At 68.5% G+C, this 115,343-nt stretch carries 92 protein-coding genes and 1 pseudogene (1 of these 93 only partly in view); 68 read left to right on the forward strand and 25 right to left on the reverse strand.

From position 1 onward, the window contains the following. The 5 genes and pseudogenes from QF777_00865 to QF777_00885 form a co-directional block, all read right to left on the reverse strand. Window positions 1-1,490, reverse strand: a pseudogene (locus tag QF777_00865) (beta-propeller domain-containing protein). Beyond that, the gene (gene leuD / locus QF777_00870) at window positions 1,469-2,062 is read right to left on the reverse strand and encodes a 3-isopropylmalate dehydratase small subunit (protein ID MDP6910101.1); all 594 of its coding nucleotides are present in this window, start codon (window positions 2,060-2,062) and stop codon (window positions 1,469-1,471) included. The pseudogene QF777_00865 and the gene leuD overlap by 22 nt, the downstream one beginning before the upstream one ends. Before the next feature lie 25 nt (window positions 2,063-2,087). Then, window positions 2,088-3,521 (reverse strand): 3-isopropylmalate dehydratase large subunit, encoded by a 1,434-nt coding sequence (gene leuC, locus QF777_00875; protein ID MDP6910102.1) that lies wholly within the window; start codon window positions 3,519-3,521, stop codon window positions 2,088-2,090. Between the two features lie 86 nt (window positions 3,522-3,607). Beyond that, entirely contained in the window at window positions 3,608-3,820 is a 213-nt protein-coding gene (locus QF777_00880) for a hypothetical protein (GenBank protein ID MDP6910103.1), read from the reverse strand. 93 nt (window positions 3,821-3,913) lie between these two features. Next, a complete protein-coding gene (locus tag QF777_00885) occupies window positions 3,914-4,165 on the reverse strand; it encodes a hypothetical protein (GenBank protein MDP6910104.1) in 252 nt (83 codons plus the stop codon). A 118-nt stretch (window positions 4,166-4,283) separates the two neighbouring features. Here QF777_00885 and lpdA point away from each other — a divergent pair, with 118 nt between their 5' ends. From lpdA to QF777_00970, 17 genes are all read left to right on the forward strand, one after another. Beyond that, window positions 4,284-5,756, forward strand: a complete 1,473-nt coding sequence (lpdA, locus tag QF777_00890) for a dihydrolipoyl dehydrogenase (protein MDP6910105.1) — start codon at window positions 4,284-4,286, stop codon at window positions 5,754-5,756. A gap of 17 nt (window positions 5,757-5,773) precedes the next feature. Continuing rightward, window positions 5,774-7,096, forward strand: a complete 1,323-nt coding sequence (locus tag QF777_00895; GenBank protein MDP6910106.1) for a dihydrolipoamide acetyltransferase family protein — start codon at window positions 5,774-5,776, stop codon at window positions 7,094-7,096. Continuing rightward, window positions 7,093-8,790 carry a lipoyl synthase gene (lipA, locus tag QF777_00900; GenBank protein MDP6910107.1) on the forward strand — a complete coding sequence of 566 codons (1,698 nt, stop codon included), beginning with the start codon at window positions 7,093-7,095 and terminating at the stop codon, window positions 8,788-8,790. Before QF777_00895 ends, lipA begins: the two co-directional genes overlap by 4 nt. Before the next feature lie 59 nt (window positions 8,791-8,849). Then, the gene (locus QF777_00905; GenBank protein ID MDP6910108.1) at window positions 8,850-9,956 is read left to right on the forward strand and encodes a Xaa-Pro peptidase family protein; all 1,107 of its coding nucleotides are present in this window, start codon (window positions 8,850-8,852) and stop codon (window positions 9,954-9,956) included. 22 nt (window positions 9,957-9,978) lie between these two features. Beyond that, window positions 9,979-10,827: a hypothetical protein gene (locus tag QF777_00910; protein ID MDP6910109.1), complete on the forward strand. Its 849-nt coding sequence runs from the start codon at window positions 9,979-9,981 to the stop codon at window positions 10,825-10,827. A 52-nt stretch (window positions 10,828-10,879) separates the two neighbouring features. Beyond that, window positions 10,880-11,470 carry a cob(I)yrinic acid a,c-diamide adenosyltransferase gene (locus QF777_00915; GenBank protein ID MDP6910110.1) on the forward strand — a complete coding sequence of 197 codons (591 nt, stop codon included), beginning with the start codon at window positions 10,880-10,882 and terminating at the stop codon, window positions 11,468-11,470. 33 nt (window positions 11,471-11,503) lie between these two features. Continuing rightward, entirely contained in the window at window positions 11,504-12,988 is a 1,485-nt protein-coding gene (locus QF777_00920) for a leucyl aminopeptidase (GenBank protein ID MDP6910111.1), read from the forward strand. A gap of 22 nt (window positions 12,989-13,010) precedes the next feature. Then, on the forward strand, window positions 13,011-13,790 hold the full coding sequence (locus QF777_00925; protein ID MDP6910112.1) for a Sir2 family NAD-dependent protein deacetylase: 780 nt from the start codon (window positions 13,011-13,013) through the stop codon (window positions 13,788-13,790). 56 nt (window positions 13,791-13,846) lie between these two features. After that, window positions 13,847-15,022, forward strand: coding sequence for a molybdopterin-synthase adenylyltransferase MoeB (moeB, locus tag QF777_00930; protein ID MDP6910113.1), 1,176 nt, complete (start codon window positions 13,847-13,849; stop codon window positions 15,020-15,022). A gap of 67 nt (window positions 15,023-15,089) precedes the next feature. Next, complete coding sequence (locus QF777_00935; GenBank protein ID MDP6910114.1) at window positions 15,090-16,370, forward strand: UDP-glucose/GDP-mannose dehydrogenase family protein; 1,281 nt, start codon at window positions 15,090-15,092, stop codon at window positions 16,368-16,370. Window positions 16,371-16,400: 30 nt separating this feature from the next. Beyond that, window positions 16,401-17,702, forward strand: a complete 1,302-nt coding sequence (locus tag QF777_00940) for a hypothetical protein (protein ID MDP6910115.1) — start codon at window positions 16,401-16,403, stop codon at window positions 17,700-17,702. 61 nt (window positions 17,703-17,763) lie between these two features. Further along, a complete protein-coding gene (locus QF777_00945) occupies window positions 17,764-20,178 on the forward strand; it encodes a LysM peptidoglycan-binding domain-containing protein (GenBank protein ID MDP6910116.1) in 2,415 nt (804 codons plus the stop codon). A gap of 46 nt (window positions 20,179-20,224) precedes the next feature. Further along, entirely contained in the window at window positions 20,225-21,271 is a 1,047-nt protein-coding gene (locus QF777_00950; protein ID MDP6910117.1) for a glucose-1-phosphate thymidylyltransferase, read from the forward strand. Further along, window positions 21,264-21,821 carry a dTDP-4-dehydrorhamnose 3,5-epimerase family protein gene (locus QF777_00955; GenBank protein MDP6910118.1) on the forward strand — a complete coding sequence of 186 codons (558 nt, stop codon included), beginning with the start codon at window positions 21,264-21,266 and terminating at the stop codon, window positions 21,819-21,821. Before QF777_00950 ends, QF777_00955 begins: the two co-directional genes overlap by 8 nt. A 13-nt stretch (window positions 21,822-21,834) precedes the next feature. Next, window positions 21,835-22,782 carry a dTDP-glucose 4,6-dehydratase gene (gene rfbB, locus QF777_00960; GenBank protein ID MDP6910119.1) on the forward strand — a complete coding sequence of 316 codons (948 nt, stop codon included), beginning with the start codon at window positions 21,835-21,837 and terminating at the stop codon, window positions 22,780-22,782. Further along, window positions 22,779-23,633, forward strand: a complete 855-nt coding sequence (locus QF777_00965) for a sugar nucleotide-binding protein (GenBank protein MDP6910120.1) — start codon at window positions 22,779-22,781, stop codon at window positions 23,631-23,633. The genes rfbB and QF777_00965 overlap by 4 nt, the downstream gene beginning before the upstream one ends. A gap of 2 nt (window positions 23,634-23,635) precedes the next feature. Beyond that, a complete protein-coding gene (locus QF777_00970; GenBank protein ID MDP6910121.1) occupies window positions 23,636-25,666 on the forward strand; it encodes a DUF6077 domain-containing protein in 2,031 nt (676 codons plus the stop codon). A gap of 21 nt (window positions 25,667-25,687) precedes the next feature. Here QF777_00970 and QF777_00975 read toward each other — a convergent pair whose 3' ends face one another. The 3 genes from QF777_00975 to QF777_00985 are packed head-to-tail and all read right to left on the reverse strand — an operon-like array spanning window position 25,688 to window position 29,585. Further along, window positions 25,688-27,436 (reverse strand): methyltransferase domain-containing protein, encoded by a 1,749-nt coding sequence (locus QF777_00975; protein MDP6910122.1) that lies wholly within the window; start codon window positions 27,434-27,436, stop codon window positions 25,688-25,690. Then, the gene (locus QF777_00980; GenBank protein MDP6910123.1) at window positions 27,433-28,737 is read right to left on the reverse strand and encodes an ABC transporter ATP-binding protein; all 1,305 of its coding nucleotides are present in this window, start codon (window positions 28,735-28,737) and stop codon (window positions 27,433-27,435) included. Before QF777_00980 ends, QF777_00975 begins: the two co-directional genes overlap by 4 nt. A gap of 2 nt (window positions 28,738-28,739) precedes the next feature. Then, window positions 28,740-29,585 carry an ABC transporter permease gene (locus QF777_00985; GenBank protein ID MDP6910124.1) on the reverse strand — a complete coding sequence of 282 codons (846 nt, stop codon included), beginning with the start codon at window positions 29,583-29,585 and terminating at the stop codon, window positions 28,740-28,742. Between the two features lie 102 nt (window positions 29,586-29,687). Between QF777_00985 and QF777_00990 the strand changes: the two genes are divergently transcribed. Both QF777_00990 and QF777_00995 read left to right on the forward strand, forming a co-directional pair. Continuing rightward, window positions 29,688-31,100: an exopolysaccharide biosynthesis polyprenyl glycosylphosphotransferase gene (locus tag QF777_00990; protein MDP6910125.1), complete on the forward strand. Its 1,413-nt coding sequence runs from the start codon at window positions 29,688-29,690 to the stop codon at window positions 31,098-31,100. A 29-nt stretch (window positions 31,101-31,129) separates the two neighbouring features. Continuing rightward, window positions 31,130-32,137: a glycosyltransferase family 2 protein gene (locus QF777_00995; GenBank protein ID MDP6910126.1), complete on the forward strand. Its 1,008-nt coding sequence runs from the start codon at window positions 31,130-31,132 to the stop codon at window positions 32,135-32,137. On the opposite strand, the gene QF777_01000 is transcribed toward QF777_00995, so the two are convergent. Both QF777_01000 and QF777_01005 read right to left on the reverse strand, forming a co-directional pair. Further along, window positions 32,122-32,838 carry an ATP-binding cassette domain-containing protein gene (locus QF777_01000; protein ID MDP6910127.1) on the reverse strand — a complete coding sequence of 239 codons (717 nt, stop codon included), beginning with the start codon at window positions 32,836-32,838 and terminating at the stop codon, window positions 32,122-32,124. The two genes, QF777_00995 and QF777_01000, sit on opposite strands and share 16 nt — an antisense overlap. Then, window positions 32,835-33,680 carry an ABC transporter permease gene (locus tag QF777_01005; protein MDP6910128.1) on the reverse strand — a complete coding sequence of 282 codons (846 nt, stop codon included), beginning with the start codon at window positions 33,678-33,680 and terminating at the stop codon, window positions 32,835-32,837. The genes QF777_01000 and QF777_01005 overlap by 4 nt, the downstream gene beginning before the upstream one ends. Window positions 33,681-33,783: 103 nt before the next feature. On the opposite strand from QF777_01005, the gene QF777_01010 reads away from it, so the two are divergent. Continuing rightward, window positions 33,784-34,914 carry a UDP-N-acetylglucosamine 2-epimerase gene (locus QF777_01010; GenBank protein ID MDP6910129.1) on the forward strand — a complete coding sequence of 377 codons (1,131 nt, stop codon included), beginning with the start codon at window positions 33,784-33,786 and terminating at the stop codon, window positions 34,912-34,914. Here the strand turns inward: QF777_01010 and QF777_01015 are convergent. Together QF777_01015 and QF777_01020 are read right to left on the reverse strand one after the other, a co-directional pair. Then, entirely contained in the window at window positions 34,911-35,807 is an 897-nt protein-coding gene (locus QF777_01015) for a lysylphosphatidylglycerol synthase domain-containing protein (protein MDP6910130.1), read from the reverse strand. The genes QF777_01010 and QF777_01015 overlap by 4 nt on opposite strands. Continuing rightward, window positions 35,804-36,904 (reverse strand): polysaccharide pyruvyl transferase family protein, encoded by a 1,101-nt coding sequence (locus tag QF777_01020; protein ID MDP6910131.1) that lies wholly within the window; start codon window positions 36,902-36,904, stop codon window positions 35,804-35,806. The genes QF777_01015 and QF777_01020 overlap by 4 nt, the downstream gene beginning before the upstream one ends. A 12-nt stretch (window positions 36,905-36,916) precedes the next feature. Here QF777_01020 and QF777_01025 point away from each other — a divergent pair, with 12 nt between their 5' ends. Further along, complete coding sequence (locus tag QF777_01025) at window positions 36,917-38,434, forward strand: hypothetical protein (GenBank protein ID MDP6910132.1); 1,518 nt, start codon at window positions 36,917-36,919, stop codon at window positions 38,432-38,434. A 51-nt stretch (window positions 38,435-38,485) separates the two neighbouring features. After that, window positions 38,486-41,383, forward strand: a complete 2,898-nt coding sequence (locus tag QF777_01030) for a glycosyltransferase (protein MDP6910133.1) — start codon at window positions 38,486-38,488, stop codon at window positions 41,381-41,383. Between the two features lie 22 nt (window positions 41,384-41,405). On the opposite strand, the gene QF777_01035 is transcribed toward QF777_01030, so the two are convergent. Continuing rightward, window positions 41,406-42,698, reverse strand: a complete 1,293-nt coding sequence (locus QF777_01035; GenBank protein ID MDP6910134.1) for a HAMP domain-containing sensor histidine kinase — start codon at window positions 42,696-42,698, stop codon at window positions 41,406-41,408. An 18-nt stretch (window positions 42,699-42,716) separates the two neighbouring features. Then, window positions 42,717-43,400 (reverse strand): response regulator transcription factor, encoded by a 684-nt coding sequence (locus tag QF777_01040; protein MDP6910135.1) that lies wholly within the window; start codon window positions 43,398-43,400, stop codon window positions 42,717-42,719. A 53-nt stretch (window positions 43,401-43,453) separates the two neighbouring features. Between QF777_01040 and QF777_01045 the strand changes: the two genes are divergently transcribed. Together QF777_01045 and QF777_01050 are read left to right on the forward strand one after the other, a co-directional pair. Further along, complete coding sequence (locus QF777_01045; protein ID MDP6910136.1) at window positions 43,454-44,767, forward strand: Ig domain-containing protein; 1,314 nt, start codon at window positions 43,454-43,456, stop codon at window positions 44,765-44,767. A 195-nt stretch (window positions 44,768-44,962) separates the two neighbouring features. Further along, the gene (locus tag QF777_01050; GenBank protein ID MDP6910137.1) at window positions 44,963-47,581 is read left to right on the forward strand and encodes an S-layer homology domain-containing protein; all 2,619 of its coding nucleotides are present in this window, start codon (window positions 44,963-44,965) and stop codon (window positions 47,579-47,581) included. Window positions 47,582-47,829: 248 nt separating this feature from the next. Here QF777_01050 and QF777_01055 read toward each other — a convergent pair whose 3' ends face one another. Further along, window positions 47,830-49,725, reverse strand: a complete 1,896-nt coding sequence (locus QF777_01055) for a S8 family serine peptidase (GenBank protein MDP6910138.1) — start codon at window positions 49,723-49,725, stop codon at window positions 47,830-47,832. Window positions 49,726-49,869: 144 nt separating this feature from the next. Here QF777_01055 and QF777_01060 point away from each other — a divergent pair, with 144 nt between their 5' ends. After that, window positions 49,870-50,784 (forward strand): glycosyltransferase, encoded by a 915-nt coding sequence (locus QF777_01060; protein ID MDP6910139.1) that lies wholly within the window; start codon window positions 49,870-49,872, stop codon window positions 50,782-50,784. Window position 50,785: 1 nt separating this feature from the next. On the opposite strand, the gene QF777_01065 is transcribed toward QF777_01060, so the two are convergent. Both QF777_01065 and QF777_01070 read right to left on the reverse strand, forming a co-directional pair. Then, window positions 50,786-51,619, reverse strand: coding sequence for a hypothetical protein (locus QF777_01065; GenBank protein MDP6910140.1), 834 nt, complete (start codon window positions 51,617-51,619; stop codon window positions 50,786-50,788). Between the two features lie 4 nt (window positions 51,620-51,623). After that, on the reverse strand, window positions 51,624-53,216 hold the full coding sequence (locus tag QF777_01070) for a glycosyltransferase (protein MDP6910141.1): 1,593 nt from the start codon (window positions 53,214-53,216) through the stop codon (window positions 51,624-51,626). A 51-nt stretch (window positions 53,217-53,267) separates the two neighbouring features. Here QF777_01070 and QF777_01075 point away from each other — a divergent pair, with 51 nt between their 5' ends. Beyond that, a complete protein-coding gene (locus tag QF777_01075) occupies window positions 53,268-54,632 on the forward strand; it encodes an FAD-dependent oxidoreductase (GenBank protein ID MDP6910142.1) in 1,365 nt (454 codons plus the stop codon). Between the two features lie 42 nt (window positions 54,633-54,674). Here the strand turns inward: QF777_01075 and QF777_01080 are convergent, their stop codons facing one another. Beyond that, window positions 54,675-56,417 carry an acetyl-CoA carboxylase biotin carboxylase subunit gene (locus QF777_01080; GenBank protein ID MDP6910143.1) on the reverse strand — a complete coding sequence of 581 codons (1,743 nt, stop codon included), beginning with the start codon at window positions 56,415-56,417 and terminating at the stop codon, window positions 54,675-54,677. A 129-nt stretch (window positions 56,418-56,546) separates the two neighbouring features. Between QF777_01080 and QF777_01085 the strand changes: the two genes are divergently transcribed. Continuing rightward, window positions 56,547-57,290 carry a biotin--[acetyl-CoA-carboxylase] ligase gene (locus QF777_01085; protein ID MDP6910144.1) on the forward strand — a complete coding sequence of 248 codons (744 nt, stop codon included), beginning with the start codon at window positions 56,547-56,549 and terminating at the stop codon, window positions 57,288-57,290. A 42-nt stretch (window positions 57,291-57,332) separates the two neighbouring features. Here QF777_01085 and QF777_01090 read toward each other — a convergent pair whose 3' ends face one another. After that, window positions 57,333-58,235: an aminotransferase class IV gene (locus QF777_01090; protein MDP6910145.1), complete on the reverse strand. Its 903-nt coding sequence runs from the start codon at window positions 58,233-58,235 to the stop codon at window positions 57,333-57,335. 92 nt (window positions 58,236-58,327) lie between these two features. Here QF777_01090 and QF777_01095 point away from each other — a divergent pair, with 92 nt between their 5' ends. The 8 genes from QF777_01095 to QF777_01130 are packed head-to-tail and all read left to right on the forward strand — an operon-like array spanning window position 58,328 to window position 68,306. Further along, complete coding sequence (locus tag QF777_01095) at window positions 58,328-60,058, forward strand: LCP family protein (GenBank protein MDP6910146.1); 1,731 nt, start codon at window positions 58,328-58,330, stop codon at window positions 60,056-60,058. A 28-nt stretch (window positions 60,059-60,086) separates the two neighbouring features. Next, the gene (locus tag QF777_01100; protein ID MDP6910147.1) at window positions 60,087-61,241 is read left to right on the forward strand and encodes a glycosyltransferase family 1 protein; all 1,155 of its coding nucleotides are present in this window, start codon (window positions 60,087-60,089) and stop codon (window positions 61,239-61,241) included. Beyond that, window positions 61,238-62,386: a glycosyltransferase family 1 protein gene (locus QF777_01105; protein MDP6910148.1), complete on the forward strand. Its 1,149-nt coding sequence runs from the start codon at window positions 61,238-61,240 to the stop codon at window positions 62,384-62,386. The genes QF777_01100 and QF777_01105 overlap by 4 nt, the downstream gene beginning before the upstream one ends. A gap of 2 nt (window positions 62,387-62,388) precedes the next feature. Continuing rightward, entirely contained in the window at window positions 62,389-63,636 is a 1,248-nt protein-coding gene (locus QF777_01110; GenBank protein ID MDP6910149.1) for a glycosyltransferase family 4 protein, read from the forward strand. Window positions 63,637-63,671: 35 nt separating this feature from the next. Next, window positions 63,672-64,358 (forward strand): hypothetical protein, encoded by a 687-nt coding sequence (locus QF777_01115; GenBank protein MDP6910150.1) that lies wholly within the window; start codon window positions 63,672-63,674, stop codon window positions 64,356-64,358. Between the two features lie 11 nt (window positions 64,359-64,369). Then, complete coding sequence (locus tag QF777_01120) at window positions 64,370-65,404, forward strand: NDP-sugar synthase (GenBank protein ID MDP6910151.1); 1,035 nt, start codon at window positions 64,370-64,372, stop codon at window positions 65,402-65,404. Window positions 65,405-65,407: 3 nt separating this feature from the next. Beyond that, window positions 65,408-66,454 (forward strand): UDP-glucose 4-epimerase GalE, encoded by a 1,047-nt coding sequence (gene galE, locus QF777_01125; GenBank protein MDP6910152.1) that lies wholly within the window; start codon window positions 65,408-65,410, stop codon window positions 66,452-66,454. 46 nt (window positions 66,455-66,500) lie between these two features. Beyond that, a complete protein-coding gene (locus tag QF777_01130; protein MDP6910153.1) occupies window positions 66,501-68,306 on the forward strand; it encodes a hypothetical protein in 1,806 nt (601 codons plus the stop codon). Window positions 68,307-68,397: 91 nt separating this feature from the next. Here the strand turns inward: QF777_01130 and cofE are convergent, their stop codons facing one another. The 4 genes from cofE to QF777_01150 are packed head-to-tail and all read right to left on the reverse strand — an operon-like array spanning window position 68,398 to window position 72,072. Beyond that, window positions 68,398-69,108 (reverse strand): coenzyme F420-0:L-glutamate ligase, encoded by a 711-nt coding sequence (gene cofE, locus QF777_01135; protein MDP6910154.1) that lies wholly within the window; start codon window positions 69,106-69,108, stop codon window positions 68,398-68,400. Next, window positions 69,105-70,088 carry a 2-phospho-L-lactate transferase gene (gene cofD / locus QF777_01140; GenBank protein ID MDP6910155.1) on the reverse strand — a complete coding sequence of 328 codons (984 nt, stop codon included), beginning with the start codon at window positions 70,086-70,088 and terminating at the stop codon, window positions 69,105-69,107. Before cofD ends, cofE begins: the two co-directional genes overlap by 4 nt. Before the next feature lie 18 nt (window positions 70,089-70,106). Further along, complete coding sequence (gene gmd, locus QF777_01145; GenBank protein MDP6910156.1) at window positions 70,107-71,147, reverse strand: GDP-mannose 4,6-dehydratase; 1,041 nt, start codon at window positions 71,145-71,147, stop codon at window positions 70,107-70,109. A gap of 4 nt (window positions 71,148-71,151) precedes the next feature. After that, a complete protein-coding gene (locus QF777_01150; protein MDP6910157.1) occupies window positions 71,152-72,072 on the reverse strand; it encodes a GDP-mannose 4,6-dehydratase in 921 nt (306 codons plus the stop codon). 124 nt (window positions 72,073-72,196) lie between these two features. On the opposite strand from QF777_01150, the gene QF777_01155 reads away from it, so the two are divergent. Beyond that, window positions 72,197-75,472, forward strand: a complete 3,276-nt coding sequence (locus tag QF777_01155; protein MDP6910158.1) for a hypothetical protein — start codon at window positions 72,197-72,199, stop codon at window positions 75,470-75,472. Next, window positions 75,469-76,953, forward strand: coding sequence for a DUF5719 family protein (locus tag QF777_01160; GenBank protein MDP6910159.1), 1,485 nt, complete (start codon window positions 75,469-75,471; stop codon window positions 76,951-76,953). The genes QF777_01155 and QF777_01160 overlap by 4 nt, the downstream gene beginning before the upstream one ends. Before the next feature lie 80 nt (window positions 76,954-77,033). On the opposite strand, the gene QF777_01165 is transcribed toward QF777_01160, so the two are convergent. Next, window positions 77,034-77,480 carry a hypothetical protein gene (locus tag QF777_01165; protein ID MDP6910160.1) on the reverse strand — a complete coding sequence of 149 codons (447 nt, stop codon included), beginning with the start codon at window positions 77,478-77,480 and terminating at the stop codon, window positions 77,034-77,036. A 26-nt stretch (window positions 77,481-77,506) separates the two neighbouring features. Beyond that, the gene (gene ftsH / locus QF777_01170; GenBank protein ID MDP6910161.1) at window positions 77,507-79,468 is read right to left on the reverse strand and encodes an ATP-dependent zinc metalloprotease FtsH; all 1,962 of its coding nucleotides are present in this window, start codon (window positions 79,466-79,468) and stop codon (window positions 77,507-77,509) included. 98 nt (window positions 79,469-79,566) lie between these two features. On the opposite strand from ftsH, the gene QF777_01175 reads away from it, so the two are divergent. From QF777_01175 to ruvX, 31 genes are all read left to right on the forward strand, one after another. Continuing rightward, window positions 79,567-80,301, forward strand: a complete 735-nt coding sequence (locus QF777_01175; GenBank protein ID MDP6910162.1) for a CPBP family intramembrane metalloprotease — start codon at window positions 79,567-79,569, stop codon at window positions 80,299-80,301. Beyond that, window positions 80,298-82,919 (forward strand): hypothetical protein, encoded by a 2,622-nt coding sequence (locus tag QF777_01180; protein MDP6910163.1) that lies wholly within the window; start codon window positions 80,298-80,300, stop codon window positions 82,917-82,919. The genes QF777_01175 and QF777_01180 overlap by 4 nt, the downstream gene beginning before the upstream one ends. Next, window positions 82,916-85,513, forward strand: coding sequence for a glycosyltransferase (locus QF777_01185; protein ID MDP6910164.1), 2,598 nt, complete (start codon window positions 82,916-82,918; stop codon window positions 85,511-85,513). The genes QF777_01180 and QF777_01185 overlap by 4 nt, the downstream gene beginning before the upstream one ends. 97 nt (window positions 85,514-85,610) lie before the next feature. After that, entirely contained in the window at window positions 85,611-85,847 is a 237-nt protein-coding gene (locus tag QF777_01190; GenBank protein MDP6910165.1) for a Trm112 family protein, read from the forward strand. Between the two features lie 66 nt (window positions 85,848-85,913). Further along, window positions 85,914-87,044, forward strand: a complete 1,131-nt coding sequence (gene manA / locus QF777_01195) for a mannose-6-phosphate isomerase, class I (GenBank protein ID MDP6910166.1) — start codon at window positions 85,914-85,916, stop codon at window positions 87,042-87,044. Window positions 87,045-87,395: 351 nt separating this feature from the next. Continuing rightward, window positions 87,396-88,853 (forward strand): adenosylhomocysteinase, encoded by a 1,458-nt coding sequence (gene ahcY, locus QF777_01200; protein ID MDP6910167.1) that lies wholly within the window; start codon window positions 87,396-87,398, stop codon window positions 88,851-88,853. Between the two features lie 86 nt (window positions 88,854-88,939). Next, window positions 88,940-89,569, forward strand: coding sequence for a uridine kinase (gene udk / locus QF777_01205; GenBank protein MDP6910168.1), 630 nt, complete (start codon window positions 88,940-88,942; stop codon window positions 89,567-89,569). 228 nt (window positions 89,570-89,797) lie between these two features. Continuing rightward, window positions 89,798-90,322: a hypothetical protein gene (locus QF777_01210; protein ID MDP6910169.1), complete on the forward strand. Its 525-nt coding sequence runs from the start codon at window positions 89,798-89,800 to the stop codon at window positions 90,320-90,322. 129 nt (window positions 90,323-90,451) lie between these two features. Continuing rightward, complete coding sequence (locus QF777_01215; protein MDP6910170.1) at window positions 90,452-91,132, forward strand: CDP-alcohol phosphatidyltransferase family protein; 681 nt, start codon at window positions 90,452-90,454, stop codon at window positions 91,130-91,132. Window positions 91,133-91,154: 22 nt separating this feature from the next. Beyond that, on the forward strand, window positions 91,155-92,054 hold the full coding sequence (locus tag QF777_01220; GenBank protein MDP6910171.1) for a phosphatidylinositol mannoside acyltransferase: 900 nt from the start codon (window positions 91,155-91,157) through the stop codon (window positions 92,052-92,054). Further along, the gene (locus QF777_01225) at window positions 92,039-93,112 is read left to right on the forward strand and encodes a glycosyltransferase family 4 protein (GenBank protein MDP6910172.1); all 1,074 of its coding nucleotides are present in this window, start codon (window positions 92,039-92,041) and stop codon (window positions 93,110-93,112) included. Before QF777_01220 ends, QF777_01225 begins: the two co-directional genes overlap by 16 nt. 103 nt (window positions 93,113-93,215) lie before the next feature. Beyond that, the gene (locus QF777_01230; protein MDP6910173.1) at window positions 93,216-93,953 is read left to right on the forward strand and encodes a hypothetical protein; all 738 of its coding nucleotides are present in this window, start codon (window positions 93,216-93,218) and stop codon (window positions 93,951-93,953) included. After that, the gene (locus QF777_01235) at window positions 93,953-95,179 is read left to right on the forward strand and encodes a DUF3048 domain-containing protein (GenBank protein MDP6910174.1); all 1,227 of its coding nucleotides are present in this window, start codon (window positions 93,953-93,955) and stop codon (window positions 95,177-95,179) included. The genes QF777_01230 and QF777_01235 overlap by 1 nt, the downstream gene beginning before the upstream one ends. Window positions 95,180-95,238: 59 nt before the next feature. Next, window positions 95,239-96,129 (forward strand): pyridoxal 5'-phosphate synthase lyase subunit PdxS, encoded by an 891-nt coding sequence (gene pdxS, locus QF777_01240; GenBank protein MDP6910175.1) that lies wholly within the window; start codon window positions 95,239-95,241, stop codon window positions 96,127-96,129. 46 nt (window positions 96,130-96,175) lie between these two features. Next, window positions 96,176-96,751, forward strand: a complete 576-nt coding sequence (gene pdxT, locus QF777_01245) for a pyridoxal 5'-phosphate synthase glutaminase subunit PdxT (GenBank protein ID MDP6910176.1) — start codon at window positions 96,176-96,178, stop codon at window positions 96,749-96,751. Window positions 96,752-96,813: 62 nt separating this feature from the next. Continuing rightward, the gene (locus tag QF777_01250; GenBank protein ID MDP6910177.1) at window positions 96,814-97,563 is read left to right on the forward strand and encodes a YebC/PmpR family DNA-binding transcriptional regulator; all 750 of its coding nucleotides are present in this window, start codon (window positions 96,814-96,816) and stop codon (window positions 97,561-97,563) included. Between the two features lie 57 nt (window positions 97,564-97,620). Then, a complete protein-coding gene (gene ruvC, locus QF777_01255) occupies window positions 97,621-98,127 on the forward strand; it encodes a crossover junction endodeoxyribonuclease RuvC (GenBank protein MDP6910178.1) in 507 nt (168 codons plus the stop codon). Further along, on the forward strand, window positions 98,124-98,717 hold the full coding sequence (ruvA, locus tag QF777_01260) for a Holliday junction branch migration protein RuvA (protein ID MDP6910179.1): 594 nt from the start codon (window positions 98,124-98,126) through the stop codon (window positions 98,715-98,717). Before ruvC ends, ruvA begins: the two co-directional genes overlap by 4 nt. Before the next feature lie 29 nt (window positions 98,718-98,746). Continuing rightward, on the forward strand, window positions 98,747-99,793 hold the full coding sequence (gene ruvB / locus QF777_01265) for a Holliday junction branch migration DNA helicase RuvB (protein MDP6910180.1): 1,047 nt from the start codon (window positions 98,747-98,749) through the stop codon (window positions 99,791-99,793). Between the two features lie 56 nt (window positions 99,794-99,849). Continuing rightward, window positions 99,850-100,959, forward strand: coding sequence for a tRNA preQ1(34) S-adenosylmethionine ribosyltransferase-isomerase QueA (gene queA / locus QF777_01270; protein MDP6910181.1), 1,110 nt, complete (start codon window positions 99,850-99,852; stop codon window positions 100,957-100,959). After that, on the forward strand, window positions 100,956-102,065 hold the full coding sequence (gene tgt, locus QF777_01275; protein MDP6910182.1) for a tRNA guanosine(34) transglycosylase Tgt: 1,110 nt from the start codon (window positions 100,956-100,958) through the stop codon (window positions 102,063-102,065). Before queA ends, tgt begins: the two co-directional genes overlap by 4 nt. A gap of 162 nt (window positions 102,066-102,227) precedes the next feature. Further along, the gene (gene yajC / locus QF777_01280; GenBank protein MDP6910183.1) at window positions 102,228-102,584 is read left to right on the forward strand and encodes a preprotein translocase subunit YajC; all 357 of its coding nucleotides are present in this window, start codon (window positions 102,228-102,230) and stop codon (window positions 102,582-102,584) included. Between the two features lie 36 nt (window positions 102,585-102,620). Continuing rightward, window positions 102,621-104,126 carry a protein translocase subunit SecD gene (secD, locus tag QF777_01285; GenBank protein ID MDP6910184.1) on the forward strand — a complete coding sequence of 502 codons (1,506 nt, stop codon included), beginning with the start codon at window positions 102,621-102,623 and terminating at the stop codon, window positions 104,124-104,126. Continuing rightward, window positions 104,123-105,241, forward strand: coding sequence for a protein translocase subunit SecF (gene secF / locus QF777_01290; GenBank protein MDP6910185.1), 1,119 nt, complete (start codon window positions 104,123-104,125; stop codon window positions 105,239-105,241). Before secD ends, secF begins: the two co-directional genes overlap by 4 nt. A 195-nt stretch (window positions 105,242-105,436) precedes the next feature. Continuing rightward, entirely contained in the window at window positions 105,437-107,686 is a 2,250-nt protein-coding gene (locus QF777_01295; protein ID MDP6910186.1) for a bifunctional (p)ppGpp synthetase/guanosine-3',5'-bis(diphosphate) 3'-pyrophosphohydrolase, read from the forward strand. A 79-nt stretch (window positions 107,687-107,765) separates the two neighbouring features. After that, window positions 107,766-109,025, forward strand: coding sequence for a histidine--tRNA ligase (gene hisS, locus QF777_01300; GenBank protein ID MDP6910187.1), 1,260 nt, complete (start codon window positions 107,766-107,768; stop codon window positions 109,023-109,025). A 17-nt stretch (window positions 109,026-109,042) separates the two neighbouring features. Beyond that, window positions 109,043-110,761, forward strand: coding sequence for an aspartate--tRNA ligase (aspS, locus tag QF777_01305; protein MDP6910188.1), 1,719 nt, complete (start codon window positions 109,043-109,045; stop codon window positions 110,759-110,761). Window positions 110,762-110,835: 74 nt separating this feature from the next. Further along, the gene (locus tag QF777_01310; GenBank protein MDP6910189.1) at window positions 110,836-112,188 is read left to right on the forward strand and encodes a replication-associated recombination protein A; all 1,353 of its coding nucleotides are present in this window, start codon (window positions 110,836-110,838) and stop codon (window positions 112,186-112,188) included. A gap of 33 nt (window positions 112,189-112,221) precedes the next feature. Beyond that, window positions 112,222-112,515 (forward strand): hypothetical protein, encoded by a 294-nt coding sequence (locus QF777_01315; protein ID MDP6910190.1) that lies wholly within the window; start codon window positions 112,222-112,224, stop codon window positions 112,513-112,515. Between the two features lie 73 nt (window positions 112,516-112,588). Then, entirely contained in the window at window positions 112,589-115,192 is a 2,604-nt protein-coding gene (gene alaS, locus QF777_01320) for an alanine--tRNA ligase (GenBank protein MDP6910191.1), read from the forward strand. Window positions 115,193-115,197: 5 nt separating this feature from the next. Next, window positions 115,198-115,343, forward strand: partial view of a Holliday junction resolvase RuvX gene (gene ruvX / locus QF777_01325; protein ID MDP6910192.1) — the 5' portion only. 292 nt of this gene lie beyond the right edge of the window; the window shows 146 of its 438 coding nt (coding positions 1-146); it begins with the start codon at window positions 115,198-115,200; the stop codon falls past the right edge of the window.

The following is a 115,343-nucleotide window of genomic DNA, read 5'->3' on the forward strand; positions in this document are numbered from 1 at the left end:
ACCACGTAGGCCACGTCGCCCACGTATCGCACGGCGAAGATCCGCTCGCCGCGACCCATGTCGCCCACCTGCCCGACCACTTCCAGCGCGCCATCGCGTCGGGCTAGGACCGACACCATTGACTCGGCGTCCTCGTCGAAGCGCCACGGGCCCCCGGTGGTCGAGGCCACCCGTAGGTGTCCGTCGTGTTCAGACATGGAGAACTGGTTCAGCAGGTGGCCGGGGACCTCGCCCGAGCCGGTGTAGGCGGCCTGCGTCGGACCGGAAACGTCGAACTGGTGGATGGCCGTGTCCCAGTTTCGATCCCACCAGGAACGCTGCTGGTCGTCGGCCAGCGCATCGGGATCCACCCAGGCGTTGGTCGACACGTAGAGGTGCTGGTTGCCGGAGTAGACGGTCGACCCCTCGGCCAGCACGGCGGTCGTGGCGGGTCGGGACAGCGGTTCGACCAGTGGAACGGTGAGTACCGACAGGGTCGAGAGGCCGGCGAAGGTGGTGGGACGCGACACGTCGGTGCACTCGTGCAGCGGCCCCTCGACCACCGTCCCGTCGGCCGACTCCAGGACGAAGTCGGGCATCCAGTCGGCCAGGGTGGTCTCGGCCACCACCTCCCGGTTGAAGCGGCGAGCCCGCTCCTCGCCGTTGGAGTTCTGCGGGTACACGAAGGGCAGTTCGTCGGGTGGTGTGGAGACGACCACTCGGGCCGAGCCGCCGACCACACGGGTGGACACGTGGTAGCCCTCGACGGTGAGCACGTTGGCGATCTTCAGGTCGGTCGGATCCGACAGGTCGACCTCGATGAGGCTGGTCAGCGATCGCCATCCCCCCTCGGGTACGAGGCTGGAGAAGGCCGGCCGTAGTTCGGGATCCCCGTCGACGTGCGTATCGGCGATGAGCAGGGCCCGATCGCCGGACAGGAGCATCTGGCGGCTCCAGTGGCCCTTGATGCGAAGGGAGTCGGTCAATGTCGCAGTGCCGCCTGCCACCGATACGTGGTGGAGTCGATCGTCCTCGATGACCAGGATCCGACGGCCGTCGGTCTTGATGAGGTCAGGTTCGTCGATGCCCAGTTCCTGAACGTTGGTACCCGAGTAGTCCTGCCCTTCGACGAGAGTCTCGTCGGCGGTCCGGGGGCTGAACGTCGCGGCCCCGTCACCCATCGAGTCTTCGGCCAGGGCCACCGCCTCCAGCATCACCGGGCCGCCGTACCGGCCCCCACTTAGGCCGTAGGGGCCGACCCGTTGCGCGGCCTCGGCCTGCAGATGGACCAGCAACTCGTCACACGCCGTGAAGGCAACGAGGCCGGCCGTCAACTCGGTGCCCGACACGTCGACCGCCCCGGTGGTTGTGGTGCGACCGCCGGACAGGCCGGGACCCTCGGGATCCTTTGCACACGCGCCGGCCAGCAGCACCATCATCAGGGGGGCCAGGACGGCGCCTAGGAGGCGCCCCGCGGGGTGTGGGTGGGTCACGCCGTAGTGGGCAGCCATGCCGGGCGAGTGGTCTCGTAGCCCTCGATGTCGGCTTCGTGGCGCAGAGAGATGCCGATGTCATCGAGTCCCTCGAGGAACCGCTCCCGGGTGGAGGGTTCCAGCGGAAACGAGCACGAGATCCCGGCATCCGGTGCTTCAAGCGTCAGAGCGGCCACGTCCACGGTGATGACCAGATCGGGGTCGGCCTCCACGGCGTCGAGTAGGGCGGCGCCCACCTCATCGGACACCTGGACCGGCACCAGGCCGTTCTTGGTGCAGTTGTTGCGGAAGATGTCGGCGAACCGGGGTGAGACCACGGCACCGAATCCGTACTGTTGGATGGCCCACACGGCGTGCTCGCGTGACGAGCCCGTCCCAAAGTTGGGGCCGGCCACCAGAACGGCGGCCTCGGAGTAGCGCTCGTCGTTCAACACGAAGTTCCGGTCGTCGCGCCATTCGGAGAACAGGCCCTTGTCGAAACCGGTGCGTTCCACCCGCTTGAGCCAGTCGCTGGGGATGATCTGGTCGGTATCCACATCGGAGCGACGCAGTGGCACCCCGGTACCCGAGACGATCTGTACAGCTTCCATGGTCGTGCTCCCTTCTTGTTCCGGGTCAGGCCAGGTCGGCCGGCGAGGCGAACGTGCCGGCGATGGCGGTGGCCGCGGCGACGGCCGGCGAGACCAGATGGGTGCGACCGCCCCGGCCCTGGCGGCCCTCGAAGTTGCGGTTGCTGGTGCTGGCACAGCGTTCGCCGGCCACCAACTTGTCGGGGTTCATGGCCAGGCACATCGAACAGCCGGGTTCCCGCCAGTCAAACCCGGCCTCGATGAACACCTCGGGCAGACCCTCCGCCTCGGCATGGTCCTTGACGACCCACGAGCCGGGCACCACCAGGGTTCGGATGCCGTCCTTCACCTTGCGGCCCCGGACCACCTCGGCGGCCGCACGGAGGTCCTCGATGCGGCTGTTGGTGCACGAGCCGATGAACACCGTGTCGACGGCCACGTCACGAATCGGCGTGCCGGCGGTGAGGCCCATGTAGTCGAGCGCTCGAGCCGCTGATTCCTGTTGACTGGGTTCGTCGAACGAGGACGGGTCGGGGACGTTGCCGTCCATACACATGACCTGGCCCGGGTTGGTTCCCCACGAGACCTGGGGGGTGATCTCGGCGCCATCGAGCACGATCTCATGGTCGAAGGTGGCGCCCTCGTCGGTGACCAGCGTTCGCCAGTCGGACACTGCGGCGTCCCAGGCGGCGCCCGTCGGGGCGTGGGGGCGACCGGCCAGGTACTCGAAGGTGGTGTCGTCGGGGGCGATCAGGCCGGCCTTGGCGCCCGCTTCGATGGACATGTTGCACACCGTCATCCGTCCCTCCATGGAGAGGTTCCGGATCACCTCGCCCCGGTACTCGATGACCGAACCGATGCCGCCGCCTGTGCCCAGTCGCCCGACGATGGCCAAGATCACATCCTTGGCCGTGGAGCCCTCAGGAAGCGTGCCGTTCACGGTCACCGCGAGGGTCCCCGGGCGTTGCTGGGGGAGGGTCTGGGTGGCCAGGACGTGTTCCACCTCGCTGGTGCCGATGCCAAAGGCCAGGGCACCGAATGCACCGTGGGTGCTGGTGTGGCTGTCGCCGCACACCACCGTCATGCCCGGCAGGGTGAGGCCCTTCTCGGGACCGATGACATGGACGATGCCCTGTCCGGGGTCGCCCATCGGGTAGTTCTTCACCCCGAACTCGTCGCAGTTGGCCCGTAGGGTCTCGATCTGGACACGGCTCACCGGGTCGGCGATGGGCTGGTCGATGTCTGCGGTGGGGACGTTGTGGTCCTCGGTGGCAACCGTCAACTCCGGGTGGCGGACCCGGCGTCCGGCCATGCGGAGCCCGTCGAAGGCCTGCGGGGAGGTGACCTCGTGGACCAGGTGTAGGTCGATGAACAGCAGGTCGGGCTGGCCGCCGGTGGCCCGAACGACATGGCGGTCCCAGACTTTTTGGCTGAGGGTCCTCGGTTCGCTGAGGGTTCTGGTGCTGTCGGAACCGGGCATGGTTGCTCCTGGGCATGCCCGGCGCGTCGGCCGGGCGAGATCGGGTCCGTTCAGGATACGGGTGGTTGGGTTGCAGGTGTCGGAGGTCAGGTGTCGCGGGAACGAGCCCGGTCGATCAGGTTGAGGGCATCCTGCACGTCAAGTTCGCTGACGTCGGTTACCAGTGACCCGCCGGCGCTAATGGCCACTGCCGCCGGGTGGCCCACGATCCCGAACCGGAGGTGCACCTCGCCGTCGTCGGCGATGTTGGGAAATCCGGTGATACCCCACTCGGCGACCGTCTCCGTCGCCAAGTCCATTCGGTCAGCGGGAATGGTGGAGACGCCGATGACGGTGACGCCCGGAATGGTGCTCAGTTCGACGACCGCCGAACTCTCCCTTCGACACGTCACTCACGTGGGTGTCCAGAACCAGAACAGGACGTCTTGGCCGGCCACGCTGGTTCCATCGAACAGCTCGCCGCCTACCAGGGTGGCCGTGAACTCCAGCTCGACTGGAATCTCGTACGGCACGGGTTCTGACTCGGACGCCCGAGACGGCTCCGAGACCGCCCCGACCTCGGCGACTTGCGTGTCGTGGGATCCGGATGTGCAGGCGGCAGCGAGGAGGGTCAGGGCCACGAAGATGCCGACATCTCGTCTCACGCTGCGACCCTAGGCGGGGTACCGTCGCTGCCATGAGCACGAGGATGCTGATCATCTCTGCACTCTTGTGTGGCATGGCCCTCCTGGTGGCCTTCACCGTGCAGGTGGTGGTGGCCCGGTGACCCGACCCATGGTTCTGGGCCTCGGTGGGTCGTCGCTGGTTCAGCACGATCTCGTTGTCATCGGTGGTGGCCCGGCGGGCTACGCGGCGGCCCTGTACGGCGCAGCTGCCGGCCTCGACGTCGGCCTGGTCGAGGAACACCTGCTGGGTGGCACCTGCCTTCACGTCGGGTGCATTCCGGCCAAGGAACTGCTGGAGACGGCCTCCGTGCTGCGAACCGTCCGCGACGCTGCCACCTTCGGGGTGGGCATCCCCGGGGCTGGTGAACACGAACCGGTTGTCGACCTGGCAGTGAGCCAGGTCCGCAAGCAGAAGGTCATCGATGGGTTGGCCAAGGGAGTGGCGTCGCTCCTAAAAGGCCGGGATGTCACCGTCTATGACGGAACCGGTCGATTGAGTGCCGCCCACGTCGTGTCCATCGACCACGGTGAGGGCGACCCCACCCTGGTGGTGGCTGAGCACATCGTGCTGGCCACCGGGTCGTCGCCCCGCACCATCCCCGGCTTCGAAATCGACGGCACCCTGGTGGTGACCAGCGACGAGCTGCTGTCCATCGACCGGGTGCCCGCCCGGGTGGCTGTCATCGGCGGCGGGGCCATCGGCTGTGAATTTGCTTCGATGCTCTCGGACTACGGGTCGGACGTCACGCTGCTGGAGGCTGCCCCGGAGATCTTGGTGGGATGCGATGCCGACGTGGCCACAGCCATCCGTCGGTCCTTCCGTCGGCGCAAGATCGACGTCCACGTCGGGACAGCGGTGCACGGCCACCGGCCGACGGACAACGGAGCCACCGTCGTGAGCCACGGGCCGATCGATTCCGACGATGAGTCGGTCGATTTGGAGGTGGACTTGGTAGTGGTCTCGGTGGGTCGTCGGCCACGCGGAGACTCCGCGGGCCTGGTCGGCACCAGGGTCGTCGTCGACGAGCGCGGTTTCGTGGAGGTGGACGATCGACTTCGCACCGGGGAGCCCGGCGTCTATGCGGTGGGTGACGTGGTGGCCACGCCGCAGCTGGCCCATGTGGGCTTCGCCGAGGGCATGTTCGTGGTGGGCGACCTGCTGGGCGAATCACCGAAGCCCATCGACCCGTCTACCGTGCCGTGGTGCATCTACACCCACCCGGAGGTGGCATTCGCCGGGCTGACCGAAGCCGGGGCGATCGCCGCCGGCCACGACGTGGTGGTGAGCAGCCACCGGTACGTCTCCAACGGCCGGGCCTTGATCGTGGGTGAGACCGAGGGTCTGGTGAAGGTGGTGGCCGAGAAGGACGCCGACGGCCGGGCGGGACGGATCCTGGGCGTCCACATGGTCGGACCATGGGTCACCGAGCAACTCGGACAGGGCTATCTGGCCGTCAACTGGGAGGCCACGGTCGACGAGGTGGCGACCTTCATCCAACCCCACCCGACCCTCAGCGAACTCTTCGGCGAGACGGTGCTGTCGCTGACCGGCCGCGCCCTTCACGGCTGATCAGCGGATCGATCGACATGGCCGACGTCTTCCTTCCGCAACTCGGTGAGACGATCACCGAGGGGACCATTACCCGCTGGTTCGTGGGCGTCGGTGACTCGGTGGCCGTCGACCAGCCTCTGTACGAGGTTTCCACCGACAAGGTCGACTCGGAGGTGCCGTCCCCGCTGGCTGGTGTGCTGGCCGAAATCGTGGCCGGCGAGGGAGCGCTTGTCGCCGTCGGAGCGCTCCTCTGCCGTGTCGATCCCGCTGGCTCCACCGCTGCTGCACCCGGGACGGTTTCGGACGTCGCCACTGGCCCGGCCGCTGCGTCTTCCCCAATGACATCGACCGAACCGGTGTCGTCGTCGGTGTCGTCTTCGGGATCGTCGACAGCTGACATCGGTGGTGGACTTGGCGGGGGTGTCGCGCCGCCTGGGTCGACCGGGGTGGGGGCATCGGGGTCAGGCGGGAGCCGGGGGTCTGGAGGCAGTCGTGGGAGCGGACTGCTATTGAGTCCGGTGGTGCGGAGGTTGTTGTCCGAGCATGGGGTGGATCCGGTCCGGGTGACGGGGACGGGGGTGGCCGGGCGCATCACCCGGGCTGACGTAGAGAGGTTCCTTCGGGACAACCCCGGCCGGGCCGAGCCGTTTGACGGGATCCGTCGGGCCACGGCGCGCCACATGGTGGCGTCCAAGGCCACGTCGCCCCATGTGCTCACCGCCATGGAGGTCGACTACACGGCGGTCGACGTCGTCCGGCTGGCCGAAAAGGACGCGTGGCGTACCGCCGAGGGCACCAGCCTCACCTACCTGCCGTTCATCGTGTCGGCCCTATGTGGAGCCCTGGCCGAATTTCCGCGACTCAACGCCTCGGTGGGGGACGACGAACTCATCGTGCACGGCACCGTCAACCTCGCGGTGGCCGTCGATCTGGACTTTGAGGGGTTGGTGGCACCGGTGGTACGGGGTGTGGACGAGCGATCCATCCAGGACGTGGCACGCGCCATCGTCGACGTGGCCACACGGGCCCGTAGCCGGTCGTTGGTCCCTGACGACCTGGCCGGCGGGACGTTCACGGTGACCAACCCCGGGCAGTACGGCACGCTGTTCCAGTTCCCGATCATCAACCAACCTCAGGTGGCCATCCTCTCGACGGACGGCATCGCCCGACGCCCCGCGGTGGTCGTCGACGATGACGGGCACGAGTCGATCGAAGCCCGATCGATGGGTGTGCTGGCCCTTGCCTGGGACCACCGGGCATTTGACGGGGCCTACGCGGCGGCCTTCCTCCGGTCAATGAAGCAGACCCTGGAGGGAGCCGACTGGGCCGCTCGATGGGCGGTCGGCGCCGACCGGTGACCACCACCAGGCCGTTTCGCGTCCGCTGGCTGGGACGGGTCCGCTACCGCGATGCGCTGGCCCTTCAACAGCGGATCCATGCCGAGGAACCAACTACACCCCAGGACCACCTGCTCCTGCTGGAACACCACGCCGTCTACACGCTCGGCCTGCGGGCCACCCTCGACCACCTTTTGGCTCCGGCAAACGAGATCGACGCCGAGGTGGTGCAGGCCGACCGGGGCGGCGACATCACCTACCACGGACCCGGCCAACTGGTCGGCTACCCGATGCTCCACCTGGCGGGCAAGCGGGGAGGTGGGATGGCCGACACCGCGGCGTACGTGGCGTCCGTGGAGGAGGTGGTCATGGCGGTGTGTCGTGATCTGGGCCTGACCGACGTGGGTCGTCTCGACCGCTACCCGGGGGTGTGGGTGGAGCCCGCCGGACCTCGGCCCCGCAAGGTGGCGGCCATTGGCGTGAAGCTCACCCGGAGTCGGACCATGCACGGCTTCGCCCTGAACGTGGCGCCCGACTTGACCCACTTCGATCGGATGGTGCCGTGTGGAATCACCGAGTTTGGGGTCACCTCCCTGGCTGCCGAGGGAATCGACGTGACCATGGCCGAGGTGGTGGACCGAGTGGCGGCTCGGGCGATCGAGCAGTGGGCGGCGGGCCCGGTCGATCGGGCCGACGTGGCGTGGCGTCGCTTCGCCGGGAAACCCGTAGATGGAGAGGCCGTCAAGGGTGAACGAGATGGGGATCTCAGTCCGTTCAGTCGAGGGGCGGGGCCCGGTGAAATCCCAGCTCCGGCCGGCGGAGGGGTGGGCCGCAAGCCTTCGTGGATGCGGGTGCCGTTGGATGTCGGCCCCGGCTACCGACGTCTGAAGTCGTTGATACGCGACCAGGGACTGACCACGGTATGCGAGGAGGCGGGCTGCCCGAATATCTCCGAGTGCTGGAACGACGGCACGGCCACCTTCATGATCAACGGTGAACGTTGCACTCGGGCCTGCGGCTTCTGCCTCGTCGACACCCGAAGGCCCGACGCGCCCGATCCCGACGAGCCGCGTCGGGTGGCCGAGGCGGTCGTCGAGATGGGGCTGGCCCACGCGGTGGTCACTGCGGTGGCCCGTGACGACCTGGCTGACCACGGGGCCAGCGCCTTTGTGGCCACCATCGAGGCCATCCGCGGAGCCAGTCCGTCGACGGCCGTAGAGGTCTTGATCCCCGACTGTCGGGGTGACGTCGAGGCGCTCTCGAAAATCTTCGACGCCCGGCCCGACGTGTTGAACCACAACGTGGAGACCGTGGCTCGCTTGCAGAGGACCGTCCGCCCGTCGGCGTCGTACGCCCGGAGCCTCTCGGTTCTGGCCCGGGCCGGAGCCTCCGGCCTGACCACCAAGTCGTCGATCATGGTGGGGATCGGCGAGACCGACGAGGAGGTCGACGGGTGCCTGGCCGACCTAGCCGCCGTGGGATGTGACATCGTGACCATTGGGCAGTACCTGCGGCCGACCACCACCCACCTGCCCGTCGACCGGTGGGTCGAGCCCGGCGCATTCGACCGCTGGAGCGAGGTGGGAGTGGCGCTGGGCATCGGTCACGTGGAGGCCGGCCCGCTCACCCGGTCCAGCTACCACGCACGGCAGGCGGCCCAGGCGACACGGGCGGCGGGTGGACCGGTTCCCGTGGCCCTGTCGGTCGGACGCTGATCGCTTGGTGAACGGGGCCGACGGGCGCTGCCCCCGATCTCGCCCCATAACCTGACCGAGTGTTCCAGCAGCGCCTCGCCCAGGTCCGGGCCTCCATGGTTGACCGGGGAGTCGACGTCCTCCTCCTGTCCGTGGGCGCCGACCTGCCGTACTTCTGTGGGTACGAGGCCATGCCCTTGGAGCGCCTCACCATGCTGGTGGTGCCCCGTGACGGCGACGCCACCCTCGTCGTACCCCACCTCGAGGCGCCCCGGGTCGTGGAGCGGCCCGAAGTGTTCGACATGGTCACGTGGCGTGACGGCGAGGACCCGGTCGCCCTGGTGGCCGACCGTCTGGCCGGCGCCGGCACGGCCGCGGTGGGTGACCAGATGTGGGCCGGCTTCGCCGTGGACCTGCTGGCCGCCTGCCCCGACCTGCAACTAGGTAGGGCGTCGGAGGTAACGGCGCCCATACGGATGGTCAAGGACGCCGCTGAGATCGACGCCCTGCGCAACGCAGCGGCTGCCGTCGACCGGATCCTGGCCGACGTCCAGGCCGGCAAGATGCCCCTCGTGGGGCGGACCGAAGCCGATGTGGCCGCCCAGATCGCCCGCCAAATCATTGACGAGGGCCACCAGCGGGTGAATTTCACCATCGTGGCGGCGGGCCCCAACGCGGCCAGCCCGCACCACGAGGCGGGTGAGCGGGTCATCCGCGTCGGTGAATCGGTCCTGTTCGACATTGGCGGGACGATGGCCGGGCCCGACGGGGTGGGCTACTGCTCCGACATCACCCGCTGCGTCCACGTTGGACCGCCGGCCAGCGGGTTCGCCGAGTTGTACGAGGTGCTGCACGCCTCCCATGCAGCGGGCGTAGCCGCAGCCACGGTGGGCACGCCGTGCGCCGAAGTCGACGCTGCGGCCCGGAAGGTCATTGACGACGCCGGGTACGGCGAGTTCTTCGTGCACCGCACCGGCCACGGCATCGGGGTCGAGGCCCACGAGCATCCCAACATGGTGGCGGGCAACGACCTGCCCCTGGCTCCCGGCCACGCCTTCTCGGTCGAGCCGGGGATCTACGTGCCCGGTGTGTGGGGCGCTCGCCTTGAGGACATCGTCGTGGCCACCGAAGACGGCCCGGATCCGCTCAACCGGATCGACCACGGGCTGGCCGTGGTCGACGGTTGACGGTCACCAGCACGGCTGTCCGGTGATCGACCTCGACGCGGCCAGCGTGCTGCTGCAGTGGGCCACCGGCGGACTGTTCTTCCTTTGGGTGACCGGGCGACGCCGCGAGGTGGGCATCGGCTACGGCTGGACGATGCGCATCACCTTCGGGTTGATGGCCGCCGGATCGGTGGTTGTGGGGCTACTGCTCGATCCGCAGCCGGTGCGGGAGGTGGCGGGCGCCGGGGTGGTACTGGCCACCACGGTGGCCATGGTCATCTCGGTGGTGCGTCGACATGCCGGCGTGTCCGGCCAGCGTGGCCTCGAGGAGCGCCGGACAGCCCGGGTGGCCGAGATGACCGGGATCGACCGGGATGCCCGAGCGTTCGACGACGGCCCCGAGTTTCCACCGCACCTCGATCTTGTGGCGCCGTTGGTCGGGTTGGTCGGCCTGGTGGCGGCCGGCCTGGCTGCTGGTGATCCGGCCGCCCTGTCGGTGGCCCGGATGCTGGTGGGGGCCGTGTTCCTCGGCGCGGTGAGCGACGCCATGCTCCTCGGCCACTGGTACCTGGTGCAGCCCGGCCTGGCCCGCGGGCCGTTGATCGAACTGGTCTGGTGGACGGGTCTGGCATGGCCCTTCGAGCTGGCCGTCCTGCTGTGGCCGACCGGCATGGTTTCGGTGTTGAACGGGACCATCGCCGACGGATACAACGGCCTCCTGGGATGGTTCTGGGTGGCGTCGACGGTGGGAACGTTGGCCCTCGTGGTGGCCACCCGGGCTGCCCTGCGGGAGCGCCAGTACGCGGCGGTCATGGCGGCCACCGGGCTGTTGTACCTGGCCATCCTCACCGCCTTTGGCATGGACCTGGTGGCACGGGCTGCCCTCTCCTGAGGTGCCGCATTTCTTCTGGGGAAACGACACGACCGGTAGGATTCGCGACCTGATGACCGAAACACGCGTGTACACCCGGCAAGGCGACGACGGCACGACAGGCCTGTTGTACGGCGGGCGGGTGGCCAAGAACTCTTCGGCTCCCATGGCCTACGGCGACGTAGACGAGGCCCAGGCGGCCATCGGGCTGGCCCGGGCGGCCTCCGGCCCCGAGATGGACGCCATCCTCGTCGGCCTGGAGCGGGACCTCTGGCTGGTCATGGCCGAACTGGCCTGCAATCCCGAGAAGATCGCCCAACTGGGCGAGTCGGGATCGCGACCCACTCCGGACATGGTCACAGCGTTGGAAGAACTCATTGACGACGTGTCGGATCGGTTCGAACCGCCGACCGAGTTCGTGGCGCCCGGCGAGGACGAGGTGTCGGCCCGACTCGACGTGGCCCGCACGGTGTGTCGCCGTGCCGAACGCTCGGCCCTGTCGGCCAGCGTCGAGGGGTCGTCGGTAGTGCCGTACCTCAACCGCCTCTCCGACCTCCTGTGGACTCTGGCCCGGTGGCACGAGGCCGACAGCGCGGCGGGCGGTTCGCTCACTGTCCGCTCCATTGAAGGCCGTTCGATTGAGGGTCGCTCCACGCCCGACTGATACTCGTCCCGATCCGATTCCCCGAGGAAGACCATGACCGTCACGTTCACGCCCCCCCAGTTCTCTACGGCCCGTCGCGCTCCCGCTCGGGCCGAGGTGGTGGCCCACGGAATAACCATCGAACGGCTGGCCGATGGAGACCCGCTACCGTCCGGCCTCGATCGAGCGGACCTGGGTCGTCTCGGTTTCGAGGCCAAGGCCGGGCAGGTCCAGGTCGTGCCGTCCGACGGCCGCCTAGTAGCTGCCGTGGGCCTCGGCGTCACCGACGAACTGGGCACGAACGGGCTCCGACGGGCAGCTGCCGCGCTGGGTCGTGCCGCACGGACTCGTCGATCACTGGCCACCGACCTGGCGTCGGTGGTGGCCACCACTGGCGAGCTGACCGAGGCTGACGGCGTTGCCGCGGTGGTCGAGGGTCTGACCTTGGCCCTTTACCGGTTCGGCTACCGATCGGCCGACGACAAGGGACCGGTATCGGACCGACTCGCCCGGGTGTCACTCGTGGGAAGCACTGCGGCGGGCGTGAAGACGTCGATAGAACAGGCCGAAGCGGTTGTCGGAGGCGTGGTGCTGGCCCGCGACCTGGTCAACGAACCGGGTGGCAGCCTGACGGCGCCGAAGTTCGCCAATCGGGTGCGACGCATGGCCCGCGACCGGGGGCTGACCGTCAAGGTGTTAGACGAGGCGGCCATTCGTCGCGCACGCCTCGGAGGCCTGCTCGGGGTGAACCGCGGCTCCACTCATCCGCCCCGTTTCGTCGAGCTCACCTACACCCCCAAGGGCCGACCAAAGGGCACCCTGGCCCTGGTCGGCAAGGGGCTCACCTTCGACGCCGGCGGGCTGTCCATCAAGTCCGGTCAAGGAATGATGGACATGAAGATGGACATGGGTGGTGCAGCCGCGGTGGTGGGTGCCATGTCGGCCCTGCCGACGGTAGCCCCCCGGTGCCGGGTCCGGGCCTACCTCCCGATGACCGACAACATGCTGGGTGGGGATGCCACCCGACCGGGCGACGTCCTGACCATCCGAAACGGCAAAACCATCGAGGTGCTCAACACGGACGCCGAGGGCCGTCTCGTGCTGGCCGACGCACTGTCGATGGCTTCAGAAGCGAAGCCCGACGCCATTGTCGACCTGGCCACACTCACCGGTGCCTGCATGGTGGCCCTCGGTCCGAGGATCGCCGGATTGATGGGTCGCGGTGATGGCTTTCTCGAACAGGTCGAGGCGGCGTCGTCCAAGACCGGCGAACGAGTGTGGCGCCTGCCTCTTCCCGACGACTACCGCCGCATGGTGGACTCCCCGGTCGCCGACATGAAAAACATCGGCGGACCGTACGGCGGGGCGATCACCGCCGGGCTCATCCTCGGCGAGTTCGTGGCCGAGGGCATCGACTGGGCGCATCTAGACATTGCCGGCCCGGCGTTCACCGACGCCGACGATGCCGAGGTGGTCCGGGGTGGCACCGGTTTCGGTGTGCGCCTGTTGGTCGACCTAGCCAAGTCCTTCACGGCCTGACCTGATCGAAGAGGATCTGCCGATGACGGATGCGTCCGAGGGGCCCGGGAAAGAGACGATCGATGCGGCGTCGCTGGTCGCCGCAGCGGGATCGGTGGCCGTGCTCACCGGAGCGGGCATCTCGACGGACAGCGGTATTCCAGACTTCCGGGGACCGCAGGGCGTGTGGACCCTGAACCCCGAGGCCGAACGGGCATCGAACATCGACGTGTACCTGGCCGACCCTGAGGTCCGGAAGGCCAACTGGCGGGTCATGGCCGGCGGGATGTGGGACGGGGTGGAACCGAACGTCGGGCATCGCGCGCTGGTCGACTTTGATCGGCGGGGTGGGTTGCACACGCTGGTGACCCAGAACGTGGACGGCCTCCACCTCATGGCCGGGACCGACCCGGAGCGCATTGTCGAGGTCCACGGGACGGTTCGACGGTCGATGTGCCTGGAGTGCGGCGTGCAGGACGACATCGAGGTGGTCCTGGAGCGCGTTCGCTCCGGCGAAGAGGACCCCCGGTGCCCGAGGGGGTTCTGTGGCGGCCTGTTGAAGCGGGCCACCGTGAGCTTCGGCCAGGCGCTTTTCGAGGGCGACCTGGACCGGTCGCTGGCCGCGGCGGCCGACGCCGACCTCCTGTTGGCCGTGGGATCGACGCTGGCCGTCGGTCCGGTGAACCTGATGGTTCCGACGGCCGTACAGGCCGGTCGGGCGGTGGTCGTGGTGAACGGTTCGCCGACCGACATGGACGATCTGGCCGAAGTGGTGGTCCGGGGGTCGATCAGCGAACTGCTGCCGACCATCCTCGGTTCATGACGCGATCGGCGAACCGTCCGGTGGTCGAATCCCGACCAGATCGGTAGGATTTTGGTATGGCCACCTTTCGAGATCTCCTGCGGGACGCTAAGTCCCGGATCACCGAGACCGACCCGGCGGGCGCCGAGGCGTTGCTGGCAGCCGGACACCTCCTCCTCGACGTCCGCGAGCCCGACGAGTTCGAGCAGGGGGCGGTTCCCGGCTCGGTCCACATCCCGCGGGGCAACCTCGAGGCCAGCATCGAGAGTCGGGTCGACGACCGGGACCAGCCACTCGTTGTCATGTGTGCCGGCGGGGTCCGCTCGGCGTTCGCCGCCGACACCCTCCAGCAGCTGGGCTACACCAACGTGGTCTCCATGGACGGCGGCTTCAACCGTTGGAAGGACGAGGGTCGCGACTGGCGCACCCCGCGGACCTTGAGCCCCGACCAGCGCAACCGCTACCAGCGCCACGTGCTCCTGCCCGAGGTGGGCGAGGAGGGCCAGCTGAAGTTGTTGGACGCCAGCGTCCTACTGCTGGGGGCCGGCGGTCTGGGCTCCCCGGCCGCCCTGTACCTGGCGGCCGCCGGGGTGGGACGGATCGGCATTGTCGACATGGACGTGGTCGACGAGTCGAATCTCCAACGCCAGATACTCCACAACCTGGATCGGATCGGCGAACGCAAGGTCGACTCGGCCAAGAAGACCCTCACCGCGATCAACCCGGACGTCGACGTCGTCACCTACGACGTTCGCCTCGGCGCCGACAACATCATGGACATCCTCGCCGGATACGACGTGGTGATCGACGGAGCCGACAACTTCCCTAGCCGCTACCTGCTCAACGACGCCTCGGTGAAGCTCGGCGTGCCGGTGGTGCACGGTTCCATCTTCCGCTTCGAGGGCCAGGTCACGGTGTTCGATCCCCGGGATGGGGTCACCTACCGGGACATGCTCCCCGAGCCGCCCCCAGCCGAGTTCGCCCCGAGCTGTGCCGAGGCCGGAGTGCTGGGCGTGCTGCCGGGCATCGTCGGCTCGATCCAGGCGCTGGAGGCCATCAAGTTGATCCTCGGCCTGGGCGAGGGCCTGTCCGGACGCCTGGTGGCCTTCGACGCCATGGACATGTCGTTCCGGGAGTACCGCCTGCAAAGGGACCCGTCCCTCGAGGTGACCTGGGAGAACCGGGACCGCATCGAGATCACTGAACTGGACGGCCTCTGCATGCCGAAGGTGACTACCCCGCACGAAGGCTGACCTGCTTCTGGAGCGTCGGGCAACCGGCGCGTCGGGGTTGGCTCCAGGTGCTGCGAGACTTGCCCCGATGACCTCGATAGCCATCATCGGGACCGGCTATGTCGGGCTGACCAGCGGCGCGTGTTTCGCCCGTCTGGGGCACGACGTGGCGTGTGTCGACGTCGATGCCGACAAGGTGGCCCGGTTGTCGGCCGGAGACGTTCCGATCGTGGAGGAAGGCCTGGACGCCCTGGTGGCAGAGGGACTTGGGTCCGGTCGGTTGAGATTCACCACTGATGTGGCCGAAGGGGTCGCTGATCGTGCGGTGGTCTTTCTCTGCGTCCCCACGCCCCATTCGCCCGACGGGTCGGTCGACCTGTCCTACGTCGAAGCAGCAGCATCGTCTCTGGGGCCGCTGCTGACGTCGGGGGCCGTGGTCGTAAACAAGTCGACCGTGCCGGTAGGGACGACCCGGGTGGTCAAGCGGCTCCTGGATCGCGATGACGTCACGGTGGCCTCCAACCCAGAGTTCTTGCGTGAGGGGAGCGCAGTGGCTGACTTCATGGGGCCAGATCGGATCGTGGTCGGCGCCGATGACGAGCGGTCATGTGAGGTGGTTCGCTCCCTCTACGACGACGTCGACGCCCCGGTGGTGCTCACCGACCCGGCGTCGGCTGAGACCATCAAGTACGCGGCCAACGCCTTTCTCGTCACCAAGCTCTCGTTCGCCAACGCCATCGCTGCGGTCTGCGAGGGGGTGGGCGCCGACATCGACGACGTGGTCCTCGGGCTCGGGTACGACGCCCGGATCGGAGCCAGTCACCTCCGACCCGGCCCCGGCTGGGGCGGCAGCTGCTTTCCCAAGGATTCCCGTGCCCTCATCCACCAGGCCGGGCAGGCCGGCTACGACTTCCGGTTCCTGGACAGTGCCCTCGAGGTGAACCTCCAGCAGTTCGAACGGATGGTGGACAAGGTTCGGCGGGCCGTGGGCGGGGACCTGGAGGGTCGGACGGTGGCCGTCTGGGGCCTCACCTTCAAGGCGGGCACCGACGACCTCCGTGATTCTCCGGCCCTGGAGATCGTCGAGCGGCTGCTGGCTGGCGGGGCGAGACTGCGGGCCCATGATCCCACGGTGTCCGAGTGGCGGCCTCCGATTCCCGATGCCGTCGAACTGGTCGGCGACCCGGTGGCGGCCTGTCGGGATGCCGATGTGCTGGTCGTGCTCACCGAGTGGCCGTTATTCGCCTCGGTCGACCCGGTGGCAGTGGTCGACGTGATGGCCCGTCGGGCCGTGGTCGACACCCGCAACCTCCTCCAGCCCGGGCCGTGGCGCGAGTTGGGCTGCGGGTTCGAGGGCGTCGGCCGTTAGGCACATGGCCGACACGCACCTACCCGGCCGATGAGGCGCGTCCTGGATCGGCTCCCTGAGGGCACCGTGGCCGTCGGTGGTGGCCTAGTCGTCAACGGCCTCACCGCATACACGTTCATCACCCTGGCGTCACGTGACCTTGGTGCCGAGGCGTACTCGCCGGTCGGACTTCTGTGGGCGCTGAGCTTCCTGCTCGGTCCGGGGTTCTTCCAGCCGTTGGAACAGGAGACGGCCCGGGTCATCGCCAGCCATCCCGCAGATCCGCCCCGCCTGGTCGTCGGGCCGGCGGCCATCCTGGGCGGCTCGCTGGCCCTGGGCCTTGTTTTGGTGGCCCTGGTGGCCGCACCCTGGATGGTCGACGGCCTTTTTGCCGGCCACGGGGTGCTTCTGGTCGGCCTCCTGCTGGTGCTGGTCGGTCTGGGAGCGGGCCACCTGGCCCGCGGCATGCTGGCCGGCCTGAACCGATTCGGCGGTTACGCCCGCTACTTCATCGGAGACGGCGTCGGCCGCCTGGCCCTGGTGGGCGTGCTCGGTCTGGTGCTGACCGACGAGGTGGCGATCTACGGCCTGGCTGTCGGCGGTGCGCCGTTCCTGGGGGTGGCCGCCGCGTTGGCAGGTCGACGGTCGGACGGCGCTTCGCGCCCGGACCCGGCTACCGAGGCCGGGCCGGTCCCGGTAGCCGACGGGACCGTCGACCGTCGGGGTGGCCTGGCGGCCCTGGCCCCCGCCATGGGTGCCTTGCTGGTGGCCTCCGTGTCCACGGCCGTCGTGCTCAACGTCAGCCCCCTGGCCGTCGAATTGCTGGCCGGACCGTCCGAAGGCCACGAGGCAGGTCGGTTCCTCAACGCCCTTCTGGTGGCCCGGGTGCCTCTGTTCTTCTTCCAGGCTGTGCAGGCTTCCCTACTGCCCAGGCTCTCGGCGTTGGCCGCCGATCGGAGGTTCGACGAGTTCCGCCACGTGCTGGGTCGACTTCTGGCTCTCGTCGGATTCCTCGGTCTGGCCGCCGTGGTGGCCTGTGGCCTGGTCGGCCACCGGGTCGTAGAGCTGGCTTTCGGAGCCGAGTTCGCCGTCGACCGTCGGGACATGGTCCTGCTGGCCAGTTCCAGCGCCGTGCTGATGGTGGTGCTGTGCCTGGCCCAGGCACTGATCGCCCTCCGTTGGCAGGGCCGGATGGCCCTGGCCTGGTTGGCCGGCCTCCTGGCCTTTCCGATGGTGCTGGCTGTCGGGAGCGACCTGTTCCTCCGGGTGGAGGTGGCATTGCTTGCCACCGTGTCCACCTCGATGGTCGCCATGTCGGTGCTCCTCGGACGACGGTTCCGACTCCTACAATGACCGCCTGACCGGGCGGAACGGGGCGTTCCCACACGTCCAACGACCCGTGTACGGAAGCAACGTGGATCCTCAGCCGACCGACCAGCAGCCTCCAGCCCGCCGACCTGTGTTCTTCTGGGCGGCGAGCTTCCGGTCGATCGTCGTGGTCTCGGCGTTGGTGGGGACCCTGCTGGCCACAGCGTCGCCCGCACCTGCTGACGTGGTGGTCACCGTGGAGGCCGGTGACAGCCTCTCGGAGATCGCCGCCGAGCACGGCACCAGCGTGTCGGCGCTCATGTCGGCCAACGGCATTGTCGACGCCGACCGGCTCTTCATGGGCCAACGACTGGTCATCCCCGGCCCGGGCGCCACCCCGACGACCCTCCCCACCATGGTGGTGGTGGTGCAGCGCGGCGACAGTCTGTCGGGCATCGCTGCGGAGTACGGCGTGACCCTCTCAGCGTTGATCCAGGCCAACAACATCGTCGATCCCGACACGGTGCACGTCGGCCAGGAGCTACTGGTGCCAGGTGCCACCCGGCCGGTGACCCCCACCGGGCCGGTCGTGGTGACCGTCCAACCCGGGGACAGCCTGTCGGCCATTGCCTCGGTGCACGGGGTGTCGGTCTCGGCCCTCATGAACGCCAACGACCTGACCGACCCGGATCGGCTTTCGGTGGGCCAGCAACTGACCATCCCGGGCTCGATGCCGCCGGCCACCACCCTGCCACCGTTGATCGTGACCGTGCGGTCCGGAGACAACCTGTCGGCCATCGCCGCGGCGAACGGGGTGACGGTGTCTGCCCTCATGGAGGCCAACGGAATCACCGATGCGAATCTTCTTTCGATCGGCCAGCAGTTGCGGATACCCGGTCGGTTTGCCCCGCCCATCTACTCGGTGGACTACGGCCCCGTGACCGTCGACGGCCGCGGATGGGGCCACGGCCGCGGAATGGGCCAGTACGGGGCCCTCGGCTACGCGGTGGACGAAGGGTGGGGTCGAGACCAGATCCTCGACCACTACTACGGGGGAACGACACCCACCATCGTCCCCGACGTCGAGATCGGCGTCCGCCTGTTGTCCCACGACAGCGACCCGACGACCGTCTACCTCTCCGACGGCCTGTTGCTGGTCGGCGGGATCCAGGGGCCGTGGACCGTGATCTCGACCCGGGTGGTGCGCCTGGTGCTGGACGGCGACGCCGACCGTTACCGCGTCCTGTCCGGCTCGTCGTGCGGCGGCGACTTCACCGACACCGGGCTGGTCATCCAAAGTCCGGTGGCCCGCATCACTGCGGCCTGGCCGACCGGTTCGGTACACGCCGCCAACGGTGGGATTGCCTCGACGGCCGACGGGGTGGCCTACGAACTGGTCGACACGGCCACCTCGGGCCTCGACCAGACGCTGCAGCTCTGCGAAGGGCCGACATCGGCCACCTGGTACCGGGGCGAGATCCGGGCCGCCCGCTACGGGGCCCGCCAGCGGACCGTGAACTGGGTGGCCATCGAGCAGTACCTCCGGTCGGTGGTGCCCAGCGAGATGCCGTCCGTCTGGTCGGAGATGGGTGGCGGTGCCGGCCAGGCGGCCCTGGAGGTCCAGGCGGTGGCGGCACGGTCGTACGCCTTGGCCGAGGTTCGGTACGGCTACGCCAAGACATGCGACACCATCCGTTGCCAGGTGTATTCGGGGCGTCGGAGCCGACGGGGGTCCGACGGTTGGGACCACGAAACCGCCGCTACCGACGCCGCGGTGGCCTCCACGGCTGGCATGGTTCGCCTGCAGGACGGCGTGGTGTCCCGCACCGAGTTCTCGGCATCCACCGGTGGTCACACCATCACCGCTGATTTCACCGGCGTGCCCGATGCCGGTGACGACGTGTCCATCAACCCCGTGCACCGGTGGACCGACGAGATCGACGTCGAGCGGGTGGGCGACGCCTTCGGGTTGGGTGCGTTGTACGAGATCGAGGTGATCGCCAGGGACGGCTTCGGTGACGACGGCGGTCGGGCCGTCGAGGTGGAACTCCGGGCCCGGGACGGCAACCGCTTCGTGGTGTCGGGCGACCGCTTCCGTCGGGAGTTCGGCCTTCGTTCCAACTGGTTCAGCGTCGGCTACGGGCCGCCCGATGCCGGCACCGCCTTCCCCGACCCGCAGGTGGACGAGTACCGGGTGACCTCGACGTTCACCGCCGAGGACCTGGCCCGGGTCACCGAGGCGGCCGACCATCTCGAGATGACCGTGCCCGAGTTCCAGCGGGCCGGCGTGTGGGTGGTGGCGTTCCTCCTCAGCCTGTCTTCCAGCGAGAGGGACCCGCTCGAGGTGCCCGCCCAGACGGGGACCGAGCGGGTCACCACGGCCTACATGGCTGCCGACGGGGACCAGCAGGCCCTCGAGAAGGTGGCTGCCGAATACTCGCTGGACGGTTCCCAGGCCCAACAGGTGGCCACCACGGTCCTCGTTTTCCTGGTGGGCCTGTCCAAGGCGGCGGGACGCTGATCGAGGCGCCCGGAGGCCCCGTGGGCCTCCCGATACCCTCGTCGCGGTGAAGGGACTGATCCTGGCCGGGGGGAGTGGACGGCGTCTGCGTCCGCTGACCCACACCAGCGCCAAGCAACTGGTCCCCATTGCCAATGTTCCGATCCTGCACTACGTGGTGGCCGACCTGGTGGGGGTGGGGATCACCGACATCGGGATCGTGGTGGGCGACACCGCCGCCGAGGTGATGGCCAGCATCGGTGACGGCAGCAGATGGGGAGCGAAGGTGACCTACATCGCCCAGGATCGGCCCCTTGGCCTCGCCCACGCCGTGGTCGTCGCCGGCCCTTTTCTGGGCGACGAGCCGTTCGCCATGTACCTGGGTGACAACATGTTCGAGGACTCCCTCGACGGGGTGGTCGACGGGTTCGACGGCTGTTCGGCTGCTCGGCTGCTTCTGGCCCGGGTCGACGACCCGTCGGCGTTCGGGGTGGCCGACGTGGCGCCCGACGGGACGATCGTCGGGTTGGCCGAGAAGCCCGAGGAGCCGGCGTCCGACCTGGCCCTGGTCGGCGTGTACCTGTTCGGTCCCCGAATTCACGAGGCGGTGCGGGCCATCGAGCCGTCGGCGCGGGGGGAGTTGGAGATCACCGATGCCATCCAGTGGCTGCTCGACGCCGGCGAAGTGGTGGAGCACCGGGTGTTAGAGGGCTGGTGGATCGACACCGGCAAGAAGGACCCCTTGTTGGAGTGCAACCGCCTGGTGCTGGACCGGCTGGGCGGCGACGGTGTGGTGGTCGACGGCGACGCCGAAGTGGTGGACTCCACTCTGGTGGGTCCGGTGGTGGTGGCTGCCGGTGCCCGGATCAGTGGCAGCACGGTCGGCCCCTACGTGGCCGTGGGCGCCCGCTGCGCCATCGAGGGTTCGACCGTGGAGCACTCGGTGCTCATGGACGGGGCCGTGGTGTCGGACCTCGACCGGCTGACCGGCTCGGTCCTGGGCCGGTCAGCCGAGGTGACGGGGTCTCGCGGCGACCGGGTAGACCTGTCGGTGCTGCTCGGCGACCATTCGGTGGTCGACGCCCGGAGTTCGGAGGGGGGCACCGGTGGCTGAGGTGAGGGCTGTGACAGCCATCGACGGGGTGCTGGTCGTCGACCCGGTGGTCCACGTCGACGACCGGGGCTCATTTGTCGAAACGTGGCGTCAGGAGTGGCTGGGTGACGTGGCACCCATGGTGCAGGGCAACCGGGCCGACCGGGTGGCCGGTTCCCTCGTCGGGTTGCACTACCACCGCCGCCAGGCGGACTACTGGGTGGTGGTCGGGGGGACGGCCCGCGTCGTGCTTCACGACCTGCGGGTCGGATCGCCCACCGACGGCGCCACCGTCGAGATGAACCTCGGGGGCGACGGTCCGGACCGCCATCGTGGCCTGTACATCCCGCCCGGGGTGGCTCACGGGTTCGCGGCGCTCACCGACCTGACCCTCACGTACCTGGTGGACGGCACCTACGACCCGGACGACGAGCTGGGGGTGGCGTGGGACGACCCGGCCGTCGGTGCCGACTGGGTGGTGGCCGACCCGGTGTTGTCGGCGCGCGACCGGGCCAACCCGAACCGGGACGATCTTTCCGACGACCGGCGACCCGTCTACGTGGAGCGCTGAGGTGCGCCTCCTGGTGACCGGGGGCGCCGGATTCATCGGTGCCAACTTCGTCCACCGGGCCGTGGCCCGGGGCGACGAGGTGACGGTCTACGACGCCCTCACCTATGCCGGCAACCCGGCCAATCTGGCGGGCCTGGACGGTCGGTCCGGCTACCGGTTCGTCCACGCCGACGTGTGTGACGCCTCGACCCTGTCGATGGTCATGCCGGGCCACGACGCGGTAGTCCACTTCGCGGCGGAAAGCCACGTGGACCGGTCGCTGGTCGACCCGGACCGGTTCGTCACCACCAACTGCGGCGGCACGGCAACCGTGTGCCGGGTGGCCATGGAGGTCGGCGTCGGGCGGGTGCTCCACGTGTCAACCGACGAGGTGTACGGCTCCATCGGGGAGGGTTCGTTCGTCGAAGGGGATCCGTTGGCCCCCAGTTCGCCGTATTCGGCATCGAAGGCCTCCGCTGACCTGATCGCCCTCTCGTACCACGAGACGTTCGGGCTTCCCGTCGTGGTGACCCGGTCGTCGAACAACTACGGGCGCTTCCAGTTTCCGGAGAAGGTCATCCCGTTGTTCGTGACCCGCCTACTGCGTGGCGGCCGGGTCCCGTTGTACGGCGACGGAGGCAACGTCCGCGACTGGTGTCACGTGGACGACAACTGTGCCGCTCTGGAGCGGGTGCTAACCGATGGCGAGGCCGGCACCGTCTACAACGTGGGGGCGGGCGCCGAGGTCGACAACCTGGACCTGACCCGTCGACTCCTGGACCTATGCGGGGCCGACGAGTCGGCCGTCCAGTACGTGGCCGACCGTCCCGGGCACGACCGCCGCTACTCGGTGGACACCACCCGGATCCGCAGCCTCGGTTGGGCTCCGTCCCGTAGCCTCGACGAGGGCCTGGCCGAGACCGTGGCGTGGTACCGCGACCATCAGGACTGGTGGGAGCCCCTGCTGGGGGATGCCCGGTGACCGTTCTGGTGACCGGCTCCGGTGGTCGCCTTGGGCGAGCCATGGTCGCCGGATTCACCGACCGGGGGTCGGGCGCCGAGCCGGTCGTGGGCCTTGACCGGCCGGCTCTCGACGTGGCCGATCGGCAGGCCGTGCACGCCGCCGTGCGGACCCACCGGCCGACGGTGATCGTGAACTGTGCGGCGTGGACCGACGTCGACGGTTGCGAGGGCGACGCCGACCGGGCCCGACGCATCAACAGCGGGGCGGTGGGCCACCTTCGGGAGGCCGCCGAGACGGTGGGAGCCCACCTGGTCCAGATCTCCACCGACTTCGTGTTCGACGGACGGGCGACCGAGCCCTACCCCGAGGACCACCCGACGGGCCCGTTGAGCATCTACGGGGCGTCCAAACTGGCCGGCGAGTTGGCGGCCGGTCCGGACGCCACCGTGGTACGGACTAGTTGGCTGCAACCCGCTGACGCCTCCGGAATGGTGGAGTACCTCCTGGACGCGTTGGCTGGCGACGGGACGATCCAGATGGGCGACCAGCGCCGGGCCTGCCCGACCTTCGTGGCCGACCTGGTCCCGGTGATCGTCGACCTGGTGGACCAGCGGGTAGCCGGGACGGTGCACGCCACCAACAGTGGCGCAACCACGTGGTTCGAGTTCTCCCAGCACGTGGCCGTGGCCACCGGTCGCGATCCCGACCGGATCGAGGCCCGATCTGACCCGGGGCTGGACGGCACGTCGCCGGCCCCCCGACCTGAGTTCTCGGCGCTGGACAACGGGGTGCTCCGGTCGATGGGCCACCTGGGCCTTCGCCACCACCTCGACGCGGTGGCCGAACTGGTCGCCGGGGCAGGGTTCTGACCGTGCACGTCGACGTCGGCGACACCATTGCCCGCCGGGCCGACCGGACCCTCGATCTGGTGATGATGGCCCTGGCCGTCTGGACGGTGCTCTTCCACCTGGGCCGCCTGACCGGGGTGGGACGCGACGCGACCTTCGGCGCGTGGCTGCTGGTGCTGGTGCTGGCTGCGGTGGGTGCAGCCGCCCGGGCATCCGGGAATCGACCGCATGCCGGACAGGTAGCTGGTCGGGGAGACGGGTGGGCTTTACCCGCCGGACCGGGCTCCGCGGGTCGCCTGTCGCGCTGGCCGTTACTTCCGGGCTTGGCCTCGGCCGGCCTGCTGGCCGTGGTCGACGTGGACGGTCTCTGGTGGCCGGTGGTCTGGTTGGGTCTCCTGGGGGCACTGGGCGTAGCGGTCCGGGCCATACGGGTGGCGGGTCCGACGGCCGCTACGACGGCTCGGGCCGTCCTGTACCGCACGTCGCGAACCGCCGCCCTGTCGGTCCTGCTGCTGGCCGCCCTGGCTGCCCTGCTGTCGTTGACCATGGTCCGGCCCGATCAGGACGACGTGTTCGTAGTCAACCGTTCAGCCTGGGTGGCCGCCCACGACGGGGCCTTTCCAGACCGCGACACCATCTTCAGCGATGATGTGTTGCCCGTTGAGCGACCCGCTGCGTTGGCCACCTCGGTCGAAGCCCTGCTGGGAAGCGCAGCGGCCGCCGGTCGGGTCTCGGCGGTCGGGTTGACCCATCTGGGGTTCGGCCCGCTGGTGGCCGCCCTGGCCGTACTGGCCACCTGGCGGCTTCTACGGGGTCTGGGTTCGAGGTCCGCGGCGGCCGCCACGTGGGCCGGTACCGCCTTTCTGGTGCTGGACGGTGCCGTCCACGGTTCGTTCGGCAACTTCTTCGCCGGCAGGTCCTGGCAGGGCAAGGCGGTCTTCCTGCTGATCGTCGTACCCACCCTCTGGCACCACGGGTCGGCCTACGGGCGCAGTGGGAGACGCCGTCACCTGTGGATGGTGGCCGCCGGCGTGGTGGCCGGCCTCGGACTCACCTCGTCGTCTGTGCTGATCGCCCCGCCGGTCGTGCTGGCCGCGGTCGGGGCCGCCGCCTGGGACAGCGGTGATCTCCGCCGTATCGTCGGGGCGACGGCCGCTGTGACGCCGGCGTTGCTGGCCGGCCTGTACGCCCTGGCCGCCGATCCTCAACGCCTCGGCGACGTCGGCGCGACCTTGGCCTTCCTCGACGTGGGCCGCCTGCTTGACAGCGGGACCGAGCCGGTGGCCGTGCTGCGAATGGTGTTCGGCGACGGCCTTCCGGCGTTCTTGGCCCTCGGGGCAGCGTTGACCGCCTGGGCTGTGGTGGGCCCCCGGAGTTCACGTCTGGTGCTGCTGGCCGGGCCGGTGGTGGTCTTCGGGGCCTTTCTGGCCCCCGGGGTACTTGACGTGCTTGATGCCGCCGGCGAAGCCGACGCCGTGGCCTGGAGGACCCTCTGGGTGTTGCCGTTACCGGCCATGGTGGGCCTGGTTCTGACCGCGGTACGTCCCGGCGTGAGGGCCGCCCCGGCCATGGTTCCGGCGGTACTGCTGGCCGCCCTGCTGGTCGTCGGTACGCCGATCACCAGTGGGGACAACCGGGGCACAGAGTTGGTGTGGCCGCCGGTAGTCGACCTGCCGCGCCCCGAGGTGGAGAGTGCCCGCACCCTTCGTTCCCTGGCGCCGTTTGGCGGGACGGTGGCCGGTCCGGAGGACGTGGACTTCGCGGTGGCCGTACTGGGCGTAGACGTGCGGGCCGTCAATCCCCGGTCGTCGTACCTGCAGGGGCGTCACGCGGGAGCCGACTTTCATGCCATGGATCGCCTGACCTTGTCGCACGCCCTGTCGCATGGCCATGCCGAGTGGGGGGCCGACGCCGTAGCCCAGGCCGTTGAGGTGTTGTCACCGGACGCGATCTGCCTCACGTCGGGAGGCGGCGACGAGGTGGCCGACGTATTGCTCGTTGCCGGGTACGTCAGGGTGGCCGAGGACCCCGTCTGCCGGTTCTACGTGCGCTGATCGACAGCCGGTCGGGGCCGCTCAGCGCAGGCGTCGGACCAGGTCGGCCAGGCGTCCACCGCCGGGGAGCCGCTTGAGGGCGGCGAGGCGTCGACCCAGAGGGGATCGTCCACCGCTGCCCACTGTCGGGTTGGCCACGCTGCGGCGGCCCACCGCCCGGAGCTGGGCGACATGGGTGGCCAGGTCGCCGCCCATGGCCTCAACTCTCAGGGACGCCTCGGCCAAGTGCAGGTGGTCCACGGTGGCGTTCGGAGGGCCGTCGGGCAGCAGGGCACACAGTTTGTCGGCCAGTCGGTCCACGGTGGTCGACGTAGGCCAGGGATGGCGGGTCCCGCCGGCCACCAGGGTGGCAGCCAGCTTCCAGCAGGTTCGGACAGCCACCAGATGGCGGTCCACGCCACCCGTTGCCTCCCATTCGTCGTCCACGAAACGCAACTCGTCCGGTCGGTCGACCGGGCCCACCAGGTTGTCCAGGCCCAGGTCCAGGTGGTCGCCGGGCAGCACGGTCCGGCTACCGGCCGACAGGAACGGATGGGCTTCGGTGTCCGACACCGTTCGGTGCACCGCACCCTGGTCGGCCACTGCCGACCAGGCGGCCAGCACGACCCGCACCCCGGTCAGGTCTCCGGCACGGATCCGGTCCAGGGCCACCTGCTCGAGGTTGGGTCCCGGTGTGTAGTCGTCGGTTGCCCCTCCCGGCGAACGCAGGACCAGCCAGCGGTCGTCCCCAGTGGCTGCGCCGACCAAGTGGGTGGCCCGGCGGTCGATGCGCCGGACACCGTCATCGGTGAGGCGCCGGACACGCAGGTGGGCACGCCGTCGGTCGCCGGTGAACCGCCAGGCCAGGGCGTCGCCGTCGGAGCGGCGGTCCAGTGCAGTGTCGTCGGTGGCCGCCACCACCAGGAACGAGTTGGCCATGTCGGCTCCGTGACCGGCTCCGATGACCTGCCGGTGGATGGCCCGCTCATCGGCCGACACCCGCCCGCCCATGCGACTGCGGTCGATGGGGGGACCGACCAACTGGTCGACGAGGTCGACGGCGTCGGGCTGGTCGTAGCACCGGTCGGTCAACACGGTGGTGGGCAACTTGTAGTCGGGGAACGGCTGGTACCAGCGTTGGGCGGTCAGGCCGGCGGCCGTCAGGTGCCCGGCCAGTTCGGGGCGTGAGAAGGTGCGCACGGTGGCCGTGGCGCCGGTTGCGGCCACCGGTGGGTAGCCCTCCAGGCCGACGAACGGCAGTCCGAGGTGGTCCTCGTCGGCCTGCAACCAGTAGGCGAGGCCGAACCGGTTCTCGATGGCCACCACCAGGGCGCCGCCGGGGCGCACCAGAGCGGCCAGGTGGGCCAGGAAACGGTCGGGTTCGTGGCCTGCGTACTCCAGCACCCCGACGCACAGCACGAGGTCGAAGCCGTCGTCGTCAACGACGTCGGTGGCCGCACAGTGGCGGACCTCGACGTCCAGGTCCTCGCACCGCAGCGCGGCGGCCTCGGCCCGTAGTCCGTCGCCCTCGACGGCCACCACGCTGGCTCCCTGCTCGGCCGCCCACCGGCTATTCACTCCGCTGCCCGCTCCAACGTCCAGGATCCGGACCCCGGTTCCGACGCGCAACGGCTGCAGGAGGTTGGTGCGGGCCCGACCGAAGTGGTAGCGGGTCGGCCAGTCGTCGATGTGGGCGGCCAGTTCGTCAGACGCGCTGGATCGATCCGTGGCGTCGCGGAGCACAGCGGTGATCCGGTCCTCGGCGCCATCTCGCCAGCACCGGTCGCTCACGAGCCGTCCGATCCGGGGTCATCTGATCGGGGGCCCGTCGCTTGGGCGTCCACCGATCGGGCCGACCAGGTGCCACCGAGGGCCACCAGGCCGTTCTGGTGGTCGCCACCGCTGGGTTCCACCTCGAAGCGAATCAGGTGGGTGTGGCGCTCGAACACCTTGCGCATCGACGCATCGTGGAGGGCGACCGACAGTTCGTAGGTGCCGGGTTGCACGGCCAGGGCGTCTATGGCGTAGTCCACCTCGACGGTGCCGGCACCGTTGCCTCCAGGGGCCTCTTCGGGAACGAGCCCGCGGGCCTCCGCGCCAGAGTTGATGCTGGCCACGTGGGTTCCGTCGGACCGGTACAACCCGAGGGCCACCGTCAGCGGTTCGTCGGCCCGCCCGGCGTCCACCCGGACCCGGAATCGCACCGGGTGGCCCGATCCGACCCGGTCCATCCGATGCCCGTTGGGGTCGACCAGGTCGACGGCCCGGACCAGGTCGTCGTCGCCCAGCCCTCCGAACCGGCGTTGAATGCCAGGTGTCGGGGTGCCAGGTGTCGGGGTGCCCGGTGCCGGCTCGTTGGCGCCGTCCAGGAAACTGTTGATGACCTCGGGTGACGGACCGACGGTCTGCAGGGCACCGTTCTGGATCCATGCCGTGCGCTCGCACAGCCAGCTGACCATGTCCAGGTCGTGGCTGACCAACACGATGGTGCGGCCCTCGGCCTTCAGCTGGGCGAACCGGTCCAGGCAGCGCCGCTGGAACGAGTGGTCGCCCACGGCAAGCACCTCGTCGACCAGCAGGATCTCCGGTTCCACGTGGATGGCCACCGAGAATCCCAGGCGGACGTACATCCCCGACGAGTAGTTGCGTACCGGCTCGTCGATGAAGCGGTCCAGCTCGGCGAAGCCCACGATGTCGTCGAAGCGCCGACGGATGTCCCTTGACGTGAAGCCCAGGATGGCGCCGTTCAGGTACACATTTTCGCGGCCCGTCAACTCCGGGTGAAAGCCGGCGCCTAGTTCCAGGAGGGCCGACAGGCGACCGTCGACGGTCGCCGTGCCCTCGTCGGGGCGGAGGATCCCGGCCAGCACCTTCAGCAGGGTGCTCTTGCCTGAGCCGTTGCCGCCAATGATCCCGAAGGTCGAACCATGGGGGATCTCCAGGTCCAGGTCACGCAGGGCCCAGAACTCCTCGTAGCGGGTGCGGTGGCCGGCCAGCATGGTGGCCTTGAGGGTCCAGTTCCGGTCGTGGGTGAGGCGGAACCGCTTGCCTAGACCCTCGAGGTGCACCGCCGTGCCGGTGGGTGGCGCCATGCTCACACCTCCTCGGCCATGCGGGGCTCGAGCCGGTTGAACACACGGAACCCGGCTACCAGCACGATGGCTGTGGCGGCCACGATGGCCAGCCACCGTTCGGCTGACGGGAACCTCAGGTCGTAGAGAACGTTCCGGTAGGCCTTGGCCCACGACACCATCGGGTTCAACTGGTAGAGGGTCCGGTAGCCGACGCCCAGGAACTCCCGGTCAGCCGGGACCATGTTGAGCGGGTAGAGGATGGGTGTCAGGAACATCCACGGGGCCAGCGCCACACCGAGGAAGTGCTGGACGTCACGGAAGTACACGTTTGCTGCGCTGATCATGAGCGCCAGCCCGATGGTGAACAGCAGTTGCAGGGCCATGAGGAGCACCAGCACCGGGATCCACTGGAAGGCCACGTGGCCCTGGAGGACGGCGATGAGAACCAGCAGCACCGTCATTTCGACCAGCAGGGTCAAGAAGCGGGCCAAGACCGACGAGGTGGGGAGCACCCAGCGTGGGAAGTAGATCTTGGTGACCAGCGGGGCGTTGGCCGTGATGGCCCGGGTGGCCTCGGTCAGGCTGGTCACGTGGAACTGCCATGGCAACAGGGTGACGAGCAGGAACACGGCGTAGGAGTGGAGGCCGCTGGGGTCGCCGATCGACGGTTCGATGCGCAGGAACACGGAGAAGACGGCCGAGTAGACGACCACCGCGACCACCGGGTTGAGTACCGACCACGTCCAGCCCAACGCCGAACGCTTGTACTTGGACCGGAGGTCCCGCAAGGTGAGGTTGACCAGGAGGTCCACCGGGAGGAGCGCGTGGAGGTCGCGGCGCGACCGCGGTAGCCGGGGGAGGGGCACCGACCGAGCCTACCGGTCGGCCCCGTGGCGGCCGGGGGCGCCCCGGCGCACCGGTGGGGCGGGGCGCCGGTGGCTGCCTTCTACGCTGATCGGGATCCTTCGATGAACACCAAGCCACCCACCCCCATCCCGGACTACGAACCGGATTACGAACCGGGCTACCCGCCGGAACCGGAGTCGATGTCCTCGGGCCCGTTCCTGCGCCGGTGCTACGTGCGTCTGTGGCGGGTCGGCTTCCGCTGGTTGTACGCGCTGGATGCCGTGGGGATTTTGTTCGTGGTGGTGGCAGTCACCGTGGCCCGCTTCGGAACCGACTGGCCTGACCCGGGCGAACTGACGGCCGGCATGGTGGCCCTGACGGCGATCCTCCAGGTCACGTTCTACTTCGGCGGGCTATACGAGAAGCAGGCCCGGCTGGGCCATCGGATGTGGTTCGCCAGGGTGGTCGGCCTGACCCTGGTCGCTCTGGCCGTCGGGTTCGTGCTGGTGCTGCCCACCGGCCGCTACGCCGTCCCCCGGGCCAACCTGGCGGCCATTGGCGTGGGCGTGGTGCTGGTGGCCACCGGCACCCGGGTCCTGTCACGCCAGTTGCGGTCCCGACGGTTCGGTCCGCCGAGCGTGCTGCTGGTCGGGTCGACTGACGAGACGGAGCGGGCCGCCGCCCATCTGGGTGAGACCGATCGGACCGCGGTCGTGGTGGCCCGGGTTCCGGTGGGTGCCGGGGTGGCGGCACGGGCCGACGAGCACCGGGCCACCGACGTGGTGTTCGTGGACGATGTGTCCCTGGGTGACGTGATGCCCGAGCCGCTCGCCGCCCTCGACCGTTCGGGTCGGGGCGTGTACCTGCGGGTCACGGCGACCACCGCCCTGCTTGGCCTGCGTGACGTGCGCGAGATCGGCGGTATGCCGTACGTGGCCATCCGTGCCCGGGCTCTTCGCACCCACCAGGTGCGCCTCAAGCGCCTGGTGGAACTGGTCGTGCTGCTGGCGGCCGTCCCGGTGGTGGTGCCGGTGGTGGCCCTTCTCGCCACCTACGTTCGCCTGGTGGCCGGCGGCGGGGTGCTGTACCGCCAGGTGCGGACGGGGCGCCACGGGGAGCCGTTCACGATGGCCAAGTTCCGGACAATGCACCACGACGCCGAGGCCGACGGCACGGCCCGCCTGGCTGTAGCGGACGACGCCCGTGTGGTGCGCGGCTGCCGCTGGCTGCGTCGGACCCGGCTCGACGAGCTACCTCAGCTGTGGCACGTGGTGCAGGGCCGCATGTCCCTCGTCGGACCCCGGCCCGAACGACCCGAGCGGATCCTCGAGTTCGAGGCGGCTCTGCCGGGCTACGGCCGGCGCCACGAGATCGCCCCGGGCATCACCGGCCTGGCCCAGGTGCGGGCCGGCTACCACACCGATCCGGCCTACAAACTGGGCCACGACCTCCAGTACCTGGTCTCGTGGTCGCCGGTGCTGGACCTCCAGATCCTGGCCCGGACGGTGCTGGTGCTGTTCCGACCGGGCAGCTGAGGGCCGACCTGCCAATGTCGGACCAGCCGATGCCCGGTGAGGAAGCTGGTTCTCCGGTGCCCGACGTGGCCGTCGTGCTGCCGGTACGGGACGGGGCGGCCACGCTGGGTGACGCCGTGACGTCGGTGCTGGCCCAGGAGTTCACCGGAACGATCGAGGTCTGCATCGCTGCGGCACCGTCGGCCGACCGGACACGCGAGGTGGCCGACGGACTGGCCGCCGCCGACCCGCGGGTGACGGTGGTGGACAACCCGGCGGGCGTCACGCCGGCCGGACTGAACGCCGCCATCCGGGCCACCTCGGCGCCGGTGGTGGTCCGGGTCGACGGCCACGCTGAACTGTCGCCGGGCTACGTGGCCCGGGCTGTCGAGACGCTGGAGCGAACGGGGGCCGTCAACGTGGGGGGCATCCAGGACCCCCGGGGGACCACGCCACTGGAGGTGGCGGTGGGCCGGGCCATGGCGTCGGGCTTCGGTGCCGGCGACGCCCGCTACCGCCGCGGCGGCCCCGAGGGGCCCGTTGACACCGTGTACCTCGGGGTGTTCCGGCGTGTCGCCCTCGAGGCGGTCGGGTCGTTCGACGAATCGCTGGTTCGCAACCAGGACTACGAGTTGAACTGGCGACTCCGTGAAGCCGGGGGGAAGGTGTGGTTCGACCCGGCGCTACGGGTGGCCTACCGGCCCCGCGGCTCGGTTGCCGGACTGGCCCGCCAGTTCTTCGGCTACGGACGCTGGAAGCGGGTGGTGCTGCGCCGTCACCCGAGGTCGCTCCGGTGGCGGCAGTTGGCCGCTCCGGCAGCCACGGTCGGCGTGGCGGTGGGCCTGGTCGGCGGACTGTGGTGGCTGCCAACTCTGATTCTGCCTGCCGGCTACCTGGCTGTCGTGGCGGGGGCGTCGCTGGTGGTCGGCGACCGTCCGGGCACCATGGCCCGCCTCCTGGTGGCCTTTCCGACCATGCACCTGGCGTGGGGCGCGGGGTTCCTCATCGGGCCGCCCCGCTCGGCGGGACGCAACCGGTCGGTTCAGGACGCCTCGTAGGCAGCCAGTACCTCACCGGTCGGCCCGTCGGCCACGATTCGGCCGCCCTGCAGCCAGATCACCCGGTCACAGGATCGTCGGATCTCTCCCAGGTCGTGGCTGACCAGCAGCACCGTTCCAGAACCCGCCCGATGCTCGTCGAGTCGCCGGGCGCTCTTCTCGCGAAACGCCCGGTCGCCGACGGCCAGTGCCTCGTCGATGAGCAGGATCTCCGGCGAGGTGGCAGTGGCCACCGAGAAGTGCAGTCGGGCCCGCATGCCCGACGAGTAGGTCTCCATCCGCATGTCGATGGCGTCGCCCAACCCGGTGAACTCGACGACCGCTGGAACCAGGTCGTCGACGGCGGCCCTGTCCAGGCCCTGGGCCAGCAGGCCGACCTCGATGTTTCGTCGACCCGTCAACTGGTTGCGCAGCACGGCCTGTACACCCAGGAAGGCCGGAACCGACCTGACCAGGATCTCGCCGGCCGACACGGGCAGGAGGCCGGTGGTGGCCTGCAGAAGGGTGGTCTTGCCCGAGCCGTTGGGGCCGACCACGCCCACGCTCTCGCCCACGTGGACGTCGAACGTTACGCCCCGCACGGCGTGCACCTGCTGGGCAGCCGGACGTTGTCCACGGAGCAGGTCGCGGATGAGGGGGCGGTGCGACCGGATGGTGTAGGTCACCTCGGCGCCCACGCAGCGCAGCGCCAACTCGGTCATCCGGTCCGCCCGTAGGTCTGTTCGCCGGCCCGGAACACGGCGAACCCGGCCACCAGCGCCACCAGCGCCCAGGCCACGGCGGCCGCTGCCTCCACGACGGTGGCCGGTCCGCCGACCATGACCCACCGCCAGGCCGTCACGTAGACGTACATCGGGTTGAGGGCGAACAGGCCCCGCAGAAAGGCGTCGTCCACGTAGTGGTCGACCGAGTAGAGGACGCCCGACACGTAGAACAGCAGGCGGAAGACGAACGGCAGCAGGTTCTCGAGGTCGCGGTACAGGTGGTTGAACCGGGCGGCGGCGAAGCTGGCACCCAAGCTGAACAGGGACTGCAGGGCGAACAGCACGGGCAGGAGCAGCCAGCGGGCGGTCGGTGCGTTGCCGTGGGCCACGACGACGACCAGCATCACCGCGAACACCGGACCGAAGGCGACGGCCTGGCCGACCGAGTTGGACAGCGGCAGAGTGGCCCTAGGGAAGCGCAGGGTCCGGATGAGGCCCATGGACGACACCATTGACCGGGCGCCGTCGCTGATGATCCGCTGGGAGTAGTGGAAGGCGAACACGCCGAGGGTCAGGAAGACCAGATAGCTGTCCACCCCCCGGTCAATGGGCATGATCACGCCGAACACCAGGAAGTAGACGCCTACCTGGAGCAGGGGGTTGAGCACCAGCCATGCGCCGCCCAGCAAGGTGTGGGCGTTCTGGGAACGCAGGTCGTTGAGCGGCACCTGGACGATGTAGTCCCGGCGGGCCCACAGGTCACGCAGGTAGACGCCCAGTGGTGTGGGTCGACCGATCGGGAAGAGCCCGTCGGTGGAGGGTTCGGTGGGGGTGGTCATCGATGGAGGACGTCCCGTCGATCGGGACCGGTGACAGGGTAGGCGGGGGCCCGACCGGGAGTGGTTCACCTTCGGTGGCCTCCGTGTAGCACCATCTGTGTCGATGGAACGCGAAACCACCCCTCACGGAGCACCGGCCGACGGGCCGCTGGTCCACGTGGTGTGGGGAACCAAGGCCGAGGCCATCAAGGTGGCACCGGTGCTGCGCGAACTGGAGAACCGGGGGTTGCCCTACCGGCTGGTCGAGACCGGCCAGCACGGGGCCTACCTCCCCGGTCTGCGCCGTCGCCTCGGCGTGCGAGAACCCGACGTCCGCCTGGGAGGCGACCGGGACGCCGATTCGTTGCCGGCCGCCGTCCGGTGGGCTCTGCGAATGGCAGGTCTGCTGGTCTCCGGCGGTGGCCTGCGAAACCGGGTGTTCGGGGACCGTGGTGGCGTCTGCCTGGTGCACGGCGACACCCCGTCAACCCTGCTGGCCACCCTCATGGCCAGGCGTGCCGGCCTGCCGGTGGTCCACCTGGAGTCCGGGCTGCGGTCGGGCAGCTTCGGGCATCCGTTCCCAGAGGAGGCCATCCGGGTGCTGGTCATGCGTCGGGCCGCCGTGTGCCTGGCCCCCGATGCCCGTTCGGCAGCCAACCTTGCGGCGATGGGCCTCTCGGAGCGCACGGTGGAGACGTCAGGCAACACGGGCCTGGAGGCTCTGCGCGACGCTCTAGGCGACGTGGAACCCGGGTCGGGTCCGGTGGTGGCCACCATGCACCGGGTCGAGAACCTGCACCGCGCCGACCGGTTCGACGGCTTCCTGGACCTGTTGGGTCGGGCCGGGTCGGACGTGACCTTCGCCGTGCACCCGCCCACCGATGGCGTCCTGGCCCGGCGGGGCGGTCGTGCCGCCGTAGAGGCCACCGGTGTGGTCATCACCGACCTGGTGCCCTACGACGAGTTCGTGACCATGCTGGCCGCCGCCCCGTTCGTCATCACCGACGGAGGGTCCATCCAGGAGGAGTGCGCCCGCCTGGGCGTACCCACCCTGCTGTGGCGGGACCGCACCGAGCGGCACGACGGCGTGGGGGACAACGTGCTGGTCAGCCGGTACGACCCGGCCGAGGTGGACGCCTTCCTGGCCGATCCGCAGAAGTGGCGTCGACCTGCCAGGACGGGTGACGAACGGCCGGCCGCCGAGGTGGTCGACGTGCTGGTCCGGATGCTCGACGAGATGCCGGAGGGGAGCTAGCTCCCGGATCGGCCACGGCGTGCCACCACCTCGGCCACCACGGTGACCAGCAGATCCCGGACCAGCAGGACGGCCCGGAACCCTGCCACCAGCAGCACGGCCTCGGCGCCCCAGTCCATGACGGCGACCAGCGTCCCCTCGAACACCCCGAGTCCCTGGGGGGCGAACAGGGCGATGAACCCGGCGCCCCACGACACGCCGAAGGCCCCCACCGTGTCGAGCCAGGCAATCGTCGTCGAGCCGACGACTTCGAGGTAGGCCCAGAACAGGGTGCCGATGGCCAGCCAGTAGCCGACCAGCACGGCGGTCAGGCGTGCCAGCGTGGGGATCCCAGGGACTGCCGCCGCCTCGCCGCCGCGTCGGCGAACCCGGTGGGTCACGAGGCGGCCGATGGTGGCCCCGCCGAGGCCCACGACGGCCACCAGGGCCAGCACGGCGACCACCGCCATCCACGCCGGGGCCTCGCCGGCGGCGGCCAGCAGGACCGTTCCGACGACCACGGCGACCGGTGCACCGAGAGCCAGTTCCAGCCCGCCGGCCGTGGCCGACGCCGGTGCGCTGATCCCGTGGTGCCGCAGCAGTGCGGCCCGTCCCGCCGCGTACCAGATCCCGCCGGGGAGGTAGCGGGCCAGCAGCGCCCGCGCCGAGGCGTGGAGCACCACGTTGTAGCGGGGCGACTGACCCATGGACCGGAGGGCCAGCGTCCAGAAGGCGGCGTTTGGCACCAGCAGGAGGCACGAGGCGGCCACCAGAAGCACCAGTGGGCCCGGTCGCAGTTCGGAGACCAGATCACACAGGGCGTCGTAACGGGTGGCCGTGAGCCAGACAGCCAAGCCGACTACCACCAGCAGCCACAGCGTCCGGAGGACCATTCGGCGCTGCTGGCCGGTCACGAGGCCTCCAAGAGGCCGTCCAGCACGTCGACGTTGCGTCCGGCCAGTGTCCGCAGGCGTTCCACGGCCTCGGGGAGGCGATCACGTCCAGCCAGGACTTTGGCCAGTGTGTCGGCCAACCCGGGTTCCATGGTGTCGGCCCCGGCGGCCAGCACGCACGCTCCCGGGCCCAGGTCGTCCACCAGCGATCGGAGCTTGGGCGAGAAGGGGAGGGCCACCACCGCGGCGCCCCCGGCGGCGGCCAGTACGGCACCGTGGTAGCGCATGGTGGCGACGGCCTCGAGGCGGCCCAGGGTGGCCACCACCCCGTCGAGGCCCGGTTCCAGAACCTGGGCCGGGGTGGCCATCCGTTCGGCCACCTGGCGGTGCACCGGACCGTCGTGGGTGGCGTCGAGGGCCACGAACCGCACAGTCAGGCCGGTAGAGCGGGCGGCGTCGTCGAGAGCGTCGGCCATGGCCTGTGCCTGCTGGTCGGGCCAGCGTGGCGTCCGGCCAAGGGCAGCGGGGCGTAGACGACCGGTCTGGGGGGCTCGAAGGCACACCCCGAGGGCGCCGTCACGTTCCACGTCGGGCGGCTGGGTCAGGAAGGCCAGGTCGGCGGCCCGTACCACCCGCTCGATGCCGAGGGCCCGCAGGGCTTCGGCTGACGGCTCGTCGCGCACGGCGATCGCCGTGTGGTCGACGAGGGCTCGTTGCACCTGGGCTCGGCCCCGGGCGGTGGTCAGCCCGTCGGCCCCCAGCCCGATGCCGGCCCACGGCACGGAGATGCGGCGGGCCGCGTGGATCCGATGCAGGTGGTACGGGAGGTTCCAGATGCCGGTCTCGTCCTGAAGAAGTCCGCCGGGGCCGAACACCAGGGCGTCGGACGTCACCAGGCGTCTCCGCAGGGCCGACGGGCGTAGATGGCCGAAGGCGTCCGGTGGGGTTTCTGCACCGTGGATCGCAGCGGTGGATGCCGGGGCGATCGACGGAGCGGAGACGGCCACGCCCCGGTCGGCGAGGAGCCATCCCATCTGGCGGAACAGCAGCTCGTCGCCGAGGTTCGTCGAGCCGACCCATCCGGCCACGGTCACCCGGTCAGCCACGGTGGTCGACACTATCGTGAGGCGATGCAGCGACCGGGGGCGCGACCGATAGACGACGCCCGAACCCCGTCAGGTTCCACTGAGGGGCTTGGGCTGGTCAACCGGATGCCGGCGCTGCTGGTGGCCGGGGTGGCGGCCTTCCTGGCCGTCACGTGGGCCCGATCGTTCGGCCTGCCACTCGGTGATTCCCACGAGGGCCGTGTGCTGGGCCAGTTCGCCCTCCACGTCCGGAACTTCTGGGAACTGGGCCCCGTCGACTCGTCGTTCGGGGCCGACTGGCGTCCCTTCTCCGACGTGCCCTACACCCACCATCCGCCGCTTCTCACCGGGATCCACCTGCTGGTGTCCAGCGTGATCGGGCAGGGCCTGTGGCAGCTCAAGGCGGTCAGCTACCTGGCTGGGCTGGCCACCGTTCCGGTCCTGGCACTAGTTGGGCGACGCCTGGGATTCGCGGCGATGCCGGTGGCCATAGCCGTCGGCGCTCTGGTGGCCACCCCGTGGTGGTGGATCTACGGGCGCCTCGGACTGGGTTTCCTGCCCAACTTGTTGATGATCGCCACGGTGCTGATGGTCGCCGACCGGCCCACGGCCCCGGGAGCCGATGGTTCGGGCAAAGGCACGGGTACGGGTACGGGTTGGGCGGCGACGGCGTCGCTGGCCGCAGTTGCTGCGTCGTGGCACGGCATGTTCCTGGCCCCGTTGCTCTGGGTGTGGTTGTGGCGTCGCCGAGGCCTGGACCGGGTGGTCGTGGTGGTCGGGGCGGCCATGGCCGCCGGTGCGCTGGTCGTGTTGCTATGGGTCACCCAGGGGGCGGGTTTGGGCGAGTTGGGCGACCACGCCGGGCGTCGCATCGGTGTCGACCGCACGGTCGGCGAGTTCCTGGACCGCCAGTGGACGTTCGCCCGGGGGTTGCTGCCCGGCTGGTATCTGGTGCTGGCTGTTCCCGCTTTGGTTGCCGGCCTGGCCGACCACCGGTCCCGGGCCCTGACCGGGATGCTGGTGGCCATGGTGGTGGCGTTCGCCGTGGTGCCGTCGGACAACGCCTGGATCCACGACTACTGGAATTTCCCGGTCCTGCTGGCCCTGTTCCCGGGGTTTGCCGCCCTGGCCGACCGGGTGTTGGGCGCCCAGGTGCTGGCTGGGCTGGGCCACAGCGTGCAGGTCGCGGCGGTAGCGGTACTGCTCGTCGGGGCGCTCGTGGTGCTGGATGCAGGCAACGGGCATAACCGGACGTTCGTCACGCCGGCCGAGGCAGGGCACCTGCTCGACGCTGTCGGGCCGGCTCCCGGCCAGGAGATCCTCTGGCACACCCCTCAGGTTCCGTGGCCGACCTGGGGATCGGCGGCGTGGGGCCTGTCACCGGGCGCCTTGGCCACCCGGGCCGACGTGGCTACCGTGTCCGATGGTGACCGGGTGGTGCTTCGCCTCGACCGCCTGCCGGCCTTCGTGAACCGGTCGGTGGTCGACGATGCGCTGGCCGTCCGGGCTCCCTACGCAGTGGTGACCGGTGCCGACCTGCGCCGCCACCTGTCCTCCGACTGACGGATCCACCATGGACACCTCCCAGCACACGCCGAGTCCGGTCGGCCGACCATGAACCCCGATGCCGTGTACGGCAACGACTGGCGGTCGCTGGATCCCCCGGAGATTGGCCAGTGGACGCCAACTCAGCGGGTCACCGTGGTGGTGCCCTGCTACCAGGGCCAGGAACCCCTGGCCCTCACGTTCGCCGCGCTGGCCGCCCAGACCTACCCGATGGACCTGCTCGAGGTCGTGGTGGCCGACGACGGGTCCGACCCGCCGATCACCGTGCCGCCGGGTGCGCCGTTCGAGGCCCGGGTGGTGGCCCAGGAGCGGGCAGGGTTCGGCCTGGCCCGGGCCCGCAACACCGGTGCGGCGGCCGCCACCGGATCCATCCTGGTGTTCCTGGACTGCGACATGGTTCCCGAGCCGGACCAGATCGAGGCCCACGCCCGCTGGCACCACCTCGATGACCGCATCCTGACCCTGGGCTTTCGCCACCACGTCGACTTCGACGGGATCACCGAGGCCGACGTGCGGGCCACCGGCCGCATCGAGGAACTGATGGGGGGCCGCAACGTCTCGTCGCCCCAGTGGATCGAGTTCCACATGACCCGCACGAAGGATCTCACGTCGTCTGACACCGACCTGTTCCGCATCGTGACCGGCGGCAACCTCGGCATCTCCAAGGCGTTCCACGACCAGTTGGGAGGGAGCGACGAGTCGTTCACCCAGTGGGGGGCCGAGGACACCGAGTTGGGCTACCGGGCCTTTAACGCCGGGGGCCTGCTGGTGCCCGAGCGTCGGGCCGTTGCCTGGCATCAGGGCGAAGGGGCGGCCCCCGACGCCCGTGAGCAGGCCTCCCAGGTCGAGCAGCGGCACAAGTTGTCCCACCTGATTGCCGAGAAGGGGTTCCGCCGGTCAGTGGCCGGCCGCACGTTCACCGTGCCGTTGGTGACGGTGGCTGTGGATGCCACGGGGCGCGGGTTCGACGACGTGTCCGACCAGGTCGAGAACCTGCTGGGGTCGGACCACCACGACCTGCTGGTCGGGATCCGCGTGCCGTCCGGCCATCCCGAGGAGGTCCGGATCGGACGCGAGTTCGGCCCCGATCCACGGGTGGTGCTGTCCGACGACCTGTCGGCCGACGTGCCGCACGCCGCGGTGCGCCTCGACGTTCCAGCCAGGGTGCGCCTCTGGCGGACCGACGTGGGGTCGATGCTTCGTAGTCTCGACGGTTTGGGTCTGGTGGTCGCCGCGCCCGACGAGGCCCCTGCCCGGGCCGCCGGTGATGGTGCGGCCGTTGCGGGAATGCAGGTCCGCATGGTCCGCAACCGTGCCCTTTGCCGGGCCGTCCACGTCGGAGCCAGGGATCCGTGGGAGACGGCCGGTGAACTGTTCGGTTCGCGTGTGATGGGAGGCGACGCCACAGGGTTGAAGGTGGTCCGTGATCGGTCCACCCGCTCGGCGGTCCCCTTCCGGCCGGTCGACAACCCGCCGTTGGTCGTGCTGGCCGGCAAGGTCCTGCGAAAGTTGGGGGCCGTTCGCTCCCCCCGGGATCTCGCCGTGCTGGTCCGTTGGTTGGTCCGGGGCACCGGCAACGTGGTGCGGAGGGCACGGAAACGCCTGCAGCGGCGCCGTGACGCCCGCCGGTCAGCCCGCCTGCAGCATGTGGCCATGGACGTGCCGTCGTGGGTGCGCCTGGCCGGCGATCCGGGTCACCTGCCCGGCGCCAAACCGGCCACCGCGAAGGTCGACGGGGTAGAGGTCGTGGTGGCCACCCCGGGGGCAACGGTTCCGGAGCCATCCGACGGCGGGTCGAACACCGTCCCGGTGGTTCGACTGGGTGGCTCCTCAGGGCTGGCCGAGGCCGCCCCGATCAACCCGCGACGCTTCAACCCGGCCGGCTTCCTGCCGGTGGGCACCTCGGCGGCCATCGAAGAGCCGCCCGACCTGTCGTGGCCCGAGGACCGGGTGCGGGCCGCCCGGTCCGCCCTGGCGGTGCGTGTCGGGAGGGTCGACGACCTGATGGGTGCGGCACGCCTGTTGGAGCTGACCGCCTCGGGCGTACCGGTGGTGCTCGACGACCGGGCCGGGGCCGACCGCTGGCTGGGCGGTCGCCTGACCGGCCTGGTGGTTGACGTGGACGAGGCCCGTCTGGTCGACCCCACCTACCGGGAGGCCACCAGCGTGGCCCAGCGTCGAGCCACCCACCTGGACCATGCCCTGCCGGTCCGCCTGCGCAGGATCCGGGAGGCGGCCGGCCTGCCCGTGCAACCCGCCCCCACGGTGTCGGTGGTGGCCGCCACCAACCGTCCGGACATGCTGGACCGCATTGTGGCCAACGTGGCCATGCAGGACCACCTGAACCTCGAGTTGGTGATGGCCCTGCACGGCGACGGCTTCCCCGCCGACGGCCCGGTGGTACCCGACGGCCTTCCCCTGACCGTGCTGCGGTTCGGCAAGGACGCTGTGTTCGGCCATGTGCTCAGCGAGGCCTCGGCCGCGGCGTCCGGTGAATGGGTGACGAAATTCGACGACGACGACTGGTACGGCACCGAGCACGTGTCCGACCTGGTGCTGGCCGCCGGCTATTCGGGCGCCGACCTGGTCGGCAAGGGCTCCGAGTTCGTCTACCTCGAGGGGTCCGGCGTGACCATTCGTCGCGGCCTGGGGGCCGGCGAGGCGCCCAGCCACACCCTCAGTGGTGGCACGCTGCTGGTGCGTTCGTCGGTGCTACGAGACGTCGACGGCTGGCGGGGCCTGCCCCGGGGGGTCGATGTGGCGCTCATCGACGACGTGGCTTCGGCGGGAGGGGCCATCTGGCGGACCCACCCGTTCGGTTACCTGCTTCGGCGCACCACCGGTCGCCACACGTGGTCCGTTGACGACGGCTACTTCCTACGTCAGGCGGAGCAGCGGTGGGATGGTCTCGTGCTGGACGTGGCCGGGGTCGTACCGGTCGACTGATCCCCGGTCGACAGAACCAGCGTCAGCGAGGTTCGGTGGGGTTGGTCGGCTCGCCGAAACGGATGACGATGGTTGTGCCGCTCCCGTCGCCCACGGTCACCTCGCCTCCGGATTCCTCGGCGACGCGCCGCACAATGTCCAGTCCGAGGCCGCTGCCGCCGCTTGACGAGCCCCGGTCGAACACGTCGGTCGACGGCAGGCCGTCGCCATGGTCGGCCACGGTGAGCCGGGGTGGGTCGGCTGTCACGGTCACCTCGAAGCCCACCCCGCCCACCGTGTGGGTGAGCACGTTCTGCACCAGGTTGTCCAGGATGGACAGCACTTCGGCGGCCGGCAGGTTGACCAGAACCGGTGAGTCGCTGTGCAGGTCGACGTCAACGGATCGTTGCTGTGCCGAGGCCACCACACGCCAGAATCCCATGCGTTTGCCGACCACCGCCCCAAGGTCGCAGATGGTCGATTCGGCCGATTCGGTGCGTCGCACGTCCTCGATGAGGGCCGTGACCTCGCCTTCCAGGTGAACGATGTCCGAGATCAGGCCGTCACGGGCCGCTGGGTCGGCCACCGAGTCGGCTTGTAGGCGTAGGGCGGCGATTGGGGTGCGAAGCCGGTGTGACAGGTCGGCGATGCGTTCGCGTTCGGCAGCCAGCAGCTCGGACAGGCGTTCCACCAACTGGTTGAAGGCCCGGCCGCTTTCGACCACCTCGGGGGGCCCGGCGGGGGCCACCCGGGCGTTGAGGTCACCGTCTGCCCAGCGGTGGGCGGCGTCGGACAGTTCGCGCACCGGTCGCACGATGGCCACGGCCAGCCGGTCGGCTATCGGGACGGCGCCGATGACCACGATGAGGCCGAGGATGGCCAGGATCAGCCACGAGGTGGCCACGCCCTCGCGGAGGTCCTCGTTGCTGACGAATGCGGTGACGACCAGTCGGGCGCCCGAGGTTTGGAAGGTGACCGGCACGACCGCCAGCACCCCACCGTCGATGCGGGCCACGATGGAGCCGTCTACGGCCAGGTCCAGGACGTTGTCCGGGGTGTGGCCGGTGCCCAGACGGGTGCCGTCGGGCAGGAACACCGCCAGGTCGTCCGAACCGAAGGAGTCGAGCACGAATCCCACGTCGATCGCCCCCGGGTTGCGTGAGGTAGCGCGGGCTGACGCGGCCAGGGCGGTGGCGACGCCGCGGGCGTCGGACTGGGCTGCGGCCAGCGACCGGAGTTCAGCCTGGGTACGTAGCGACAGCCCGAGCGGTACCAGGAACCCGACGACCAGCATGACGGCCAGGGCTACGAATACCCAGGCCAGTCGCCGCCGCATCTAGGAGACCATCCGGGTTCAGGCTTCGGGGGCCTGGAGGCGGACTCCGGCCCCGATGACCGTGTGCAGGTAGCGGACCTCCGACGTGGCGGTCTCCCCCAGCTTCTTTCGCAGGTTGGAGAGGTGGACGTCGACGGTTCTGCCCTCGGTGCCCGCCGGGGCCTTCCACACCGCTGCGTGGAGGTCCTCCTTGGACACCACGGTGCCGTGCCGTGCCGCCAGGTAGGCCAGCATGTCGAACTCCTTGGCGGTGAGCTCCAGCACCGTGTCGCCGAACTTCACCTGGCGGGGGCCGAGCAGGATTTCCAGGTCGCCGACGGTGATCGTGTCCACGGCGTCGGCGCTGCCGCGGCGCAGCAGGGCGGCCATTCGAGCCGACAGTTGGGGGCCGGAAATCGGCTTGACGACGTAATCGTCAGCCCCTTCGGCGAAGGCCGCCAGGATGGTTTCCTCGTCCTCGCGGGCCGTGAGGACGAGGACGGGCAGTTCGGCGACGCTGCGCACCATGCGCAGCAGATCGATGCCGTCCAGGTCGGGGAGGCCAAGGTCCAGTACCAGGGCGTCGGGCTCGTCGGCGGTCAGCGAACGGAGGCCGTCGAGGCCGGTGGCCTCGCTGGAGGCGCTGTGGCCGTCGCGGGCCAGGTGCTCGCAGACCAGTTCGCGGATGCGCTGGTCGTCCTCGATCACCAGAATGTTGGCCATCTTTCCTCCGGTGGGTGCCGTGACCCATTCCTGCCGACGATACTTGCCGTGTCATGCGTCGACTGATGGTTGTGCTTCTGTGGGTTCTGGCGACCGCCGTGGTCATCATCGCCGCCAACGCTGCGGTCCGCCTCGTCGACCAGCAGGTGTTCCCCGAGGGGGCCAGCATCCAGGTGCTGTCGACCACCACCACGACCACGACGACGACCACGACGACAACGCTTCCGCCAGCAACTACTACGACAACGACACTGCCACCTCCGACTACGACCACGACGACTACCACGACGACGACAACGCTTCCGCCAGCAACTACGACGACAACGACGCTGCCACCTCCGACTACGACCACGACCCGTCCGCCCGATCCGCTGGAGGTGGACACAGAATGGATCGAGGGCGGGCGCACCGGCGGTTCGTTCTTCGTCCTGATCCGTGGAACAGGTGGCGTGGCCCCCTACCGGTGGTCGTTGGCGGGCGGCGCGATGCCCACCGGTCTGTCGCTCACCCAGTTGGGCCTGGTACGCGGTGTGCCCACCGAGGCTGGGGAGTTCTCGTTCACGGTGCGCCTCGAAGACGACCGCGGCGAGTCCACGGAGGCGAACTTCACGATGTCGCTGTTCGATCCGTTGACCATCGACACGGCAGTCCTACCGGTGGCCACCGTCGGCTACTCCTACGCCACGACGCTGGAGGCATCGGGCGGGACCGGTCCGTACACGTGGACCGTGGCGACTGATGTGCTGCCCGAAGGCTTGGCCCTCGACCCTGAGGGCGCCATCGTCGGAATCCCCGATGGTTCGGGCATCACGGCCTTCACCGTCCACTTGGAGGATGCCGAGGGCCGTTCGGCGGAACGCGGCTACTCAGTCGAGGTCATCAACTCGCTGGTCATCCTCACCCCGTCGATTCCCGGAGGAACCACCGGCGTCGACTACTCGTTCGCCATGGTCGGCAGTGGGGGCCGGCCGCCGCACGCGTGGAGCGTTTCATCCGGTTCGCTACCGACGGGGCTCGAGATGTCGGTCGACGGCCTCATCACTGGCACACCCACGGTGGCGACCAGCCCGACAGTGGTGGTCCGGGTGGCCGACGTCGACGGACGGGTGGCCGCCTTTCCCTACGTGTTCTCGGTGGTTTCGGGCACGACCCGCCAGGAGGTCGTTGCCCGGGGTGGCACGGTGCTGGTGGACGTCATAGGGAACATGGTGACTCTCGTATCGGCGGATCCTGTCGAGGGGTTCACCGTCTATGTCATCCGTCAGGGTCCGGATCGGGTCCAGGTGCACTTCATTGGGGAGGTTGACGTGTGGCCGTCGTGGGTGATCTGCGAGGGGAGTCCTGATGTCATGTGTCGCTTTGACTGACGACGAGGCCCTGTTGACTGACGACGAGGCCTGATTTTCCGGGATTTCGGCCTGATCCGGGAGACTTTACGGACGCTTTACACCGGTTTGTCGTGGTTGGGATATCGGCGATCACCGCTTGGCGTACCCTTTCTGCGTCGGGATCTTCCTGTTTTGGCGGGTTCCGCGTTGATCTATTAACTACATGGAGGCGAAATGCTTACCAACTTCAGGAAGCGCACCGCACTGCTGCTCAGCGTGGCAGTCGTATGTGCAACCGTGTCCTTGGTGCCCCAGACGGCTTCGGCCGCCGCATGGGCTCCGAGTGTCACGGCTGATCTGCCCGGATCCCTTACGGGATACAGGGCCTGCCCGAACGACTCAGCTCCTGCTGCCGGGTTTACCGACACCACGTCGACCGATGTCGACTGCATCAAGATGTTCGGCATCACCCAGGGCAAGACGGCGACAACCTTTGACCCGTCTGCTTCGGTGACGCGCGAGGAGATGGCGCTGTTCCTGAGCCGCATGTACACCCCGACCGGCCTCGCTGCCGGCACCGGGACGTTCACGGCTTTCACTGACATCACCGGTCTCGCGGCTGGCACCCAGACTGCGATCAACGCGATCGCCGCGTCGGGGATCACCGTTGGCACGTCGGCAGGTACCTACTCGCCGGCTTCCAACGTCACCCGCGAGCAGATGGCCATCTTCTTGAACCGGATGGCTGACCTGCTCAAGGACAACGACGTCGACAACAACGGCACCGCTACTGCTATTGCCGGAACCGTTGCCAACGGCGGGTACAACTACACCGACATTGCTTCGACCAGCCACGAGGGCCTCAGGGCCATCGTCCGGTTGTACGACCTCGGTGTGGCACCTGGCGCCGGCATTGGTGCGACCTACCGGCCGAACGATGACATCACCCGCCTTGAGATGGCGTCGATGATGACCGGTCTGTTGAACCACTCCAGCGCACGTCCGGCTGGTGTCTCGATCCAGACCCCGGCGACGAACGCCGCTGGTACGTCGCTCAACGTGGCTGCTGGCTCTATGGCCACGCAGATCTCGGTGCGTAACGCCGACTTCACGCCGCAGGCCAACACCATTGTTGAGGTCATCAAGCATTCCCAGAGCACGGCGGCCACCGCGGTTGCTGCTCCGGCGTTCCATGCTGTGCTGGGCACCTGCACGACGGCCAACGTCGTTGCATCGGGTACCGAGTGCGTCATCGATGCGGCTGACTACGTGACCAACGCTCTTGGTAACAAGGCCGGCCCGGCGCAGACCCAGGCCGCTTCCAACACCCTGACCTGGGTTGCGTGGACCGGTGGTGACGGTGCGACCTACATCGACGGAACGACCGTTGCCTCCAAGGCAGTGGCTGCTCTTGGTGCTGCCGCTACGGCGGTTGTGCCTGCGACGACGGCAACGTTGACCCACACCGCACGGGCGGGGGCCACGGCCTACGACCTGAGCGCCGACGACGACATCACCGACGCCACTGGTGAGTACACGCCGTTCGGCGAGGCGGTCACGTTGACCATGACGCTGACCGGCGCCACCGCAGCTGCGGTGGTCGACGGCTACTCGGTGACCTTCGCCGAGTCCCGGGTGGATTCGAAGGGCAACGTAGCCATTTCGTCCACCGCGGTGATCACTTCCGGCGGCAAGGCGACCTACACGGTTGCTGGCTGTGCGGACCCGACACCGGCCACCACCGCTGCCACCAACCTTGGCGACTGGTGCAGCTCTGAGGTGACGATCACCATGGCCGGTACCGGTACCGGTGCTGCGACTGGCACCTACCAGCCGCTTGGCTACCAGGGCACGGGCGTTGCCACGGCTGGTCTCACCTCGGGTGGGTACAACACCTCCTGGAGTGATGCTGCTGCGGTGTACACCACGGCTTCGGACGCGTTGGCGATCTCGCAGAACACCGCGGTCGTCTCGACCGCTGGCACGGTTATCGATGCCACTGCGACTGCCTACGACCAGTACGGGCGTGGAATGGCCGGCAAGACCGTCACCTTCGCGGTGGGCGGCGCCGACAAGATCACGGCAACCACGGGTGCTGACGGCACTGCCGTTTACAGCTACGTGGCCTGTACCGCGAACGGTACGTCTGCGGTGAGCACGAACACGGCGGCCGCCGACATGGCGACCATTGCTGCCACGACGCCTGGCGCAGCCGGCGTCAAGGGCACCACCGTGTACTGCGTCACAGCAGGCACCGACGGCGCATACGCCGACACCAATGGCCAGACGGACATCCAGACGATCACCTGGTCGGCTGACCCGACCGCCGGTGACTTCACAGTGACCTGTGGAAGTGCCACGTCGGCAGCTATCCCCGGTGAGTCCACAGCGGCGACCATTCAGACGGCGCTCCGGCTGCTATCTGAGTTGGACGCCATCGCGGTCGTAGAGACCAGCGCAACCGTGCTGACTCTCACGAACCCGATTGTTGATGGTGACATCTGCACGGTGGTCGTGACTGTCACCGTGGCTCATGCCTCTCTCACGGTCGCCACTAACGGCACCGAGACCCAGAAGGGCATACCGAACCAGTCGGTTGACATCATCGAGCACGACGCGGTGGCCAACACGGTCGTCGTTGAGAGGCTCGTTGGTGCTACCACGACGATGCTGCAGTTCGGCTACGACAGCACGGACTCGTTCTCCACGGCAGCGATCGCCTCTGGCGGCGCCACCGAGGCGGAGTTCGAGGCTGCGCTGCATGCCGAGGCTGAGTCCGCCAACGAGGAAATCACCATTTCCTACCGGACGGCTGCTACCACCACAGGTGTCAGCACGTTCGTTGTCGGCTAACGCTGGTAACTAGTTGACCTGATCCAAGGTCGACAGAGAAGGGGCCCCCGGTCTTCGGACCGGGGGCCCCTCTCGTTTTCCCGGGTGGCGTCCCGTCCTGGCAGTCCGTTGTCGACAGCAGGGTTCTTGCAACGTTGCGACCCGGTCCAGCTGACTGGCCGCCCGTCTCGACAACCCTCGAGTAGGGACCGTGGGCCTGCAGCACAGACAGGTTGGTCGGATACGTCGTGGACCCTTCCGGCTCCCGGTCAGGACGTGGCCGCAACCTTCAGGCGGTGCAGGAACGTGAACATCTCGGCCCGGGTCACCATCCCCTCCGGGCAGTAGGTGGTCGTGGAGCACCCGGTCGTCGTCTCCGATGCCAGCAGCCAGTCGATGGCCTCGCCTGCGAATGAGGTTTCGTAAACGTCATCGAAGCCGGCCGTCGGGAAACCGGCCGGCGAGCCTTCTAGGCGCCACAGGAACGCTGCCATCTCCGCCCGGGTCACCGTGCCTTCTGGACAGAACTCGGTCGTGCTGCATCCCAGCGTGATGCCAGCCTCGGCCAGCCAGTCCACGGCCGGCCCGTAGGAGGCACCGGCTGGCACGTCGGAAAACCCGGCGGTGGTCGATGCCGCCGGCAGGTTCCGGAACCGCCACAGGAATCGCGCCATCTCATCGCGGGTGACTGCCACGTCGGGACATGTCAACTCTCCCAACGTCGGGCATCTGTCTGTGATCCCGCCCGTGAACGCCCAGTCGATGGCTACTTCGGCCCAGTGCCCGCGTATTGCCGTGATCGTCGACGGGAGGCTTCCCAACTGGGCCACCCCCCAGCCGTGCTTGTAGTCCGGGTCGTCGGCCCGGCTGGCACGACCGGTAATCCGTTCCTTGACCTGGCTGGGCGACATCTCCGGAGCGGCTCCCAGCATCAGGGCGACCAGTCCGGCCACGTGTGGGGTGGCGTACGAAGTCCCCGTGTTGTCGGCCCCGACCCATAGCGAGGTGGATGTCTCATCAGGGCCCACCACCTCGGGTTTGCGGTCGCCCATGTGGTTTGGCCCCCAGGCGCTGTACGGCTGGAGCCTGCTGGTATCCCAGGCCACTGCGCCCACCGTGATCACGTCGGCCATGTTGCCCGGCACGCTGATGCTGGCTGCCGGGTTGGCATAGGCCAGCGGACCCGTCCCCCAGGTCCGCGTCTCGTACGTGGTCTGGGGTCCTGATCGTCGGACCAATCCGTAGCCGTACCGGTGTGCGGCCCCTGTCTCGTTTGACAGTTCGAGGAGCTCGGTTGCCGGTTCGCCTGAGCCCTGGGGGTTCTCTGTGCACGTGATCAACGTCGGAGGGCCGCCTGTTGGCACGACCTGCATGTCGAACAGGCACAGGTCCAGGTCGGTGGCTGGGTCATTCCAACTCAGCGACACCTCGGCGGTATCACCGTCCTTCAGCAAGAATTCATTCTGTTCGATCCCAGTTCCTGTCACCTCGACCCAACCGTCGCCGTCAACGTCTGTCGTCGTCCCGTTGTGGTGGGTCTCGGCCGAGTTGCCGGCCGCCACCACCCAGGTGATCCCGGCGTCGACCGACGCCTGGATGATGGGTGCCGTCCAGTGGGTGCCGTCCAGCGGGCCGTCGGTCCACTCCATCGAGAAGCTGACCACGTCCACCCCGCTGGACTCGAGCCAAGCCGTCGCCTCGGCAAACCGGTCGTCGGTGAACGTCATGGCCACCAGTGCGGCGCCGGGGGCTACGTCGTGGATGATCTCGGCCATCTGCGTGCCGTGGTCGGTCAACCGGTCGATGATCCCGTCGTCGTCGAATGCGATCTTCGCGACGTCGGCTGGCAGGTCGCCGGCTGGGACGTCGTCGAGGCCGTCGAAGCCGACGTCCAGAATGGCAACCGTGATCCCTGTGCCTGTGTGCCCTGCGGTATGCCACTCTGGGACTCCCAGCCGGTCCAGCCCTTCGGAGGTCGTGGCCGTGGCCTGACGTCCGGTCGGCACCCGATCGCCCGCAAAGCGGTCGACGGTCTTGGCACTGCTTGACGGGACCTGTCGTTCACCACCGGAGGCGTGTGCAACGGTGGCCCACGGGGTCGGTGTGGCCAGCGTCAGGGCTGCCACGACGCCTATGCAGCCGACAAGCGCGGGAAAGGGACGCACGCGGTCACGGTACCGGGAGCCGCTTGACCGGGGGGGAGCGGGGATCAGCCGCACCGTAGACTCCCTACATACGGCGGGTTGCCGCCGCAGTCCTCACGGAGACCCGCCATCGATTCCACTGCCTTCGGGCCCCGCATAGCTGTCTTGGTTCCCTGCCTCGATGAGGAGGCCACCATCGGTGGCGTGGTCGCCGGCTTCCGGTCCGCCCTGCCCAGTTGCACCGTGTACGTCTACGACAACGGCTCCACCGACGACACGGCCCGACGGGCCGCCGAGGCCGGAGCCGTGGTCCGTTCCGAGCCCGTCCCCGGTAAGGGCGCTGTCGTGCGCCGGATGTTTGCCGACGTGGACGCCGACCTGTACGTCATGGCTGACGGCGACGGCACCTACGACGCGGCGCGGGCTACCGAGTTGGTCAAGCGACTCGTCGACGACGATCTCGACATGGTGGTCGGTGCCCGTACCGGGGTCACCGTCGATGCCGGACGAACCGGGCACGCCGTCGGCAACCGCCTGTTCAACGGCCTTTACCGGGCCTTGTTCGGGTCCGGCTTCACCGACATCCTGTCCGGCTACCGGGCCTTCTCCCGGCGGTTCGTGAAGAGCTTCCCCGCCGTGTCCACCGGCTTCGAGGTGGAAACCGAGATGTCGGTCCACGCCTCCCAACTGCGCCTCCCGGTGGCTGAGGTCGACGTCGACTACGGCACCCGGCCCGACGGATCAACCAGCAAACTGCGGACGGTGGCCGACGGCACCAACATCCTGCGGGCCATGCTGGTGCTACTCAAGGACAACCGACCACTGGCCTTCTTTGGCTGGCTGGCCGCTGCCTGCTGGGCCGTTGCGGTGGCCCTCGCCGTGCCACTGGCTGTCACGTATGCCGAGACCGGCCTGGTGCCGCGGCTACCGACCGCCGTGCTGGCCACCGGGCTGACCCTGTTGGGCCTGCTGCTCATCACATCGGGGATGATCATGGACTCAATCGCCCGGGCCCGCCTGGAGGCCAAACGCCTCGCCTACCTGCGCTGGTCAGGCTCCGAATCTGGTGTAAGCCCTTAGCTCATCTAGCCCACGGCACCGGATGGCCTTGCCGTCCGGTGGGCGATGCCTCGCCGACCATGGGTTGCACGAAGATCTCCTCGCTACCCGATCGACTGCTGGAGAACGCCACGAGGTGGCCATCTCGTGACCATGTCGGCCACAGGTCGTTGGCCTCATGGTTGGTTAGGTTCCGGGTGTTGCGGCCGTCAGCGTCCACCACGTAGACCTCGCTGTTGCCGTCCCGATTTGTCTCGTACACCAACTGGAGGCCGTTCGGTGACCAACTGGGCAGCCAGTCGCCGTGGTAGTTCAGCGTTATATCTCGCACCAGTGACCCGTCGAGCTTCACCACCTTCAGTTCCACCCGGTCGCTGCCTGAGGACTTTCCGGTGGTTGTTCGCGACCAGTCCTTTCGCACCTCGCCGCTACCGCCCTCGTCAACCACGACGACGAATGGTTCCCCGTCAGCGTCTCTGTCAAGGAAGCACGCGAAGGCCGCGAACAAGCCATCTGGGGAAATGGCAGGTAGCCAATCGGGCTTTGGCGGGCCGAGCACTGCACCATCCGGCGATACCAGCACGATCGGAGTGTCCTCATTCGCCTCTTTGAAGAATCCACAGACCTGACCGATGATCGTGTTCCTTTCCGGCCAGTCGACGGCTTCGGCCGCATCCCGATCAATGTCCAGCGGGGCACCGTCGGGAGCCATGACCGACACGGTGGTCTCCCCGACTGCGCGGAAGGCCACAGCATCGCGGACCTCGTCGATCAGGGCGACATCGCTCGTGTTGCCGCATGCGAAAAGCGTGAAGGAGAGCGAGGCGAAAGCTAGAACGTTCAGGTAGCGCAGCATCCGGTCATGGTAAATGCTCCGTTTGGTCATCTGGTCGCCAAGGTCGGATAACTCGGGGTTGGGCAGCGACGGAAAACCCGTCGCCCTTACGGGCCAGATTCGGGTTGTGGGCCGGGTCGGTGTGCAGGAGGTCGCCCCACCGTTCCTCCATGGTTGCCACCTCGGCGGACAGGCGGGCCCGGCGGGTTGGATCGTCGTCGTAGCCCCGCGACACCGACTCATGGTGGTGCAGCACCGCGTGGGGTGCCAGAACCACCCGTAAGCCGACTGTCCGGGCCTTCAGGCACAGGTCGATGTCGTTGTAGGCCACAGCCAGGCGTTCTTCGTCCAACCCGCCTAGGCGGTCCCACAACTCTCGTGTCGTGCCCAGACAGGCCCCGGTCACCGCCGCAACCTCGTGGGCCACGGTGAGGCGCCCGTGGTAGCCGGCGTCGGCACCCGGCCAATGCTTGTGGCCGTGACCCATCAGACCACCCACCCCCGGGTGCACGCCGGCGTGCTGGATCGTCCCATCGCCGAACAACAGCAACGCCCCGACCACCCCGACCTCCGGGCGGGCCAACTGGCCCACGAACTCGTCGAGCCAGTCACTGGCTATCACCTCGGTGTCGTTGTTGAGCAGCACCACCACCTCGCCGGAGGCCGCAGCGACCCCCCGGTTGCACATCGCCGCAAAGTTGAACGGTCCCGAGAATGGCACCACCACGGTGCCCGGGTCGTCGACCAACCCATCGATCAGCCTTCGGGCTCGCCTTTCGCTGGACTCGTGGTCGACCACCACGACCTCCACATCCGGGTACCGGGTGCGGTCGCGCAAGCTGGTCAGGCAGGCCTCCAGAAGGCGCCCCCGGTCCCGGGTCGGGACGACCACCGACACACGCGGCGGCGGGTCGCCAACCGGCCACCGGTAGCGAACCGGCACCGAGTCGGCATCGCGTAGCCGGACAGGACGTGATGCCAGCACGAACGGCAGGTGGTAGACCACCGCGCCGTCCAGGCCGGTTACCTGCTCGGAAGGCACCGTTCGGTGGCGGGCCACCAGGGCACCGATCCGACCTAGCCCGTCGAACAGGTCCGGGTTCCAGTCGGGAAGGAAACACGGATCGGTTGGCCGCCCCCCATCATCGAGGTGGTCGTGGTCGGCGTACACCAGGCTCAGGCCCGGGTCGGCATCTACGACCCGGGCAATGGTGGCCATCGCCGCCGGGTGGAGCACCACCCCTGCCTCCAAGTCCAACACCCAGTCGGCATCCTCGGCCTCTGACCCGACCGCCCACTGTTTGTGCAACTGGGTCCCCAGGGACCCGACCGTGGCGGCTACCGCGTCTGGCGGTCCGTCGCCCACCGATACGGCGAACCGTGTCGCCGACTGCCATCCGGCCACCACTTCTCGGTCCCGTTCCGTGAGGTCCACCCACCGATTCCGCCACTCTCCGTAGTCAATCGGGTCGTCGCGGGCTCCTAGGGCGCCCCAGAGGCCCGCCAGGCGCCTCCAGAGCCGCCGGGCGAACCCGGCCAGGTCACCGGACCGCAGAAGCATCCAGGCGCTCCTGAGCGTCCGACGGCGGACGCCGAACGGTCGGAAAGCAGCCGGCACGACCCTCACTCTACGGGGGTGACCTGACCCGACTCGGTAGCCTCACAAACCGTGCAACCCACACGATTTGTGATAATTGGCGGCGGCCCCGGAGGCAACACCGCTGCGAGCTATGCCGCCCGCCACGGCGCCGAAGTCGTAATGATCGAAAAGGACGTCGTCGGTGGCGCCGCCCACCTGTGGGACTGCATCCCGTCCAAGGCCATGATCGCCACCGGCGGTGCCATGTCGTTCCTGGCCCGGGCCGAGGGAATGGGCCTCGGCGACGTCAACCCCCGCATCGACGTAGACAACCTGGCCACCCGCCTGGCCACCATCGAACAGCGCCTGCACCGGTCCACGACCTCGCTGCTCGAAAGCCAGAACGTCCGCCTGATCGAGGGCACCGGCTCGCTCAAGGGCCCCCACCAGGTGGTGGCCGAAACAGCCGACGGCCTCGAGGAAATCGAAGCCGACGTAGTCGTTCTATCGACTGGCAGCCGTCCACGCATCCCCGACTGGGCACCCGTCGACGGCGAACGCGTCCTCACCACCCGCGACGCCTACCCACCCGATGAGATGCCCGAGCACGCGATCATCATCGGCTCCGGCGTCACCGGCGTGGAGTTCGTCCACATGTTCGCATCGTTTGGCTGCGACGTCACCCTGGTGGTCAGCCGCCAACAGGTCCTCCCGGCCAAGGACCCTGAAGTCGCCGCCGCCCTCGAAGCCGACTTCCTACGTCGGAACGTCAAACTCTTCAAGGGGGCCCGGGCCCAGTCCGTCGAACGCGACGGCGACCGGGTCTCGGTGCACTGCGACGACGGCCGAATGGCCACCGGCAGCCACGTGATCCTGGCCGTCGGCTCCATCCCCAACAGTGAAGGCCTGGGCCTCGACACTGTCGGCATTGAAACGGACGGCGGCTACATACCCATCGACCCCTACTGCCGCACCAGTGTCCCGCACATCTACGCCGCCGGAGACGTTTCCGGCAAGCTCCCGCTCTCGTCGGTGGCCCAGATGCAGGGCCGCAAGATCGCCGAGCACGCCATGGGCGTCGTCGACGACCGATCCCATCGGGTCCTGGACTACGACAAGGCCGCCTCAGCGGTATTCACCGAACCGGAAATCGCCGACGTGGGCCTCGCCGAGGCTGACGCCTTCGCCGAAGGCCGCAAGATCCGGGTCACCAAGGTGCCGTTCTCGGCATCACCCAAGGCAATCATCAACGACGACCCGCGGGGCTTCATCAAAATCGTGTCCGACCCGGCCACCGGGGTGGTACTGGGTGGGTCCATTGTTGGGCGCCACGCCGCTGAACTCATCGCGATCGTGGCCCTGGCCGTCACCGCCGGGCTGACCGTGCACGACATCCAAGAGAGCCTGTTCGTGCACCCCACGTTGGCCGAGGCGCTGGCCGACGCCGCCGAGTAGGAACCATCGGGCCGGGCCGGACAGCGACCCGTTCGACGGGTCCTATTCGATTACCACCACCACGTCGCCGGAACCCACCGAGTCACCCGGCCCGACCAGGACCTCGGTCACTGTGCCGGCCTTGTCGGCCGCCACGTTGTTCTCCATCTTCATGGCCTCCAACACGCAGACCGGATCGCCGGCGTCCACGGAGTCGCCCACAGCGACCAGCACCTTGATGATGGTGCCCTGCATCGGAACTGCCACCCGACCGTTTCCCAGATTGCCGGCGCCGCCTCCTGACCGCTTGGCCCGGGTACGGGCGGCAGGCCCGACAGTCGGCGCGGCTTCCGGCACCCACATGCTCACCGCGAAGCGGCGCCCGTCGACCTCGACGGAGATGTCCTGGCGAACCGTCGACACGTCGTCGGTGCCGGCCGGGCAGGCATCAGCTGAGACGTCGGATAGGTCCAGCGTCTCTTCCACCCACTTGGTGGAGTGGGCGACCGCGGAGAAGTCGGGATGTTCCAAGATGGCGATGTCGGCCGGGATGGTGGTGGCCACGCCCCGGATCTCGAAGTCGGCCAGGGCCCGCAGGGTCCGGCGGATGGCCACATCGCGGCTGCGACCCCAGACCACGAGCTTGCCGACCAGGTTGTCGTAGTACTGGCTGACCTCGTCGCCCGCTTCGTAGCCGCCGTCGAACCGGATGCCGAAGCCGTCGGGCACCCGGAGCGCGTCGATCCGACCCGGACTGGGCAGGAACGCCCCGCCGGCCGGGTCTTCAGCGTTGATGCGCACCTCGATGGCATGACCGGTGATGGTGACGTCGTCCTGGCCGAAGTCCAGTGGTTCGCCCGAGGCGATCCGGAGCTGTTGTTCGACGAGGTCAAGCCCGGTCACCAACTCGGTCACCGGATGCTCGACCTGGAGTCGGGTGTTCATTTCGAGGTAGTGGAAGGCCCCATCCTCGTAGAGGAACTCGACTGTGCCGGCGTTGGTGTATCCGCATCCCAAAGCCACGGCGACAGCCGCTTCGCCCATGGCGGTCCGCACGTCGTCGGGAAGATCGGGAGCGGGCGCCTCCTCGATGAGCTTCTGGTGGCGACGCTGGGCCGAGCAGTCACGTTCGCCGAGGTAGACGGCGTTGCCGTGGGTGTCGGCCAGTACCTGGATCTCGATATGGCGGGGAGCGGTCAGGTACCGCTCCATGTAGATCTCGTCGCGGGCAAAGTAGGCCAACGCCTCGCGTTGGGCTGATTCGATGGCATCGGCGATAGCCGACTCGTCGGCCACCACTTTCATCCCCCGGCCGCCGCCGCCGTAGGCCGCCTTGATGGCTATCGGGTAGCCGTGTTCGGCGCCAAACGCCCGCACCTGGTCGGGGTCGGTGATGAAGTCGGTGGTGCCCGGAACGCTGTGGACGCCGACCTTCTCAGCGGCCAACCGGGCGCTGATCTTGTCGCCCATCACCTCGATGGCCTCCGGGGGCGGGCCGATGAAGGTCACCCCGCGGTCAGTCACCGCCCGGGCGAAGTCGGCATTCTCCGAGAAGAAGCCGTAGCCGGGATGCACCGCGTCGGCGCCGCTCCGGTCGATGGCCGAAAGGATGGCCTCGGTGTCGAGGTAGCTCTCGGCGGCTGTCTGACCCCCGAGGGCGTAGGCCTCGTCGGCTAGACGGGCATGGAGGGCGTCACGGTCGAGATCGGAGTAGACGGCGACCGTGGCCACGCCCATCTCCCGGCACGCCCGGATGACCCGGACGGCGATTTCGCCGCGGTTTGCGATCAGTACCTTGGTGAACACGTCCCTATCATCGCCCGAATGGGAGGTCCTACGCACCCCCGAAGGGGCGAACATCGGTCACAGGCCGACTCGACATCTGCCGGAGGACGATCAGATGCTGGCGTGCCGCCCCGTTTCCGGATCGAGACGGTGGCTGAAACCGGATCAACCAATGCCGATCTGGTGGCCCGGGCCGCCGCCGGCGCGCAGGACGGCCTGGTGTTACGGACCGACCACCAGACGGCGGGTCGGGGCCGCCTGGACCGCCGCTGGAACGCCCCACCAGGTACCAACCTGCTCTTCTCGGTGCTGCTCCGCCCCGACTGGCCGGTCGAACGGTTCACCCTGGTGACCTCGGGACTGGCCGTGGCGTTGGTCGACGCCCTGGGACCGCTGTTCGAAACGAAAGCCGTCGACGTCGAAGCCATGGTCAAGTGGCCCAACGACGTCGTGCTGTTCGACCGGGAGACCGGTTTGCTGCAGGGCAAGGTGGCGGGGATCCTGGCCGAGATGGTTGCCGGACCGGCTGCGGTGGTCGGCATGGGGGTCAACGTTTCCTGGCCGGGCCCCGACGATCCGGCGCCACCGGGAGCGGTCTCCCTGGTCGGAGTCGGTGCGGAGGTTGACCCGTCGGTCCTGCTGGACAATGTGCTGTGGTCTCTGGACCGACACCTGACCACGCTGGGCGGCCCCGACGGTCCAACGGCGCTCAGCGAGGCTCATCGGGAGCGTTCGGCCACCATTGGTCGGAACGTACGCGTCGAGCGCGACGGGGACGACCTGACGGGCAGGGCGGTCGACGTGGCTGTCGACGGTGCGCTGGTGGTCGAGGTGGCCGACGGATCGACCGTCGAGGTGCTGGCCGGCGACGTGGTCCACCTGCGGGCGGACTGAACCGGGCCGCCAGATCGCCAGTCGCCGATCAGGGGCCGGCGATTAGGGATCTGGGATGTGGGCCTCGAGGTCGTCGAACGCCTCAGCGACCCGGGCAGTCATCGGTCCCGGCGCCGGATCGAAGGTGGCCTTGACCTCACCGGTGACCGCCGAGATGGCGCTCACGTTGCGGGTGGCCGACGTCAGGAAGGCCTCGTCGGCTCTCAGGAGCTCGTCCGGGTCGACATCGCGGACCTCCACCTCACCGACCGAGGTGATCAGTGGCTCGCGCCCGGCCAGTTCCAGGACCAGACCGCGGGTTACTCCGGCCAGACAGCCTGACGACAGCGGCGGGGTGACCAGTCGACCGTCGACGACCAGGAACAGGTTTGTTCCCGTGCCCTCGCACAGCATCCCGGCAGTGTTGCGGAACAGTGCCTCGGTGCATCCGGCCCGCTGGGCGGTGGCCAGGGCCATGGCGTTCTCGGCATACGACGTCGTCTTGAGGCCGGTCAGTGCGCATTCCTCGTTGCGTGCCCACGGCACCAGGTGCACCTGCTCGGCGGTGGGCCAGACGTTGCCCCCGGAGGTGGACACGACGAGCGTGCCCGGGCCGCCTCCGCGTCCCGACCCGAGCGGACCGGGACCACTGGACCACGTGATCCTGAGCAGGCCGGCAGCCGGATCGGCGGTCAGCACGTCGTCGATGGCCGTCCGGATCAGGCCCTCGCTGGGCTCGGCGAGGCCGAGGCCCGATGCGGACCGGACGAGTCGGCGGAGGTGTCGGCTGAGGGCGAACGGTACGCCGCCCACCACCTTGGTGGTCTCGAACACGCCGTCGCCCACCACGATGGCGTGGTCGTCGGCCCGCAGGGCGGCTTCGCCGGGCGCCAGCAGGCGTCCATCCACCCAGCTCACTCCCGTAGCGGCGGAAGATGCAGCGTCGTGGGCGGTCGGATCGGCCATCGGCGCAGGCTAGGGCGCCCGCGCCTTCCGATGGGGTCGTGCCGTGCGGGGGCGCCCGGGTGGGTCCGAAGGCCACTGGTAACCTGAGCAGCGTGTCGGACGGACCTGCCGACGGACCTGTCGACGGGCCTGCAGATGGGCCTGATTCCGTCGAGGCGCCGTCCCCCCATGTGGTGGCCCCCCATGCCACGGTTGCGCCCCCTGACGGGCCTCCTGCCCGAGAAGCCGCCCCTGAGACCGCCTACCGGCGAACCTGGCCCCAGCGACTGCTGATCGCGGCCAACGTGGCGCTGGCTGCCGGCCTGTTCTTCGGGGCGTACCGTCTGGCCTCCTTCGAGGCGGCGGTGGGCAGCATCATCCGGATCGAAGTGCCGGCCGGAGTGCTGGCCGATCTCGACGTGCCGATCGGCGCCGACGGCACCGAGGACGACGGCGGCTCCTCAGCCGACCCGGTGGCCGCCGAATCCGACGAGGACCGTCCGTCACCTCCGCGCAACATCCTGCTGATCGGCACCGACAGCGCGGTGGGACTCGACGACGACGACCCTGCCGGCTGGCGGGACCGCACGCCCGGGGTGGCACTCGCCGACGCCATCATGCTGCTGCGCCTGGATCCGCATCTGGGCACCGCCTCGTTGGTCTCGTTGCCCCGGGACCTCTACGTGATGATCCACCGCGAGGGAGTGCCAGTCCGCGAGGAGAAGCTGGCTTCGGCACTGCTGGTCGGAGGCATGGAACTCGGCGCCCCGACGCTCGTCGAAACGGTGACCAGGAACTTCGGCGTCCCCATCCACAACTTCGTGGTCATCGATTTCCTGGGCTTCGAGGCCGTAGTGGACGAGATCGGTGGGGTACCAGTGTGGTTCCCCCATCCGGCCCGTGACGTGGCCTCAGGCCTCTACATCACAGAGGCCGGGTGCACCTCCTTGGACGGACGGGCGTCGTTGTCCTTCGTGCGGAGCCGCAAGCTGGAACTCTTCGTGGATGGCCGCTGGCAACGGGTCGGCGTGTGGAACGACCTGGAACGGAACCAGCGCCAGCAGGACTTTCTGACCCTGGCCCTCGAACGGGTGGCCGACACCGGTGCCCGATCGATGATCGTGCGCGACGACCTCATCGAGGCGGCCGCCCGGTCGGTGGTGCTCGACGACCGCCTCACCCTGCGGACCCTCCTCAACCTGGGCAACGCGTTCGCCGGCTTCGACCCGTCAGACCTCGGACGTCATGTGCTGCCCGTCTACGACGACACGGTGGGGTCCGCCTCGGTGCTGCGGCTCCGGTCCGACGCCCGCCGGGTGTTCGACGTGTTCCGGGGAATCACGCTGCGACCTGAGGACGTGCCCGTCGTCGTCGTCGATGGACGGGGTCCGGTCGACGAGTCGGTGCCGGCCCACACCCAACTGAGGCTCAAGGGCTTCCCGATCGAGGCCGAGCCGGGCGCCACGGTGGCCTCCACCACCGTCCGGGCGCATCGCGACCGGTTCGCGGCGGCCGTGCTGGTAGCCCAGATGCTCACCCCCACCCCCCGGTTCGACTTCGTAGACGACCCGGCGTTCGGCGACCGCGTGGAACTCACCCTCGGGGAGGACTTCGCCTCCTTCCTGCTGGTACCCCGGGCCCTGCGCGAGGTCGATGCCTTGGCACGAGCGACCCTTCCGCTCCGGGTTGACGAGGAGGAGACCTCGGCGCCAGAACCGGCATCGGTGGTGGGCATGGCCGCCTGGGAAGCCGACACCCTTCCCGTTCGCGCCGGGATGCGGGTACCGACCGAGGTCCGGACCACGTTCGATGGTCGTCGACCCGATGGTTCGGCGTGCTCCTGATCGCGCCGGTGGCGGCCAGGCGACGGTCATGACGACCCTTCGGGTGGCCTTCCTGCTCGAACAAGCCTGGCACCGGGTACCCGGCGGCACCGCGGTAGCCGCCGTCGAATCGGCCCGTGCCCTGGCCGAGCGCAAGGACGTGGACCTGGTGGGCCTCACCGCCAGGCACCATTCGGGTGACCTGCCGCCGCTACTGGCCAGTACCGACGGTGGGCCTGCCGGGTCAACGGTCGCCTTCCAGGAAGGGTCACTGGTCGGTTCGCGCCTACCCAGGCCCGTCCTCTACGAGGCATGGCACCGGACCGGGCGGCCACGGGTCGACCGGATGTCCGGATTCTCCGGCGTACCACCCGACGTGGTGCACGCCTCAGGGGGTGCCGTCCCGGCGACCGGCGCCCCGCTGGTGGCCACCATCCACGATCTGGCCTGGCGGCGGCATCCCGAGGCGGCGACCCGCCGGGGGCGGCGGATGTTCGAGGGCTGGCTGGCCGATGCCCGTCGGGCCGACCGGATCGTCTGCCCGTCGGAGAGCACCCGCCACGACCTGGTCGACGCCGGCTTTGACGACGGCCGGATCCGGGTGGTGCCCCTCGGCGTGGTTCCAACCCACGTGGAACCCGGCCTGCCGGGTCGCCTCCGGAGCCGGTACGGCATTGACGGTCCGTTCGTCCTGTGGGTGGGCACCCTCGAACCCCGCAAGAACCTGGATCGCCTAGTGGCCGCCATGTCGGCGTCGGCCACGCTGACCGACGTGGCCCTGGTGCTGGTGGGACCCGAGGGTTGGCGGACCGACGTGGCCCGGACCGTGGAGCCGCTGGGGGAGCGAGCAGTTGTCGTCGGATCGGTGGACGAGTCCGAGAAGCGAGCCTGGTACGAGGCGGCCGACGTCTTCTGCCTTCCCAGCCTGCACGAGGGCTTCGGCCTCCCGGTGCTGGAGGCCATGGCCCACGGAACTCCGGTGGTCACCTCGGCCGGGACGGCCACCGGTGAAGTAGCCGGCGACGACGCGCTGCTGGTGGATCCGACCGACGTGGGGGCCATTGCCGAGGCGCTGTCCACCGTGCTGGCCAACGCAGCGACAGCCGACCGCCTCGCTGCAGCCGGCCGGATTCGGGCCGCCGCCCACCCATGGTCGAGGACGGCCGAAGGCCTGGTCGACGTCTACCGGGAGGTGGTCCGATGAGCAGTGACCGGTCCGGACCGGCCCGGATCGCCGTCGACCTGCTGTGGCTGGTGCCCGGTGACGTCGGGGGGAGCGAGGAATACGCCGTGCGAACCCTGCTGGCCTACGCATCCCACGGACCGTCCGATCTGCGGCCCGTTGTCCACCTGACCGGAGCGGCGGCCGAAGCCCACCCGGAACTGGGCCAGTTACTCGATGTCGAGACCTGCCCGGTGGACAACCGTCACCGGGGCCGCCGACTGCTGGCCGAGTCAACGTGGTTGGCTTCGCGAACCCGGCTACTGGACGCCGTCCACCACATGGGCGGCAGAATCCCCGCCCGGACAGGAGCGCCGGTGGCCGTCACCGTCCACGACCTCCAACCCCTCGACCACCCGGAGCACTTCTCGGTGGCCAAGCGGGCCTACCTGGGTCGAGCGCTGCCCCGCTCGATCCGGCGGGCCGACGTGGTGGTCGCCGTCTCGGATGGCGTCGCCCATCAGATCATGGACCGCTTCGCCATCCCGGCCGAGAGAGTGGCCGTGGTCTCGTCCGGGGTCGTGCCTGCCGTCGGGCTCCCGGTTCCGTCGGATCCACCGACCATCCTCTATCCGGCGGTCACCCACCCCCACAAGCGACACGTCCTACTCGTCGAGGCGTTCCATCTGCTGGCGGGTCGACACCCCACGGTCCGACTGGTACTCACCGGGGGACCAGGCCGAGCCGAGGGCGACGTTCGTAAGGCCATCGACGGCGGCCCCCACGCCGAGCGGATCGACCGGACCGGACGGATCCCCGCCGACCTCCTGGCCTCTCACCTCTCGGGTGCCTCGGTGGTGGCCTTCCCGTCTTCCTACGAGGGCTTCGGCCTCCCCGTGGTGGAGGCCATGGCGGCCGGAGTGCCCGTGCTCGTGTCGGATGGGACGCCGGCAGCGGACCTGGTGGGTGGTGGCTCGGTAGTGCCGGCGGTAGCCGGCCCCGACCAGTGGGCTAACGAGTTGGAGCGACTACTGGTCGACGATCACCACCGGCGAGCGCTGGTCGACGCTGGTCGACTGGGGGCCACAACCCACACCTGGGAGGGGTCAGCGGATGCTCTGGAGCGGGCGTGGCGACTCCTGTTGGCCACGGCCCCGCCCGCCGCACGACGCGGGTCGGAGGCCTGACGGTGCGACTTCTTGTCCTGACCCCGCACCTGCGGCCCGACTCGGCTCCCACCGGCGTGGTGGTTTCGGCCATCGTCGACGCCCTGACCGGTGCCGGCCACGACGTCCACGTCGTCACCTCGCTGCCGTGGTACCGGGAGCACCGGGTGGAGGACCGGTGGCGTGGTCGACTGGTCCGGCGTGGCCACCACGGGACGGCGACGGTGACCCGCCTCCATCCGTTCCCCACCGACAAGGGCAACCTCGTGGCCCGGGCCCTGGGGTTCATCGGACTGACCGGCCTGGCCACGGTGGCTGGCCTGGCTGCCCGAGGGCCGTTCGACGGGGTGATCGCCGTGTCGCCGCCGCTCACCTTCGGGGCCGCCGGATGGCTGCTGTCCCGTCGCCACCGCTGCCCGCTGGTATTCAACGTGCAAGACGTGTTCCCGGACGTGGCCGTCGAGGTGGGGGCCATCCGGTCGCCCCGAGCCATAGCGTTCTTCCGGTGGCTGGAGCGGGCCACTTACCGGCGGGCCGACGCCGTCACCGTCCTGTCCGTCGACCTGGCGGCCAACGTCGCCCGGAAGATCGACGTGGCCGGTGGTACGGGCCGCCGCCCGGTGGTCCGAGTGGTGCCCAACTTCGTGGACACCGAGTCGATCCGGCCCGCCGACCGGATGACTCGTTACCGGGTCGAGCACGGGCTGGGCGACCGGACGGTCGTCATGTACGCCGGGAACCTCGGCCACTCCCAGTCGCTCGACCTCGTGGTGGCCGCCGCTGACTGCCACCGGGACCGCCACGACCTCGTCTACGTGGTGAATGGGGGAGGAGTCAGGGCCGACGACCTTCGGGCCGCCGCGGCCCAGCGGAAGAACCTGGTGGTGGTCGACTACCAGCCTGCCGACCGGGTGCCCGAGGTGCTGGCCAGTGCTGACCTCCACCTGGTGCCGTTGCGGGCCGGCCTGGGTGAGTCCAGCGTCCCGTCCAAGACCTACTCGGTCCTGGCCGCCGGGCGGCCGCTGATCGCCTCCATCGACGAGGATTCCGAGGTGGCCCGGGTGGTGGTCGAGGCGGGAGCCGGGCTGGCCGTGCCGCCCGACGACGTCGAGGCCCTCGTCGAGGCGGTGGAGGCGCTCGTCGCCGATCCGGAGCGCAGGACCCGGATGGGTGAGGCGGGCCGACGCTGGGCTAAGGCGTGGCGGTCGCCTGACCAGGTCGCCGTCACCTATGCCGAACTGGTGGCCGAACTGGGAGGCGCCGGGGCCTGATGATCGGGGCCGGCGCGCCGCTAGCCTCGGCGCCCATGGCACGTGGAGATTCAGCGAGCAAGGTCGCGCGCGCCGCCCGGGCAGGAGCTTCGGGTGGCACTGGTGAACGACGGAAGATCGGCTTTCCGGCAATGGTCGCCCTTGTCGTCGTCCTCGGGTCCCTCCTGGTCTTCTGGGCCCGGACCGACCGGGAGGCCACCTCGGCCCCGCGGGTCGGCGACCACTGGCACTCGGTGTACGACGTCTACGTCTGCGACACCTTCCGCTCCAAGATCGTGTTGGAGACCGATCCCAACGGCATCCACACCCACGGTGACGGCCTGCTCCATATCCACCCGTTCAACAAACTGGCCTCGGGTCGCGACGCCACGTTGGGCGAGTTCTTCTCGGCCTTCGGCGGCTCCATCGACGACCAGTCGTTCGTGCTGGACACCGGAGAGACGGTGGCCGAGGGCTTCGACTGCGGCGGCGAACCGGCCGTGTTGAAGGTGGCCCGCTTTGACGCCGACGACCTGGATCGCGACCCAGAGATCCTGACCGAGGACCTGGCTGGCATCCGGTTCCTCAAGGACCGTGAGGCGTTCACCATTGCCATGGTGCCCGAGTCGGTCGACCCTCCGGCGCCGCGGAGCGAACGCATGTCCTTCCTGGACCTCGTGAGCCCGGACAAACTGGCGTCGGATTCGCCGACGCTGGTTCCCACGACGACCGCCGCGGACTAGCCGGTCGGGCCGTGCAGGCCGTCGTCCTCGTCGGGGGACTGGGTACCCGACTTCGTCCGCTCACCGCGGACACACCCAAGCAGATGCTGCCGGTCGTGGATCGACCCATGATCGAACACGTGGTGGCCCATCTAACCGGCCACGGGGTGACCCGGGTGGTGCTGTCGATGGGCTTTCATCCCGAGGCCTTCACCGATGCGTACCCGGATGGGACCTGTGTCGGGGTGCCGCTGCACTACGCCGTCGAACCCGAGCCTCTGGACACCGCCGGAGCGGTGCGGTTCGCCGCCGTCGCCGCCGGAATCGACGAGACCTTCCTGGTTCTGAACGGTGACGTCCTGACCGACCTCGACGTCTCGACCATGGTCGCCGACCACCGGGCGTCGGGAGCGATGGGGACCATTGCGTTGACCGAGGTCGACGATCCCTCGCGTTACGGGGTGGTCACGGTCGCACCCGACGACGGTTCGGTCGAACTGGGGGACATGACCCACGGCCGGGTGACCGGCTTCGTCGAAAAGCCGCCCCGTGGCGAGGCACCCTCGAACTGGATAAACGCCGGCACTTACGTCCTTGAACCGGCAGTCCTCGACCGCATCGAAGCTGGTCGCCGGGTATCCATCGAACGGGAGGTCTTTCCTTCGCTGGCTGCCGAAGGGAGCCTCCGTGCGGTTTGCTCGGAGGCCTACTGGCTCGACACCGGAACGCCCGAGGCCTACCTCCAGGCCCAGACCGACCTGTTGGACGGGACCCGGGCCCGAATGGAACCGCTGGCCGCCACAGCCTCCGTGGCGGTGGACGCGGTAGTGGATCGTGCCGTGGTCATGTCCGGGGCCTGCGTGGGGTCCGGGGCGACCGTGTGTGATGCTGTCCTCATGGAGGGGGCGGTTGTCGAAGCCGGAGCGGTGGTCCGCCATTCGGTGCTTGGTCCCGGTGCACGGGTCGGACGTCGGGCAGAGGTCACCGGCTGGAGCCTGATCGGCCGTGGCCAGGTGGTCGGCGACGATGCGAGGGTCGACGGTTCGCGCATCCCCGACGAGGGCTGATCGGTGGCCGTGCTGGTCACCGGCGGGGCCGGCTACATCGGCAGCCACGCCGCTGTGGTGCTTCACGACGCCGGCCGCGACGTGGTCGTGCTGGATGACCTCTCCAACTCGTCGGTGGCAGCAGTCGAAGCACTGCGGGCACTGACTCGGCCCGACCTCCCGTTCATCCGTGCCGATGCGGCTGACGTGGATGCCGTCGGGCGTGCCATTGTCGACCACGGGATCGACGAAGTCGTCCACTTCGCTGCGTTCAAGTCGGTCAGCGGTTCGATTGCCGACCCGGACGGCTACCACCGCAACAATGTCGGCTCGACGGTCGGCGTCGTCGAAGCCATGCGTCGTAATGGCGTCTCCCGCATTGTCTTCTCGTCGTCGTGCACGGTCTACGGCGAACCGACCAGCCTGCCGGTCACCGAGGACTCTCTAATAGGCGCCTCCAACCCGTACGGCGCAACCAAGGTGGCCTGCGAGGAGTTGCTGGCCGCTGAGGCCGACGTCGGCGGGCTGGATGTCCTCCTGCTCCGGTACTTCAACCCGGTGGGCGCACACTCCAGTGGTGACCTGGGAGAGGACCCGCGTGGTACGCCGGACAACCTCGTGCCCTACCTCATGCAGGTGGCAGTCGGCCGCCGGGAGCGCCTTTCCGTATTCGGCGACGACTACGACACGCCGGACGGTTCGGCCATTCGCGACTACATCCATGTTGTGGACTTGGCCGAGGGCCACCTGGCGGCCCTGGACGCGCTCGTCGGATCGGATGACGAAGATGTCCGGGGTCTGCCAGTCAGGTCAGCGGGCTGCCGGGCAGTCAACCTGGGAACCGGCACCGGCCATTCCGTGCTCGAGGTGCTTGCCGCCGCTGGTCGGGTCGTCGGCCGCCCGGTGCCCTACGAGGTCGTGGGTCGTCGCGACGGTGACATCGAGCGGATCTGGGCTGACCCGTCGCTGGCGGCGGACCTGCTGGGCTGGAGTGCTACACGCGACCTCGACGAGATGCTGGCGGACCACTGGCGTTGGCAGCAGCGCCACCCCGACGGATACGACGCGTGATAGTGGACTTGTTCTTGACTGATCCATCGTCTTAGCGTTGGCGTACATGAGGCGACGGACTACCGGGCTGACACTTGGCCTTCTCGTTTCCCTACTGGTCGCTTGCGGTGGTGGCTCGGAGGTAGAAGGGCCGGCGATGGCCGAAGATCCGGTAGTCGCCTCTACTTCGGTGACTGCCACTCCTACGACTGGTTCCCAGTCGACAACTTCGGATGACGCCGCGTCTACCGCTACTTCTTCCACCACGACCGAAGTCACGCCCACGGCTTCCACCGTTGCTGGCACTGCGACGACTGAGGCGCCTGTCACGACTGAGGCGCCTGCGACGACTGAGGCGCCTGTGACGACTGAGGCGCCTGCGACGACTGAGGCGCCCGTCAACGAAGAGGCAGGATCGTCAGTCGACCTGGACGAGCCGGCACAGGAGGAGACTGCTTCGACGGTTGTTCCGCCAACAACAACGCATGGGTCAGTTCCGACTACCACCGCGGCATCGGAGCCACTCGGGTCCAGCGAAAGCGATCCCCAGTACGTGGCGGCAATCGAGGCGTTCGTCGCAAATGCCGGCTCCGACTGGGGGTCTGCGCCCTACCTCGGTGACTGCATGATCCGCAGCGAACAACAACTGTTGGATGCCTCGAAACAGCTAATCGTCGATAACGGCCTGCTCGGCTCACTGCCGCTCATTGGAGGTCTAGGCGGTGACGGAACCTCTTTCTTCATGGTCTGGGAGGAATGCCAGGCGGAAGCCGGAGAGCTCTTGGCGAGCGCCGCGAGCGCCACAGGGCCAACCGTGCCCTGCCAAGGTGCTCTGACAACCCTGCCGATTGATCGCCAATCGCTCATGGGAGTCGTACCCCTCGGACACCTCAACCCGCCGGCCCACACCCAAACCACTGACCACGTCTACCTCTTGCTTCCGGGCTGGGCGGAACAGATCTCACCCACTGTGAATATCGTCGCCCCGGCCAATGGCACCGTCGTGAAATTGGCGAACTTCACCAGCGACCACACCGGTGTGACCTTCACGGACTGGCAGGTCGAGATCAGTGTCTGTGCTGGGGGCGTTATCCGCTTTGGACACGTATCGACCATCTCTGACGATCTCCTAGCCCTCACGGAGGCCACGCCGACCTCGTGTGAGACATATGGCTACGCGGGCTTCATGACCGAAGAATGCAAGTGGATGGATGAAATCGGCTACCCGTTGTCAGAAGGCGACCTGATCGGGACGGCTGGCGGCCTCGATACACCGAACACGGGGCTTGATTTCTGGGCATATGACTGGGACGGCGAACTGCACTTCGCAATCGATCCGACGGCCCAACCAGAGGGCATCTTGCGTGCCCAGTGCCCTCTGGACTGGTTTGTAGACGACCTCAGGACCGAGCTCTACAGCCAGCGGATGGAACGAGGCATCATGGCGGACCAGGAGACTGGTTGCGGCAAGGTGTTCCAGGACGTGGTCGGGGCAGCCAAGGGCTTCTGGTACAGCACCGTGGAGGTCGATGGCAAGTGGCTCGACCACCTGGCCCTCGTGGACGACAACGTACGCAGCGACCATCAGGCTGTCTCGGTCGCTTCCATGGTGGCCGATCCCGGCTACTGGATCTTCCAGAAGCAGTCGACCGGGACCGTGAATCGTGACTTCGCCCAGGTGACAGCAGGGTCGGGGATCTACTGCTACGACACCTTTACCGCTGACTCCAACGGACCGGAGGGTGCCACCGACCGGTTCCTCATCGAGGTGGTCGACGCCGACACGCTCCACATCGAGCATCAAGGCGGGAGTTGTGGATCATCGTTTTCGTTCAGCAGTCCACACGTGTACTCCCGATACGAAAAGAAATGATGATGGGCCGGTAAGAACCAACCGGATCTCCGGTCCAACCGATTTCAGTCCCGACAGTTTGGTGCCAGAGGCGCCTAAAGGTCTGCCTCGGCTAGCGGAACAGGTCCTCGTCGGGGGATCGGACCACGTCGTCGACAACGCTCCCGTCGCCGAACCACGCCGGGTCCACACCGCGCACCACGGCCACCGGGATCCCGTAGGCCTTACCCATGACGAGTTCGGCGGCCGCCGCAATCTCGTCCACCACAGCCACCTCCGTCACCTGTAGCTCTCGGCCCAGCGCATCGGTGGTGCCCCGCAGGTCGACCACAGGACGCAGGCCCGCACACCCGATTGCCACGTCGGTCACTCCGCGCCGCCATGTTCGTCCGAAGGTGTCGCTGACCACCACGGCCACGTCGACACCGAAGCGGTGGATCAGGGCATCGCGGATCCGTCGGGCCGACCGGTCCGAATCCACGGGAAGCAAAGCGGCCTGCCCGGCCTCCACGTTGGAGAGGTCGATTCCGGCGTTGGCGCATACGAACCCGTGCGTGGTCTCGCTGATGATCAGGTCGCCCCGACGTCGCAGCACCCGGACCGATTCACGCTCCACCAGCGGCTTGTGCCCGACCTCAGGATCCACGTCGACGAGGCGGTCCTCGGCCTTGGAGACCACCTTCTGGGTCACCACCAGCACGTCACCGTCCAGCAACCCGCCGCCGGCCAGATCGGCGGCTTCGGCGATGATGGCCGCAAGGTCGTCACCGGGTCCGATCTCGCCGATGCCGGTCACCGGGATAATGGACAGCGGGCCGCTCATCGGGGTTGCCTCGCCGGGGATTCCGCCGGCCGGTCCAGCGAGAGCAGCGTCCGGCAGAGGTCGGTGGCCACGCCGACGTCGGTCATGACCGTCGGAGTGACCATGCACCGCATCCCCTCGGCTTCCACGGCGTCGACCAGTTCGCCATCCGCGGAGTCCACCACCAGGGTGGAGGCGAAGTCGCGGTAGAGGCGGGCCACGCCGACCACCGTTGGTTCATGGCCGAGCTCGCGCAGCATGCGTTCGGCGGGTCCCTTCAGCGCCGAGCCGGCCACGATGGGCGACACGGCGACCACATCGTTCCGCCGGGCGGCCAGGGCCTTCGCGACGCCGGGCACGGCGACGACCGGGCCGATGGACACGATCGGGTTGGACGGTGCCACGACCACCGTGTCGGCCGACGTGATGGCGTCCAGCACGCCAGGTGCCGGTCGGGCCGCGTTGATGCCGTCGAACCGGACGCCCGATATGGGCACGTCGTGGCGGAGGCCCACGAAGTAGTCCTGGAAGCCGATCTCCATCTCGGTAGCCCCGTCTGTGGGAACCCCGTTAGAGGAGAGGGTCACCATGGTGGCCACCCGGTCCTCGGTCATGGGAAGCAGGCGGGCGTTGATGCCGAACGCCCGCGTGATCTCGGCGGTCACCTCGGTGAGGCCTGCCCCGTCGGCTAGTCGACCGGTTCGGTGGAGGTGGGTTCCCAGGTCACGGTCGCCGAGGCGGAACCACGCCGCCCCGCCGAGCCGCTCCAGGGCCTCCATGGCCTGCCACGTCTCACCGACCAGACCCCAGCCGGTCTCGGGGTTCACCGCTTCAGCCAGGGTGTAGGTCACGGTGTCGAGGTCGGGTGAGATCGACAGTCCGTGGAGTACCAGGTCGTCGGCCGTGTTGACGATCGCCGTGACCTCGTGGGCCGGCACGGCGCGGATCATGCCGCGCAGTAGGCGGGCCGCGCCCACCCCACCGGCCAGGACGGTGATCACCTGTTCAGAACCATCAGTTCAGGACAGGTTCCGGAGGCGACCCTCGAGCAGGGCCATGTCCGCGTCGACCATCATCTCGACCAGCTCCACGAAGCCGACGGTGGGCTGCCAGCCGAGTTGGTCGGCGGCCCGGGTGCCGTCACCGACCAGCAGGTCGACCTCGGCCGGCCTGTAGAACTTCTGGTCGACCACCACGTACTTCTCCCAGTCCAGTCCGACCCGGGCGAAGGCGGCCTGGCAGAACTCCCGGACGGTGTGGGTCTCGCCGGTGCAGATCACGAAATCCCCGGGTTCGTCCTGCTGGAGCATCCGCCACATGGCGTCCACGTAGTCGCCGGCGAATCCCCAGTCGCGCTTGGCGTCCAGGTTGCCGAGGCGCAGTTCGGTGGCCTTTCCAAGGGCGATCTGGGCTGCGGCGTGGCTGATCTTGCGAGTGACGAACTCGAGGCCTCGACGGGGGCTCTCATGGTTGAAGAGCATCCCCGAGCAGGCGTGCAGCCCGTAGCTCTCCCGATAGTTCACGGTGATCCAGTGCCCGTAGACCTTGGCCACCCCGTAAGGGCTCCTGGGATGGAAGGGGGTGGACTCGTTCTGGGGGACCTCGTGGACCTTGCCGAACATCTCGCTCGAGCTGGCCTGGTAGAAGCGGATCGTCGGGTCGACCAGTCGGATCGCGTCGAGCATCCGGGTCACACCGAGGGCCGTGGTCTCGCCGGTCAAGACCGGCTGGCCGAACGACGTCTGGACGAACGACTGGGCGGCCAGGTTGTAGACCTCGTCGGGAGCGTGCTCCCGGACGGCCTCCACCATGGACAGCTGGTCCAGAAGGTCGCCGGAATGGAACTCGACTCGATCCATCAGGTGGGCAATGCGTTCGTAGTTGACCGTGGAACTCCGACGGACCATGCCGGTCACCTCGTAGCCGCGGTCCAATAGGAACTCGGCCAGGTAGGAGCCGTCCTGCCCGGTGATGCCCGTGATGAGGGCGCGCTTCGTCGTAGAGTTGGTAGAGGTTCCAGCAGGGGGGCCGGTTGCTGGGTCAGCCGTGGGGTCAGCCATGGGATCAGTCTGCCGGGGCCGGCTCACGAAGGCGCCGTCGCCAGTCGTCGAGCAGGTCGGCCAGCGTCGCATCGAGGGTGATCTCGGGTGTCCAGCCGGTGTCGTGGTGGATGCGGGACGGATCGCCCACGAGCTCGGGGACGTCGGTCGGTCGGTGGAGGGCCGGGTCCTCCTCGAGACGCATGGACCGGTCGGACATGGCCAAGAGGCGGTGGGCAATGTCGCTGACGGCTACTGATCGCCCGGTGCAGACGTTGTAGGCGGCGCCCGGTTCGCCGTCCACGGCCAGTCGCCGGTAGGCCCGGACCACGTCGCGGACATCGGTGAAATCCCGGCGGGCCTCCAGGTTCCCGACGGTGACCACGTCGTGGCCGGCCAACTCGTTGGCGACGACCCGGGCGGCCAGTGCCGAACAGACGAACCGGTCGCTCTGGCCCGGCCCGAGGTGGTTGAACGACCGTGCCCGGACCACGTCCTGCTGGTGGCCGAGGAAGGCCTGGAGGGCGATCAGGTCGGCGGCCGCCTTGCTGGCGCCGTAGGGGGACACCGGCCGGAGCGGGGCGTCCTCGGCCAACGGGAGGTCGTCGGGGGCGACAATGCCGTACAGGTCGGCGCTACTCACCGTGACCACACGGCGGACGCCGTGGCGGCGGGCGGACGCCAGGAGGTTCAGCGTGCCCTCGGCGTTGGATCGGAGGGTGCCCGCCGCGTCATCCCACGACCCACCCACGTCGGCCTGGCCGGCCAGGTGGTACACCACCTCAGGTGACGCGGCGGCGATCTCACTGTGGAGGTCCTCGGTAGCCAGGAGGTCGGCGCCGCCCGCCGCCCGATCGGTGGTGGTCACGTCATCACCCTCGGCCTCCAGGTGGGCGACCAGATGGCGGCCCACGAAGCCTGCGGCACCGGTGACCAGTGCCTTCATCAGTCGGCCATCCGGGAACGGGCCTGTCGGGGAGCGTCCATCGGAGCATCGTAGGAGCAGGCGCCCGTCAGGGCGGTGAGTCGATCGGGTGGATCGGGGTCGCGCCAGTAGTCTCGGCGGCACCGTGGATGCCGCACCTTCCCCCGTCAGCGGTCAGCCCAGCCCCGCCGCAGGAGTTACTCCGACCCCCCGGGCGTCGTCGGCCCGGGTACTGGCCGTGATGGTCGTGGCCGACGAGGCACCGGCGCTCGAGGCGACGCTGACTGGTCTGGCCTCTCAGGACCATCCCCGGACCGACATGCTGGTTGTCGACGTCCGTCGCGACGGAGACGGTTCGGGCCCATCGCTCGTGGAACGGGTGGGGTTGATCGCACCGTCGTCTCTGGTCGTTCAGGCGCCCGGGGTGCGCGGCGGTGGCCCGGCGGTGTCGGCCGGTCTCCGGGCGTGGGCGACGGCCCACCCGACGGCGTCCGATCCGCGCTTCCTCCTCTTCGTTCCGGGACCGGTCGTTCTCGGGGATACCGCGGTGCGTCGCCTGGTGGAGCGAGCCGTGGAGGCCAATGCCGCGGTGGTCGGGCCCAAGGTCATCGGTCCGGACGGGGTGCTCGAGGAGATGGGTTGGTGGTTTGACGCCCTCGGTTCGCCGGTGCCCGTGGTCCCCGATCCCGAATTCGACCAGGGTCAGCACGACGACTACCTCCAGCCCGAAGCGGTGGCCGGTGCAGCGTGGATGGTGCGTGCCGACCTGTTCGCCGAGCTGGGTGGCTTCGATCCCGAGGGGGTAGACGGCACGGCCCACCTGGGGTTCTGCCAACGGGCCGGTTCTGCCGGAGCGTCGGTGCTGGTGGTCCCGTCGGCGGTCGCCCGACGGGTCGGCGCCCCCGAAGCGGTACGGCACCCTCCGGAACTCGTCCGGTCGAGGTTCCGGCTCCGACAGGCTTTGGCCGCACCTCTCGGTCGACTGGCCGTGCTGGTCCCCGTGCTGGCGGCGGCGACGGTGGTCGGGGCCCTGTATGGCATGGCCACCGGCCGGCTACGGCATGCCCGTGGGTTGCTCGCCGCCTGGACCTGGAACCTCCGCCGCATCGGCTCGGCCCGACGACTCGCTGGGGCTGGCCCGGCCGGTCGGGGCTCGACTAGCGCGGGGTATCAGGGTCAGCGGGCCTCGTGGTGGTTGGCGTTCCGACGGGTAGCCACCGGGCGGGATCTGGCTGGAGACGACGACCGGTCCGAAGGGCTTCGGCGGCTGAATGGCGCCTTCGGGGCGGTGTTCGGCCCGGGCGGGTTGGCCATGATGATCGCCGCAGTGGTTCTGGGCTTCGGTTCTCGTTCTCTGGTGACCGACGGGATGCCGGTCGTCGGCCGCCTCCAGCGGCTACCGGAGGCACCGGGAGCCCTGGTGGACTCGTGGTGGGCCGGTTGGCGATCCACGGGGATGGGGGCCTCGGGGTCAGGGCCTGATGGTCTGGCCCTCGTCGGTCTGCTGGTCGACCGGTGGCCGGGTTCGCCGGATTCCGCGTGGACCGTCCTGATCCTCGGTGCGTTCGCCGTGGGGGCGCTTGGCGTCTGGCGCCTCGTACGCCCGGTGGGCGGCGGCCGGTCACGCGCCGTTGCCGTGCTGGTATATCTGGCGGTTCCGATTCCCTACGACGCACTTCGCGTCGGACGCCTGGCCCCTCTGGCCGCCTATGCCGTCCTGCCCTGGTTGGCTCGCCGACTGGCCGGAGCCCAGGCCATGGCTCCCTACGGCGTTCGGGGCGGCGATCCAGGCCCAGGCACCCGTCTGAGGGGCCTGTGGGCCGACGTGGTGATGACCGGCCTGGCCCTGGCCGCAGTAGTCGCCGTGGATCCAGTCCTGTTGGTTCCTGCCTGCCTGATCGTCGTGGGGTTGGCGGCCGGCACGGTGCTGTCAGGGAGCCTCGATGGGCTGGTTCGGCTGACGATGGTGGTCGGCGGTGGGACGATGTTGGCTGCCGTGGTCCACCTGCCGGCGGCCGTAGTCGTCGCGGGACGCGACGGTGCAGGTTGGAGCGGTTGGTGGGGATCGGCATCGGGCGGCGGTTGGGAGGCGACGGGATCGATCGGCCTCTCCGGGGTTCTGGCCCTGGCGCCGGGAGCCGACGGGCCGACAGCGGTCACAGGGTTGTTCGTCCTTCCGCTGTTGGCCCTCTGTACGGCACGGGGACGGCACCTCTCGGTGGTCGTCCGAGCCTGGTTCGTGGCCGCTGCAGGGGCTGTGGTGCTGGTATCAGTGGACCAGGGTTGGCTAGGGGTCGAAGATTCGTTCCTCCGGTCGGTGGATCCGGCGGTCCTCCTCGTGCCGGTGGCCCTCGGCCTTGCCTGGGTATCGGCAGCCGGGGTGGCCGGGCTGGGTGCCGACCTGGCCCACCTGGCCGCACAGGTCCACGTGGGTCGAATGGCCCGGGTGGTTCGCAACGGGCTGCTAGGAGCAGTGGTGATCAGCCTGGCCATCGGGGCGTTGCCGGTCCTGACCGGTTCGTTCGCCGGCGACTGGGGAGTGCCGCGTGCCGATCTGACGGTGGCGCTGCCCGGGGCCGGGGCCCGTCTGGCTGATGGTGACACGGTGCCCGGTGGGGATGCCCGTGTCCTGTGGATCGGGGATCCACTCGTGCTTCCGGCAGCGGGAATCCCGCTTTCGTGGAGCGATCGTTCGTCCGGCGTGCCGTCGGATCGATTCGACCGCCTGGCGCTTGCCGTGACCGACGGGCGACCGGACCTGTCTGACCAGTGGTCGCCGGGTGAGACGACCGCGATGGTGGCGTTGCGAGATGCCGTGGGTTCCGCGCTTGACGGTGCCACCCACCGACTGGGGGCCGATCTGGGCCGATGGGGGGTGGCCCGGGTGGTGGTCGTCGAGCGATCGGCCCCGGTCCCCGGCCCGGGCGTCGAGCGACCGGTACCCGGCCGTCTCACCGAAGTGCTGGCCCGACAACTCGACCTGGAGCGCGTCGAGGCGGTGAACCGGTCGGTGACCGTGTATCGCAACACAGCGGTAGAGGCCCCGTTCTCGGTGGTTCGGGACCGGAACCGGCGGGTTGTCCCCGCTGGGGTGACCCGCCGTTCGCTGACCCGGTGGGTGGTCGAGGTTCCGGCGGACGGCGCCCTGCGTTGGATGGTGGGTCCCGACGACCGCTGGGAAGTCGGGGTCGACGGGCAGCCGGCGACGGTACTGGCGCCCGACGCGGACCATGGAGTACCGGGGCGGCCATCGGTCAGGGTGGCCACCGGGAGCATGGCCACGTTCGAGGTCGACGATGACGGGCTAGCCCGGCGTCGCCAGATCCAACTGGTACTGGTCGCCGTGTTGGTGCTGCTGGCCAGTTGGGCTCGCACGTCCCGGGACTCGAAGCGACGACAGCAGCGGGCGGGGATCCGATGAACGCCACCCGGGGTCCGGCCATCCTGGTGCTGGCTGCCATGACGGCTGCGGCGGCCGCGCTCTCTTCCGGACCGGTCGAGGTGTCAGGCGCCGAGGCCCGCCCTGAGGCCCGAGCCGCCACGACCCTCGACAGTTCCTCGACGGCCCTCTGGTTCTGTACCGGGCCGACCGCTGAACTGGACGGGATCGATGAGCGGACCGTCGAGGTGGTGGGGATCTCGGCTTCACCCACCGAGGGTCGGGTGACGGTGGTGGACGAAGCCGGTCGGGCCGTGGAGCGGGCCTTCAGGATCGATCCGGGAGACCGCCTCAGGATCTCGCCCGGCCAGTTCGTCTCCGGGGCGATGTTCGCCGGTGTCACCGTCGAGGTCAGGGGTGGTGCCGCCGTGGTAGGCCAGACGGTGGCCGGTCCGGACGGAGCGGATCGTCGGCCATGCACGACCAGGGCTTCTGATACCTGGGTGGTGCCCTGGTCGACCACGGCCCGGCCCGGAAATCGTGCCTGGGTGCTGCTCCACAATCCGTTCCGAGCCGCAGCGGTGGCCGATCTACGGTTCGTCGGCGACATCGGTCGCCGCGAGACTTTGGACTCCCAGGGCGTCGTGGTGCCCGGCCGTTCCATTGTGGCCTACGACGTGACGGAGCGGATCGCCGATTCCGCGGTCGTTTCGGCCACCATCGACGTCCGCGTGGGTCGGGTGGTGGTTACTCGACTCCAGGCGTCGGACGGGTCGGGCCCCCTGGCCACCCGGGGTCTGGACCTGGCTCCCGGGGTGCCGGAGCTCGCCACCCGGGCATTCATTCCCGGGGTCGGCACGGGAGCGGTGTCGACCGGAAGCCCGGGTGCCGGTACGTCGGTGGTGGTCGTCAACACGGGCGTGGAGGCCGTTGAGGCCGAGGTGGTGGTCCGGACCGGTGAAGAGGTGACCGGCCTGGAGCCGTGGCGTCTGGTGCTGAGGGCCGGCCAGCGCCACGTGGTGGACCTAGATGCCGGTCGTCTCGAGGGGGCTGACGCCTTCGGGGTGGAAGTGAGGACGCTGGACGGTCGCCCGATCGCCGCTTCGGTGGTGCAGCGGTTCGGAGGTGACGGTGTCTCAGAGGCCAGTAGTTCAGTAGAGGGCGGCCTGGCGGTACGGCCGGCGGCTGTCGTGGCGGCTCGAGGGTGGGTGGTGGATCTCAATGATCGGTACGGGGCCACCGCTGATGTCCTCGCCGTCATGAATCCAGCCAGCGAGGGAATCGCCACCATCGAGGTGAAGGTTCTGGCCGGGACAGCACCGGCTGGTGTGGCGCGTTCGGTGGAGTTGGCGCCCGGGACGCAGGTCTCGTTCGATCTGGCGGGCGGACCACCGGCGGTTCTGGCCGTGGAGTCCACGGCGCCGGTCATTGTCTCTATCCACAGCAGGACAGGTGAGGGAGCAACCGCTTCTTTCGCAGTGGCGGTCGCCGGGACCGAGGCCCGGCCCGTTCCCAGCAACTGAGGGCCGGTTTCAGAAGGCTTGTTTCGGAAGGCCCGTTTCGGAAGAACTGTTCTGGAAGGCTGGTCGACAGGATGGCGGGTTCAGGAGCCGGCGCTGCAGCCGTCGGGCGTGGAGCCCGGATTTCGTAGCTCAGCCAACGAGCCCCAGAGGTGGGTGGCGCTGACCGGGCCCATGTGGTGGTCGCGGACCACGCCGAGGGCATCGGCGATCAGCACCATGGGAACAGCGTCGACGGCATACCGGTCGTGGATGGCCCGGTGGGTTCCGACCTCCACCTCTTGAACGGCGACCTCGGCGCTAGCCAGGGGAGAAGCGGTGGCCATCACCGATTCGCACGAGTCGCAGGTAGCCGAGGTGAACACGGCGACCAGCCAGGCCACGTCGGGTTGCTCAAAGTCGTCGCGGTCGAGTTGTTCGGGAACCGTCCAGCCGGTCCGGACCGGTGCATCGGGTCGACGTCGTTGCAGCAGCCGTGCGGCGATGGCGGCAGCTGTGGCCACCACGACGAGCAGGATCAGGCGGTCCATGGAATCAGTCGTCGGTCGGGCTGGGCCTACTCGACGGTTGAGTGGTCACCGAGGGTCGGGTCCGCGGTGAACGGCGCCTCATCGGAGGGTTCCGGGTTACCCGGAGACGAGCCAACCGAAGGCGGGTCGGTAGCGCTGCCGGGTCGGGCTGCGGCGGTCACCAGCCGGCCGACCTCTTCACCGCTGATCGTCTCGTGCTCGAGCAGTGAGCGGGCGATTAGGTCCAACGCGTTGCGCTGCTCGGTGAGCAGTTGACGACACCTTGCCTCCTGATCGGTGAGGATCCGCTGGACCTCGGTGTCTATGAGGTGGGCAGTCTCGTCGCTGTAGTCGCGAGTGGACATGAGGTCGTCGCCAAGGAACACCTGGCCCTGGCTGCCCCACGCCATGGGTCCGACCAGTTCACTCATGCCCCATTCCCGGACCATCTTGCGGGTCGTCTCAGTCGCCTGCATGAGGTCATTGCCTGCTCCGGTGGAGGTCACTCCGAACACCAACTTCTCGGCCATCCGGCCTCCGAGCAGGATGACCAGTCGTTCTTGGAGGTAGTCGCTCCGGTAGGTGTGACGGTCTTCGGCAGGCAACTGCATGGTCACACCCAGGGCCATACCGCTGGGGATGATCGTCACCTTGTGCAGCGGATCGGCGGTGGGCAGCAACGCGGCACAGAGGGCGTGTCCTGCTTCGTGGTACGCGGTGAGCTCCTTCTCCTTGTCCGACATGGCCATCGATTCGCGCTTCTGGCCCATGATGGCGCGGTCGCGGGCCTCCTCGAAGTGGTTGGCGCGAATGGCGTCGTCTCCGTTACGGACGGCGATGAGTGCCGCCTCGTTGACAAGGTTGGCCAGGTCGGCGCCACTCATGCCGGGTGTGCCCCGGGCCACCAGATCCAGTTCAACGTCGTCGTGGATGCGCTTTCCCTTGACATGGACCTCGAGGATCTGCCGGCGATCGTCCAACTCAGGTAGGGGCACGACCACCTGACGGTCGAACCGGCCCGGGCGGAGCAGGGCCGGATCAAGGATGTCCGGTCGGTTCGTCGCTGCGATCATCACGATCCCTTCGCTTCCCTCGAAGCCGTCCATCTCCGACAGCATCTGGTTCAGCGTCTGCTCGCGTTCGTCGTGGCCACCGCCCAGCCCGGCGCCCCGCTTACGACCGACCGAGTCGACCTCGTCGATGAAGATGATGGCCCGCCCCATCTTTCGGGCCGACTCGAAGAGGTCCCGGACCCGACTGGCGCCCACGCCCACGAACATCTCCATGAAGTCCGAGCCGGTCACCGAGAGGAAGGGGACCTCGGCCTCGCCGGCCACTGCCCGGGCGATCAGGGTCTTACCGGTTCCGGGTGGTCCGACGAGCAGCACGCCCTTGGGAACCCGGGCGCCTATCTCGGCGAACTTCTCGGTTTCGCGAAGGAAGTCGACGACCTCACGGATCTCCTGCTTGACGCCGGCGTACCCGGCCACGTCGTCGAAGGTCGTGCCCGGCCGTTCGGTGGTGTAGGTCTTGGCCCGCGATCGCCCGATCGACATCATGCCGCTCATCTGTCCCTGGGCCCGACGGTTGATCCACCAGAAGAAGAGGATGATCAGGCTCACCGGGAGCAGGAGGGGCAGCCAGGTCTGCAGGAACCCGGGCTGGGGGGTCTCGAATCGCACGACGGCACCGCTGTCGGCCAGCAGGCGACGGTCGTCGATGGACAACTCCAGCGGTCCCGTGGTCTCGAACGTGGCGCCCGCATCGTCGATGAAGGTGATGCGACCGGTCTGGTTGTCGACAAGTACGTCGGCCAGCTCGCCAGCGGCCACGCGGTCGAGAAAGAGGTCGTAGGCCACCTCGTCGGCACTTTCCGACGAGATGAGGCCAGGCAGGATCAGAGCGGTGGCCACCAGCCCCATGACCAGCCAGACCCCCCAACGGGGCCAACCCTGGTCCCTCTTGGGCTGCGGGGAGGGGCCCGAGGGCCGTTCGGATCTATCCGCCATGACGTTCATCGTACGGGGGCCCTGCGACGCTCCGACCGTCGGCGGCCCGTTGGTGGCCCGTCGGTGACCGGTAGTGGCCCGTCGGTAGGGTGCGCCCGATGGAGGGCCCGACGGAAGGTGAGGTGGTCGCGTCGTCGCGTCCGTCCGTCGCCTGGGGTCTGGGCCACGTGGCGGTCGGATGGGTGGTCGGCCTGATAGCCACCGTGGCGGCCCTGGGCGTGGTCGTGGCCATCGCGGGTGACGAAACGGCCAAGGATCCCAGTCTGGCCGTGGGAGCGCTCATCCAGGGTGCCCTGTACGTGGGGTTGGTCGGGGTCCCGGCGTGGCTGGTGATGGTCCGCGGGGTCAGGTGGGCCGACTTCGGCTGGGCCGGGCCAGGCCGGGGCGGTCACTGGCGAGACGCCTGGCACGGCCTGATCATCGGCGTGGTGGCTCAGGTGGCAGTCGTCCCGGCCATCTACCTCCCGATCCTTTTGCTGACCGACGACCTGGATATCTCGGGGCCGGCCCGTGAACTGGTCGACCGGGCCGACGGGCTCGGCATTGTCCTGCTGGTCCTGATGGTGGTGGTGCTGGCCCCCGTGGCCGAGGAACTTTTCTTCCGCGGGATGGCGCTTCGGGCGTTGGAGGCACGGATGGCCCGACGGATTGCACTGGTCGTCTCGGCTTCCTTCTTCGGACTGACCCACTTCCAACTCCTGCAGCTTCCGGCGCTGATCATGATCGGGTTGGTGTGCGGATGGTTGGCCCAACGCGACGGGCGGCTGGGCCGGGCCGTATGGGCCCACGTGGGCTTCAACGCCACCACGATCGTGATCCTGTTGGCCGGATGACCGAGATGACCGAGACGCCAATCCCGGAAGGATCGCCCGGAGGACCGGGAGAGGCCCCGGACAGCGGGCCCGACGAGACGGCCAGCCCCGTGGCGGCCCTGATCCGACGGGTACCGCTGACCCGCTGGGTGGACCTCCTCATCGTCCTCGGAGGCGTCTGGTTCGTGCTCTGGGTGGTGAATCCGGACGGCGTACTGTTCACCCGCTCTACCCCCACCGGCGGCGACCTCGGCGCCCACGTGTGGGGGCCGGCATTCCTCCGCGACGAGTTGCTGCCCCGGTTTCGCCTGACCGGATGGACACCTGACTGGTACGCCGGATTCCCCGCCTACCACTTCTACATGGTGGTTCCCATGCTGCTGGTGGTGGCCGTCGACGTGGGGTTGGCCACCCCGTTGCTGGCCGTGGTGCTGCCCGTCCTGCTGGCCGCCGGGGTGGTGGTGCACCGACACCGCCTGCCGGGCTGGCCGGTGCGGCTGGGCCTGCTGGCCGCGCTGGTGGTCCTCGTCGTGCCGGTCCACTACGGCATGGCCGTCAAGTGGGTCACCGTGGCCGGCCTGGTGGTCATGCCGGTGGCCGGATGGGCGGCCGGTCGACTGGCCGGGCTCCCGTTCCCGGGTCCCGCGCTCACGTCGGTAGCCACCCTCCCGTTCCTGTTCGACCAGTCGTTCAACATCATGGGCGGAAACCTGATGTCGACCATGGCGGGCGAATTCGCCTACGCCCTCGCCATGGCGGCCTGCCTCGTGTACCTGGGCCTCCTAGTTCGGGGCATGGAGACCGGTCGGGGCCGCGCTCCGGCAGCCGCCGTACTTGCGTTGACCGGACTGTGCCATCTGCTGGTGGCGTTCTTCGCCCTGGTGGCGTCGCTGGTTGCCTTTGCTCTGCGTCCCAGTCGACAGGCCCTGCGGTGGTTGGTGACCACCGGTCTGGTGTCCGGGCTCTGCGCGGCGTTCTGGGTTCTGCCGTTCTGGTGGCGTCGGGACCACCTCAACGACATGGCGTGGCACAAACTCACCCGCTTCCGGTCGTACCTCTGGGACCGGGGTGACCTGGCCGCCGACTTCCTGAGCAATGATCCACCGCTCCAGCCGGCCATCGTGCTGGCCGTCGTGGGCCTGGTGCTGTCGGTGGCCTTCCGCCGACGCTTCGGATTCGTCCTGGCCGGATCGGCGGTTCTGCTCGGACTGGCCTTCGTGCACCTGCCGGAGGGCCGCCTCTACAACGGCCGGATCCTGCCCGCCTACTACCTGAGCATCTACCTGCTGGCCGCGGTCGCCCTGTCGGAGGGACTGCGCCTCGCGGGCCGACTACTCGACGGAGTCCGACGATCTGCCACCGGACGGCCGGGCCGTCTGGTGGCCGGGGGAGGGGCCGTCGCCGTGTTCCTGGCGGTGGTGATCCTGCTCGGGATGCCCCTGCGGGTCATGCCTGGTGGGTCCATGGACGGCAACACCTACCGGTGGATGGGCATGGAATCGACCGAACTGAACCTCGGTCGGCCGTGGGTCCGCTGGAACTTCGAGGGCTACGAGGCCCGGGTCGGCGACTCGTCGGGTGGTGGCTGGGAGGAACAGCGGGAGTTGGCCTCCACCATGGAGAACCTGGCCGACGAGGTGGGTTGCGGCCGTCTCATGTGGGAGTACAGCAGCGACCTGGTTCGGTACGGGACGCCCATGGCCCTGATGCTCCTGCCTCACTGGACCGACGGTTGCATCGGTTCCATGGAAGGCCTCTACTTCGAGGCTTCGACCACCACGCCGTACCACTTTCTCGTCCAGTCGGAACTCTCGGAGGGGCCGTCGCGAGCCCAGCGTGGCCTTCCGTACCGGGGCTTTGACCTAGACGCCGGCGCGGACCACCTCCGGCAACTCGGCGTACGGTGGTACTCGGCCTTCTCGGAGCGGGCCGTGCGCGAAGCGAGGGACCACCCGGGCCTGGTCGAGAAGGCGTCCAGCGGGCCGTGGACCATCTTCGAGGTGGAGGGCGCCGAAGCCGTGGTGGCCCTCGACGTGGAGCCGGCGGTGTTCACCGACGTGGATCACGAGAGCTGGCTGGATCCGTCGGTGGAGGTCTTCCAGCAGGGTTCGACCGCTGTTCCGCGAACGGTCGGTGGCCCCGGGTCGTGGCAACGAGTGGAAGCCGGAACCGAACCGGAACGTCGGCCGCTGCCCGCTGTCGAGGTCACAAACGTCGTGAGCGGGGTGGACTCGGTGTCATTTCGCGTCGACCGGGTCGGCGTACCGGTGCTAGTCCGCACGTCCTATTTCCCCAACTGGAAGGTGGAGGGTGCCGACGGTCCGTGGCGGACCACGCCGAACCTGATGGTGGTGGTCCCGACGTCCGAAGACGTCCGTCTGACCTACGGTCGAACGCCGGTCGCTGTGGTCTCGGTCCTGTTGACCCGCGTCGGACTACTGGCCCTGGTGTCTCTGGCCCGCCGGTCGGCCGTTCCTTCTGAACCGGCAACACCGGAGAACGCATTGTTCGACGTAGCGGCCGCTGGCCCCGACGGTGACCGGCGGCTGGACCGATGGGTGGATCGCCGGGTAGCCAACGAGCCTTCGGAGGAACCGGAGAGTTCGGAGTCGGCGGCCGGGGAGCACGGCGAGTCATGAGGGAACGTCTCCGTCGGTTTGCGGTCGTCGGCCTGGTGGCAACGACGATCGACGTCGGCCTGGCCGTCCTCCTGCTGGGAGCTGGTTGGTCTCCGTGGTCGGCCGATGTCGTGGCTCTGGGTCTGGCCGCCGTGGCAGCCCGCCTGCTGCACCGGTCGGTGACGCTTCGCGACGACCCGTACGCCCGCTGGATCCGCCTCAAGCGGGTCTTCGTCACGGTCGTCGTGGTGGCCGGGCTGGTCGATCTCGCCACCCTCACGGCCGGTCGAACCCTGTTGGACGGAACTGACGCCGGTGGGTCCGAAGATTGGCGGATCGACCTCGCTGCCAAGCTGGTCGCCGTACTGGTGGCCGGCCTGGTGCGAGCGGTGGCCTACCGGGCGTTCCTGTTCCGCGTGATCCGGCGGGAACAGGACCATCCGTCGGAACGACCTCCTCCGGCCGGTGACGTGCGGGTGACCGTCGTGCTTCCCGCCTACCGGGAGTCCGACCGGATCGCCGAGACGGTCGCCCGGGTGCGAACTGAGCTAGCCGTCGCGCTCGCCGAGGCCGATGGTCAGACCGAGGTGGTGGTCAATGACATCGAGGTAGTAGTGGTCGACGACGGATCGCCGGACGACACCGCGACGGTTGCCGAGGCAGCCGGAGCAGATCGGGTGGTCCGTTTGGATCGCAACCAGGGCAAGGGCGCAGCCGTGAGGGCTGGGGTCGCCGTCGCATCGGGTCGCACCGTGGTGTTCACCGACGCCGACCTGGCATACGGGCCCGCTCAGGCCGCGGCACTGGTGGCCCGGGTCGAAGAGGGATACGACCTCGTGGTGGGTAGCCGGCGACACACCGACACCACCACTCTGGTGCGGGCCGGCCGCCTTCGCGAGGTGGGTGGCCGGTTGGTGAACCTGACCACCCACGCATTGCTGCTAGGGCAGTACCGCGACACACAGTGTGGTCTCAAGGCCTTCCGGGCCGACGTCGCCCAGCCGCTCTTCGAGGCGTCGGTGCTGGGTGGCTTCGCCTTCGACGTCGAGTTGTTCCACCTGGCCGAGCGGTGGCGCCTCACCCTGGCCGAAGTGCCCGTAGAGGTCGAGAACTCGGAGCGGTCCACCGTCCGGGCGGTCCGCGACGGCTTACGCCTGGTCGCCGACCTCGTCCGCGTCCGCCAGCGGGCCCGACGCGGCGACTACCCCGAGGCGCCGACCTTTCGACCGCCGGGCAACAAGACCCGACTTTCAGAGACCCCTATTTTCAAGGCATACGACATCCGTGGACGGGTGCCTGAGGAGTGGGACGAGTCGGTGGCCGAAGCCATCGGCCGGGGGTTCGCCAACCTGGTCCGACGTCGGGAACCCGAGAGCACTCAGGTCGTCGTGGGCCGCGACATGCGTCCCAGCGGCGTGTCCCTGGGAGCGGCCCTCATCCAGGGGATCACTGGTGAGGGCCTCGACGTCGTCGATGTGGGCCTGGCATCCACCGACCTCGTCTACTTCGCGTCAGGCCACCTCTCGTCGCCCGCCGTGGTGCTCACAGCCAGCCACAATCCAGCCGGCTACAACGGCATGAAGTGCTGCCTCTCGGGCGCCGCCCCGCTGGGCTACGACAACGGCCTGAACGAAGTGGAGGCCGACGTCCTGGTCGGAACTCCACGAGGTGAACCGACCGGTGGCCCGCCGGGCAGCGTCCGCACCCTGGACATGCTCGACGTCTTCGTCGAGCATGTCCGGTCGTTCGCCGACCTCTCGGCACTACGACCGCTACATCTCGTGGTCGATACGGCTAACGGCATGGGAGGCCTGGTCGTTCCGGCGGTGTTGGACGGCCTCCCGTTCACGGTGGACCACCTCTATCCGGAACTGGACGGGACCTTCCCCAACCATCCCGCCGATCCGATCCAGCCGGAAAACCTCCGCGACCTCCAGGCCCGGGTGCTGGCCACCGGCGCCGATCTGGGACTGGCCTTCGACGGTGACGCCGACCGGGTCTTCCTGGTCGACGAACAGGCCCGCCCGATCTCGGGGTCGACAACCACCGCACTGGTGGCCCGGGGGGTCCTACGGCGTGAACCCGGTGCGACCATCCTCCACAACCTCATCTGCTCGAAGGCCGTGCCCGAAGTGGTCGCCGAGGAGGGAGGGGTCGCCCTACGGACCCGGGTCGGCCACTCTCTCATCAAGCAGGCCATGGCCACCGAGGGGGCGGCCTTTGCCGGCGAACACTCCGGGCACTACTACTTCCGCGACAACTTCCGGGCCGACAGCGGGATCATTGCCGTCCTTGTCGTCCTCGAGGCCCTCTCCACCCACGGCGGACCGATGAGCGACCTGGTCGCCCCCCTGGAGAGGTATGGGGCATCTGGCGAGCGCAACACCGAAGTGGATGACCCAAAGGAGGTCATCGAACGAGTGGCCGCCCACTACCGCACCGAGGCCCCCGAGGCCGACCAGGACCGCCTCGACGGGTTGACCGTCGACTTCGGCGACTGGTGGTTCAACCTGCGACCCTCCAACACCGAACCGCTCCTACGTCTCAACGTTGAGGCGGCCAACGCCGAGGCGTGCGCGGTCCGGGTCGACGAGGTCCAAAGCCTGTTTACCTAGCGGCATCCCGGTGAACGGAACCCTTCCAACAGTCGCCGGGCGGGTGTCACCGCTGTCGCGACCAATAGCCTGAGGCAATGATGTCTGGCCTGACGAAATGACGCTCGATCCGAAGCTCCTAGAGATCCTTGCCTGCCCGGAGGACAAGGGCCCGCTGCTCTGGTTCGCCGACGAGGACGCGTTGTACAACCCCCGACTGCAGCGCCGGTACGCGGTACGGGACGGCATCCCGGTGATGCTGGTCGACGAGGCCGAACAGGTCGACGACGCCGAGCACGACCGGCTCACCGCTCTGGCGGCCGCCGAGGGCATCCAGCCGACCTTCGGGGACTGACCTCCCCGGTCACGACCTGGCCCCGTCTGCACGCCCTCTTCTCTACGGCCTGTCCGGAAGCGACCCATGGACCTGCTCGACGGTGTGATCCGGTCCTACGACTGGGGATCCACCACCGCGCTGGCCGACCTGCGTGGCGTCGCTCCCAGTGGCGTGCCGGAGGCCGAGTTGTGGTTCGGCGCCCACCCGTCTGGCCCCTCGACCTTCCGCGGCGACGGTCGCGACGTGACGGCGGACGAGATGCCGTTCCTGGTCAAGGTGCTGGCCGTGGAGCGGCCGCTCTCTCTCCAGGCCCATCCCGACCAACAGGCGGCCGTGGTCGGACACCGGCGAGAGGACGAAGCCGGACTGGCGACCGAAGATCCTCAGCGGTGCTTTCCCGACGCCTGTGCCAAACCGGAGATGGTGTGTGCAATCGGGCGGTTCGAGACCCTCTGCGGGTTCCGGCCGGTCGACGAGGCGGTGGCCGCGGGGACGGCGCTGGGGCTACCGGAAGCGGTCGTCGACGCCATCCGGCGGGTCGACTGGCCAACCGTGGTGGCTGCCGTCCTGGCGTCCACGCCCGATGACCTAGCGGACCTTCTCTCGGCCGCCCACGGGATCGCAACCAGCGCGCCGTCCAGTGAGGCGCACCGCCCTGCCGCCGAGATGGTTCTGCGGCTGGCCGAACTGCATCCGGGAGACCCCGCGCTGTTGCTCGTCCCGCTGCTACGTCATCTGGTGCTAGCCGACGGTGATGCCCTGTTCGTGGCTCCCGGTGTCCTGCACGCCCACCTCTCGGGACTGGCTGTCGAGGTCATGGCCGTCTCCGACGACGTGGTCCGGGCCGGGCTAACCAGCAAGCACGTGGACCCGACCGCTCTGGCCGAAGTGCTCCGCTCCGACCGGGTCGACGTCGTGGAGTCACCGACCGGCCCGGTCCACCGGTACGCAGCCGGCCAGACGGAGGACCAGATCAGCGAGGTCGGCGCCGTTTTATGGCGGCTGGCCGGCGATGGGCTCGACGTCGACCTGTCCGACCGTCGTGGCCCCGAACTGGTGATCTGCACGCAGGGCACAGCGCTGATCGGTACGCCGGGCGACGGTCCCGATCTTGTCGTCGGGAGCGGTGAGGCAACCTGGATCGGACCGGATGACGGCCCGGCCCGGATGAGGGTGGACGGCACCGTCCATCGGGTGACCGTGGGGGAGGGTTGAGCAGTGCCACGAACGGGTGAATCTGGCGGGGAACATCTCGCAAAAGCGCACGCCTCACCGGACGGTGACTTGGCGCCCCCGACGGCATTGGTGCGCAAAGCCCGCCCGACGACCGGCCGACATCGGAGGTAGGGCTGGTCGCGCTCCGGGCCTGGAGTAGCGGGTGTGACACCCGGGCGATCCGATTCATCCGGTGGTGTCCGGTAGCCTGCAAATACCGTGGCTGCCTGAATTGGCGTCAGAAGACCCCAGCCCGGCTTCGTCCAGAAACCTGATCTCCCCATCGTCCGGGCTGGCCCTGACCGGTGGGTGGATCCGACCACATGGCACCTCGCGTGCCAGGGAGCCGACATGACCGCGTCCACCCCTTCGCTCGCAGACGACCACCGTGTCGCCGACCTTTCACTCAACGAGTTCGGCCGCAACGAGATCCGTCTGGCCGAACACGAGATGCCCGGCCTGATGGCCCTGCGTGCCGAGTTCGCAGATGCCCAGCCACTGGCCGGCGCCCGCATCACCGGATCGCTCCACATGACGATCCAGACCGCTGTGCTCGTCGAAACCCTGGTGATCCTCGGTGCCGAGGTGCGCTGGGCCAGCTGCAACATCTTCTCCACTCAGGACCACGCGGCCGCCGCCGTGGTCTGTGGCCCAGACGGCTCGCCGGACGACCTGCGTGGCGTACCGGTGTTCGCCTGGAAGGGCGAGACCCTAGAGGAGTACTGGTGGGCCACCCAGCAGATCCTCGAATGGCCCGACGGTGAAGGCCCCAACTTGATCCTCGACGACGGGGGTGACGCCACCATGATCGTCCACAAGGGCGCCGAGTACGAGGCGGCCGGTGCGGTACCGCCGGCCAGCGAAGACGACCCGGAAGAGTGGCAGGTGATCATCGCCACGCTGACCGCCTCACTGCTTGACGACCCACAGCGTTGGACCCGGATCGCCGCGGGCATCCGAGGGGTGTCTGAGGAGACGACCACCGGTGTGCACCGGCTGTACCAGATGAAGGAGGCGGGCGAGCTGCGCTTCCCGGCAATCAACGTCAACGACGCCGTAACCAAATCCAAGTTCGACAATCTCTACGGTTGCCGCCACTCCCTGATCGACGGAATCAACCGGGGCACCGACGTGATGATCGGCGGCAAGACCGCCGTGGTGTGCGGCTTCGGCGACGTGGGCAAGGGCTGCGCTGAGTCCCTGCGTGGTCAGGGCGCCCGGGTCATCGTGACCGAGGTCGACCCGATCTGCGCGCTGCAGGCCGTAATGCAGGGCTACGAGGTCAACACGCTGGAGCGTGTGCTCGACGAGGCCGACATCTTCATTACGGCCACCGGTTGCAAGGACATCGTCACCGCGGCACACATGGGCAAGATGAAGCATCAGGCCATCGTCGGCAACATCGGCCACTTCGACAACGAGATCGACATGGCCGGCCTAGCCCGTATGTCAGATGTCCAGCGCATCAACATCAAGCCTCAGGTCGACGAGTTCGTCTTCCCGGACGGGCACTCGGTGATCATGCTGTCCGAGGGCCGCCTCCTGAACCTGGGCAACGCGACTGGCCACCCCAGCTTCGTGATGTCGGCCAGCTTCTCGAACCAGGTCCTGGCCCAGATGGAACTCCACGCCAGGGCCGAGGCCTATGGAACCGACGTGGTCACGCTGCCAAAGGAACTCGACGAGAAGGTGGCCCGACTCCACCTCGACTCCCTTGGCGTGCGCCTGACCGAGCTGTCCGACGACCAGGCCGACTATCTCGGCGTGCCGGTCGACGGCCCGTTCAAGCCCACCCACTACAAGTACTGAGCCGCCCACCAGTTGGCCGGATGCCTCCAGGTACCGGGCCGTTGGCCGTTGGCCGTGCCGGACCTGTCCCCCTAGGCTTGACTCCCGTGCGGAGCGCGGTGCTGGGCCTGGCCGGAGGTAGTGGAGCGGGGAAGACCACGCTGGTCAACGGCCTCACGTCCCGCCTCGGCGACGACGCGTCGGTGCTGTGGTTCGACGAGTACTACCACGACCTCGCCCACCTGCCGGTCGAGCAGAGGGCCGTTGTCAACTACGACCATCCGGACTCGTTGGACGAGGCGCTGCTGATCGACCATCTCGACGGCCTGCTGGCCGGCCGGGCGGTCGACGTACCGATCTACGACTTCGCCAGCCACACCCGGACCGGGCGGACCCGACGGGTGGAGCCTCGCCCCGTAGTGGTAGTCGACGGGATCCTGGTCCTGGCTGTGCCGGAACTGCGGCAACGTCTCGACCTGGCGGTCTTCGTGGATGCGCCGGCCGAGATCCGGCTGGCCCGTCGCATGGATCGAGACGTGCGTGAGCGTGGGCGAACAGCGGCCATGGTGCAGTCCCAGTTCGAGGCGACCGTGGCGCCCATGCACGAAGCGTTCGTGGGACCGAGTGCCTTACACGCCGACCTGCATATGGACGGCACAGCAGACATGGTTGCGAACCTCGACACGCTGATGGGCGCGGTCGAACACCTGCATTCCAGCCACATGCAATCCAGCTAGCAGCGCCTCGGGCTGCGGGATGGGGACTTCACCGGGACGCTCGCACCTCGTCCGTCGCGTCCGGCCCATGACGGGCGAGGATCAGGTGTGGATGTCAGGGGACCCGGCGCCGGCAGTCGGTTCGTGCCGGGGTGAGGCCAGTCACCTCGTGCGGGCGTCGAGGCTCGTTGGCGACCCGCCCGCCTCGACGGGCTTCCGGGAGTACGGACCCCGGTAGATTCCCTCACCGTGAACGAGACCACCGAACCCGTCGAGGAAGAACCCGTACCCGCCGACGGTGACGTTCGCGACGCACTTCCCGACGACCTAGACGCACGTGGTGCCGGGCTGGTCGGGCCCTACGTATTCCCCGACAACGACCGGCGACGGATCCCCGGGTTCATCTACCTGGTGTTGGCCGCGGTCACCGTTTGTGTTGCCACGCTGGCTGAAGGCTCGCCGCTGGTCGATGGAGGACTGGTCGCCGGAGCCATTGGCCTCGCCCTGGTGGGCCTGTACCACCTGCAGGCCGGCTGGAGCCTCAAGATCGACGAGGCTGACGCGCTGGTGGCGGCCGTGCGGGCCGTGGGCTTCCCCGTTGGTCACGCATCGGCCCAGATGGCCTGGCGCGGCCTACGGAGTCGTCCAACGTGGCGGGTTCTCGTGTATTCGAACGAATCGCCGCCCGAACGTCGCGGCCTGGTATTCGTCGACGGCATCGACGGCGAGATGGTTGCCGCCCACGTCGAGGACAATCCCGAAGACTGGTCCTGACCCGGCACCGAACCTGACGTGGTGGCCGATCCGTCATGCCCGGAAGCCCGCCGGTACCCCGAGGGTCGACCGTGACTCCGGTAACCTCTCGAGGTCTGGGACCCGCCGGGTCCAACAGGAGCAACCATCATGCTGGACGGCAGTTGGCGCACCGTGGTGGATCGCGGTCTCACGCCCATTGGTCAGAGCCTGCAACGGGCCGGGATCTCAGCGGACGTCGTCACGGTCGTCGGCATCCTCATGGCGTCCGGGGCCTCGGTGGCCATTGGCATGGGCAACTTGCGTCTCGGATTCATGCTGCTGGTGCTGACCGGGGTGCCCGATGCACTCGATGGGGCAGTGGCCAAGGCCGCAGGAACGGCGTCATCCCGCGGCGCCTACTTCGATTCCGTGGCCGACCGGCTCACCGACGCCCTCCTCTTCGGTGGCGTGGCGTGGCATCTGGCCACCGTTCGCACCGACCGGATGATGATGTTGCCGGTGGCCATCATGGCCACGGCCATGTTCATCTCCTACCAGCGAGCCAAGGCCGAGTCGCTGGGCTACGACGCCAAGGGCGGGCTCATGGAGCGCGCCGAGCGGTTCATCGTCCTGGCCTTCGGTCTGCTCTTCTTCGAGATCCTCGTTCCCGTGCTCTGGGTGATGCTGGCGCTCAGCCTGGTTACCGCGGTGCAGCGGTTCGTGAAGGTGTGGCGTCAGGCCACCGCAGACCGGGAACTCCCGGCAGGCGGTTGGCCCGGCCGGCGCCGGCAGCTGCGGATGGAGCGTCGTCGACGTCACGGCGCCCCCACTCGGCCGAATCGCCACTGACGCCTCCACCTTCCGGTTGCTCATGACCCGGGGAATCGTCAATGCCTTCCGACTTGCTTCGGTGGTCGCGCGCGTGGTCCCTCCGGCGATCTCGTTGCCCGTTGCCCGGATGGTGGGTCGTATCGCCGGCTACCTCGACAGGGACCGTCGTCGACTCGTTGAACGCAACCTGCGTCGGGTTCGTGGGCCGGAACTGACCGGCCGCCAACTGCGGCGATCAGTGGACCTGGTGTTCGCCTCGTACGCCGACTACTACCTCCAGAGTTTCCGGCTGCCGTCAATGAGCGCCGAGGAGATTGTGTCCGGCTTCACCGAGGAGGGCTACGAGCGGATCGCCGAGGGGCTCGAGGCCGGTAACGGCGTCATCATGGCCATGCCACACCTCGGTAGCTGGGAGTGGGCTGCCCACTGGTTGACCCTCCACCACGGCGTTCCCGTGGGGTGCGTGGTCGAGTCGCTCGAGCCGCCGGAACTCTTCGACTGGTACCGGAGCTTCCGGGCGTCCCTTGGGATGAAGGTGGTGGGCCTCGGCCCGGGTGCCGGCACCGAGACCATGGCCATGCTCCGCGAGAACCGGGCGGTGTGCCTGCCCAGTGACCGGCATGTCGGTGGCTCGGGCGTGGCGGTCGAGTTCTTCGGCGAGGTCACGATGCTGCCCGCCGGTCCGGCCACCCTGGCGCTGCGCACCGGGGCCGTCCTGTTGCCCATTGCCATCTACGACCACCCGGGCGGCTGCCACGGCGTGGTTCGCCCACCGGTAGCGGCCCAACGCGAAGGTCGGCTACGTGACGATGTGGCCCGGGTGACCCGGGCGCTGGCCGCCGAACTGGAGGTACTGATCGCCGCCGAGCCCGAGCAGTGGCACCTCCTGCAACCCAACTGGCCGTCAGATCAGGAGGATTCGGCATGCGAATCGGCCTGATCTGCCCGTACAGCCTGACGGTGCCCGGGGGAGTCCAGGGGCAGGTCCTGGGTCTGGCCCGGGTGCTGCGGGCCGCAGGCCATCCCACCCGCGTGCTGGGCCCCTGCGACGGTCCGCCGCCCGACGCCGGTGTCACCCCGCTGGGAGACAGCCTTCCAACGGCGGCCAACGGTTCGATGGCTCCCATTGCCCCGGACGTGTCGTGTGCGCTTCGCACCATTCGGGCGCTGCGTGATGAGGAATTCGACGTGCTCCACCTGCACGAGCCGTTGGCCCCCGGGCCGACCACCACGGCTCTCTTTCTGGCCCAGTCGCCCATGGTGGGGACATTTCACGCCGCAGGCGGGAGCCTCGCCTACGACCTCCTGAACCGCCCTGTCCGTTGGCTCAGCAGGCGAATGGACCGGGTGTTCGCCGTGTCTGATGATGCGGCCGCCATGGCTCGGGACTCACTGGGCGGGGATTACGAGGTCCTGTTCAACGGGGTGGAGGTCCGTCGGAGCCGGGAGGTCGCTCCGTGGCCCACCGAAGGCCCTACCGTCTTCTTCATCGGACGTCACGAGCCCCGCAAGGGCTTGGCGGTACTGCTGGACGCCATGGCCGGTCTAGGCGCCGACGTTCGCCTCTGGGTGGCCGGCGACGGTCCCGATACCGACGAGCTCCGAGCCCGGGTGGCCGGCGACGCCCGGGTCCAGTGGCTGGGCCGAATCTCCGACGAAGAGCGAACGGCGAGGATCCGCGGCGCGGACGTCTTCTGCGCGCCGTCGCTGCGTGGCGAATCGTTCGGCGTGGTGCTGCTCGAGGGGATGGCATGTGAGACCCCGGTGGTAGCCAGCGACATCCCGGGCTACGCCAAGGTGGCGCGTGGTGGTGACGATGCGCTGCTAGTCCCCGCAGGCGATGCCGAGGCGCTCGGCGCGGCCATCGCCAAGGTCCTCGCGGAACCGGCCCTCGCCACCCGGTTGGTGGTCAGCGGGCGGGAGCGAGCAGAGGAATTCTCGATGCATCGGCTGGCCGACAAGTACCTAGAGGCCTATTCCTCGGTGGCCGGCGCGTAACATGCGGGTCGGCCATCTGGTCCGTGTTGACCTTCGCTAGTCCGGCCATCAGTTCCTGAACAACATGTCCCGCCCCCGAACCAATCGAAGCCACCGTTCGCCCATGTCGCTGCTACGCCACCCGATCCTCGTGCCCGCCCTGCTCGTCAGCCTCTGCCTGATGGTCGTGGTCGCCCTGATCGGCCTCCCGCTGCCCGTCGCCGCCGTGATCGGCGTCCTCGTTGGGACAGGCATCACGGTGATGGTGACTCGACGGGCCGAGGGCATGCTCCGACGCACCATCGGTGCCCGGACGGCCCATGCCGGTGAGTTCCCCCGACTGCACAACACCGTTGACGGTCTCTGTCTGACCCACGGGATCGACCGCCCGGACGTCTTCGTCCTGGATTCGCCGGCAGGAAATGCACTGGCCATGGCCGGGAGGGAAGGTGCATCGATCGTCCTGACCACCGGTGCAGCCGATCGCCTCACCCTCGTCGAACTCGAAGCCCTGGTCGCCCACCTGCTGGCGCGGTGTGCCGCTGACGAACTTCGTGGTGAGACCACGACAGTCGCACTCGGCCGGTTCTCCTTCGTGGGCCGGGGTATGGGCGGGTTCGGACGCTCGACGGCCGACGGCCCCGACCGCATGGTCCAAACGGACTTCGATGGCGCCGACCTGACCCGTTTCCCGCCGGGCATGCAAGAGGCGCTCCGAGGGCTGTCCGACCTCGGTGCGGCGGTCGATGCGCCGGCGTCGACGGCCCGGTTGTGGCTGCTGCAACCCGACGGCCGGACCGACGTGGCCACCGCGGACCATCCGGCGGTCGACGTGCGAATCGCCGCGTTGGCTGAGCGGTGATGCTCCTACGAGGCGTCGCCACGCCGCGACCCGGCGTGGTCACGATGCGGTTGGGATCGCCTCTCCTCCGGGTCGGCCTGCTACTTGGACTGCTGGGCGCCGCCGGTTGCGGATTCGGGGGTGAAGCGAACGCCCCGGCGCCCACGCTGGGCACCATCGGGTCCACTGCTGTCGCCCCCGATGACACGTCCGCTACCGCCCCCGATACGGCCACCGATGGTGCCGCTGCCGAGGAGGAGTCGGGTGGCGATGCCATGCCGACCACCACGACCGGAATGCCGACCACCACGATCATCACGGGTTGGACCGGTGCGACCCATCCGCTCACCGGCCTGCCAGCCGTCGACGGGGTGGCCGACCGCCCGGCGTTGGCCGTCAAGATCGGCAACAACGACACCAAGTCGTTGCCGCAGATAGGCATCCAGTCCGCCGACGTGGTCTACGAAACGCACATCGAGAACGGGGTGACGCGCTTCCTGGCCATCTTCCAGAGCGAGGTCCCGCTCACCGTGGGACTGGTCCGGTCGGCCCGATCTAGCGACATCGACCTGATCGGCAACCTGAACCGCCCAGTCTTCGCCTACTGGGGCAGCAACCAGGGCGTAGGCGACGAGGTCGCCGAGGCGGAACGTCAGGGCACGTTCGTTCCCGTGAGCACCAACGGTGAGGGTCAGGCGTTTTTCTTCCGTGACAAGGCCCGGGGCGAAGCCCCCTACAACGGGTTCCTAGACGCTGCGGCGCTGGTGGCTTCGGCCCCTGGTGGCGCACCCGACGCCCTGTTCGATTTCGGCCCTTTGCCGTCCTCCGCGGTGACCACCAAGGGCATCGGATGGCGAACGCCCCGACGTGAGATCGACTGGGTCTGGGATCACGCCACCGCCCGCTGGCTGCGATTCCACCGCGGAGTGCCACTGCTCGACGAGACTGGCGTGCAGTTGGCCGCCGACAACGTGCTCGTCCTCTACGTGGACTACCGGACGTCAGATGCCGATCTGGAGTCGCCGCAGTCCATTACGACCGGATCCGGCGACGGCTGGTTGCTGCGGGACGGCACCATCACCGGCGTGACGTGGAGTCGACCGTTTATCGCCGACCGGTGGTCCCTGGCCGACGATGACACCGGCGACCGGGTGAATCTGCGAACAGGTCGCACCTGGGTGGCGCTGGCCCGACTGGGCGAGGGCATCCTGCTGGATCCGGAGCGCATTGCCGAACTTGTCGGCTGACCGCTCCGAAAACGATTCCGATACCCGCTCGTCGACCCACCCTTCCTAGACTCCGCGTCATGAGTGACGTGACCCGGTCGACCGGAACCCAGTTGGTAAAGCGCGGACTAGCCGAGATGCTCAAGGGCGGCGTGATCATGGACGTGGTCGACCCCGCCCAGGCCAAGATCGCCGAGGATGCCGGAGCGGTCGCGGTGATGGCGCTCGAGCGAGTGCCGTCCGACATCCGCCGGGACGGCGGTGTTGCCCGCATGTCTGATCCGGAGATGATCGAGGGCATCCAGGAGGTCGTGACCATCCCGGTGATGGCCAAGGCCCGCATCGGCCACTTCGCCGAAGCACAGATCCTCCAGGCGCTCGGCGTGGACTACGTCGACGAGAGTGAGGTCCTCACGCCGGCTGACGAGGCCCACCACATTGACAAGTGGGCCTTCGACGTGCCGTTCGTATGCGGGGCGACCAACCTCGGTGAGGCGCTGCGACGGATCTCCGAGGGCGCCTGCCTGATCCGGTCCAAGGGCGAGGCGGGTACCGGCAACATCGTCGAGGCGGTCCGCCACCTCCGGTCGATCCTCGGCGACATGCGTCGGATCACCCAGGCCGACCAGGCCGAACTGTTCGACTGGGCCAAGCGCCTACAGGCCCCGTTGCCCCTGGTGCAAGAGATCGCCGAGACCGGCGTCCTGCCGGTCCCCATGTTCTGCGCCGGTGGCATCGCCACGCCGGCCGACGCAGCATTGGTCATGCAGCTGGGTGCCCAGTCCGTCTTCGTGGGCTCGGGCATCTTCAAGAGCGACGATCCGGCGCCCCGTGCCCGGGCCATTGTCGAGGCGGCCACCAACTTTGAGGATCCGACCATGTTGGCCAAGGTCAGCCGAGGCCTTGGGAGCGCCATGCCGGGTCTGGAGATCGGCCAGCTGGAAACCCGCCTGGCTGATCGCGGCTGGTAGTCGACCGGTCACCCATGGCCACACACCTTCCCGTGAAAATCGGGCGATGAAGGTCGGGGTCCTGGCCCTCCAGGGGGCATTCGTACGTCACATCCAGGCGCTGGACGACCTGGGCGCTGCGGCCACTGAGGTACGAACCGTGGGAGAACTGTCCGCCGTGGATGCCCTGGTGCTGCCGGGAGGCGAGTCCACGACCATGTCGATGCTGCTCGACTCGTCGGGCCTGCGAACAGCGGTGGCCGAGCGGATCGACGGAGGGATGCCGGTCCTGGGTACCTGCGCCGGGATGATCCTGCTGGCCAGTCACGTGGCCGATGGTCGCCCGGACCAACGGTCGTTCGCGGCGATCGACATCGACGTCCGACGCAACGGCTACGGCAGACAGGTGGACTCCTTCGAATCCGACCTGGACGTGACCGGTCTGGACGAGCCCTTCCACGGGGTGTTCATTCGGGCCCCGGTGGTCGACCGGGTGGGCAATGGTGTCGAGGTGCTGGCCTCCGTGGACGGTCGACCCGTGTTATGCAGCCAGGGTTCGGTCGTGGTGACATCCTTCCATCCTGAGATGTCCGGAGACGGACGGATCCACGGGAAGTTCCTGGACATGGCGTTCGCCGCCTGACCAGCCACTGGTGGACGAACCGCCTGGTTGCAACAAGTAGACGAGACGAGACGGAGGGCGACATGTCGGGCCATTCCAAGTGGGCGACCATCAAGCACAAGAAGGGCGCTGCGGACGCCAAGCGCGGCAAGCTCTTCGCCAAGCTCATCAAGCAGGTCGAGGTGTCGGCCCGCCAAGGCGGAGGCGACCCGGACTCCAACCCGACGCTACGGACCATGTTCCAGAAGGCTCGTGACGCATCGGTGCCGCTCGACACCATCGAACGGGCCGTCAAGCGCGGTACCGGTGAACTTGAAGGAGTCGACTACGAGACCATCACCTACGAGGGGTACGCCCCCCACGGTGTAGCGCTCTACGTGGAGACCCTGACCGACAACCGGAACCGGACCGGCTCGGAGGTTCGTTCCCTCCTGACCAAGAACGGTGGTTCGCTGGCCGAGCCCGGATCGGTGGCCTGGCAGTTCGATCGCAAGGGGGTGGTCCTGCTGGCCGGCTCAGTCGACGAGGACGAAATCATGGTCGCCGCGCTGGATGCCGGAGCCGAGGACCTGATCGACGATGACGGGACCTGGCGCTTGACGTGCGAGGCCACCGACCTCCCATCTGTCCGTGACGCCCTCGAGGCAGCCGAGGTGCCGTTCCTGAACGCCGACGTGGCGATGCTGGCCACCACGTCAGTGGCCCTGGATTCCGTCGACCAGGCCAGGGCTGTGCTCCGGGTCATGGACCTTCTGGATGACAACGACGACGTCCAGGACGTGCACGCCAACTTCGACATCTCCGCCGAGATCCTCGAGGAACTCGACGACTGATCGGCCGGCGGAAGGGATGCACCGGTCGTCGGGGCGGCCACCGCTAGAGTCGTACACATGTTCGTTCTGGGGGTTGACCCGGGTCTGACCCGTTGTGGCTACGGCGTCGTGTCGCGCACCGGGCGTCGCCTCGAAGCCGTGGCCGCCGGAGTGATCCGGACCGACCCGGGGGCCGACACGGCAGTTCGTCTGGCCGAGCTTCATCGCGAGGTGGCGGCACTGATCGACGAGTACCGACCCGACGAGGTGGCCGTCGAGCGGGTCCTCTTCCAAGTCAACGTCCGTACCGCCATGCAGACGGGACAGGCCTCGGGAGTCGCCATGGCTGCCGCGGCGACCGCCGGTTGTCCGGTGACGCTCTATTCGCCGAACGAGGTGAAGGACGCAGTGGCCGGCTGGGGCGCCGCCGACAAAGACCAGATGGAACAGATGGTCCGGGGCCAACTCGGCTTGACCACACCGTTGCGCCCGGTCGACGCCGCCGATGCCGTGGCCGTGGCCCTCTGCCATCTGGCCATGGTGCCGCCCAGTCGTCGGGTGACGGTCGCCGGTGCTGGTCGATGATCGGGTCGCTGAGAGGTCGACTGCTGGAACGCTTCGGAGAGGGCGAGGTCCTCATCGAGGTGGCAGGTGTCGGCTACCGGGTGGTCGTCACCCCAACCACCGCAGTCCGGTTGGGCGATGTGGGCGGCGATGTGTTCGTCCACGTCCACCATCACTTCCGGGAGGCCGACCAGACGCTGTACGGCTTCCTCGAGCGTGACGAACGCGCCTGCTTTGAGGCACTCCTCTCGGCTCACGGAGTCGGGCCGTCGCTGGCTCTCGCGGTGCTAGGCGTACACGGGCCTGGAGAGTTGGCCCGTCTCTTGGCCGATGACGACGTGGCTGCCCTCTGTCTCGTTCCCGGTGTCGGAAAGAAGACCGCCACCCGGCTACTGGTCGAACTCAAGGACTCGCTCGACCTGCCGTTGGATGGGATTTTGGACGGCGGTGAGGGGCCGGGCGTACCCCGATCGGCAGTGGCCGAGGTCCAAGATGCTCTCGGTGGCCTTGGGTACACCCCGGATGAGGTCCGGTCGGTGCTGGCCGACCTGGGTGGCGACGATCCGGCGATCCTGTTACGCGAGGCCCTCCAGCGCCTCGCCCGGGCCTAGGTCCGGACGCGGGTCGGGGCAGGTCGGTCGTGCGCGAGGAGCTTCTTTCGGCACAGCGTGACCCGGAGATCGACGAGGAGTCGGTCGAAGGTGGCCTACGGCCCCGCAGCCTCCAGGAGTTCGTTGGCCAGTCCGAGCTCAAGGGCCACCTGCGGGTGATGCTCGAAGCGGCACGACGGCGGGGTCAGGCTGCCGACCACTTCCTGTTCGCCGGGCCGCCCGGCCTGGGCAAGACGACGCTGGCCCACATCGTGGCTACCGAGATGCAGGCCGAACTCCACGTGACTTCTGGTCCGGCCCTCGACCGTGCAGGCGACCTGGCGGCCATCCTCACCAAGCTGGAGCCGGGCGACGTCCTGTTCATCGATGAGATACACCGGTTGGCCCGGGCCGTCGAAGAGGTCCTGTATCCGGCGATGGAGGACTTCGAGCTGGACATCGTGTTGGGCAAGGGCCCGGCCGCCCGGTCCATCCGCCTGGAGCTGCCCCGGTTCACGCTGGTCGGGGCCACAACCCGGACGGGACTCATCACCGGGCCGTTGCGTGACCGCTTCGGCCTCACGGCCCGCCTCGACTACTACGAGGCCGACGACCTGCAGTCCATCGTGACCCGGGCCGCGGGAATCCTCGAGGTCGAACTTGACACCGAGGGCGCGGGTGAGATCGCCCGCCGGTCGCGGGGCACGCCACGGATCGGCAACCGGTTGCTGCGTCAGGTGCGCGACTTCGCCCAGGTCGAGCGGTCGGGGATGGTCGACGGTGACGTGGCACGTGACGGCCTGGCCTTCTTCGGCGTGGACGGTCTGGGCCTGGACAAGCCTTCAAGGGAGATCCTCTCGGCGCTCTGCCATCGCTTCGGTGGTGGCCCGGTGGGACTCAAGACGCTGTCGATCAGCGTGAGCGAACCCGAAGACACGGTGGAAGACGTCTACGAGCCGTTCCTCATTCAACAGGGCCTACTACTCCGAACACCGAAGGGACGTGTGGCCACGCCGGCGGCCTACTCCCATCTGGGGACCGGTCCGCCGCCCTCCGGTGGGCCGACCTCCCTGTTCGACGAGGACTCGACGGACTGAACCGACGTTCGGCGGTCGGAACTCCACGGGCCGTGGCTCCCTAGGCTTGCCGACCCATGGGGCCCGACGATTTCGACTACGACCTCCCGGCGTCGGCCATAGCCCAGGAGCCGCTGGCCGACCGCTCGGCGGCCCGGCTGCTGGACGCCACCGGCCCCTCGGTCGTTCATAGAACAGTGAGGGACCTGCCCTCGCTCCTCGGGCCCGCAGACATCTTGGTTCTCAACAACACGAGGGTCCTGCCGGCACGACTGCGCCTCAGGCGACCCACCGGCGGTGCCGCCGAGGTCCTGTTGTTGCATCCGGTCGACGAACATCGTGCCCAGCAGCTGGATCCCCAGAACCCGGACGACCTTCGTCAGGATGGCCATCTCTGGGAGGCACTGGTTCGGCCCAGTCGTCGACTACCCGACGGTGTCGTCCTGACCCCCGACGGACCCAACATCGAGGGATTAGCCGGATTGGCCGTCGAGGTGGGCGCCGATCTGGGCGAGGGGCGCCGTCATGTCCGGATCCGGACCGGCGACGATGATCTTGAGGCTGCCCTGGATCGGTACGGCGAGATGCCGCTCCCGCCGTACCTCACCACCGTGCTGGCAGACCCGGAGCGTTACCAGACGGTGTTCAGTGACCGGCCGGCGTCGGCCGCCGCTCCCACCGCCGGCCTGCATCTGACCGACGACGTCCTGGAACGCTGCCGATCGGCAGGAGCACGCGTCGAGTACCTCGAACTGGTGGTGGGCCTGGACACGTTCCGACCGGTGACCGTGGGCGACTTCGACGACCACCGGATGCACCACGAGCGTTACCAGGTGGCCCCGGAGGTGATCGAGGCCTGTCTGGCGGCCCGCCGCAACGGCGGACGGGTGGTGGCGACGGGCACCACCACGGTCCGGGCACTGGAATCCGCGGCCCGGTTCGGCCCCGCTGGATCGACGGACCTGTTCATCCGGCCCCCCTTCGAGTTCCAGATGGTGGATGCCCTGATGACGAACTTCCACCTGCCACGGTCCACGCTTCTGGTCATGCTCGAAGCGTTCGCAGGGACAAGGTGGCGCGACCTCTATCGGGGAGCCCTCAACGACGGGTACCGCTTCCTCTCGTTCGGGGACGCCATGCTGGTGGCCCGCACCGCGACGGATCTACCGGGGGAGACAGACCGGTGAGAGCCGAGTTCACCGAGTCGGCGATCGACGGAGGCGCACGTTCCGGCACGGTTCGGGTGCCCGGGGGAACGTTCCGGACCCCATGCTTCATGCCGGTCGGAACGAGGGGAGCGGTACGGCACCTCTCATCGGTCGATCTGGCCGAACTGGGAGCCGAGGTGGTCCTCGGAAACACGTACCACCTGATGCTGCGACCGGGTGCCGAGGTGATCCGGGCACACGGGGGACTGGGCGCCTTCGCCGGTTGGGAGGGGCTCACCCTCACCGACTCAGGTGGCTACCAGATCTTCTCGCTGAAGCCGAAGGTCGATGACCAGGGCGCCACCTTTCGATCGACCTATGACGGGTCCACCCACGTGCTCACCCCGGAGGGGGCAGCCGAAGTCCAAGCCGACCTGGGAGCTGACATCCAGATGGTCCTGGACGTGTGTCCTGCCCTGCCGGCAACGGAGAAGGTCCTCCGGGCCGCGGTAGTCCGCACCGCGACATGGGCCGGCCGGGGCCGTCGGGCCTTCCTGGAACACCCGGATGCCGCTGGCCGGCAGAGCCAGTTCGGCATCGTGCAGGGAGGCACCGACACCGGTCTGCGGATAGAGAGCGCCGAGCGGACCCTCGAGGTGGGTTTCGACGGCTACGCGGTGGGTGGTCTCAGCGTGGGAGAGACCCGTGACCAGATGCTGGAGCCCCTGGCTGCGGTGACGAGTTTGCTTCCGGCCGACCAACCGCGCTACTTCATGGGTCTCGGGGACCCGGCGGGCCTCGTCGAGGTGGTGGCGGCCGGGATCGACATGTTCGACTGCGTCCTGCCCACCCGGCACGCGCGGCACGGGACAGTGCTGACCACTGCTGGACGTCTCAACCTGCGAAACGCCCGGTTTGCCACCGACGATTCGCCCCTGGATCCCGCTTTCCCGGCCAGCCCGGCTGGGCGGTGGTCCAGGGCTTACCTGCGACACCTCCTGATGACCGACGAACCCACCGGTGGTCGGCTCCTCTCGATGCACAACCTGGCCTGGTTGCTGGACTTCGTGGATCGTCTCCGGGCATCCATCGAGGCCGGAACGTTCGAGGCGTTCCGGAGCGACACCCTGACCGTCTGGGGTTAGGCACCGACGGGTGCCCGACGGGTTGCCTGCCCGCTATCTCCCGGGTTACCTGTCGAGGTACTCGCGGCTCGGCGTAGGCTCACGGGGTCCACTGGCGGCCATGAGGTCGTCCGGATCATTGTCTCAAATCCCCTCTCAAATCCCCTCTCTAGGAGCGTTCCCGTGGCCGGCTTCATCCCCCTGATCCTCATCTTCGGGCTCATGTACGTGCTCATGATCCGACCGCAGCAGCGCAAGGTGAAGGAGCAGCAGGCACTCGTATCGTCGATCTCGGCGGGTGATGAGGTGGTCCTCAGTTCGGGCATCTTCGGGGTCGTGAAGGAGGTCGACGGCGACGACGAGCACGTGCTGTGGATTGAGGTGTACTCGGGCATCGAGCTGAAGGTTCTGCGAAGTGCCGTGGATCGTCGCTTCAACGAGCCCACCACCGTTGACGAGGAACTGGTTGCTGAGGAACCGGTCACCGCGGAACCGGGCGAAGAGACCGGTTCCGAAGAGACCGGTTCAGACGAGGCCTGAGCGGCTCCACCGTCACCGGAACCCTGCGTCGCCGAAATGCCCCGCCGTCAACTTGTCTACCTGCTCGGGATCGTCATCCTGAGCGTCCTCGCCTCGACCATGACCGTGGTCTGGGGCAACAAGCCCCTGCTCGGGCTCGACCTGCAGGGTGGCGTGTCGGTTCGGCTGGTAGCCACCGAGCCGGCCACCGAGGAGATGCTCGACCAGACGGTGTCGATCATTCGTGACCGGGTCGATGGACTCGGCGTGGCCGAACCCGAGATCTCCCGGACCGAGACCGGTGTGCTGGTCTCGCTTCCGGGGGTGGACGACCAGGACCGGGCCCTGTCGCTCGTGGGCACCACGGCCGAACTTCGCTTCCGGCCGGTCTGTAGCGTCACCTCGACAGTCCGTCCCGAGACACCGGCGTCAGGCTCGTGGTCGACTGCCCATGCCATGTGTTCGGAGGTCAATACCGGAGCGGTGGTGCCGGCCATCGGTGCCGACGGGTACACCGCCCCGGAGGACGATCTTGCCGAGAACTTCGTGGTGCTGGGGCTTCGTGGCGACACCGCCGGCCAGCGCTACCTGCTGGGACCATCGGTCCTGACCGGTGAAGCGATCGCTGACGCCAACCCGCTGTTCATCGACTACCAGTGGCAGGTCGGACTGGACCTCCATCAGGGACAGGTCGGCATCGACGGTTTCAACGAGGTGGCGGCCCGGTGCTACACGGGTGACCCCTCGTGCCCCCTGGCTGTCGGTTCGACCAACGGCCGTCTAGCCATCGTGCTTGATGGCCAAGTGGTCACCGCACCATCCATCCGGGCGCCCCAGTTCCAGCACGACGCCATCCTGATCTCCGGTGGGTTCGAGAAGGCCGAGGCCGACGACGTGTCGCTCTCGCTGCGCTACGGCGCGCTGCCCGTGGAACTCGAACCCGATAACACCAGGGTGGTGTCGGCGACCATTGGCGAGGACTCCCTGAGGGCCGGCGTGGTAGCCGGCCTGGTCGGCCTGCTACTGGTTGCCCTGTTCATCGTGACCTACTACCGCATCCTCGGTCTGGTGGCTCTGTTGAGTCTCGGGATCTCCGGTGTGCTCCTGTGGGCCATCATCGCCCACCTCGGAACCCAGTCGGGGTTGGCCCTCACGCTGGCCGGTATCACCGGCATGATCGTGGCCGTCGGCGTCTCGGTGGACTCCAACATCGTCTACTTCGAACACCTCAAGGAAGACGTCCGCGACGGTAGAACTGCCCGGTCCTCGGTCGACCGGGCCTTTCCGATCGCCTTTTCGACCATCGTCAAAGCCGATCTGGCTTCGCTGATCGGCGCCGGCCTGTTGTGGGCGCTCACCGTCGGTGCTGTTCGGGGCTTCGCCCTCTACCTCGGCCTGGCAACCATCCTGGACCTGGTGGCCACCTACTTCTTCATGGGTCCGATGGTGCGCCTGTTGGCCACCACACGCTGGTTTGCCGATCACCCTGAACGCTTCGGCCTGCCCGCCTCGGGTGCCGTGTCGGCTCGAAGGGGCGCAGTCCCATCGGAGGTCGGAGCATGAAGACCCTACGAGCCCTCTATCGCGGCGAATCGCCGGTCGACTTTCCCTTGCTGTGGCGCCCGGCCGTCACCACGTCGGTGGTGGCCGTCGTCCTGGGCCTGCTTTCGTTTGCCGTCTTTGGCCTGAACCTGGGCCTCGACTTCGAGGGTGGAACCTCTTATGAGGTCCGGGCACCTGACGTGTCGGTAGCTGACGCCCGTGAGTTGATGGCCGACCTCGGGGCGCCCGAGGCCCGCATCCAACTGGTTGACGACGATCTGGTCCTGGTGCGCTCCGACGTTCAGGACCCGGTCCGCGCCGCGGAGATCCGTGATGGTCTGGCCGCTGGTCTAGGCCCCGTGGTGGCCTTCGAGCAGGTCGGACCCACATGGGGCGACGAAGTCACCGGCAAGGCGGTCAAGGCACTGATCGTCTTCTTCATCGTGGTGGCGATGTACATCGCCGTCCGTCTGGAATGGAAGATGGCGGTCGGTGCATTGGTCGCCGTGGCCCACGACATCGTGCTGAGCGTCGGCGTCTATTCGGTCTTCCGGTTCGAGATCACCCCAGCTACGGTCATCGCCTTCCTGACCATCATGGGGTACTCGCTCTACGACACCATCGTGGTCTACGACAAGGTGCGAGAGGTCGTCGGCCGTCTAGGTGCGACCGAGCGGTACACCTATTCGGAACTCATGAACCTGGCCTTGAACCGGGTGGCCATGCGGTCCATCAACACCAGCATCACCTCGGCCATCCCGGTCTTGTCGATGCTGGTGGTGGGTTCGTTCATCCTGGGGGCGGGCACCCTGCGCGAGTTCGCGGTGGCTCTCCTGGTGGGCATCGCCGTGGGTTCCTACTCGTCGCTTTTCCTGGCCTCGTCGTTGGTTTCCGTGCTCAAGGAGCGCGAGGAGCGGTGGAGTCAGATCGCCCTCAAGGTCCGGAATCGAACGGGCGACGATGTCGACGGGTCCATGAAGGGGACACGGACCATCGAGCGGAGCGATGCGGTGGGTGTCGACACCCGGGCCGCACCGCGGCGGGCGCCCGGTGGTGGCCCGGCGAAGCGTCGTCCGACCATGACGGCGCCGACAGGCGGTGGCGTGCCGCCCCGCCCACGCAAGAAGAAGCGCTGACGCACGTCGTCCAGCGAGACCTGACCGAAGGGTCCGGCTTCGGGGCCCACTGGCCGGTGGCCCCCCACGACTACCGTGGAGGCATGGGAACGCTGGTGATCTCAGGTCGTTCCAGGGAACCGGGCCTTTCCAGGAGCCCGTATAGCGGAAGCCTTCGTCTCAGAAACCTGTGTCCCGAAAGCGGGTGCCGCTGAGATGGCCACGATGACCCGGGTGCTCCCGTGGCGACGCCGCCCCCGTGAGGTGGTCGGCGAGACGTCGGCACTGCTGACCGAATATCGGGCCCATCATCCCGGAGCGGATTCGTCGATGATCGAGCAGGCCTACCAGGTGGCGTTGGCCGCCCACGCAGGCCAGACCCGCAAGTCCGGAGAGCCCTACATTCACCATCCGCTGTCGGTGGCCACCATCGTGGCCCGGCAGGGTCTGGATGACGTGACGGTGGCCGCCGCCCTGCTACACGACGCGGTGGAGGACACCTCCATCTCCCTTGATGACCTCGAGCGGGACTTCGGTTCCGATGTCCGGCTCATCGTGGACGGCGTCACCAAGTTGGAGCGCCTCCACTTCGACACCCGCGAAGAACAGCAGGCGGCCAGCGTCCGCAAGATGCTGGTCGCCCTGGCCAAGGACCTTCGTGTGCTGATCATCAAGTTGGCCGACCGACTCCACAACATGCGAACCCTGGCCGCGCTGCCCGAACACAAGCAGGAACGGGTGGCCCAAGAGACTCTGGACATCTACGCCCCGCTGGCCAACCGGCTGGGCATGCAGGAGGTCAAGGACCAACTGGAAGACCTGGCGCTGGCCACTCTGCATCCCAAGCGCTACAGCCAGATCGACCAGATGGTCCAGGACCGGTCGCCGGAGCGCGACCTGTACCTGGCACAGGTCATCGGCGAGGTCGAGGGTCGGCTCGGCGAGGTGGGCGTCACCGGCGAGGTCGACGGTCGACCGAAGCAGCTGTGGAGCATCTACGAGAAGATGATCGTGAAGGGTCGGCCCTTCGAGGAGATCCACGATCTGGTTGGGGTGCGTGTCGTGGTCGAGAACGTGCGCGACTGCTACGCAGCGTTGGGCACCATCCATGCCACCTGGAAACCGGTGCAGGGACGCTTCAAGGACTATGTGGCCATGCCCAAGTTCAACCTGTACCAGTCGCTGCACACCACTGTCGTCGGGCCCCAGGGCAAGCAGGTGGAGTTCCAGGTACGCACCTACGAGATGCACGCCAGGGCCGAGCACGGGGTGGCCGCCCACTGGGACTACAAGGCCCAATCGCCGAGCGACGAGATGGCCTGGCTGGGTCGGATCGTGGAGTGGCAGGCCGAGACGGAGGACCCCGGCACCTTCATGGCCAACCTGAAGACCGATCTGGAACTCGACGAGGTCTACGTCTTCACGCCAAAGGGGCGGGTGGTGACTCTTCCGCTGGGGGCCACGTTGGTCGACTTCGCCTACGCCATCCACACCGACGTCGGACATGCCTGCGTGGGCGCCAAGGTGGGGGGCCGGCTCGTCCCCCTGGAGACGGAACTAGTCACTGGCGACACAGTCGAGGTGGTGACGTCCCGTCAGCCGGGGGCTGGACCCAGCCGGGACTGGTTGCAGTTCGTGGCCACCCACCGGGCATCCAGCAAGATCAAGCACTGGTACTCACAGGAGCGACGGACCGAGGCAATCGACGCCGGTCATGAGGAACTCACCAACGAACTCCGGCGGGCCGGGCTGCCCATCAGGGAGGTGCTCGACGGGCCCGAGCTGGCTGCGGTGGCTGCGTCGATGAACTACCACGAGCCCGACACGTTGTACGCGGCGGTGGGCGAGCATCACGTGTCGGCCCGGTCGCTGGTCGGTCGGGTGGCCAATGTGCTGCGACCCGACGAGGATGACGAGGTCACGGCGATTCCGGTCAAGACCCGACGGCCTCGCAGGGACACTGACCGGGTGGGGGTCCACGTCGAAGGGCTGGACGACATGCTGGTGCGGCTGTCGAGGTGCTGCACGCCGGTGCCGCCCGACGAGATCATGGGGTTCGTGACCCGCGGTCGCGGGGTGAGCGTGCACCGGTCGGACTGCGCCAACGCGGTGTCACTGATGGCCGAACAGGGCGACCGACTCATCGACGTCGACTGGGGCGGCGAGATGGGAAGCCACTTCGTGGTCTCTGTGGACCTCAAGGCACTCGACCGACCGGGACTGCTGCGCGACGTCACCGGCGTCCTGGCCGACCACCAGGTCAACGTCTTGTCCACCACGACGTCGACCAGTGGTGCCGACCGGGTGGCCACCATGCGCTTCGACTTCGAGATCGTGGACCCGACACACCTCGAGACCTTGTTGCGGATGTTGCGTCGTGTCGATTCGGTCTACGACGTGCACCGTGCAGTGCAGGGTTCGCCCGACCTGGTCGACGACGCCGACGGTTCCACTGACAAGGGCTGAAGCGGGGGCTGACTGCCCGGGGCCAGAGAGACGGCAACGTCGCCGAGTGCCGCTTGGAGCGCCGGTAGCCTCCATCACCGTGTCCGACCACGTTTTCCGCGCCCCGAAGGGCACCCGTGACATCCTCTGGCCGGACTCGGCCCGGTGGCGTGCCTTAGTCGACGTCTTCGCCGAGGTGGTCGGCTCCGCGGGGTACCTCGAGGTCATCCCGCCGATGTTCGAACACGTCGAGGTGTTCCAGCGTCTCGGCGAGACCACCGACGTCGTCCGCAAGGAGATGTACTCCTTTGAGGACAAGGGTGGACGGACTCTGGCGCTGCGGCCCGAGCAGACCGCATCGGTGGTCCGCGGATTCTCCGAGCATCGACCCACGCTGCCGTACAAGGCCTGGTACGCCGGGCCCAACTTCCGATATGAGCGGGCGCAGAAGGGCCGTTTCCGACAGTTCGACCAGGTGGGGGTGGAGGTCCTGGGCCCGACCGACCCGCACCTCGATGCCGAGGTCATCTCCCTGGCGTGGCGCTTCTACGAGCGGCTGGGCCTGAAACAGGTAACCCTGCTGGTGAACTCGCTGGGTGGCCCCGAAGACCGCGCCCGGTATGTCGAGGCACTGCGGGCCCACTTCACCGCGGAGAGCGACGCCCTGAGCGAGGAATCGCGGGCCACCTTGGAGGCCAACCCGTTGCGGGTACTGGATTCCAGTCGGGAAGCCGATGCACCGCTCATCGACGCCGCTCCCCGGATGGTCGACCACCTGTCCGACGACGCGGCGGCCCACTTCGCCGGTGTGACCGCGGCGCTCGATGCCGTCGGCGTGCCCTACACCGTGGCGCCACGGCTGGTCCGTGGCCTCGACTACTACGTCCGTACCACCTTCGAATTCGCCGCCGAGGCACTCGACGCCGCGCAGAACGCGGTGGGTGGCGGTGGACGCTACGACGGTCTGGCGGCCGACCTTGGTGCGCCGGAGACCCCGGGTGTGGGATTCGCCCTCGGAGTGGATCGAACCCTGTTGGCGTGCGACGCCGAGGGAGTGTTCAACGCACCGGCAGCAGCCATCGACGTGTTCGTGGTCGATGCCACAGGTGGTGACGAGGCCGTGGTGGTGACCGACCTGATCCGCACGGAAGGCCTGCGGGTCGACCGGGCGTGGGACGGACGGTCCATGAAGGCCCAGATGAAGGCCGCCGACCGCAGCGCCGCTGCGCTGGCAGTCATCGTGGGCGAAGACGAAAAGGCGGCCGGCACGGTGACCGTGCGGGACCTCCGGGGTGACGGCGGACAGGAGACCGTCACCCGGGACCAGATGATCCAGACCCTACGAGCGAGGCTGCGTTGACCGATTATTCCACCTCCATGCGAACCGACCGCTGCGGAGACCTCCGGGTCGACGACGTGGGTCGCCAGGTCACCCTGTGCGGGTGGGTCGACCGACGACGCGAGCACGGCGAGCACCTGGCGTTCATCGACCTGAGGGACCGCTCCGGTGTCGTCCAGCTGGTGGTCGACGGCGCCCACGACCTCCGCAGCGAGTACGTGCTGCAGGTCAGCGGGACCGTGCGCGAACGTCCGGCCGACACGGCCAATGATTCGTTGGTGACCGGCGCGGTCGAGATCGACGCCGTCGAGGTGACCGTGCTTGCGGCAGCTGAGCCGCCGCCCTTCCCAATCGACGAACGCACCGACGTCGACGAGATGCTGCGCCTGAAGCACCGGTACGTCGACCTGCGGCGCCCCAGGATGCAGCGCAACCTCGAGGTCCGGGCCCGGGTCAACAGCGCGGTGCGTGGCGCAATGGAGGAGCAGGGGTTCGTCGAGGTCGAGACGCCGATGCTCATAGCTAGTACGCCCGAAGGGGCCCGCGACTTCGTGGTCCCGTCACGCAAGGAACCCGGCTCGTTTTACGCCCTACCCCAGAGCCCCCAGATCTTCAAGCAACTGTGCATGGTGGGTGGCGTCGACCGCTACTACCAGATCGCCCGCTGCCTCCGTGACGAGGACCTCCGGGCCGATCGCCAGTTCGAGTTCATGCAGCTCGATGCCGAGGCGAGCTTCGTTTCCCAGGACGACGTGCTGGCCTTCATCTCCCACGCCGTCTCGGCTGCCGCCGAAGCGATCACCGGGGAGCGGCCCGGCGAGATTCCGCGGATGTCGTGGCAAGAGGCCCAGGAGCGGTTCGGGACCGACAAGCCCGACATCCGGTTCGGCATGGAACTCGTTGAGCTCACCGAGGTGTTCGCCGGCACCGAGTTCCGCGCCTTCCAGGCGCCCTGCGTGAAGGGCATACGGGTGCCCGGTGGCGCCGATGCGTCCCGCAACCGGCTCGACGACCTGACCGAGCAATGCAAGGGCTGGGGCGCCAAGGGCCTCGTGTGGATGCGGGTCACCGACGATGGCCTGGACTCACCGGTGGCCAAATTCCTGACCGACGGCGAGAAGGCGGCGCTGGGCTCCACGTTGGAGGCCGAGGTCGGCGACCTGCTTCTGCTGGTAGCCGACGAGCGCCGGACGGTTCGACACATCCTGGGCCTGCTGCGCCTCGAGTTGGGTCGTCCGCCGGTCACTGAGGGTGGACTCCACTTCCTCTGGGTGGTCGACTTCCCCCTGTTCGAGGGACTCGACGAGTCGGGGAACCCCATCCCGGCCCATCACCCGTTCACCATGCCGCATACCGACGACCTGGACGCGCTCGAGCGGGGCGACCTGCTGGACGTGCGCTCGCAGGCCTACGACCTCGTACTGAACGGATGGGAACTGGGCTCCGGCAGCGTCCGGATCCACCGCCGTGAGATCCAGGAGCAGATTTTCTCCATCTTGGGGATCGAATCCGAGGAGGCGCACGCCAAGTTCGGCTTCCTGCTCGACGCCTTCCGGTACGGCGCTCCGCCACACGCCGGCTTCGCCTTCGGCATGGATCGCCTCACGGCCATCCTGGCTGGCGAGGAGAACATCCGCGAGGTCATCGCCTACCCCAAGACCCAGTCAGGGGGAGACCCGCTGACCAGCGCACCGACGCCCATCGATGGTCGACACCTCGAGGAGTTAGGTCTGCGGGTCCTTCCCCCGGCGGAATAGGCCCCCGCCCAGGAACAGCCTCAGGTGGAATGGCCGTCCCGCCAGACAACCGGACTGCCGGGTACCGTCCGACCGTGTCCGGAGACCTCTTCGCCAGCGCGGCGACCGAACGCCTGGCTCGCCGGGCGCCGTTGGCTGACCGCCTGCGGCCGACCAGGTTGGACGACGTCGTCGGCCAGGAGCACCTTCTGGGCCCGGGACGTCCCCTACGGCGACTGATCGAGGCCGACCGCCTGTCATCAGTGGTGCTCTGGGGTCCTCCGGGAACAGGTAAGACGTCCCTGGCCAGACTCATCGCGCGGGTGACCGCTCAAGAGTTCGCTGAACTCTCGGCCGTCAACGCCAGCGTTAAGGACGTCCGGGAACTGGTGGCTTCGGCAAAAGCCCGTCTGGGTGAACGCGACGTGGGCACCATCCTGTTTCTCGACGAGGTCCATCGGTTCAACAAGGCCCAGCAGGACGCCCTCCTACCGTCGGTGGAGTCCGGACTACTGGTGCTCATCGGGGCCACCACCGAGAACCCGTTCTTCGAGGTCAACGCCCCGTTGCTGTCGCGTTCCACCCTGTTCCGACTGGAGCCTCTAGGGCCCGAAGCGTTGCGGCGCCTCCTGGAACGGGGGCTGGCCGTCGAGGCCGTCGAAGCCGACGATGATGCGCTGGACCTGCTAGTCGACCGGGCCGCCGGGGATGGTCGACATGCCCTGACCAGTCTGGAGGTGGCGGCTGCGCTGGCCGTCGGTCGGGCAGCGGAGCAGCCGGCCGAGGGTTCAGAAACCCGGGTAGTGCTGGCCGATGCCGAGGCGGCACTGGGCACCAAGGCGCTGCGTTACGGCCGCGATGCCCACTACGACGTGATCAGTGCTTTCATCAAGAGCATCCGGGGCTCGGATCCCGATGCCGGTCTGTACTGGCTGGCCCGGATGCTCGACGTCGGCGAGGACGCCCGGTTCATTGCCCGCCGGCTGGTCATCCTGGCCAGTGAAGACGTCGGCATGGCCGATCCGATGAGCCTTGTGGTTGCCGACGCGGCCGCCCGGGCCGTTGAGTTCGTGGGCCTTCCTGAGGCGAAGTTGAATCTGGCCCAGGCCGTGGTCCACCTGGCCACGGCCCCCAAGTCCAACCGGGTGACCATGGCGCTCGGCGCCGCAGAGGGCGATGCCCGGGCGGCAGGCACCGGCGAGGTCCCGATTCACCTGCGTGACGCCCACTACCGGGGGGCCGCCCAGTTGGGCCATGGCAAGGGATACGACTACCCGCACGACCATCCTGAGGGTTGGGTCGAACAACGTCATCGCCCAGCGGAGGTCGATGGGCGTCGCTACTACGATCCATCCCAACATGGCTTCGAGAACGAGATTGCTGAACGCATGCGGTCCACACAGCCTCCGGAGAAGGGTTCGGATGAGGAGGATCCTGACAATGGTTGATCTGGACACCCGTCGACCGGTTGGTTCGGTCTGATGCGTCGACGACTGCTCTGGCTGATGGGCGGATGGGTCGTCGGCACCCTGTCGGCCGCATGGTTGCGTCGAAGGGCCCGTCAGGCGATTCGCCGTTACGCACCGGCTCGACTCCGTCATGAGGTCTCGGACCGAAGTTCAGCCTTGGTCGACAGCGTCCGCCGTATTGCCGGTCAGGTAGCCGCCGTCGGTCGCGACGAGGAGGGCGCCACCCGAACCGGAGCGCGATCGTCCGAACACTATTCCCCGCGTCGGCATCGCCGCCCGATCCGGTCGACGCCCGGCGAACGCTGAGCCGTTCATTCGGAGCGAGGACCGTCGCCGAGGTTCCACCGACCACGGGTGGCTTCCCTAGGCTGGGCTGACCATGTCTGCTACTCCCGAGACCCTGCCCACCGCCGCCGGCCTCCGCCGGGCCTTTGTCGACTTCTTCATCGAGAACGGCCACCATCATGAGGCATCCGGGAGCCTGATCCCCCACGACCCAACGCTGCTGTTCACGGTGGCCGGGATGGTGCCGTTCAAGCCGTACTTCGTGGGCGAGCAGCCCGCGCCCTGGGACAGGGCAGTCACCGTCCAGAAATGCGTGCGGGCCGGCGGCAAGCACAACGATCTCGACGAGGTGGGACGCACCAGTCGGCATCTCACCTTCTTCGAGATGATGGGCAACTTCAGCTTCGGCGACTACTTCAAGTCTCAGGCCTGTGCCTTTGCCTGGGAGTTCGTGACCGATGTTCTGGGCCTGGATCCCGAACGACTATGGATCACCGTGCACGTAAGTGACGACGAGGCGGAGGCCATCTGGCGTGACGAGGTGGGTGTCCCCGCCGAGCGGATCCAACGTCTCGACGAGGACAACTACTGGCGGATGGCCGACACCGGTCCGTGCGGCCCGTGCTCGGAAATCTTCTGGGACAAAGGCCCGGCGTTCGGTGACGATGGTGGTCCGGCCCACGGAGACGACGAGCGGTTCATCGAGATCTGGAATCTCGTGTTCATGCAGTTCGAGCAGCATGACGACGGGTCGATGACCGAGCTGCCCGCGCCGTCCATCGACACCGGTGCCGGCCTGGAGCGGATCCTGAGCGTGCTGGGCGGCGTGGACTCAGTCTGGGAGACCGACGAGTTCGATCGCCTCCTGACCCGTATCGGCGAACTCAGCGGGATCCCCCACGGGTCCGGCGACCGGACCGACGTGTCTCAGCGGATCCTGGCTGACCATGCCCGGTCGTCGACCTTCATGATCAGCGACGGTGTGTTCCCCAGCAACGAGGACCGTGGCTACGTGTTGCGGCGAATCATTCGTCGGGCTGTCCGGCACGCCTGGTTGCTAGGTGTCGAAGACCAGGTCATGCCGGAACTGGTCGATGCCGTCGTAGGGATCATGGGACCCGACTATCCGGAACTGGTTCGAAACCATGCCTTCGTGCGCGACGTCCTGGACAGAGAGGAGCATCGGTTCCGCGAGACCCTGCGGACCGGATCGGTGATCCTCGACGAGGCTCTGGACGGGCTGGCCGACGGTGGCCGTCTCGACGGCGACGTGGCCTTCAAGCTCCACGACACCTACGGCTTCCCCTTGGAACTGACCGAGGAGATCACCGCCGAGCGTGGCCTCGGGGTGGACCTCGAGGGTTTCCGAGCTGCCATGGCCGACCAGCAGACCCGGGCCCGGTCTGCTCGGAAAAGCGCGGGCGGGTCGGCGGCGGCCGGTGACCTGAGGGCCGTGCTCGAAGAGCATGGCGCCACGACGTTCGTGGGGCGTGAGGTCAATGAGGCCACGGCAACTGTGCTGTACGCCGACGATGACGTGGTGGTGCTCGATCGCACGCCCTTCTACGCCGAGTCGGGAGGCCAGATCGGCGATACCGGCACGTTGGTCTTCGAGGGTGGCACCCTGGAGGTGTTCGACACCACGCTGGCTCTCGACGGTCTCCACCGGCACCACATCCAGTTGCCGGATGCCAGCCAGTCGGATGATGGGCTGGCCGTTGGACAGGAGGTCCGGGCGACCATCGACATCGAACGGCGGGCAGCCATCCGACGCAACCACACCGGAACGCACCTCCTGCATTCAGCCCTGCGTCGTGTGCTCGGAGACCACGTCAAGCAGCAGGGCTCCCATGTCGGACCCGATCGGCTCCGGTTCGACTTCAGCCACTTCGAGGCCCTGACCGCTGAACAGATGACCGCTGTCGAGGACCTGGCCAACGCCGACATTCTCGCCAACCCCTCGTGCAACCATTACGAGACCAGCAAGGATGAGGCTGAGGCCGCGGGTGCCATTGCCTTCTTCGGCGACAAGTACGGCGACACCGTGCGGGTGCTCGAAGCCGGACCGCACTCGACGGAGTTATGCGGCGGCACCCACGTCTCGGCCCTGGGCGATATCGGTCCGATCAGGATCGTGGCCGAGGGCTCCATCGGTTCGAACATCCGTCGGATCGAAGCGTTGACCGGTACCGCGCCCATTGAGCGACTCCGTGACGTGGAGACGGTCCTGGGGCGTGCTGCCGAACTGGTTGGTGTGCCGGTCGACGACGTCCTTGACGGAATCGAGAAACGACTCGCCGAAGCCCGCGCTCTTCGCGGCGAACTGGCCGGCCTGCGAACGGTGGCCGCCCTGGGGCGTGCCGACGAGTTGGCTGAGTCCGCCGAGGACGGACTGGTTGTGGCACTGATCGACGGGATCGACCGCGACGGGTTGCGCCAGTTGGCCATGGCGGTTCGTGACCGCGACGGGGTACGGGCCGTTGTCCTGGGTGCCGCCCCCGAAGGGGGAGGGGCCGCCCTGGTAGCCGCCGTGGCGACGGGCAGTGGTCTGGACGCCGGGGCGCTGGTCGCTGAGGCCGCCCGGACCATCGGCGGCGGTGGCCGCCCCAATCCCGAGGTGACCGCGGTCGGCGGCAAGGCACCGGAACGCCTGGCCGAGGCACTCGAACAGGCGCGGGCGGCAGCCCAGGCCGGCTGAGACCGTTGAGGGCCCTGGGTCTGGACCTGGGGTCCAAGCGGATCGGGGTGGCGGTCAGCGACAGCGACGGCCGGGTGGCTACGCCCATCGAGGTCGTTCATCGGACTGGCGACCGGCCCGGCGAACATCGCACCCTGGCTGGCCTCGCCGA

It is taken from the genome of Acidimicrobiales bacterium (assembly GCA_030747595.1).
GTDB lineage: Bacteria > Actinomycetota > Acidimicrobiia > Acidimicrobiales > MedAcidi-G1 > UBA9410.

Bases quoted from the DNA above. Each gene is read 5' to 3' on its own strand.
- QF777_01030 (MDP6910133.1), top strand. From the start codon at position 38,486: ATGAACCCCGATGCCGTGTACGGCAACGACTGGCGGTCGCTGGATCCC.
- secF (MDP6910185.1), top strand. From the start codon at position 104,123: ATGAAGACCCTACGAGCCCTCTATCGCGGCGAATCGCCGGTCGACTTT.
- alaS (MDP6910191.1), top strand. From the start codon at position 112,589: ATGTCTGCTACTCCCGAGACCCTGCCCACCGCCGCCGGCCTCCGCCGG.
- queA (MDP6910181.1), top strand. From the start codon at position 99,850: ATGGGGCCCGACGATTTCGACTACGACCTCCCGGCGTCGGCCATAGCC.
- QF777_01315 (MDP6910190.1), top strand. From the start codon at position 112,222: ATGCGTCGACGACTGCTCTGGCTGATGGGCGGATGGGTCGTCGGCACC.
- QF777_01005 (MDP6910128.1), bottom strand. From the start codon at position 33,680: ATGACCACCCCCACCGAACCCTCCACCGACGGGCTCTTCCCGATCGGT.
- QF777_01100 (MDP6910147.1), top strand. From the start codon at position 60,087: ATGACGACCCTTCGGGTGGCCTTCCTGCTCGAACAAGCCTGGCACCGG.
- QF777_00925 (MDP6910112.1), top strand. From the start codon at position 13,011: ATGACGGATGCGTCCGAGGGGCCCGGGAAAGAGACGATCGATGCGGCG.
- QF777_01225 (MDP6910172.1), top strand. From the start codon at position 92,039: ATGCGAATCGGCCTGATCTGCCCGTACAGCCTGACGGTGCCCGGGGGA.
- QF777_01090 (MDP6910145.1), bottom strand. From the start codon at position 58,235: ATGGCCGATCCGACCGCCCACGACGCTGCATCTTCCGCCGCTACGGGA.
- QF777_01045 (MDP6910136.1), top strand. From the start codon at position 43,454: ATGCGTCGACTGATGGTTGTGCTTCTGTGGGTTCTGGCGACCGCCGTG.
- QF777_01065 (MDP6910140.1), bottom strand. From the start codon at position 51,619: ATGCTGCGCTACCTGAACGTTCTAGCTTTCGCCTCGCTCTCCTTCACG.
- QF777_01115 (MDP6910150.1), top strand. From the start codon at position 63,672: ATGGCACGTGGAGATTCAGCGAGCAAGGTCGCGCGCGCCGCCCGGGCA.
- ahcY (MDP6910167.1), top strand. From the start codon at position 87,396: ATGACCGCGTCCACCCCTTCGCTCGCAGACGACCACCGTGTCGCCGAC.
- QF777_01180 (MDP6910163.1), top strand. From the start codon at position 80,298: ATGACCGAGATGACCGAGACGCCAATCCCGGAAGGATCGCCCGGAGGA.
- QF777_01165 (MDP6910160.1), bottom strand. From the start codon at position 77,480: ATGGACCGCCTGATCCTGCTCGTCGTGGTGGCCACAGCTGCCGCCATC.
- leuD (MDP6910101.1), bottom strand. From the start codon at position 2,062: ATGGAAGCTGTACAGATCGTCTCGGGTACCGGGGTGCCACTGCGTCGC.
- secD (MDP6910184.1), top strand. From the start codon at position 102,621: ATGCCCCGCCGTCAACTTGTCTACCTGCTCGGGATCGTCATCCTGAGC.
- QF777_01215 (MDP6910170.1), top strand. From the start codon at position 90,452: ATGCTGGACGGCAGTTGGCGCACCGTGGTGGATCGCGGTCTCACGCCC.
- cofE (MDP6910154.1), bottom strand. From the start codon at position 69,108: ATGAGCGGCCCGCTGTCCATTATCCCGGTGACCGGCATCGGCGAGATC.
- moeB (MDP6910113.1), top strand. From the start codon at position 13,847: ATGGCCACCTTTCGAGATCTCCTGCGGGACGCTAAGTCCCGGATCACC.
- pdxT (MDP6910176.1), top strand. From the start codon at position 96,176: ATGAAGGTCGGGGTCCTGGCCCTCCAGGGGGCATTCGTACGTCACATC.
- QF777_01175 (MDP6910162.1), top strand. From the start codon at position 79,567: ATGGAGGGCCCGACGGAAGGTGAGGTGGTCGCGTCGTCGCGTCCGTCC.
- QF777_01235 (MDP6910174.1), top strand. From the start codon at position 93,953: ATGCTCCTACGAGGCGTCGCCACGCCGCGACCCGGCGTGGTCACGATG.
- QF777_01190 (MDP6910165.1), top strand. From the start codon at position 85,611: ATGACGCTCGATCCGAAGCTCCTAGAGATCCTTGCCTGCCCGGAGGAC.
- QF777_01105 (MDP6910148.1), top strand. From the start codon at position 61,238: ATGAGCAGTGACCGGTCCGGACCGGCCCGGATCGCCGTCGACCTGCTG.
- QF777_01130 (MDP6910153.1), top strand. From the start codon at position 66,501: ATGAGGCGACGGACTACCGGGCTGACACTTGGCCTTCTCGTTTCCCTA.
- ftsH (MDP6910161.1), bottom strand. From the start codon at position 79,468: ATGGCGGATAGATCCGAACGGCCCTCGGGCCCCTCCCCGCAGCCCAAG.
- QF777_00880 (MDP6910103.1), bottom strand. From the start codon at position 3,820: ATGGACTTGGCGACGGAGACGGTCGCCGAGTGGGGTATCACCGGATTT.
- manA (MDP6910166.1), top strand. From the start codon at position 85,914: ATGGACCTGCTCGACGGTGTGATCCGGTCCTACGACTGGGGATCCACC.
- QF777_01040 (MDP6910135.1), bottom strand. From the start codon at position 43,400: ATGGCCAACATTCTGGTGATCGAGGACGACCAGCGCATCCGCGAACTG.
- QF777_01230 (MDP6910173.1), top strand. From the start codon at position 93,216: ATGTCGCTGCTACGCCACCCGATCCTCGTGCCCGCCCTGCTCGTCAGC.
- QF777_00935 (MDP6910114.1), top strand. From the start codon at position 15,090: ATGACCTCGATAGCCATCATCGGGACCGGCTATGTCGGGCTGACCAGC.
- QF777_01160 (MDP6910159.1), top strand. From the start codon at position 75,469: ATGAACGCCACCCGGGGTCCGGCCATCCTGGTGCTGGCTGCCATGACG.
- QF777_01035 (MDP6910134.1), bottom strand. From the start codon at position 42,698: ATGCGGCGGCGACTGGCCTGGGTATTCGTAGCCCTGGCCGTCATGCTG.
- QF777_00915 (MDP6910110.1), top strand. From the start codon at position 10,880: ATGACCGAAACACGCGTGTACACCCGGCAAGGCGACGACGGCACGACA.
- QF777_01025 (MDP6910132.1), top strand. From the start codon at position 36,917: ATGCAGCGACCGGGGGCGCGACCGATAGACGACGCCCGAACCCCGTCA.
- QF777_01185 (MDP6910164.1), top strand. From the start codon at position 82,916: ATGAGGGAACGTCTCCGTCGGTTTGCGGTCGTCGGCCTGGTGGCAACG.
- QF777_01150 (MDP6910157.1), bottom strand. From the start codon at position 72,072: ATGAAGGCACTGGTCACCGGTGCCGCAGGCTTCGTGGGCCGCCATCTG.
- QF777_00995 (MDP6910126.1), top strand. From the start codon at position 31,130: ATGCCCGGTGAGGAAGCTGGTTCTCCGGTGCCCGACGTGGCCGTCGTG.
- pdxS (MDP6910175.1), top strand. From the start codon at position 95,239: ATGAGTGACGTGACCCGGTCGACCGGAACCCAGTTGGTAAAGCGCGGA.
- leuC (MDP6910102.1), bottom strand. From the start codon at position 3,521: ATGCCCGGTTCCGACAGCACCAGAACCCTCAGCGAACCGAGGACCCTC.
- QF777_01220 (MDP6910171.1), top strand. From the start codon at position 91,155: ATGACCCGGGGAATCGTCAATGCCTTCCGACTTGCTTCGGTGGTCGCG.
- QF777_00990 (MDP6910125.1), top strand. From the start codon at position 29,688: ATGAACACCAAGCCACCCACCCCCATCCCGGACTACGAACCGGATTAC.
- QF777_00895 (MDP6910106.1), top strand. From the start codon at position 5,774: ATGGCCGACGTCTTCCTTCCGCAACTCGGTGAGACGATCACCGAGGGG.
- QF777_01010 (MDP6910129.1), top strand. From the start codon at position 33,784: ATGGAACGCGAAACCACCCCTCACGGAGCACCGGCCGACGGGCCGCTG.
- QF777_01295 (MDP6910186.1), top strand. From the start codon at position 105,437: ATGGCCACGATGACCCGGGTGCTCCCGTGGCGACGCCGCCCCCGTGAG.
- QF777_01050 (MDP6910137.1), top strand. From the start codon at position 44,963: ATGCTTACCAACTTCAGGAAGCGCACCGCACTGCTGCTCAGCGTGGCA.
- gmd (MDP6910156.1), bottom strand. From the start codon at position 71,147: ATGGCTGACCCCACGGCTGACCCAGCAACCGGCCCCCCTGCTGGAACC.
- QF777_01250 (MDP6910177.1), top strand. From the start codon at position 96,814: ATGTCGGGCCATTCCAAGTGGGCGACCATCAAGCACAAGAAGGGCGCT.
- ruvA (MDP6910179.1), top strand. From the start codon at position 98,124: ATGATCGGGTCGCTGAGAGGTCGACTGCTGGAACGCTTCGGAGAGGGC.
- QF777_00920 (MDP6910111.1), top strand. From the start codon at position 11,504: ATGACCGTCACGTTCACGCCCCCCCAGTTCTCTACGGCCCGTCGCGCT.
- QF777_00940 (MDP6910115.1), top strand. From the start codon at position 16,401: ATGAGGCGCGTCCTGGATCGGCTCCCTGAGGGCACCGTGGCCGTCGGT.
- ruvC (MDP6910178.1), top strand. From the start codon at position 97,621: ATGTTCGTTCTGGGGGTTGACCCGGGTCTGACCCGTTGTGGCTACGGC.
- aspS (MDP6910188.1), top strand. From the start codon at position 109,043: ATGCGAACCGACCGCTGCGGAGACCTCCGGGTCGACGACGTGGGTCGC.
- QF777_00980 (MDP6910123.1), bottom strand. From the start codon at position 28,737: ATGGCGCCACCCACCGGCACGGCGGTGCACCTCGAGGGTCTAGGCAAG.
- QF777_01000 (MDP6910127.1), bottom strand. From the start codon at position 32,838: ATGACCGAGTTGGCGCTGCGCTGCGTGGGCGCCGAGGTGACCTACACC.